The organism is Faecalibacterium sp. Marseille-Q3530, assembly GCF_017377625.1.
Lineage (GTDB): Bacteria > Bacillota > Clostridia > Oscillospirales > Ruminococcaceae > Faecalibacterium > Faecalibacterium prausnitzii_E.
Genome location: NZ_JAFREH010000006.1, coordinates 56,996 through 144,748, shown reverse-complemented (window position 1 = coordinate 144,748; position 87,753 = coordinate 56,996). Strand labels below are relative to the sequence as shown.

The following is an 87,753-nucleotide window of genomic DNA, read 5'->3' as shown; positions in this document are numbered from 1 at the left end:
GTGTACTAATAGATCGAGGGCTTGACCACAATTCGCTTGAGACTCAAAGAGTCAACGAAAAAATGTTAGCAGTGATTATTCAGTTTTGAAGGCACGTCCTTCTAAAAACACTGGACAAACAGTAGACCGTATGGTATACTGAACCAGTCATATGGTCGGTGACGATGACGGTGAGGTCCCACCTGTTCCCATTCCGAACACAGTAGTTAAGCTCACTCGTGCCCAAGATAGTTAGCTGGAAACGGCTTGTGAAAATAGGTAGTCGCCGACTTGATCGAAACGCTCTAAGAGAAATCTTAGGGCGTTTTTGTTGCACTTTGGAGCGAAAAATAGTATCATAAAGGCAGAACCTTATAGTTTCTACAGATTTTCCTGTTACACTGAATGTACAAAGAAAGGAGAATCTGTATGGATAAACTGACGAAAAAAGGCCTGGATGGTACCCAGCTCAAGACCATTGCCCTGGTGCTGATGGTGTTGGATCACATCCATTATTTCTTTGAATTTACGGGCTGGGTGCCCATCTGGTTCAGTATGCTGGGGCGGCTCAGTGCGCCGCTGTTTCTATTCTGCACGGTGGAGGGCTTTGCGCACACCCATGACCGGAAGCGCTACGTTCTCCGCATCTGGGCAATCGGAACGGCGATGGCGGCACTGGAATTTTTCATGATCTATGCCGGTGCCTTCCGGCGTGGAGACGGCTTTTATCCGCAGAATGCCATCTTTCAGGATCTTGTGCTGCTGTGCGTGGTCTGGCAGGGCATCGACTGGCTGCGCGAAAAGAAAATTGCAAAGGGCGCAGCAGCCATTGCAGCTGTGCTTTGCTGGCCTTATATGGTCGTGGCTTTTCTGCTGCTTTTCCCACAAGTGCAGGATATGCCCATTGCCTCTGCGGTGGTGGCGTTCCTGATGACGAGTCCGCTGCCTATGTGGACGGCTGTCACAGACGGTAGCTGGGGCTTTTTGCTGGGCGGGGTGCTGCTGTATGCGCTGCGGGGGCATCGCCCAGTGCAGCTGGGTGTGTGGGCGCTGAATGCGCTTCTGTGGGATTTGGTGCTGCCCTTTGCGATGGTTCACGCTCAGGCAGATTTCGTTTGGACCCAGATGTTTACGGATTATTACGAGTGGTTCGGCGTAGGCGCTGTGGTGCTGATGCTGCTGTACAACGGCAGGCGGGGCAGCGGGCACAAGCAGCTGTTTTACTGGTTCTATCCGGCCCATATCTATCTTTTGTATGGGGCGTCCTGCCTGCTTTACAATGTGATGAGGTGATCGTGTGGCAAACATTCTGGCGGTGGACGATAACCCGGACCTGTGCATCCTGCTCAAGACGGCCTTGGAGCGGGATGGCCACCGGGTGGTGACATGCAGCTCCGGGGCAGACCTGACCGAAGCACTCTGCCGCTGGTCGGACTGCATCCTGCTGGATGTGATGATGCCAAACGAAAGCGGCTTTGCTGTCTGCCGCCGGATCCGGGAGCAGACGGATGCACCCATTTTGTTCCTGACGGCCCGGACCGATGAGGCATCCGTGCTGGAGGGGCTGGGCATTGGGGGAGATGACTACCTGACCAAGCCCTTCCGGGTGAGCGAACTGCGGGCGCGGGTCGCGGCCCATCTGCGGCGGCAGAATCGTGTTCCAGTGTACCGGATGGTGCGTAGCGGGGTGAGCTTTGATATGACGGGCAAATCGGCGTCCTACGCAGAAAAAGAACTGCCGCTGACCCGCTCGGAGTACGCTATCTGTGAGTATCTGGCGCTTCATGCCGGGCAGACCTTCACCAAGGAACAGATCTACGAAGCCGTGTTTGGCGTGGATGGAACAGCGGACGACACCGCTATCACCCAGCATATCAAAAACATCCGGGTCAAGCTGCGGGCCGCAGGGGCACCGGAGACGCTGTTGAAGACGGTGTGGGGAGTGGGCTATCAATGGAAAAGCGAAAACTGATCTCGCTGCGGGCCGTGCTGCTGGGGTATCTTGTGCAGACAGCGGTGAGCTGCATTGTGGCAGCGGTGCTTTGGTTCCTGCTGTTTTTTTTGTGCATCGACAGCGGATGGCTTCTTCCGGCCAACCGGGCGGCGCGGGTCTCGAACGAGGCCGTACAGAATATCCTGCCGTACCGGACGGCGAAAACATTTGACCCGGCTGAGCTGGACCCGCTGTGCCGGTATGTGCTGATTGATGCAGAGGGGAATACGGTGCTTGCCACCAACATGGACAGTTCCCATCTGCAAAAGGCAATGCGGGAGTGGACGGGGGATCTTCGCTGGGAGATTGGATACGAACAGTATTATCTGCGCGCGAGATTGCAGGACGGGACGGTTTGTCTGCTGCAATTTGACTACGCAGTGCCCTATGCAGACCCAACTCTGCGCGATATTCTGCCGGATGTGCAGACGATGCACTTGATCTTGGGCATTTTCCTGCTGGTGGGGGTGGTCGCGTGGAGCACCCACCGTTCCGGCGCGTTTCTGAGACGGGAGACGGCTCGGTTGACGGAGGCATCCCGGCAGGTGGCCGAAAAAAAGGGCATCGAGGACATCGACTTTACCGGGGCAAAGGTGCGGGAGTACGATGAGGCTCTGCGTGCGTTGCAGCTGATGGGCGAGGAACTGACCGACAGCCTGCAGGCCCAGTGGGAAATGGAACATCGGCAGCGGGAGAGCATCATCCAACTGTCTCACAAGCTGAAGACGCCGTTGACTGTCATTCAGGGCAATGCCGAGCTTCTGGCCGAGGATGAGGGCATGACCGGGGAACAGAAGGCCCAGCTCGACGCCATCCTTCGCAGCACCGGAGAGACGCGGAATTATCTGACCCGCATCCGCGCTGAGGTGCAGACGCCCCTGAAATACAAGCGAAGACCATAACAACAGCCGCCCCGCCGCGTTGTATTCTCAACGCGGCGGGGCGGCTGTGTGGTATCGGAAAATGTTACTGCATGTTGGCCTTCTGGATCAGGCTGCGGATGTGGTGGGCCAGCATCTCGATGGCGGGGCCGTTCTCGCCGCCGTTGGGGATGATGATGTCGGCGTTGCGCTTGCTGGGCTCCACAAAGGCTTCGTGCATGGGCTTGACCGTGGCGCGGTACTGGGTGATGACGCTGTCCAGCGAGCGACCGCGCTCCTTGACGTCCCGCAGGATGCGGCGGAGAATGCGCTCATCGGCGTCGGTGTCCACATAGATCTTGTAGTCAAACAGCTTGCAAAGCTCCGGCTCGGCCAGGGGCAGGATGCCTTCCACGATGAGGACGGGGGCCGGCTCGATGTGCTGCACCTCGCTGCTGCGGTTGTGGTCGGCGTAATCGTAGACCGGGCAGTCGATGGCGCGGCCTGCCTTCAGCTCCCGCAGGTGCTCGATGAGCAGGTCGTTATCAAACGCATCCGGATGGTCGTAGTTCAGCTTGCAGCGCTCCGCAAAAGGAAGCTCGTCGTGGCGCTTGTAGTAGCTGTCGTGAGAGATCAGACGCACCTCGTCCTCCCCGAACCGTTCCTTGAGCCGGATGGCCAGTGTGGTCTTGCCGCTGCCCGAACCACCCGCGATGCCGATGATGAGATTGTTCATGCTCCAAAATCCTCCCGCCTGCCGATTTCGGTAGAAAAATCGGTCAAAATAAGTTATAATAGAAACACTGTATCTTACTGCCTATCATAACACAAAAACGCGTTTTTTGACAGAGCAAACCATGCTCTGGGAGGAAATTTGATGAAAAAAATCGTTTTGGCTCCCTACATTGACCAGACAGACCGCTGGGTGAACGGCTGCGAGAGCATCAGCGCAGTGATGCTGCTGCAGGCGATGGGCATCCGGATCGACCCGGATACCTTCATCGAGCGGGACCTGCCCCATGCTCCTTACTGGGAGCAGGATGGGAAACTCTACGGCCCGGACCCATGGCAGGTCTACCCCGGTGACCCGCACGACCACACCGGCTACGGCTGCTATGCGCCCTGCATCGTCCGGGCGCTGAACAGTGCGCTGGAACACGAGGGCGCGGCTGGGCAGTTCGAGGTGGTGGACGAGAGCGGCAAGACGGCGGCGGAACTCTGCCAGTACATCGACGCCGGGATGCCGGTGGTGTTCTGGGCGACGCTGGACTTCCAGCCGGTGCCCGAACAGCGGGACCACTGGCTGCTGGCCGACGGCACCGACTTTGCCTGGAAGTGCAACGAGCACTGCCTGCTGCTGGTGGGCTACGATGCCGAGCATTACTGGTTCAATGACCCATGGCACAACCACGGCCTCTGCTGCCAGCCCAAGGCGCTGGTGGAGGCCTGCCATGCCGCGCAGGGAATGTTCGCTGTGACCCTGCGCAGGAGGTGAGCTGCCATGCAGAAGGACGAACTGAAACAAAATGTCAAAAGCTACGCCCAGAAGTTTGAGGACGGCGGCCTCCGGCTGCTGAAAAAGGGCCAGAAGGGGGTCATTCACGCCATCTTCAGCCGGTTCGGGCTGGTGCTGCTGCTCCTGCTGCTTCAGGCGGGGCTGCTGGTCAGCATCTTCCGCTGGTTCGGCAATCTGCTGCCCCACTACTTCGGCGGCAGTGTGGTCGTCACGGCGGCCATGGTTCTCTACCTGCTGAACAGCAAGATGGACAACAGTGCAAAAATCACCTGGATGGTGGTCATTGCGCTCTTTCCGGTGGTGGGTGTGCCGCTGTTCTTCTATGTGAAGAGCAACTTCGGCCACAACATCCTGTGCAAACGGCTGCTGGAACTGGAAGATGTGCTGCGCACCCAGCTGCCGCAAAACCAATCGGTCGTCCAGAAGCTGGAAGCGTCCGAACCCGGCGCGGCGTCGCTGGCGACCTATCTGTATGGGCGGGGCGGCGGCTTCCCGGTGTATGAGAACACCGCCATGACCTATTTCCCCAGCGGCGAGGCCAAGTTCGAGGAATTGCTGCGCCAGTTGGAAACGGCAGAAAAGTACATCTTCGTCGAATACTTTATCATCGACGAGGGGCTGTTCTGGGGCCGGGTGCTGGAAGTGCTGGCCCGCAAGGCCGCAGCGGGGGTGGATGTCCGGGTGATGTACGACGGCACCTGCGAGTTCTCGACCCTGCCGCGCGATTACCCCCGGCGGCTGGAAGCGCTGGGCATCCGGTGCAAGGTATTCAGTCCGGTGCAGCCGTTCGTCTCTACCCACTACAATTACCGCGACCACCGGAAGATCCTGGTCATCGACGGGCGGGTGGGCTTTACCGGCGGCGTGAACCTGGCCGATGAGTACATCAACCAGGTGGAAAAGTATGGCCGCTGGAAGGATGCCGCTATCATGCTGGAGGGCGAGGCGGTCCGCTCGCTGACCGCGCTGTTTTTGCAGATGTGGTGCATCCTGAAAGAGCCGGAGTTCGACGCCTTTTTGGCCGAGCCCATCCCGGTGCCGGAAAATGCCGGAGGCACGGCGGCTCCCTATGGGGACTGCCCGCTGGATGGTGAGCGGGTGGGCGAGATGGTCTACATCGACCTGCTCAACCGGGCGCGGCGGTACATCCACATCATGACGCCCTATCTGATTTTAGACGGCGAGCTGGAAACGGCCCTGAAGTTTGCCGCCGAGCGCGGTGTGGACGTCCACCTCATCCTGCCGGGCATCGCGGACAAAAAGTTTGCAAACTCGCTGGCCAAGACCCATTATTCGTCCCTGCTGGATTCGGGGGTGAAGATCAGCGAGTGGACGCCGGGCTTTGTTCATGCAAAGGTCTTTGTCGTGGACGACCGGGAGGCCGTGGTGGGCACCATCAACCTCGATTACCGCAGCCTGTACCACCACTTTGAAGATGCGGTCTGGCTGACGGATGCCCCCTGCATCCGGGACATCGAGGCGGATTTTCAGGCGACACTGGAACAGTGCCGCACCGTGGAAAACGACCCCAGAAGCATCTGGCAGGGGCGCTGGCTGTTCCATGCGCTGGGCATGCTGCTCAAAGTGCTGGCACCGCTGCTGTAAAAAAGAAACAAAAAACGAGGCTGTCCGCGGGATGCGGGCAGCCTCGTTTTTGCTTAGTTGAGTGCAGTCAGTGCCTTGACGCAGGCGTCAAAGCGCTCCTGCGGGAGGGTCTGGGTGAAGAGCTGGAACTTCTTCAGCGTCAGGGCGCGGCAGTCGGGATAGGTCTGGACAAGTTCGACCAGCTCCGGCAGATGCTCTGCCAGCAGCGGGGCGCTGGCGGGGTCATCCAGCAGCTTGCCGATCCGCATGTCCGGGCCGTACTCCGTGGCCTCTGCGGGCTGGGGCACAAGCTCGTCATGCCGGAAGATGTGCTCCAGAAAGCGCAGGGCCATCGGGAACCAGTGGGCGAGATCCGGGTTCGCATAGCTGCGGGGCGCGGTGACGTTGAGGGTGCCCAGCGAAGCACCGTGGTCGCCGTAGGAGAAGATGTGGATCTCATAGGGGGTGTGCAGCGCCGCCAGGTGGGAGGCAAAGTCCAGCGAGTTCGAGGCGGGCACGAGCCGGTCGCCCTGGGTCGCGAACAGGAAGGAAGGCGGCGTCTGGGCGTCGATGTGGTTCAGCACATTGGGCATCTGGACGCCCATGGCGACACCGTCCGCGGCGTAGACGCCGTAGCCCAGCAGCAGGGCGGCGGGGCGGATGCGGCCCATGGTGCCCAATGCACCGGTCAGGTGGGCACCGGCGGAAAAGCCCAGCACGGCAATCTTGTCCGGGTCGATGTGGAGTTCTTCCGCGTGGTCATGCAGGTAGATGAGCGACTCCTCCGCCTCGGCCAGCGCATTGTCGAACACCTCGGCACCGGGGCAGCTGGTGCTGACGGTATACCGCAGCACGAAGGCGTTGTAACCGGCATTCAGAAAGGCCAGCGCCACTGGCTCGGCCTCGCGGTCGGTGCAATAGGCATAGCCGCCGCCGGGGCAGATGAGGACGGCAGGGCAGACATTCAGGTTGGGCAGGGCGCTGCTGGTCTGCTGGACATAGCCGGTCAGGGTGGCGCTGCGCCGTCCGACGGGATGGGTGAACTGATTCATAGTGGGTACCTCCGTTTGATTTTATTGATACTGCTTTTCCAGCGAGAAACCGCGCCCGCTGACTTCGGTGACGCGGCTGACGATGAGAAAGCATTCCGGGTCGATGGAATGAACGAGCTTTTCGAGCTTGGGCAGCTCCCGGTTGGAAACGACGCTGAGCAGCACCTCAGTAGGCTCGTGGGTGTAGCCGCCTTCGCCGTGCAGGATGGTCACGCCCCGGTCGATCTGCTCCAGAATGGCATCCCGGATCTCGTCCGACCGGGCGCTGACGATCTTGACCTGGGTGCGGCTGTCGCCCAGAAGGAGCATTTTGTCCATGACGATGGTGTGCAGGATGACCATCACGATGCCATAGAGCACCTGTTCCGGCGGGCTGAAGAGCGCCTGCACCAGCAGGATGGCGATGTCGAAGACCATCATCGTGAGAGACACCGGCAGGCGGAACCATTTCTGGAGCACCAGCGGCGGGATATCCATGCCGCCGGTGGAGGCACCGGCCCGGATGACCAGCCCCAGTGCCACGCCGATGCCCAGCCCCGCGAAGACCGTGCACAGGAAGATGTCCTCGGTGAGGACGCGGTCGGCCAGAAGCCGCTCCCACAGCGCCAGAAAAACGGGGCTGAGGATGCTGCTGGCCAGCGTGTTCAGCGCAAAGGCGCGGCCCAGAACGGCCCAGCCCCAGACCAGCATGGCCAGGTTGAACACCAGCAGAAAGCCGGAGACGGACAGGCCCGTCAGCCGCCCGAAGGCCAGCGCGATGCCGGTGGCACCGCCGGTCACGAGCCCGGCAGGCTCCAGAAATAAGGCGACCGCCAGCGCGTAGAGCGCGTTGCCAAAAACGATGACAAGGCTGTTCCAGAAGAGCTGGCGGCGATGTGTGTGGTTCATAGAAGATCCCTCCTTTCTCCTATGATACAGGATAAATATGAAAAAATCCACGTCTGCGATGCAATAACAAGAAGAACGGCACCCACCGGGTGCCGTTCTTCTTGTTAGGATTATGATTCTTCCTCCAGAAGCCGCAGGCCCGCCGTATCGGTGACGGGCAGGGAGAAGACGATGGCCCCGGCTTTGGGGTCGGCCTTGCGCATGATGGCTTTCATGATCGCGTTCTTCTGAGCGGTGTGGGAGACGATGAGGACCAGCTCCTTTTCGTTGACCAGCTCCACCCCCATGAAGTGGGCGGCCCCCTCCATGCCGGTGCCCTTGGCGTGGATGACGGTGCCGCCGCCGGCTCCCTCGGCGCGGGCCGCATCCATGATGGAACCGGTGTGGCCCTGGTTGGCGATGACGAGCAGCAGCTCATAGCGGGTATCTTTCAAGGTGCTCTCCTCCTCTACGGTGAAGGTCTGGTGTTCGGTCAGGAATTGCAGGGCGCGCTTGCCGCCGATGCTGCTGACCGGCACGATGAAGGCGATGCCGGTGCCGGGCACGTCGATCTGCAGCTTGCGGCGCAGGCCCTTCTGGAGCCTGGGCCAGGTGTCGGCGGTGATCATGGCAAAGAGGACGGCTTTCTCGGTCTTTTCCAGGCCGAGGGTGGAAAGCGTCTCCTGCACGGCGGTGCCGGAGCCGACGGTGCGCAGGCTGACCGTGACGCCGAACTCGGCATACAGAGCCAGAAAGGCGTCGGTGGAGCGGCGGTCGGTGATGGTGACCAGCCAGTAAAGTGAATTCACGCAAAGACCTCCTTACAGCTCGATGATGGCGTCATCCGGCAGGTCGGCAAAGGCCAGCGCGGGGGTGGTGTGCACCGGCTGGGCGCTGCGGGCGCGGCGCTGCTTGAGCTGCGCCATCAGGCCCATGAGCTGCACGGTGATGAGGGGCGTCATGGCGACCATGGCCACCACGCCGAAGGCATCGGTGACGATGTTGCCGCCCACTGCCGCACAGGCCCCCTGCGCCAGCGGCAGCAGGAAGGTAGCCGTCATGGGGCCGGAGGCAACACCGCCCGCATCGAACGCGATGGCGGTGTAGAGCTTGGGCACCACGAACGCGATGCCGATGGCGAACGCATAGCCGGGGATGAGGAACCACAGGATGGAGATCCCGGCGAGCACCCGCACCATGGCGAGGCCGACCGAGAGGGAGACACCGGCCGAGAGGGCCGCGCCCATCGTCCCGGCGGAGATGGCGCCGTCGGTGACTTCCTCGACCTGCTTGTTCAGGACGTAGACCGCCGGCTCGGCCTTGACGATGAAGTAGCCGATGAGCATCCCGATGGGGACGAGGAGCCAGCGGAAGGTCTGCCCGGCCAGAACCTGGCCCAGATAATTACCCGCTGGCATAAAGCCGACGTTTGCTCCGGTGAGGAAAAGCACAAGGCCAATGTACGTATAGGCCAGGCCCACGCCAATGCGGCCCAGCGTCCGGCGGTCGAGTTTGAGGGCCACCAGCTGGAAGACACCGAACATCAGCACGATGGGCAGCAGCGAGGTGGCGATCTCTTTGAAGTAAGTGGGCAGGCTGACATGGAACAGCTGCCACAGCTCCACCGAGTCGCCCACATCGGGCAGGATGGGCGGGACGTAGGCGCTGTCGCTGGCCCGGAACAGGATGCCCAGCAGCAGAACGGCCAGGATGGGGCCGACCGAACAGAGGGCCACGAGGCCGAAGCTGTCGTCCGCCGCGTGGCGGTCGCTTCGGATGGCGGCCACACCGACGCCCAGCGCCATGATGAAGGGCACCGTGATGGGGCCGGTGGTCACGCCGCCGGAGTCAAAGGCAACGGCCAGGAACTCTTTGGGTACGAAGGCCGCCAGCACGAAGATCAGCCCATAGAACACGACGAGGAGCTTGGGCAGCGCGATGCCCAGCAGCATGCGCAGGAAGGCCACGACGAGGAAGAAGCCCACGCCCGCCGCGACCGAGAGGATGAGCGTCATGTTGGGGATGGAGGGGACCTGGTTGGCCAGGACCTGCAAGTCCGGCTCAGAGATGGTGATGAGGAAGCCCAGCGCAAAACCCACCCCGATGATGAGGGGGACGCTGCGGCTCCGGGTCAGCACCGCGCCCACCCGCTCGCCCATGGGGCTCATGCTCATCTCGGCACCCAGGGTAAAGAACATGATGCCCACGATGATCATGGCCGCACCCAGCAGAAAGCAGAGCAGGATGCTGGGGGAGACCGGCGCGATGGAAAAGCAGAGCACCAACACGATCGCCACGATGGGCAGCACGGCCTGCAATGCTTCGAGCAGTTTTTCCCGCAGTTTGGGAAGCGAACCTTTGCGTATAGTGTCCACCGACCTTTCTGGACCTGTTTTGCGTCGGAATGACAAAAACAGGTATCCTCTTTGGAATAATCACGCTGTGATTTATCTCTAGTATACAAGAAATGACGATGCAGGGCAACTAAGAATTGGCTAAGAATGAAAAAGGCTCCGAATATTTACAGATCCGACATAAAAAGCCAGCCCGGCGGCGGGGCCGGGCTGGCTGGGTTCATTCGATGTTCTGTTTGCCGAGCACATCCGAGGTGGGCGTCTCGAAGGTGGGGATGCCGGCGTAGGGATCGGGGGTGGTATCAGCGGGCAGGCTCTTCATATACTCGTCCATGGACTGCGCCACCTGCTTGGCGATGGCCACAGCCTCGACGACGGTGCGGGCACCCATGACCGCATCGCCGCCTGCAAAGACGCCGGGACGGGTGGTGCTGCCGTCCTCACTGACGGTGAGCAGGCCGCGCTGGTTGGTCTCGATGCCGGTGGTGGTCTTGACGAGGTTGCTCTCGGAACCCTGGCTCACCGAGACGATGACGCCGGTGTGGGGATAGAAGGTCTCGCTGCCCTCCACCTGGGTGAACTTGCCGTCCTCACCCTTGACGGTGTCGCGGCAGATGAGGCCGTTCTCACGGATCTCGACGGGAGCCTTGCAGAAGCGGAAGCCCACGCCTTCGAGTTTGGCGTAGCGCACCTCGTACTCGGAGGCGCTGATGCAGGTTTCATCGCGGCGGGCGTAGCAGGTCACATGGCGGGCACCGTTCCGGATGGCGGTGCGGGCGCAGTCCATGGCGGAGTTGCCCACACCGATGACGGCGATGTCGCTGCCCAGGTGGAACGCCTTGGAGTTGGCCAGGTAGTCGATGCCAAACGCCACATTGCCCAGGGTCTCGCCCTTGATGTGCATGGCGTTGGCCTTCCACAGACCGGCACCGATGAAGACGCTCTTGTAACCGTCGCGGAAGAGGTCGTCGATGGTGATGGTCTTGCCGATGGCGGTGTTGGGGCGGAAGCGGATCCCCTTCAGGTCCAGATGGTGATACTGGAAGTCATCCAGCACACTGTCGGGCAGGCGGTAGTTGGGGATGCCATACCGCATGACGCCGCCGATCTTGTCGCGGGCGTCAAAGATGGTGATGTCGTAGCCCCAGCGCGCCAGCAGCACCGCGATGGTCAGGCCGGCAGGGCCGGCGCCGACCACAGCGGCTTTCATGCCGTTTTTGGGGGAGGGGCCGGCCACCATCTTGTTGGCATAGGTGGTGGAGATGTAGTCCTCGATGATGGAGAAGTGGACCGGGTCGTGGCTGGGCATCCGGTTGCGGATGCAGTGGCCCTCGCACTGGTTCTCGTGGTTGCAGACCAGAGAGCAGACCGTGGTCAGGGGGTTGTTTTCGAACAGCATCCGGCCTGCGGCATCCAGCTCGTTTGCCTTGAGCAGACGGATGACCTCCGGGATATTGGTGTGGATGGGGCAGCCCTGCTGACACATCGGCTTTTTGCAGCCGAGGCAGCGGTTGGCTTCGTCCAGAACATGAAGTGCCATGCAGTTCCTCCTCTTGCGCCCATTCTGGGGACGCTTCGTTGTATCCAATGTTCTCTATTATTCTACACCGGATGCCCCTCGTGATACAAGAGCGTATCTGCCAATTTTTTTGCGAAAAATTTTGTCACTTCGTCAAAAAGATAATTTTTTGACGAAGTGCGCTGCCCATAGGCTCCGGCGTTTTCCGGCAGAGCGCGGAAAAATCGCTGGCCGTGAGCTGGGCGGGGACCATCCGGGCGCAGGCGTCGTTTTCGTCCTTCAGGCGCATCAGCGCGTGCGAGACGGGAAGGTGCGCTTCCTTTAATAAAGAAAGGGCTTCCCGGTTGGCCCCCAGCAGGTGGAGATAAGGCGGCAGGGCGGGCAGGGCGTCGTCATAGCCCAGCGCGGCGTCCATGGCAAGGCGGCGCATCCGGGCGCGGGGATAGCGCACGGTGGTCAGGGCGTCCAGCAGCTCTTCGTGGGTGGTGCTGGCCCGCACGGCCCGCTCCAGCCGGTGTTCCAGTCCCTCCGAAACGCCCCGCACGGCAGCAAACGGCGTCTGTCCCACGCAGCGGGAGCGGAGCAGGGCCAGCTCGCAGCGGCCTGCCGCGTCAAAATCGGTGTACTGCCCGGCGGTGAAGGCTTCCCGGTAGAAGGGAAGGACAGCTTCGGGCACATAAGGGGCCACGGCATCCGCCCCGCCGGTCTGCCAGAGCTTCCGCAGGGCACTGGCGCTGGCGAAGCGGACAGCGTCCGGGGCCAGTTCCTGCCCGTGGTCTGCGCCCTGGCGGGGCAGCGGGACCGGCGTCATGGCAGGGGCCAGTTCGAGGATGGCCTTGCAGTATTCCACGGCCAGGTTATTGTTGGGCTTGTCCAGCAGGGCGGCCAGCGGGGTGCCGGGGCAGAGCGCTTCCACCGCAGCCTGCCGCGCGGCGGCAAAGTTTCTGGCACCGTCGGCCAGCTGGGCCTTGAGGGCGGCGCGGTAGTCCGCGCACAGCAGGACGCGGGCTGCCTGCATCAGGAGGGCGGCGTCCGGCGTCTCGGCCCCGAAGACCAGCGCGTCGCACCCGGCGGCGGAAAGGAGCCGCACCCCCGCGCGGGCAAAGGCTTCGGCCCCGGTCCCGGCGCAGGGGGCGGGCAGGGCGAAGACAAAGTCGGCCCCGCAGGTGAGCGCTGCGCGGACGCGGACGGCCTCCGGCAGCAGGGGCAGAGCGCCTCGCTGGGTCAGCCCGCAGCTCATGGCCACGGCGACCCGTTCGGCCCCCCGCGCTCTGGCCTGCGCCAGCTGCCAGGCGTGGCCGTTGTGGAAGGGATCGTATTCGGCAATGATACCGGCCAGTTTCATAGAAGTTCACCTCAATTCCTCGGTCGGGCTCCCCTAATCAGAGGAGCTGGCCGCGCCAGAGCGCGGACTGAGAGGTTCGATTCAAATCAAAACGCATCGACAGACACATTGTGAAATATATGTCAGACTAACAACAAAAAATGGCAAGATACTGCGGATTCTGGGCAGGATGTACAAAAAAGACGGGATACTTTGTAGAACCCTTTGCCTCGTTTACGGCTTGAAAAGGGGGCAGACCTATTATATAATATTTTTAGGAATCTGTAAAATTCTGCCCGTTCCGGCGGGCGGAAAAACAATATGGAGGCACAAGAAGATGAAAGTTCTGGTTATTAACTGCGGTTCTTCTTCCCTGAAATATCAGCTGATCGATATGGACGGCGAGAAGGTGCTGTGCAAGGGCCTGTGCGAGCGCATCGGCATGGAGAGCAGCATGATCACCCACGAGGCAAACGGCCACAAGGCCACCACCCCGGCGATCTTCCCCACCCACACCGAGGCGTTTGCTGAGGTCGTCAAGAAGATGACCACCGGCGAGGGCAAGTGCATCAACGATGTCAGCGAGATCGACGCCATCGGCCACCGCGTCGTCCACGGCGGCGAGAAGTTCAAGGCCAGCTGCCTGATCACCGATGATGTCATCAACACCATCCGCGAGTTGAGCCCCCTGGCTCCCCTGCACAACCCCGCAGGCATCCTGGGCATCGAGGCTGCCCGCAAGGTGTTCGGCAACATCCCGATGGTCGCCGTCTTCGACACTGCGTTCCACAGCACCATGCCCCCGAAGGCTTATATGTACGCCATCCCCTACGAGTACTACGAGAAGTACGGCGTCCGCCGCTACGGCTTCCACGGCACCAGCCACAAGTATGTTGCATACAAGGCTGCAGAGTATCTGGAAGAGCCCATTGAGCGCCTGAAGCTCATCACCTGCCACCTGGGCAATGGTTCCTCCATCGCCGCTGTGGACCAGGGCAAGGTCGTCGATACCTCCATGGGCATGACCCCGCTGGCCGGCCTGATGATGGGCACCCGCTGCGGTGACCTGGACCCCTCTGTGGTCAACTACCTGAAGTACACCCTGAACATCACCGGCCACCAGCTGGACGAGATCCTGAACAAGAAGTCCGGCCTGCTGGGCATCTCCGGTGTTTCCAGCGACAAGCGTGACGTTGAAGAGGCAGCTGCTGCCGGCAACAAGCGCGCACAGCTGGCTTCCGATATGCTGAACTACCAGATCAAGAAGACCATCGGCAGCTACATTGCCGCCATGGGCGGTGTGGACGCCATCGTCTTCACCGGCGGCATCGGCGAGCATGACGCCATCGCCCGCGCAAAGATCTGCCACCACATGGATTGGCTGGGCATCCGCATCGACACCGAAAAGAACAAGCACCCGCAGGGCGATGTCTGCGAGATCACTGCCTGGGGTGCCAAGGTCCGCACGCTGGTCATCGCTACCGACGAGGAGCTGATGATCGCCCGCGACACCAAGGAAGTCATCGAGAAGAAATAATCGAACCTCCAAAGCCGCATTGCAAGAGCCGCGTTTCCGCAGGGGAGCGCGGCTCTTTTGCTGTTTTGAACGATGCAAAGTCTGTCTTATTGGGCGGAATCCACAAAAAGAAAGGCGAAGGGTTGTTTTTTGGTTGACAAATCCAAAAAAGAACGGTACAATAGGGGAGTCCTCAGCTAGAGGATGTTTTATCATTCAAGCCCCTGGTAGCTTACGATCAGCGCGATGGTCCCTAAAAACCAAAGGTATGGTTACAATCCTTCCGTGGGCAAGAACTAAACAAAGAGGAGATACTACTATGTTCGAAGACAAGACTTTAGTTTGCAAAGACTGCGGCAAGGAGTTTGTTTGGACTGCTGGTGAGCAGGAGTTCTACGCATCTCGCGGCTTTGAGAACCAGCCCCAGCGCTGCAAGCCCTGCCGTGACGCCCGCAAGAACGGCGTCCGCGGCGGCAACAACGGCGGCGACCGTCAGATGTTCGATGCTGTCTGCGCAGCTTGCGGCAAGGCTTGCAAGGTTCCCTTCCAGCCCCGTGAGGACCGTCCGGTCTACTGCTCTGACTGCTTCGCTCGTATGAAGCAGAACTAAGCGCTGATTTTACAAGTTTGAATCGCGTGGCCCCCTCTGCCGCAAGGCAGAGGGGGCTTTTTGCGCCAGTGGTCGTCCTCCCTCTGTCGCGATTCGCGACATCTCCCTCCGACCGGAGGGAGTCTTTCCTACCAGGGGAGCTGGCGGGCGCAAGCCCGACTGAGAGGTTGTACTACATGCTGCTTCACGGTTTCTGGGGAGCGATGACGGAGCGGTCGCACAGAGCCAAAACGTTAAAATTTACAAGAATACTTGAAAATAAACCTAGTAATAGGGTATAGTATATATGGTCGGCCGTCTGGCTGGCAAAATGACCGAAACAGAAAGGAAACACCATCATGTTTGATATTTTTGATATGCTCAAGAAGGACAAGGACGAAAAGAAGGCTGCCGTGAAGCAGGTCACCCGCGAGACCATCATCGGTGATATTCTGGATATGGACCAGACCACCGCACCCTACTTCATGGAGATCGGGATGCACTGCCTGGGCTGCCCGGCTTCCCGCGGCGAGACCATCGAGGAGGCCTGCGAGGTGCACGGCGTGGACTGCGATGAGCTCATCGGGAAGCTGAACGAGCACCTGGCTGCAAAGAAGGCCTGATGCTGCCCACACTGGATGCGCGTCTGACAGCGGCGGCAGAACTGGTGCTGCCGGGCAGGCCTGTGGCCGATATCGGCTGCGACCACGGCAAGCTGACGGCGGTGCTGGCGGCTTCGGGGAATTACCCGAAGGTCATCGGCGCCGACCTGCGCCCCGGCCCGCTGGCCAAAGCAAAACAGACGCTGGAACATGCAGGCTGCGAAGACCGCGCTGAGCTTCGGCTCGGCGACGGTCTTTCTGTGTTGTCGGCGGGGGAAGTGGGCACCATCGTGCTGGCGGGCGTCTCCGCACAGACGACGTGGGAGATCATCGAACAGGCACCGTGGGTGATGCAACCCGGCGGGCCGCGGCTGGTCTTGGTGCCTGCCACCCGCCACAGCGAACTTCGGCGCTGGCTGTGGGCACACGGCTTTGCCCTTGCAGCCGACCGCCCTGTGCAGGCGGCGGGCCGCTGGTATGCGGTGATGGCCGCAGAGTACACCGGCGAGCGAAAGGAAGCCTCCTTCACCGAATGCCTGTTCGGCAGGACCGGCGAGTGGCCGGAGGGCGCGGGCTATGCGGCCTGGCAGAAAGCCAAGCTCCCCCGGTTCCGGCTGGGTGTGCCGGACGGGACCGCACTGGCCGAAGAGATCGACACGTTGTTAGAATCCTCACCCTCTCAGGCCGCTTCGCGTCCAGCTCTCTCGAAGGGAGAGCCCTTGGCATAAAGAGATGAGCTGTGTGGACTGCCAACCCCTCCCACTTCGGGGGAGAGCGGCATCGCGCAGCGCTGACGGAGAGGGGAAAGCGGGTGAAACCATGAGAACAGTCAACGAACTTTATGAAGCGATGCAGCGCATCGCGCCGCTGGAACTGGCCGAAAGCTGGGACAACCCCGGCCTTCTGGTGGACTGCGGCAGACCGGTGGACCGCGTACTGGTCACGCTGGATATCACCCCGGAAGTGGTGCAGGAAGCTGCAGCCAAAGGCTGCGGGCTCATCGTGGCCCATCATCCGGTCATCTTCAGCCCGCTCAAGCGGCTGGAACCAAGGGACGTCCCCTTCCAGCTGGTGCAGAACGGCATCTCGGCCATCTGTATGCACACCAATCTGGACGCCGCCGAGGGCGGTGTCAACGAGGTGCTGGCGGGCATTTTCGGGATGCGGAATTGGGCACCGTTCGCGGGCGGCTGCGGCCGTGTGGGCGAAGTGGACCCCATCCCGGTGCCGGAACTGGCGAAAAAGGCGCAGGACGCGCTGGGCAAGCGGTGCAACCTGCCCGAAATTGGCCCTGCCGTGCAGGTGAAATACACCGACAGCGGGAGGCCCGTGCGGCGGCTGGCCGTCATCAGCGGGGCAGGCGGGAGCCTGTTCGAAGAGGCCATTGCCGTGGGGGCGGACTGCCTGCTGACCGGCGAGGCCAACCACCACCACGCCTGCGACGCGGCCCGGCTGGGCCTGTCACTCATCGCGGCGGGGCACTACGCCACCGAGTTCCCGGTGACGGCAGCCGTGGCCGAAAGGCTGCGGGCGGCGTTCCCGGAACTGGAGGTGCTGGTGAGCACCGCGAACCGAGACCCCTATACGTATATATAAAGAAGGAGAGTGAGGGAAGAATATGGCTTTGGATGCTGCAACGCTGGCGTTGACGGCGGCAGAACTGAAAACGACCCTGACCGATGCGAAGATCGCAAAACTGTTTGAGCCGACCCGCGATGAACTGGTGCTGACCCTGCGCACCCGCACCGAGACGTACAGCCTGCTGCTGTCGGCCCGCAGCGGTTCCGCGCGGGTCTGCCTGACCGAGGAGAGCTTCGAGAACCCGGAGACCCCGCCGTCCTTCTGTATGCTGATGCGCAAGCATCTCACCGGCGGCAAGCTGCTGGATGTCCGGATGGAGCCGGGCGACCGCATCGTCTACTTCGAGTTCCAGTGCACCAACGAGATGGGCGACCTGGTCCGGAACGTCCTCTGCGCGGAGCTGATGGGGCGCTACTCCAATCTGGTGCTGGTGCAGAACGGCAGGATCATCGACGCCCTCAAGCGGGTCGATTTTGAGGACAGCGACATCCGGCAGCTGCTGCCCGGCCTGCCCTACACCGTGCCGCCCAAACCGGCCCGCCCGGATTTTCTGACCGTGAGTTCGGCTTCCATCGTGGCAGCGGCCTGCGAGCGGGACCTGCCCGTGGCGGATGCCCTGAACAAGACGGTGGCCGGAGTCGGCCCGGTGGTCTGCCGCGAAGCCGCCTGGCGCGCATTCGACGGCGAACACCTGCTGGCCAATGAGCTGACCGGGGAGCAGAAGCGGGCCCTGATGGCAGCCATCGACGAGCTGAAGGAGATCCACGCCAACGGCGGCTGTCCGTGCAGTGTGACGGCCCCGGACGGCAAACCGGTGGAGTTTACATTCTTCCGGCCCCGGCAGTACGGCGAGATCTATGCGGTCAGGGAGTGGCCGTCCTTCAACGCGATGCTGGAGGGCTACTATGCCGAAAAAGACCGTGCTGAGCGCCTGCGCACCAAGAGCAAGGAACTCCACAAGGCGGTCCACAACATGTACGAACGCGCCGTCCGCAAACAGGCCGCCCGGCAGGAAGAGCTGGCCGCCAGCGGCAAGAGCGAAAAGCTCCGCCTGTACGGTGAGCTGCTCTCGGCCAACCTCTATCTGGCCCAAAAGGGCATGAAGAGCATCACCGTGCCCAACTGGTACGATGAGGGCAGGGAAGTCACCATTCCGCTCGACCTGCGGTTCACGCCCAGCCAGAACGCGCAGAACTTCTTCAAGAACTACAAGAAGAAGCAGACGGCGGCGCGGATGCTGGTGGACCTGCTGGCCGAGGGCGAAAAAGAGATCGCCTACCTCGAAACGGTCTTATATGAGGTGGAAACGGCCTCCGGCGAGGCGGCGCTGAATGAGATCCGCGCGGAGCTGAAGAGCCAGGGCTACCTGAAATATTACAAGCAGCGGGACAAGCGCCAGAAACCGGCGGATTTCCTGCGGTTCACCTCCAGCGACGGCTTTGAGATCCTGGTGGGACGGAACAACGCCCAGAACGACCGGCTCACCCTTCACACCGCCCGCGGCAAAGACCTGTGGTTCCATGTGCAGAAGGCTCCCGGCAGCCACGTGGTGGTCATGAGCCGGGGAGAGGACATCCCTGACACCACCCGGCAGGAAGCCGCCGAGCTTGCCGTGCTGTATTCCAGCACCTTCAAGGCGGGCACCGGTGCCAAGGTCGCGGTGGACACCACCGAGGTGAAGAACATCTGGAAAGCCAGCGGTGCCAAGCCCGGCATGGTGCTGTACGAGGTGTACACGACCGTCTACATCACACCGAGGGAGGATCTGGCGGAGCGGCTGAAAATGAAGAAGTAAATAGAACAGACCCTCTCAGTCAAAGCCCAGCGGCTTTGCCAGCTCCCCCGAAGGGGGAGCTTTCACGCTGCCCCACAAGTCAGCGCAAAACCTCGCCCTTCGGGAGAGGTGGCATCGCGCAGCGATGACGGAGAGGGTTTTGTATAACAGGAGCTTTTTGGGGGCATCCTGAAAGGGCGACTCCGGTTTTCCACCGAAAAGGGCTTCCGGAAATTGTGCGTTCTGCACAAAATTTGAGCCGGGAGGCCGAAAGAAGAAAATAAAAAAGAAAAATCGGATTTTTTCTGAAAAATCGCGAAAAAACACTTGCCAAATGCACGAAGATGTGATAAAATATCTCTCGGCTGCAAAAGGCTTGTGCGATACAAGTCGTGCAGGCCAGCGATATGCGTAGATGCGGGAGGTTGTCATCCGGCGATAGCTGTGATGGGTTATTTCCGCGGAGTATGTCCGATCTTAGAACCGGGCGAAAAAATTACTGACAGCGATGGAATACGTTCCCTCGGCAGGGTGACCTGCGAAACGGGCGGAACCAATGTTCGGATTTGATTTGCTAATATTTTTCCGGGAGAACTGCCAGGCGGTTCACCGGTTTTTCTAGTGCCAAATCGAGGAACACCCGGAACTGTGTAGAGCAATTTATCGGCTCGCCTAGGGCAAAATCAATTTTTTCAGGAGGCGTAAGCAATGGCAGTCAAAGAGAAAATCAGAATCCGTCTGCAGAGCTATGATGCTCAGCTGATCGATGCCGCAGCAGAGAAGATCGTGGAGACCGCAAAGCACACCGGTGCACGCGTGTCCGGCCCCATCCCCCTGCCCACCGACCGCGAGATCGTGACCGTTCTGCGTGCTACCCACAAGTACAAGGATAGCCGCGAGCAGTTCGAGAGCCGCACTCACAAGCGTCTGATCGACATTCTGAAGCCGTCTAACAAGACGGTCGAGGCTCTGATGAGCCTCCAGCTCCCCGCTGGCGTGGACATCGAGATCAAGCTGTAAAAGCTGATCCGGAGATGCTCCTCGTTTCCCGAGGGGTCATGTTGGCGGTGACGTGCGCCGCCAACCAATAACCTTTACAGGAGGAAAAGAAAATGGTTAAAGGCATTATCGGCAAGAAAGTCGGTATGACTCAGCTGTTCGATGAGAACGGCAAGGTCGTTCCCGTGACCGTCATCGAGGCAGGTCCCTGCACCGTCGTGCAGAAGAAGACCGTCGAGAGCGATGGTTATCAGGCTGTTCAGCTGGGCTTCGGCGAGGTTTCCGCCAAGAAGGTCAACAAGGCAGCTGCAGGCCACTTCAAGAAGGCAAACGTTGCCCCCAAGAAGACCCTGCGCGAGTTCCGTCTGGAAGATGTTTCCGCAATGAACGTTGGCGACGTGCTGAAGGCTGATGTCTTCGCAGCTGGCGACAAGGTCGACGTTGTGGGCGTTTCCAAGGGCAAGGGCTACCAGGGCGTTATCAAGCGCTACGGTCAGCACCGTCTGCGTGAGAGCCACGGCACTGGTCCTGTTGCTCGTCATGCAGGTTCCAACGGTTCCACTTCTACCCCCTCTCGCGTGTTCCCCGGCAAGCGCCTGCCCGGCCACATGGGCTTTGTGCGCGTCACCGTGCAGAACCTGACCGTTGTCAAGGTTGACACCGAGAACAATCTGATCGCTGTCAAGGGTGCAGTTCCCGGTACCAAGGGCACCATCGTCACCCTGGCCAACAGCGTGAAGGCGTAAGGAGGAAAGCTACAATGGCAAAGTTTAACGTAGTCGATATGAACGGTCAGCATGTTAGCGAGATCGAGCTTTCCGACGCCGTGTTCGGTATCACCCCGAACGAGAAGGCTGTCCACATTGCTGTGGTGAACTTCCTGGCCAACCAGCGTCAGGGCACCCAGAACACCAAGATCCGCATGGAGGTTTCCGGCGGCGGCAAGAAGCCTTGGCGTCAGAAGGGCACCGGCCACGCTCGTCAGGGCTCCATCCGTGCTCCCCAGTGGACTCACGGTGGTGTTGCTCTGGGCCCCAAGCCCCGCAGCTACAACTACCACATCAACAACAAGGTCAAGCGCCTGGCTCTGCTGAGCGTCCTGTCCGATAAGGCTGCCAATGGCAACATGGTCGTTGTTGACAAGTTCGCTTGCGATGAGTACAAGACCAAGACCGTGGTTGCAATGCTGAACGCCGTTGGCGCCGGCAAGAAGAACCTGCTGGTCAATGAGACTGTCGATGCAAAGTTCGTCAAGAGCGCTGGCAACATTGCCGGTGTCAAGACCACCTTCGCTGGCAGCGTGAATACCTATGACGTGCTGAACGCCGACAAGCTGATCATCAGCGTCGACGCAGCAAAGAAGCTTGAGGAGGTGCTTGGCTAATGAAAACCGCACATGATATCATCCTGAAGCCGGTCATTACCGAGAACTCCATGGCTGGCATCGCCGACAAGAAGTACACCTTCAAGGTCGCTACCGACGCTACCAAGGTCGAGATCGCTCAGGCAGTCGAGACCCTGTTCCCCGGCGCTAAGGTCGCAAAGGTCAACACCATTTCTGTGCGTGGCCGCTTCCGCCGCCAGGGCATGCACGCAGGTTACACTGCTGCATCCAAGAAGGCCATCGTCACCCTGACCAAGGACTCCAAGGAAATCGAGTTCTTCAACAGCATGGTCTGATCGAACCCACCGAGGGTTCCTCTATGGGGATATGACCCCGATAATAATTCATAAGATAAATAAAGGAGAATAGCATTATGGCTATCAAGAAGTATGGCCCCACTACTCCGGGCCGCCGCGGCATGACCGTCACGGATTACAGCGTCCTGAGCAAGGTCGCTCCTGAGCGCAGCCTGCTGGAGCCCATGAAGAAGCACAGCGGCCGCAACAACACCGGCCGCATCACCGTCCGTCACCAGGGCGGCGGCAACCGCACCAAGTATCGTGTCATCGACTTCAAGCGTCAGAAGACCGATATGCCCGCTACCGTCAAGACCCTGGAGTACGATCCGAACCGCAGCGCATTCATCGCTCTGGTCGAGTACACCGATGGCGTCAAGAGCTACATCATTGCTCCCGACGGCCTGAAGGTCGGCGATGTGATCCTGAGCGGCAAGGGCGCCGACATCAAGCCCGGCAACTGCCTGCCCTTCGAGAACATCCCCGTCGGTACCATCATCCACAACATCGAGCTGTATCCCGGCCGCGGTGCTCAGCTGGTTCGTTCCGCTGGCAACATGGCTCAGCTGATGGCAAAGGAGAACGGCTACGCACTGGTTCGTCTGCCCTCCGGTGAGATGCGCAACGTGCCCGTCAACTGCACCGCAGTCGTCGGCCAGGTTTCCAACATCGACCACGAGAACGTCAACCTGGGCAAGGCTGGCCGCAAGCGCCACATGGGCGTCCGTCCCGGCAGCCGCGGTACTGTCATGAACCCCTGCGACCACCCCCACGGCGGTGGCGAGGGCCGCGCACCTGTTGGTCACTCCGGTCCTATGACTCCCTGGGGCAAGCCCGCTCTGGGTCTCAAGACTCGCAAGCATCATAAGCGCTCCGATAAGCTGATCGTGAAGCGTGCAGGTAAGTAAGAGAGGAGTTTAAGACAATGGGTAGAAGCATTAAAAAAGGACCTTTCGTCCAGGCTGCTCTTCTGAAGCACGTTGAAGCGATGAACGCTTCCGGCAAGAAGCAGGTCATCAAGACCTGGAGCCGCGCCTCCACGATCTTCCCCGAATTCGTTGGTCACACCTTTGCCGTCCACGACGGCCGCAAGCATGTGCCTGTGTACGTGACCGAGGATATGGTTGGCCACAAGCTGGGTGAGTTCGTTCCCACCCGCACCTTTAAGGGCCACACCGGTAATTCGAAGTAAGAGAAGGAGGAACACAACATGGAAGCTCGGGCAATTCTTCGTTATGCCCGCATTAGTCCTCGTAAGGTGTCCATCGTTATGGATCTGATCCGTAACAAGCCCCTGGACGAAGCGCTGGCAATCCTGCAGTACACCCCGAAGGCCGCTTGTGAGCCCCTTCTGAAGCTGGTGAAGTCTGCAGCCGCAAATGCGGAAAACAACTTCAATATGGACAAGAACAACCTCTACGTCGCCGAGTGCTACGTCTGCCCCGGCCCGACGCTGAAGCGCATGATGCCTCGTGCACAGGGCCGCGGCTACCGCATCCTGAAGCGCACCAGCCACATGACCGTTGTTCTGAAAGAGAAAGAGTAAGGAGGGAAAACAATGGGCCAGAAAGTAAATCCGCACGGCATTCGTGTCGGCGTTATTAAAGACTGGGACAGCCGCTGGTTTGCCTCCAAGAAGGATTTCAGCGATAACCTCGTCGAGGATCACAAGATCCGCACTGAGCTGAAGGCTCAGCTGAAGGACGCTGGCGTCCCCAAGATCGAGATCGAGCGCACTGTGGATCCTTCCACTTCCGCTCCCCGCGTCACCGTCAACATCTACTGCGCAAAGCCCGGCATGGTCATCGGCAAGGGCGGCGAAGAGCGCATTGCACTCCAGAACAAGCTGACCAAAGAGTATGGCAAGACCGTGATCGTCAATGTCATCGAGGTCAAGAGCGCTTCCACCAACGCTCAGCTGGTTGCTGAGGACATCGCTCGTCAGCTGGAGAACCGCGTGACCTTCCGCCGTGCCATGAAGCAGTGCATGCGCAATGCCATGAGCCCCCGCGATCGTTCTACCGTTCCCGCAAAGGGCATCAAGGCAATGTGCTCCGGCCGTCTGGGCGGCGCTGATATCGCTCGTACCGAGAGCTATCATGAGGGCACCATCCCCCTGCAGACCCTGCGTGCCGACATCGACTACGGCTTTGCAGAGGCTGCTACCACCTACGGCCGCATCGGCGTCAAGGTGTGGGTCTACAAGGGCGAGGTCCTGAAGAGCGCTAAGACCGCTCAGAAGAAGGAAGGAGGCAACAAGTAATGTTACTGCCTAAGCGTGTTAAGTACCGCCGCGTTCAGCGCGGCCGCATGACCGGCAAGGCTACCCGCGGCAACGTGGTGTGCCAGGGCCAGTACGGCCTTGTTGCTCTGGAGCCGGCATGGATCTCTTCCACTCAGATCGAGGCTGCCCGTGTTGCGATGACTCGTTACATCAAGCGCGGCGGCAAGGTCTGGATCAAGATCTTCCCCGATAAGCCCGTTACCGAGAAGCCCGCTGAGACCCGAATGGGTTCCGGTAAAGGCTCTCCCGAATACTGGGTCGCTGTGGTCAAGCCCGGCCGCGTTCTGTTCGAGCTGGCAGATGTCGATGAGGCAACTGCTCGTGAGGCTCTGCGCCTGGCTATGCACAAGCTGCCCATCAAGTGCAAATTTGTGGTCCGTGAGGACTCCGTGAAGGAGGATGGCACCAATGAAGGCTAATGAACTCCGCGAGATGCAGACCGCAGAGCTGACCAGCAAGCTGGCAGATCTGAAGGCTGAGCTGTTTAACCTGCGCTTCCAGCATGCCATCAACCAGCTGGAGAACCCCGGCCGCATCGAAGCAGTCAAGAAGGACATCGCCCGCGTGATGACCGTTCTGGCTGAGAAGCAGTAAGGAGGTTAAACGATGGAAGAACGTAATCTGAGAAAGACCCGCGTCGGCGTCGTCGTGTCCGACAAGATGGATAAGACCATCGTGGTTGCCGTTAAGGATAGCGTGCAGCACCCCCTGTACAAGAAGATCCTGAAGCGTACCGCCAAGTTCAAGGCTCGTGATGAGAAGAACGAGTGCGGCATCGGTGACCGTGTTGAGATCATGGAGTGCCGCCCCCTGAGCAAGGATGTGCGCTGGCGCCTGGTCCGTATCGTTGAGAAGGCAAAGTAATCTTTGCCCGCTGCTTTGAACAGTTTGAAAGGAGATATCTGAAATGGTTCAGATGCAAACTTATCTCAAAGTTGCCGACAACACCGGTGCCAAGGAGCTGATGTGCTTCCGCGTGCTGGGCGGCACCCGCAAGAGATACGCAAACATTGGTGACGTCGTGGTCTGCTCTGTCAAGAAGGCAGCCCCCGGCGGCTCCGTTAAGAAGGGCGACGTCGTCAAGGCTGTCATCGTGCGCAGCAAGCATGGCGTCCGCCGCGACGACGGCTCCTACATCCGTTTCGATGAGAACGCCGCCGTTATCGTCATGGCCGACAAGAGCCCCAAGGGTACTCGTATCTTTGGACCCGTCGCTCGCGAGCTGCGTGATGCCGGCTACACCAAGATCCTGAGCCTGGCTCCGGAATCGCTGTAAGGAGGTTTTCGTAATGAATAATCTTCATGTTAAAACCGGCGACAACGTTATGATCATCAGCGGCAAGGACAAGGGCCACACTGGTAAGGTCCTGCAGGTCAGCCCCTCTGAGAACAAGGTCATCGTTGAGGGCCAGAACATGGTTACCAAGCACGTCAAGCCCCGCCGTCAGGGCGAGCAGGGCGGCATCGTCAAGGCTGAGGGTGCAATGTACGCATCCAAGGTCATGCCCATCTGCCCCAAGTGCGGCAAGGCTGTGCGCGTGGGCCACGTCGAGAAGGACGGTAAGATGGTCCGCGTCTGCAAGAAGTGCGGCGCTGAGCTGTAAGAAAGGAGTATGGAACAATGGCTCGTTTGAAAGAACAGTATGTCAATGAAATTGCTCCTGCTCTGAACTCCAAGTTCGGTTACAAGAGCGTTATGCAGATCCCCAAGCTGGACAAGGTCGTCATCAACGTTGCCTGCGGCGAAGCCAAGGACAACGAGAAGATCCTGGAAGCTGTCATGAAGGATCTGGGCCAGATCACTGGCCAGAAGGCAGTCGTCTGCCGTGCCAAGAAGAGCGTTGCAAACTTTAAGCTGCGCCAGGGCACTCCCATCGGCTGCAAGGTCACCCTGCGTGGTGAGCGCATGTACGAGTTCGTCGATCGTTTCTTCAACGTCGCTCTGCCCCGTGTCCGCGACTTCCGCGGCATCAACGGCAACGGCTTTGACGGCCGCGGCAACTTCGCATGCGGCATCAAGGAGCAGATCATCTTCCCGGAGATCGACTTCGATAAGGTCGATGCAGTCCGCGGCATGGACGTCTGCTTCGTTACCACCGCTAAGACCGACGAAGAGGGCAAGGAGCTGCTGAAGGCTCTGGGCGCTCCGTTCGCTACCGAGAATAACTAAGGAGGAGATTGGTACAATGGCTAAACTGTCTATGAAGCTGAAGCAGTCTCGTCCTGCTAAGTTCTCTACCCGTGCATACACCCGCTGCCGCATCTGCGGCCGCCCCCACTCCGTGCTGCGCAAGTACGGCGTGTGCCGTGTGTGCTTCCGTGAGCTGGCCTACAAGGGCGAGATTCCCGGTGTCAAGAAGGCTTCCTGGTAATTTACCGGACGCCGGATAAATGGTCGGATATCCGCTCCGGGGCAAACGATTGTTTCGGAGCGGTATCATTATAAAACAAATGAGAGCTAATCTAAGGAGGTTAGTGGCAAATGCAGATTACTGATCCTATCGCGGACCTGCTGACTCGCATCCGCAACGCTAGCACTGCCAAACACCCTTCTGTGGAGATCCCCGCATCGAACATGAAGAAGGCAATCTGCCAGATTCTGGTTGACGAGGGCTACATCAAGGGTATGCAGGTCAAGAACGATACCGTCCAGGGCACCATCGTTGTCACCCTGAAGTATCAGGCAAATGGCGAGCCCGTCATCGCCGGCCTGCGCCGTGTTTCCAAGCCCGGCCTGCGCATCTACACCAACTGCGAGGATATGCCGAAGGTCATGAAGGGCCTGGGCACCGCAATCATTTCCACCTCGAAGGGCATCATGACCGATAAGGCTGCTCGTGCTGCGCACGTTGGCGGCGAGGTCCTGGCCTTTGTGTGGTAAGAAAGGGGTAAAAGACAATGTCGAGAATTGGAAGAAAACCCATCGTCATTCCTGCCGGTGTCACGGTCACTGTTGATGAGGCAGCACATACCGTCGCCGTCAAGGGCCCCAAGGGCAGCCTGAATTCCAACTATCATCACCTGATGACCGTCAAGGTCGAGGGCAATGAGGTTTTGGTTACCCGCCCCAATGACGAGCCCGAAGCACGCAGCCTGCATGGCCTGACCCGCACCAACATCGCCAACATGGTGAACGGTGTCGTCAATGGCTATGAGAAGAAGCTGGAGATCGTCGGTGTTGGTCTGCGCTGCCAGAAGCAGGGCTCCAACCTGGTCATGAACCTGGGCTTCTCTCACCAGGTGAACATCCCCGATACTGAGGATTGCACCATCGTGTGGCAGGACCCCAACCACTTCACTGTTACCGGTATTGACAAGCAGAAGGTCGGCCAGTATGCCGCCGAGATCCGCGCCAAGAAGCCGCCTGAGCCTTACAAGGGCAAGGGCATCCGCTACGAGGGCGAGGTCGTCAAGCACAAAGAAGGCAAAGCCGGCAAGGGCAAGAAATAAGGTAAGGAGTGAAAGACAATGGTTAAGCAGATCGACAAGAACGAAGCTCGTCTTCGTCGTCATCGCCGTGTTCGCAACAAGATCAGCGGCACCGCAGCACGTCCTCGCCTGGATGTTTTCCGCTCCGCCAAGCACATTTACGCTCAGATCATCGATGATGAGCAGGGCGTGACTCTGGTGTCGGCTTCCACCATGGACAAGGACTTCAATGGTTTCGGCGGCAACGTCGAGGCCGCTGCTGAGATCGGCAAGAAGATCGCAGCAAAGGCTCTGGAAAAGGGCATCACCGAGGTCGTTTTCGACCGTGGCGGTTACGTTTATCATGGCCGTGTTAAGGCCCTGGCTGATGGCGCCCGTGAGGGCGGCCTGAAGCTGTAATGAGAGGAGGAAACACATTATGGCTATGAGAAACCGTGAAGACGACGGCATGATCACCAAGGTTGTCTCCATCAACCGCGTTTCCAAGACGGTCAAGGGCGGCCGCATCATGAAGTTTGCTGCTCTGGTCGTTGTGGGCGACGGCAAGGGCACCATCGGTTACGGCATCGGCAAGTCCGGCGAAGTGCCTGAGGCAATCCGCAAGGGCGAAGCTGCTGCAAAGAAGAACATGCACAAGGTTGCCCTGAAGGGCACCACCATCCCCCACGAGATCGTCGGCAAGTACGGCGCAGGCGCCGTTCTGCTCAAGCCGGCTGCACCTGGTACCGGTATGATCGCCGGCGGCCCTGTGCGTGCCGTCATTGAGGCTGCTGGCATCAAGGACATCCGTGCGAAGTCTATGCGTTCCAACAACCCCATCAACGTTGTTTCTGCTACCTTCGCAGGTCTGTGCGGCCTGGTCAGCGCGGAGTCCGTCGCTGAGAAGCGCGGCAAGACCGTGAAAGAGATTCTGGGTTAAGGAGGTAACAAACCATGGCAGATAAGATGCTCAAAATCGAGCTGAAGAAGAGCCTGATCGGCCGCGGCGCAAAGCAGATCGCTACCGCCGAGGCTCTGGGCCTGAAGAAGCCGGGCGACGTTACCGTTCAGCCTGACAATGCCGCTACGCAGGGCAAGATCGCAAAGATCGGTTTCCTGCTCAGCGTCACCGAAGCCTAATAGCAGGGGGTATACGCATAATGAAACTTCATGAACTGCACGCGATTCCCGGCGCAAACAAGGCTGTGACCCGCAAGGGCCGCGGCATTGGCTCCGGCAATGGCAAGACTGCCGGTTTCGGCAGCAAGGGCCAGAAGGCCCGTTCCGGCGTGAAGCACGCTGGTTTCGAGGGCGGCCAGATGCCTCTGGCACGCCGCCTGCCGAAGGTTGGCTTTAACAACATCTTTGCTACCCAGTATGCCATCGTCAACGTGGCAGACCTGGAAGCAGCTTTTGAGGCCGGTGCCGTTGTTGACACCGAGGCTCTGAAGGCAAAGGGTCTGGTCAAGAAGACTCTGGACGGCGTTAAGGTCCTGGGCAACGGCGAGCTGACCAAGGCTCTGACCGTCAAGGCCGCAGCCTATTCCGCTTCTGCCAAAGAAAAAATCGAAAAGGCAGGCGGAAAGGCTGAGGTGATGTAAGGTGTTTCAGACATTCCGTAACGCATGGAAGATTCCCGAGCTGAAAAATCGTCTCCTGTTCACGCTGGCGATCCTCGTGGTGTATCGTCTGGGCTGCGCTATCCCCGTTCCGTTCATCACCGGCTCTGCACTGAGCCAGATGTTCTCGAACGGCAACATGCTCTCGTACCTTGATATGATGAGCGGCGGTGCGTTGTCCCGGTGCACACTCTTCGCGTTAGGTGTGACACCTTATATCAACGCTTCCATCATTGTGCAGCTGCTCACCGTTGCGATCCCTTCGCTGGAAAACATCGCGAAGGAGCCGGACGGCCAGAACAAGCTGCAGCAGATCACCCGGTATGCCGGCGGCGTCATCGCTCTGGTGATGAGCCTTGGCTACTATTTCGTGGTCCGCAATATGGGCGCACTGAAGTATACGACCGGCGCGGCTGGCATCTTTACCGCCGTGGTCATCATCGCTACCTTCACCGCAGGTGCTCAGCTGATCACCTGGTGCGGCGAGCAGATCGATGACAAGGGCATCGGCAACGGCCTGTCCCTTCTGATCTTCTCTTCGATCGTTTCCAACTGGTCCAGCGTCTACACCACGGTCACGGGTCTGCTGACCCGCGCCGCCGCAGGCGAGACCAAGTTCTATATTCTGCTGCCCCTGCTGGTCGTGCTGGCACTGGTCGTGATCGTGTTCATCGTCATCATGACGAATGCAGAACGCCGCATCACCATCCAGTATGCAAAGCGCGTGGTGGGCCGCAAGCAGATGGGCGGGCAGAACAGCTATCTGCCGCTGAAGCTGAACATGAGCGGCGTCATGCCCATCATCTTCGCTTCCGCTCTGGTTTCGATCCCCGGCACGGTCGGCAGCTTTTTGCAGATCGACCAGGCAGCACATCCGTTCTGGTATGCGTTTTTCCATACCTTCAACTACACGTCTGCGCTGTATGTGGTCATCTATCTGCTGCTGATCCTGGCCTTCAACTACTTCTATGTGGCCATCCAGTACAACCCTGTGGAGATCGCCAACAATCTGCGCCGTAACAACGGCTCGATCCCCGGCTTCCGTCCCGGCAAGCCGACCAGCGATTTCCTGACCCGCACCCTGAACAAGATCACCCTCATCGGCGCGATTTTCCTGGCTGCGGTGGCTGTACTGCCGATCATCCTCGGCAACCTGACCGGTATGAGCATCCAGCTGGGCGGTACCAGTCTGCTGATCGTTGTGGGTGTTGCACTCGACACGACCCGCAGCCTGGACAGCTTCATGACGATGCGCAACCACAAAGGCTTCCTCGGCTGATCCAATAAAGCACGGATGTGAGAAAGCACTGGAAAGGAGAGTACGACTCGAACTTTTCAGTGCTTTTTTGCTTTGGTGAGTCGTTAGCCGACTCAAACAAAAATACGAACGTCCTTTTATAAGAGGAAAGGAGCCATCCTATGAATCTGATTCTGTTGGGCGCACCTGGCGCCGGCAAGGGCACACAGGCAGAGATCATCTGCGCAAAGCTGAACATTCCTTCCATCAGCACCGGCAACATCCTGCGTGCGGCTGTGAAGGAAGGCACCGAGATGGGCCTGAAAGCCAAGAGCTTCATGGACGCCGGTGCGCTGGTGCCCGATGAGGTCATCATCGGCATTCTGAAGGATCGTCTGTCTGAGGCAGACTGTGCCAATGGTTTCATCCTGGACGGTGTGCCCCGCACCATCGCGCAGGCCGAGGCCATTGAGACCATGGGCATCCGCATCGACAAGGTGCTGGAGCTGCAGGTCGAGGACAATGTGATCGTGGACCGCATGGGCGGCCGCCGCGTCTGCGAGAAGTGCGGCGCAAGCTACCACATCGTCAACAAGAAGAGCAAGGTGGAAGGCGTCTGCGACTGCTGCGGCGGCAAGCTCGTCATCCGCAAGGACGATCAGCCCGCAACGGTGCTCGACCGCCTGAATGCTTACCATGAGCAGACCGAGCCGCTGGTGGAGTTCTACCGCACCCGCGGCAAGCTGGCTGCCATCCCGTTCTGCCCCTCCATCGAGGAGACCACGGCTGAGATCATGAAGGCTTTGGAGGCATAAACGTGATTCAGATCAAGAATGCGAAAGAACTGGACGGGATGCGCCGGGCAAATGCCCTGAGCGCAGCTGCCCTGAAGTACGGTGGCGAGCACATCGAGGCCGGCATGACCACCTGGGAGCTGGATAAGCTGATCTATGAGTTCATCGTGAAGCACGGCGGCATCCCCAATTTCAAGGGACTGTACGGTTTTCCGGGAACCGCCTGCATCAGCCTGAATGATACCATCATCCACGGCATCCCGTCGCATGATATCGTCATCCGCCCCGGCGACATCGTCAGCATCGACACCGGTGCCAAGGTGGACGGCTTCAACGGCGACAACGCCTGCACCTATGCGGTGGGCAAGATCGACCTGGAAGCCCAGCGCCTGCTGGACGTGACCAAGGCCGCGCTGTACAAGGGCATCGAGCAGGCCAAGGCAGGCAACCGCATCGGCGATATCGGCTGTGCGGTGCAGAGCTATTGCGAGGATGCAGGCTTCTCCGTCGTCCGCGAGTTCGTTGGCCATGGCACCGGCCATGAGCTGCACGAGGACCCCGAAGTGCCCAACTACGGCCACGCAGGCCGCGGCCCGCGTCTGGTGCCCGGCATGACCATCGCCATTGAGCCGATGATCTGCCAGTATGACTGCAAGATCACCCAGTCCAAGGACGGCTGGACCGTCAAGACCAAGGACGGCGGCCTGGCAGCGCACTTTGAGCACTCCATCGCCATCCTCAAGGATCACACCGAGATCATGACCCGTAGCTGGGATGACCCCGATTTTGACCCGGATACCTTCCGCTTCCAGTAAACACAAGTGCGCTGAGACCTCCCTTCGGGGAGGTCTTTTTTGATCTCCAGACCTGTGATTTGTGCAATTCCGACAAGTTTTGGTGAAAAAGTTTCATCCTACAGGGTGAGACGCCCGAAACACGGCACGGAAAAGGACCGGTTTTGCATCAGAGGAAATTTTTATCGGAAATACGGAAAAAAGCACTTGCAAAATGGATGCAAAAGGTGTATAATCTATAAATGGCCGTGACAGCCAGATGCTTTCTCGGTGGACAGGGATTTTCTGCCCACTTTGCGGATTTTGTGCCGCAGGAGAAGAAGTATGTGGCGGTTATCGCCGCCTGTCCGTCAATTCATGGCAAACTGAGCAGATCCAATGAGGAGGCAAATAGCTTGTCTAAAGAAGACGTTATCGAAATCGAAGGCATTGTGCGTGAAGCCATGCCCAACGCCATCTTTAAGGTGGAAATGTTGAGCGAGGATAAGAACACCGGGAAGCTCACTCCCAGCGGGCACATCCTCTTAGCGCACATCTCCGGCAAGCTCCGGACCAATTTCATCCGTATCCTGCCCGGGGACAAGGTCACCGTAGAAATGTCGCCCTACGATCTTTCGAAGGGCCGCATCACCTGGCGCTCCAAATAAGCGTCAGGGTATCAACCAAAAGGAGGTTCAACATCATGAAGGTCAAGCCTTCCGTGAAACCCATCTGCGAAAAGTGCAAGGTCATCCGCCGCAAAGGCCGCGTGATGGTCATCTGCCAGAACCCCAAGCATAAGCAGCGCCAGGGCTAATTCGGGCGCCTGGGGGTCAAGTGCGTAGAGTCCCGGCGCAGACCCCGACACTGACATGGGATGATTTTGGAGGAAACTACTATGGCACGTATTGCCGGCGTTGACCTGCCCCGCGAGAAGCGCGTTCAGGTGGGTCTCACCTACGTTTACGGTATCGGTCAGACCACTGCTAACAAGATCCTGGAAGCAACTGGCATCAACCCCGATACCCGCGTCAAGGACCTGACTCTGGAAGAAGAGGCTAAGATCCGTGACTACATCGATCAGGCAAACATCATCGTTGAGGGCGACCTGCGCCGCAACGTTGCTCTGGACATCAAGCGCCTGGTCGAGATCCAGTCCTTCCGTGGCACCCGCCATCGCAAGAATCTGCCCTGCCGTGGCCAGCGCACCAAGACCAATGCACGTACCTGCAAGGGCCCGAAGCGCACGGTCGCTAACAAGAAGAAGTAAGGAGGATTTGAGAAATGGCAAGTGCAAATAATGCCAAGAAGGGCGCAAATGTCCGCATGAAGCGGAAAGAGCGCAAGAATATTGCTGCTGGTCAGGCTCATATCCAGTCTACCTTCAACAATACCGTTGTTACCATCACCGACCTGCAGGGTAATGCAGTGTCCTGGTGCTCCTCTGGCTCCCTGAACTTCCGTGGCAGCCGCAAGAGCACTCCGTTTGCAGCCCAGTCTGCTGCTGAGACCGCAGCAAAGGTCGCAATCGAGCATGGCATGAAGACCGTTGAGGTCTACGTCAAGGGCCCCGGCGCTGGCCGTGAGTCCGCTATCCGTGCACTTCAGGCTACCGGCCTGGAAGTCACCCTGATCAAGGACGTGACTCCCATCCCCCACAACGGCTGCCGTCCCCCGAAGCGCCGTCGTGTCTGATCGAAGGAGGAAATTGAATTATGGCAAAGAATACGCAGCCTATCGCAAAGCGTTGCAAGGCCCTGGGCATTTCTCCTGCGGTCATGGGCTATGCAAAGAAGAATACCACCCGCAACTCCAATGGCAACATGCGCAAGAAGCAGTCTGAGTACGCTTCTCAGCTGAAGGAAAAGCAGAAGGTCAAGTTCATCTACGGCGTTCTGGAAAAGCAGTTCCACAATGCTTACCTGCGTGCTGAGGCAATGCCCGGCAAGACCGGTGAGAACCTGCTCCAGCTCATGGAGCGCCGCCTGGACAACGTCGTGTTCCGCCTGGGCTTTGCTCAGACCCGCCGCGACGCCCGCCAGCTGGTGAGCCACGCTCACTTCACCGTCAATGGCAAGAAGGTCAACATCCCCTCTTACCAGATCAAGGCCGGTGACGTGATCGAGGTCCGTGAGTCCAGCCGTTCTTCTGCAAAGTTCGCAAAGCTGACTGGCCCTGAGGCTCCCGTCGTGGCTCTGCCTTCCTGGCTGGACCGCGAGGCCGGCACCCTGAAGGGCGTCGTCACCAAGCTCCCTGAGCGCAGCGACATCGACTACGAAGTTGCAGAGCACCTCATCGTCGAGCTGTACTCCAAGTAATCCATTAAGAAGGATGCGCCTTCCGGATGGATGGCAGTCTTTCGCATTCTTTTCTTTGAAAGAATTTAATAATGGGCCGACGGCAACGTCGGTTTGACAAGGAGGGCATAGATATGATGGAGATTGAACGTCCCAAAATCGAAACGGCAAGCCTGTCCCCGGATGGCCGCTACGGCAGATTCGTCGCGGAGCCCCTGGAACGTGGCTTTGGCATCACACTGGGCAACAGCCTGCGTCGTGTGCTTCTTTCCTCTCTGCCCGGTGTCGCCGTGACCAGCGTCAAGATCGACGGCGTGGTCCACGAGTTCTCCACCATTGAGGGCGTCAAGGAAGACGTTACCGAAATTGTCCTGAACCTGAAGGGTATTGCTGCAAAGCTGTACACCGATGGTCCGAAGACAGTGCGTGTTGAGGCAGTGGGCCCCTGTGAGGTCACCGCTGACAACATCAAGCAGGGCGACGATATTGAGATCCTGAACCCTGAATGGCACATTGCGACCCTGGGCGAGGGCGGCAAGCTCGTCATGGAGCTCACCTTCGATAAGGGCCGCGGCTATGTGCCCGCAGAGCGCAATAAGCAGGCCATCGTCGAGAAGAACGACATCAACACTCTTCCCGTCGATAGCATTTACACCCCTGTTCTCAAGGTGAATTACAATGTTGAGAACACCCGTGTTGGCCAGGCAATCGATTACGACAAGCTGACCATTGAGGTTTGGACCGATGGCACGATCAATGCGCAGGAGGCCGTTTCTCTGGCTGCCCGTGTGCTGACCGAGCACCTGAACCTGTTCGTCAACCTGTCCGATGAGGCCGCTGGCACCGAGATCATGGTGGAGAAGACCAACGACGACAAGGAGAAGGCTCTGGAGATGACCATCGAAGAGCTGGATCTGAGCGTCCGTTCCTTCAACTGCCTGAAGCGTGCCGGTATCAACACGGTCGAGGATCTGGTCAGCAAGAGCGAGGACGAAATGATGAAAGTTCGCAACCTCGGCCGCAAGAGCCTGGAGGAAGTCATGGCGAAGCTGGACTCCCTCGGCTTCAAGCTGAACACAGACGATGAATAACTAAAATAATTAAGGAGTGAAACGGGATGCCCGGTACCAGAAAGCTCGGTAGAACCAGCGACAGCCGCAACGCTATGATGCGCGCCATGGTTACCTACCTGTTGGAGAATGGCAAGATTGAGACCACTGTCACTCGCGCTAAGGACGTTCGTTCCATGGCCGAGAAGATGATCAGCCTTGGCAAGGCAAGCGACCTGCACACCAAGCGTCAGGTGTATGCCTACATCACCAAGGAAGATGTTGCAAAGAAGCTGTTTGATGAGATCAGCCCCAAGTACGCTGACCGCAACGGCGGCTACACCCGCATCATCAAGATCGGCGCTCGCCGCGGCGACGCTGCTGAGATGGCAGTTCTGGAGCTCGTCTGATCGACTCTGACTGTAGAAACAGTGTAACGAAACGCTCTTTCCCTTCGGGGAGAGGGCGTTTTTTGTTGCCCGGAGGCGCGATTCGTGCTATACTGAATACTGTATACGCAGCCGGGAGTTTTCCACAGAGAGGAGGGACTGCGGTTGAAACGACGACATTTCCTGTCGCTTGCGGCCTGCTGCCTGCTGGGGCTGCTGCCGGGGTGCAGCTTCCCCATGACGGACAACATGCAGGTCGAGGATCTGCTGCGCGCTCCGCGCCTTTCAGGCGATTACGGTGCGCTGCAAAGTGCCCTGAACGACTGGCTGGGCGAGAGTGCGCAGCTCAAATACCCCATGCAGGGGGAGCTGCTTTCGCCCTTTCTGCTGCAGGATCTGGACGGCGACGGTGAACAGGACGCCGCCGTGCTCTACACGACCGCCCAGTCCTCCAACGTCTGCATCGCCTTTTTGCAGAAGGATGCCGCAGGCGCATGGAAGGTGCAGCAGACCATCGAGGGTCTGGCTGACACGGTGGACAATGTCCGGCTGGCGCAATTGCAGGACGGAAACGCTGTGCAGCTGGTGGTGGGCTATCTGGCCGCGCAGGGGGACAGCTATCTGGCCGTCTATTCCTACGAACACGGCGAGGTGAACGCCATTCTGGAGCAGTCCTACGAGCAGTACCTCGTGGAGGACATCACCGGCGGCGGCAACGAAGACCTGATCCTGATGTCCACGCTGGAGGACGGCGGAGTGCAGATCGAGCTGCTGACCGTGAACCGGGACGGCAGCTTCCAGCAGGTGGCCGTCATGGGCCTGTCGGCAGACAAGTTCTCCGGCTGCGCCTCGGTGGCGTCGGGCCTGGGAGCGGACGGCCGGCATTATCTGGTGCTGGACGGCTGGACCGGCATTTCCGGCAACAATCTGGCTACGGTGCTCCTGCGCTTCGATGAAGAGAGCCAGCAGATGATCCCAGCCGAGCAGATCAGCGCCAGCGCGCTCTACAGCGCCTCGCTGCGTAATGTGCCGAACCTCGTCAGCCGTGACCTGGACGGCGACGGCACGGTGGAAATCCCCACCCAGCCGGACGAGGCCGGTCTGCTGAACATGAGCCAGAGCCGACGGATGGACTTCATCGTCTGGATGGACTACACCCGGCCCGACCCGGAAAAGAGCTTCGGCCTGCTGGACGAAGAGACGAACTGTTACATCGAGCTGCCCGCCGAGTGGGAGGGCAACCTGCTGCTCACCGACAGCGCCGACATCGACGATGCGGTGGAGCTGCGCACGGTGGACGAAAACAAGCTGGTGCTCACCCTGCGGCTGGTGCCGTCCAGCGCCAGCGCGGCGGGCTGGACCCGGCTGGGCGTGGTGGCATCCCGCCAGATGCAGGCAAAGCTGGGCGAGGATGCCGTCATCCAGGACCAGACCTATCGGCTGTCCCGCTCGCTGTATCGGCTGAACTGAGCCTGTCCGGCCGATTGGATGCAGTACAAAAGAAATCGCTTGAAAAAAGGCCGGCCCCGTGGTCATACCGGGGCGGAATAGAACGGAGGCATGTTGTAGATGGTCAAGGTACTTGTTGTGGAGGACGAAGCCAGCATCCGCGAGATGATCGCGCTGAACCTGCGGCGGGCCGGGATGGAGGCCGTGGAGGCCGACAGCGCCGAGGCTGCGCTCCCGCTGCTGGAGCAGAGACCGGGCTGCGATGCGGCCATTCTGGATGTGATGCTGCCCGGCATGAACGGCTTCTCGCTCTGCGAGACCATCCGCCGCACCGACCAGAAGATCGGCATCATCATTCTCAGCGCCAAAGGGCAGGAGCAGGATAAGATCCGCGGTCTGTCCATCGGTGCCGACGACTATATGACCAAGCCGTTCAGCGTCAGCGAGCTGCTGGCCCGCGTGGAGGCGCTCTGCCGCCGTGTGAACCGCTCGGCGGGCGGGGAGAACGGAAAGGAAGCAGCTCCCGCCGCTCTCGTCAGCGGCGATTTTGTGCTGGACGAGAACCGCCGTGTCCTGCTCAAGGCAGGCCGCCCCATCGAGCTGACGCAGGTGGAGTTCCAGATCATGGAGCTGTTCTTCCACAACCCCGGCATCGCGCTGGTGCGGGAAAAGATCCTCAAGGGCGTCTGGGGCGAGAACTACTTCGGCGATGTGAAGATCGTGGATGTGAACATCCGCCGCCTGCGGATGAAGGTGGAGGACGAGCCGAGCCACCCGACCCACATCATGACGGTGTGGGGCTACGGCTACCGGTGGGAAGAATGACCCGCTCCGGCTCACAAAAGGCAGACTGAGGAAGGGAGGTGCGCAGGGTGAGAAGCGGAATTACGAGGCGATGGCTGCGGGGCAGCCTGATGCTGACGGTGCTGCTGTTGATACTGGTCGAAGGCATGTTCCTGTACAGCTGCTCACGCAACTACTACAACAGCGTCCAGCAGACGATGTACCGCCGCTTTTCCTCGGTGAACGGCCAGCTGAAGATGTACACCGGCGACACGGCCCAGAAAACTGCCGCCAACCGCAGCGTGGCCCTGCGCCGGATGGTGGAGCAGTTCTCCGATAAGGACAAATACGAGTTTATGCTGCTGGACAGCTACGGCGGCGTCATCGCATCGTCCAGCGGCACCGATGCCGAGGGCATCCTGAGCAGTGTTGACTTTGAGCGGGCGCAGGAGAACGCCGACGGCATGGGGATGGCCATCTACCGCACCGCCAGCAATGAGATGGTCATGGCCGTCTGCTGTCTGGTGCCCTATGCGGCCGAAGACGTGGCGGCCATGCGGCTCGTTACGAGCCTGACCCTCATCCAGAACCAGCTGAAGAGCGTCGTCCTCATCAGCATCGTGGTGATGGTGGTCATTCTGGGCTTTACGGTGGCGTCCGGTCTGTATTTCGTGCGCAGCATCGTGGTCCCGCTGGGGCAGGTGGAGCGCACCGCTGCCAGCATCGCGCGGGGCGAACTGGATGTCCGCCTGCCCGTGACCGGCGACAGCCGCGACGAGGTGGACCGCCTGCGCGGCACCATCAACCAGATGGCCGAGGGGCTGGAAGAGACCGAGAAGATGAAGAATGAGTTCATCAGCTCGGTGTCCCATGAGCTGCGCACACCGCTGACCTCCATCCGGGGCTGGGTGGAAACGCTGCGCACCCTCGACGACCCGGAGGACGAGAACTACCGCAAGGGCTTGGAGATCATCAACAACGAGACGGCCCGCCTGTACAACATGGTGGAGGAACTGCTGGATTTCAGCCGCCTGCAGAACGGCCGCCTGAAGATGGACTGCCGCCTGCTGGACCTTGTGGCCGAGCTGACAGACGCCGTCCTCTTCTGCGAGGCCCGCATCCAGCGGGAGGGGCTGCTGCTCTCCTACAACGAGCCGGAGGAGATGATCCCCGTCTATGCCGACCCGGACCGCCTGCGGCAGGTGTTCATCAACATCCTGGACAATGCCATCAAGTATTCGGCTCCCGGCGGGCGCATCACCGTGAAGATCTGGCAGGGCGAGTATAAGGCCTTCATCGAGATCATCGACCAGGGCCGGGGCATCCCGCCGGAAGACCTGGAAAACGTGAAGACCAAGTTCTACAAGGGCAGCAACTCAGTGCGCGGCAGCGGCATCGGTCTGGCGCTGGTGGATTCCATCATGACGGCGCTGGACGGAACGCTCGACCTCAAGAGCACCCTGGGCCGGGGCACCGTGGTCACGCTGGGCCTGCCCCTTTATAAGCGCTGAGAAGATTTAGACACAATTTTGCGGTAAAATGAGAACTGCAAAAAAATCGCCCGCCCGGCTCAGCCGTGCGCGGGGACAGGAGACATGGATGAATCAACCAAAACAGGAACGTTTCAAAACGAGCGTGGGCGGGCAGGCCCTGATGGAAGGCATCATGATGCGCGGCCCGAAGAACATCTGCTGCGCGGTGCGCAAGCCGGACGGCACCATTGAGACAAAGATCGAGCCGACCCCAACCCACGGCATCTGGACGAAGATCCCCCTCGTGCGGGGAGCCATCTCGATGGTGGAGAGCCTCATCATGGGCTACCGGTACATGATGTATTCCGCACAGGTGAGCATGGGCGACGACTACGACCCCGAAGAGGAGGAGACCGCCTTTGAAAAATGGGTGGGCGACCACCTGGGCAAAAAAGCCGAGGATGTCCTGCTGGGCGCTGCCGCCGTGTTGGGCGGGCTGTTTGCCATCCTGCTGTTCACGGTGCTGCCGACCGTTCTGGTGGGCGGCGTCAACCGGTTGCTCCCGCTGGGCCGGTGGAGCAAGGTCGTCCTCGAAGCGGTCCTGAAGGTGGCCATATTCCTGAGCTATATGGTCGCCATTTCCAAAATGAAGGAGATCCACCGCGTGTTCGAGTACCACGGGGCCGAGCACAAGACCATCGCCTGCTATGAGGCCGGGGATGCGCTCACCGTGGAGAACGTCCGTAAATATACCCGCTTCCACCCCCGCTGCGGCACCAGCTTTCTGATCCTGGTCGTCATCGTCAGCGTCTTCCTGTACAGTGTGCTGCCCTGGTCCAGCACCGGGCTGCGGGTGGTGTTCAAACTGCTGCTCCTGCCGGTGGTCATGGGCATCAGCTACGAGCTGCTAAAGTGGTGCGGCCGGTCCGACAACCTTGCCACCCGCATCATCCGACAGCCCGGCATCTGGGTGCAGCATCTGACCGTGTTCGAGCCGGACGACAGCATGATCGAAGTGGCCATTGCGGCGGTGACGCCCGTCCTGCCCGAAGACCCGGAGGATGGCAGATGGTGAACGAAGGCATCCTGCCCCGCGCGGCGCTGCGGCAGGTGGAGGCCCGGCTCACCGAGGCGGGCTGCCCCGATGCCGATTTTGACGCGGCCGAACTCTTCCGGCTGGCGGTGGGCGCAGACGCCCGGCTGGCCACGGCTCCGCTGACCGCCGCACAGGCGGCGCAGCTGGAAGCCCTGACTGCCCGCCGTGCCGACCGTGAGCCGCTGCAATACCTCTGCGGCAGCTGGCCGTTCCTCGACTTTGAGCTGGCGGTGGGGCCCGGTGTGCTCTGCCCCCGTGCCGATACCGAAGTGGTGGCCGAGGCCGCCGCCGAACTGCTGCGGGGCGTCCCGCACCCGAAGGTGCTGGATCTCTGCGCCGGGACCGGCTGTCTGGGCCTGGGCGTCCAGCGGTTCTGCCCGGCGGCAGAGGTGACGAGCTTGGAAAAAAGCCCGGCGGCGTTTGCGTATCTGACCCGGAATGCCCGCCTGCCCAATGGGCTGCATCTGACCCCGGTGCAGGGAGACCTGTTCACCTATTGGGAGACTCTGCCGGAAGGGGAGCTGGACCTCATCGTGTCCAACCCGCCCTACCTGACCGCGGCCGAGATGAGGCAGCTGCAGCCCGAAGTGGCGCAGGAACCGGCCATGGCGCTGGCAGCGGGGGAGGACGGCCTTGTATTTTACCGCGCCCTCGCGGAACACTACCAGAGAGCGCTCCGCCCCGGCGGTGCGCTGGCGCTGGAGATCGGCTGGCAGCAGCGGGAAGCCGTCACGGACCTGCTGGAAGCAAACGGCTGGGTCGGGATCGCCTGCCGGAAGGACTACGGCGGCAACGACCGGGCCATAACGGCGCGAAGAAGCGGTAAGTGAAGCTGCCTGCCGCAAGATGCGAGGGCCTGCCCGGCCTGCCGAAGGGCGAGGGTTTGCGCCGACTTGCGAGTCAGCTTGCGAGGGAAAAATAATCGAAAAAACAAACAACTTCCTGTTGTAATATTCTGGATTTGTGATATACTATTAGAGAAAGAATCGGAATGCCCCGCGCAGGCGGCGGAACGAGCCGCGCCGGGAGAGGACAGCAAAGGAGAACACTATGGCAGCAAAGAATCAGAACACGGTCGTCACCGCGACCCAGAAGACCGAGCCGGGTGCCAAGAAGGACGCGCTGGCGACCGCGCTGGCCCAGATCGAAAAGCAGTTCGGCAAGGGTGCCGTCATGAAGCTGGGCGACAATGCCGCCATGCAGGTGGAAGCCATCTCCACCGGCAGCCTGGGCCTGGATATGGCGCTGGGTGTGGGCGGTGTGCCGCGTGGCCGCATCGTCGAGGTGTACGGCCCGGAATCCAGCGGTAAGACCACGCTGGCCCTGCACATCCTGGCCGAGGCCCAGAAGCAGGGCGGCGAGGTCGCCTTCATCGACGTCGAGCACGCGCTGGACCCCGTGTATGCCGAGGCACTGGGCGTGGACATCAACAACCTGCTGGTCAGTCAGCCGGACACCGGTGAGCAGGCCATGGAGATCTGCGAGGCGCTGGTCCGTTCCGGTGCCATCGACGCCATCGTCGTGGACTCGGTCGCCGCCATGGTCCCCCGCGCCGAGATCGAGGGCGAGATGGGCGACAGCCACGTCGGCCTGCAGGCCCGCCTGATGAGCCAGGCCATGCGCAAACTGACCAGCGTCATTGGCAAGACCAACACGGTCTGCGTCTTCATCAACCAGCTGCGTGAGAAGGTCGGCGTCGTCTACGGCAACCCCGAAGTCACCACTGGCGGCCGTGCACTGAAGTATTATTCCTCGGTGCGCATCGACATCCGCCGTGTGGAGGGCCTGAAGGACTCCTCCGGCCAGTTCATCGGCAACCACACCCGTGCCAAGATTGTGAAGAACAAGGTGGCCCCTCCGTTCCGTGAGGCCGAGTTCGACATCATGTTCGGCGAGGGTATTTCCAAGATGAGCGAGCTCATCGATCTGGGCGTCAAGCTGGGCATCGTCCAGAAGAGCGGTGCATGGTTCAACTATGGCGATATCCGCCTGGGCCAGGGCCGCGACAACGCCAAGCAGTTCCTGCGGGACAACCCGGAGCTGGCCAACGACATCGAGGGCCAGATCCGCGCCAATGCCGACAAGCTCTATGCCACCCGCCGCACCGCAAAGGCAGCCGCCGCTGCACCGGACGCCGGCAGCAAGGCCGAGTCCGCCCCGGCCAAGGAGCCGGTGGTCAAGGCTCCCGTCCGCAGCAGCGAGAGCGAACTGGACATCATGGTGGAAGAGTAAATGGCATTTTACCGTGGAGCCCGCCGCCCGCTGGACGAGGCGGAAAAATCCACCGATGCGGCCAAGGCCCGTGCCCGCGCGATGGAGCTGCTGGCTGGGCAGGAGCTGTCCTCCGGCGGCCTCTACGAGCGGCTGAACCGCCGCTTTGCCGGGCAGACGGCTGCCGCCGTGGTGGCTGAGATGGTGGAGCGGGAGTATGTCAACGATGCGCGCTATGCCGAGACCCGCGCCCATGGCCTGCTGGCGGCGAAAAAAAGCCGCCGCGCTGCTGCACAGAATCTGCGGCAGAAGGGCTTGAGCGCCCCGCAGATCGAACAGGCGCTGGACACGGTCTATGCCGCCGACGAGACCGGGGAAGACCCGGAGCTGGAAGCCGCCGCCGCGCTGGTGGCCAGCCGCTACCGCAAAAAACTGGAAGCCGGACGCCGCGACCTCGTGGTGGCCGCTCTGATGCGCCGGGGCTTTGCATATGCCGTTATTAAGGAAGCGATTAAACGGATCGAAGAAGAGTAACAGATCCTCTGTACAACCTCTCAGTCTCGCATCCGCTCGACAGCCATTCCCCTTCTGGCGTTTACACGCCACCTCCCCCGGCCGGGGGAGTCTTTCCTAGTAGGGGAGCCTCTGGCAAAACCAGAAACTTTGCGAGGACTGCCAAGGCCTCCCCTACAAGGGGAGGTGGCAATGCGAAGCATTGACGGAGAGGTTGCATGAAGGAGAACCCAATTGTAGAAGAAAGAGAGTAGCATCCCCTTATGAAAATTGCATGTATTTCCCTTGGCTGCCCGAAGAACCAGGTCGATCTGGACGGCATGGTCCACATCCTGCTGTCTGCCGGGCACGAGACCGTGGCCGAGCTGGGTGAGGCCGATGTCATTCTGGTCAACACCTGCGGCTTCATCGAGAGCGCCAAGACCGAGGCCATCGAGAACATCCTCGAAGCCTGCTCCTACAAGCAGCAGAACCCCGATCTGAAGGTCATCGTCACTGGCTGCCTGGCCGAGCGCTACCGCAGCCAGATCGAGGAGGAGATCCCCGAAGTGGACGCCGTGGTCGGCTGCGCCTCCAACAAGGCCATTGACTCCATCGTGGCCCGCCTGTTCAACGGCGAGGACCACCTCGAAAGCTACGGCCTGAAGAAGGATTTCCCGCTGGGCGGCAAGCGCGTCATCGGCACCCCCGCCCACTATGCGTACTTAAAGATCGCCGAAGGCTGCAACAACCGCTGCCACTACTGCGCCATCCCCGGTATCCGCGGCCCGCTGCGCAGCCGTGATATGGCCGACTGTGTGGCCGAGGCCCGCTGGCTGGCCGGTGAGGGCGTCAAGGAGCTTATCATCGTGGCGCAGGACCCCACCGCCTATGGTGAGGACTGGGGCAAGCCCGGCAGCATCTGCGAGCTGCTGGATCAGCTGAACAAGGTCCAGGGCATCGAGTGGATCCGCATCATGTACGCCTACCCGGAGCGGATCACCGATGCGTTCATTGCCGCCATGAAGCGGAACGAGAAGGTCCTGCCTTACCTCGATCTGCCCATCCAGCACTGCAACGATGTCATCCTCAAGAACATGAACCGCCGCTCCAACCGCGCGGAGCTGCTGGACGTCATCGGCAAGCTGCGCCGCGAGATCCCCGGCATCACCCTGCGCACCACCCTGATCGCAGGCTTCCCCGGCGAGACCGAGGAGCAGTTCGAAGACCTGTGCAACTTCGTCAAGGAAGTGCAGTTCGACCGTCTGGGCTGCTTTGCCTACTCGGCTGAGGAGAACACCGTGGCCGCCCGCATGGACGGCCAGATCGAGCAGGAGGTCAAGGAGAAGCGCGCCGAGCTGGTGATGCAGATCCAGACCGGCATCATGGCCCAGAAGCAGGCGGCCAAGGTGGGCCAGACCGTCCGCGTCATCTGCGACGGCATCGACGACGAGAGCGGCCTGTACCTCTGCCGCACCGCAGCCGATGCCCCCGAAGTGGACGGCAACGTCTGCGTTTCCAGCGAAGAGCCGCTGTATCCCGGCGCGTTCTATGACATCCTGGTGGACGACAGCGACCTTTACGATCTGTATGGTACTGTCGAAAAATAACAAATTGGAGGGTAAAACGTATGAATCTGCCCAATAAACTGACCCTGTGCCGCATCATTCTGGTGCCCGTCTTCATGATCTTCGTCTCGCTGACCGAGTTTGGCACCGAGACCTTCAACGCCACATGGTATCTGGTGGCAGGCATCGTCTTTGCCGCTGCCAGCTTCACCGATTATCTGGACGGCCATCTGGCCCGCAAGTGGCACATGGTCACCGACTTCGGCAAGTTTGCCGACCCGCTGGCCGACAAGCTGCTGACCACGGTGGCCCTCATCTACATGATGCGGGACGGCGTGTGCAGCCCCGTGGTGCTCTGCATCATCCTGGCCCGCGAGTTCGCGGTGTCCGGCCTGCGGATGGTCGCCGCCGGTGCGAAGGACGGCAAGGTCATCGCGGCCAATATGTGGGGCAAGGTGAAGACGGTGCTGCAGATGCTGACCATCATCTTCTACTTCTTCGGCATCTCGCTGACCTATGGCAATACCGTCCTCGGCAATCTGAACGTCTGGCTCATCTCCGACTGGCTGTGCTGGCTGGTGGCAGCGGCCACCGCCATCTCCGGCATCAAGTATCTGTGGGACAACCGCAGCTTCATCAACACGGCAAAATGATCCATTCTGGAATAAAATGAAACAAAATTCGCTTTTGGATAAGATTCGGCGGGTGTTGTCCATCCTGCTGAACCTGGCCGTGGTGCGGATGGAGCCCATCGCCATCCGGATGAGCTGGGAAGCGGTGGGCGAGCAGGCCCTGACCTTCTACACCGAAAACTCCAACCTCTTCTCGGCGGCGGTCTGCCTGCTGGTGGCAGTCTGCCAGCTGTGGGCGCTGCTGTCCGGCCGTGCGCTGCCCCGCTGGGTCAAGCGGCTGAAGTTCATTGCGGCCTGCTGCCTGACCCTGACCTTCCTGACGGTGGTCTTCGTGCTGGCACCCTACTACCCCGATGAGGGCGGTGTGGTGTTCCTGCTGACGGAAAGCTCCATGCTGTACCACCACCTGCTGAACCCGGTCCTCGTTTTTGTCTCCTTTGTCTTTCTGGAACGGGAGCCGCGGCTCCCGGCCCGGAACATCCCGCTGGCGCTGGTGCCGACGGCGATCTACGGAAGCATCGCCCTGTGGGCCAACTACCAGCGTCTGTGGACGGGGCCTTACCCCTTTTTGCTGGTGTATGAGCAGACGCCCCGGCAGACGGTGCTGTGGTGCGCGTGCATCCTGGCCGGGAACCTGATCTGCGCAGTGCTGGTCTGGTGGCTGGGGGGCAACAGCCGGAAACGCCGATAAACTGCAACCCAAAGAGCCTGTTTTCTGACGGCAGCTGCCGCCGGAAAACAGGCCCTTTTTGCGTGAAGCAGAGGGGAACGGATCAGTCCGCTTTCTTGTATTCTGCTTTCATGGCAGAATAGCCGATGAGGACAGTCCACACATAGGCGCAGGTCTTGGGGATCATCAGCAGGCCGATGACCGGGATCACATCGCCCCACAGCACCACCGGGATATAGAAGCCGAAGCTCAGCACGATGGTGAGCCACATCCAGCGGAACGCAGTGTCGTGGTGCTCTTTGGCGCTGCGGTAGAACAGCACGATGACCAGCAGGCCCAGCAGCGCGAAGGGGAGGTTGCGGTAGATGCCCCAGGACAGGGGAGAATGGTTGGTGAGCCACTGGTTCTGGGGCATCATGCAGAGGATCACACGGGCAGCCGACAGAGCGTAGACGGCCCAGGTCACGGCTTTCTGGCCCTGGATGTGGTAGCGCTGACGCCAGACGTAGTACAGCAGCACATAGAATACCGTCATGGTGACCGAGGTGATCCACTTGCCCAGACCTAGCTGGAAAGCGTAGCTGTCAAGGCCGGTGGTGCACAGAGCCAGTGCGCGGGGCACCAGATGGAAGGAATCACCGGCACCCAGCACCACAGCCATCCAGCCAAACAGCTGGAACTGGGCGGAGCCTTTGCTGTTCCGGATCATGCGGATGCCCACGGAAAGGACGGTGAGCAGATAAAAAATGTCAAAAAGCGTTTCAAAGATCGCACGCATCGTAAAAATCTCCTTTGTTGTCTGAAATGGGTGGAATGGGGGAATGCAGCGGGTTCCTGCCTGAGAGTACGGAACCTCACCTCCTTAATTGAACAACGTTCACTTTGACGGATAAAAAATCCCCACGAAACCGTGGGAAGTTTTTTAATAGATGGCCCGCCGGACGATCTCCAGCACCATGGACGGGTCGAAATCCTGCTGCACCAGCGCGGAAAGCATCTGGGAAAACAGGACCCCGGCAAACCGTTCGGCAGTGAACTGGTCGTTGAAGGCGTCCGGCCGGACGTTGGGGTCCTGCTGCAGGACGAAACACAGCTGCCGCAGGATGTGCTGCCACGCCTGCTGCATCTGCTGTTTTCCATCCGCCGTGCCCTGGTGCATAAAGCCAAAGGAGTGGTGGGTGAAAAAGCCGGGATACTGGGCGCAGCCGTATTCCAGCTGCCGATACATCCAGCGGACACAGGCCAGCGTGTCCCGGAAGACGGCTGCGTCCTCCGGGCGGTGGAAGATATCGTTCCAGATGCTTTCCACCGTGGCGCTCACCAGCTCGGTCTTGGATGCAAAGTAGTTGTAGATGCAGCCCACCGACACACCACAGGCCGCAGCCACGGCGCGGATGTTGACCGCTGCCCATCCATTTTGCTGGATGAGGGCACGACTGGCTTTTAAGATATCCTCTTTGGAGGTTGCGGTAAGATTCATGCGATCACCTCAAAATGAACTGCGTTCAGTATAGACGGAACACAGCGTTCTGTCAAGGGAAAAAGCAAAAAAGTTTTTGGAAATTTTTGCACGGTGCAAAAAAAGCTGCCCCGCGGGAAGACCCATGGGGCAGCCTTTGAAAGAACGCTGGTCGTTACAGCAGCGGGATGCCGGCCTTGGCGCAGGCTTCGTGCGTGGCCTGATCCCAGACGCTGGCCTGGACCTCGCCGATGTGGGCACTGCCCAGCAGCAGCATGCACAGGCGGCTCTGGCCGATGCCGCCGCCGATGGTGTAAGGCAGCTCGCCGGACAGAACGGCCTTGTGGAACGGCAGGGCGCGGCGGTCGTCGCAGCCTGCCATGGTCAGCTGCCGGTCCATGCTTTCGGGGCTGACGCGGATGCCCATGCTGCTCAGCTCATAGCTGCACTGCAGCGGCTCGTTCCAGAACAGCAGGTCGCCGTTCAGGTCCCAGTCATCGTAGTCGGGCGCACGGCCATCGTGGGGCTTGCCGCTCTTCAGTGGGGCGCCGATCTTCATCAGGAAGGTGGTGCCGTTCTCCTTGACGAAGGCGTTCTCGCGCTCCTTCGGGGTCAGGTCAGGGTACAGGTCTTCCAGTTCCTGGGTGGTGATAAAGGTCACGTTCGGGGTGTGCAGGGGCAGGTCCTGCAGCTGGGGGAACATGGCGTGGAGGTTCATCTCGGTGGCGCAGACCGCCGACACGATGGAGCGCACGACATTTTTCAGATAGGCTTCGTTGCGGTCCTCTTCACGGATGACCTTCTCCCAGTCCCACTGGTCCACGTAGACGGAGTGGAGGTTGTCCAGCTCCTCATCGCGGCGGATGGCGTTCATGTCGCAGTACAGGCCCTTGCCCACCCGGAAGCCGTAGTCCTTCAGGGCTTTGCGCTTCCACTTGGCCAGCGACTGCACCACCTGCGCTTCGGTGCCGCTGTCCTTGATGTCGAAGGTGACCTTCCGCTCGACGCCGTTCAGGTCGTCGTTCAGGCCGGTGGAGGCCTCCAGGAACAGCGGTGCGGACACACGGTAGAGGTTCAGCGTGGCGCAGAGCGTGTCTGCGAACAGCCGCTTCACGGTGCCGATGGCGCGCTGGGTGTCGTACAGATTCAGCGCAGGCGTGTAGTTTGCCGGGATGATCGTTTTACTCATGGCAGTTTACCCCTCTCTTGCGCTCCAGACCGGCCGAATTGCCGGAGCCGGAGACGCTTCCCTTTAATATCGTAAATTATGGCACAAGTTGAGGGAGATGTAAAGGGGAATGCCGAAAAAGCTGCGCTCAGGCGGGCAGGGCGCGCATCCCATCCGGCTGCAGCAGGATGAGAAAAAGCCGTTCGGTTAAAAGCTACATGGAGGACCTCCGTAAAATGATTGATAAATCATAAAAAAACTCTATAATAAAGATGCAAAAGGCGCTGTCCGGCAAAACGGCTAGCTCCTTACTGACACGTCAAAGAGAAAATGACCGTGCGTTGGGGAACGTTGGGCGGTCATTTTTTCTTGTTAAAATACCATAAAATTCGACGCTCCGCAAGATAAAATCAAGATTTGCCGCCTTGACTTTCGTAGGCCGGACAGATATAATAAACCTGTATCAGAACAAATGCGTTGATCCGGGCAGAGTAGCGCAGGGAGCGTCTGCACAGAGAGAACGGGCCGTTGGCTGGGAGCCTGTTTGCAGAGGACTGTGGGAAGTGCGCCCGGAGAGCACACTGCGGGAAGGACAGTATCGCAGTGCGGCGGCCGCCGTTACCGGCTTTGAGCGACAAACAGAAGTGGAACCGCGATTTGGAATGAGAACCGCCTTCGTTGCTGTACCAGGGTACAGCGAGGAGGGCTTTTTTGTTTTTGCGGCTTCTGTCTGCCACACAAAAGGAGAGGTTTTTATGCAGATTTTCAACACCCTGACCCGCCAGAAGGAAGAGTTCGTGCCGCAGGTGCCCGGCGAGTACCGCATCTACGTCTGCGGCCCGACCGTTTACAACTATATCCACATCGGCAACGCCCGCCCGCTGATCGTGTTCGACACCCTGCGCCGCTATCTGGAATACCGCGGCAACAAGGTCATCTATGTGTCCAACATCACCGACATCGACGATAAGCTCATCAAGAAGGGCCAGGAAGAGGGCACCTCCATGAAGGAAGTCGCCCAGCGCTTTGAGGCCGAGTACCTCAAGGATGCCGCCGGTCTGAACTGCAAAAAGCCCACCGTCCAGCCCCGCGCCACCGAGCATATCCAGCAGATTTTGGACATCGTCAAGGACCTGATCGACTCCGGCCACGCCTATGTGGCCAAGAACGGCGACGTCTACTTCCGCGTCAAGAGCGACCCGGAGTACGGCAAGCTCAGCCACCTCAAGCTGGACGATCTGGAGAGCGGCAACCGCGAGCTGCGCAGCCAGATGGAGGATGACCTGAAGGAAGACCCCGCCGACTTCGCTGTCTGGAAGGCCGCCAAGCCCGGCGAGCCTGCCTGGGAAAGCCCCTACGGCATGGGCCGCCCCGGCTGGCACATCGAGTGCAGCGCCATGAGCCGCACCCATCTGGGCAAGACCATCGACCTGCACTGCGGCGGGCAGGACCTCATCTTCCCCCACCACGAGAACGAAATCGCCCAGAGCGAGTGCGCCAACGGCTGTGCGTTCGCCCGCTACTGGATGCACAACGGCTTCATCAATGTGGACAATCAGAAGATGTCCAAGAGCCTGCACAACTTCTTCACCGTCCGCGATGTGGCCAACCTCTACGGCTATGAGCCCATCCGCTACTTCATGTTGACCGCAGGCTACCGGATGCCGCTGAACTACACCGTAGACCTCATCGAGAGTTGCAAGAACAGCCTGGAGCGCCTGTACACCTGCCGCGAGAACCTCGATTTCGCCCTGAGCAAGAGCGAGTTCGGCACCGACGAGAGTCTGAAGGCCAAGGCCGACGAGGCCCGCACCAAGTTCTGCAAGGCTATGGACGACGACCTGAACACCCCCGATGCGCTGGCTGCGGTGTTCGATCTGGTCAAGGAGATCAACACCCTGTCCGCTTCTTCCACCAAAGAAGCGCTTGAAGCTGCCGCCAAGGCGTTCGACGAGATCACCGACGTGCTGGGCCTGATGTACAACCGCAGGAAGGACGAGGTGCCCGCCGAAGTGACCGAGCTGGTCGAAAAGCGCGCTGCGGCCAAGAAAGCCAAGGACTGGGCCACCGCCGATGCCATCCGCGCCCAACTGACCGAGATGGGCTGGGCCGTCAAGGATACCGCCCAGGGCCCCCAGCTGAGCAAGCTGTAAAGAGCGAAGAAACTGCCGCCGTAAAAAATCACGGCGGCAGTTTTTATATCAAAATTTTGAGTTACTTGAATCCCGTTATTGACCCAAAGGGCAGGATGCGGTAAAATAAAGTTGGCCCAAAGCAATTTTGGCCCGGCGGGAAGCTTCCCGCCGCACGACCGCAACCTTTGAAATGCAAACAGGAGGTCTGCTCTATGAAGACCAAAAGGATGATCTCGCTGCTGCTCGCCGTCCTTCTGACGCTGAGCGTGGCCGTTACCCCGGCGTTTGCAGCGTCGGCGGGGGATCTGCTGCCCGCCGCAGAAAGTGCAGATGTCGAGGAAAGCAATGATATCGTTTCCATCCGCCTGACCACTTCGGGTGAGTTGGTTTATGGTTCGCCGTTCACCCTCAGCGTCGTGACCAAACCCGCCGACACCCAGTATATCGGCGTGGTCATCGGCACCAAGGGTGAGGCAAAGGGCTATGTGACGCTGGTCCTCTCGGACAAGATCCGCACCCTGCTCAAGCTGATCCCGCTGCCGCGCAAGATGTCCGCTACGCCGGATCAGCAGGAGGAGTTCAACCTCTACGCCTACATCAAGCAACTCATTGACGGCAACGACGTGAGCGTGCTGCTGCGGGTGGCCGACGAGGTCGTTTCGGTGATGGATGTGCTGCAGTTCTATATGCCCACCATCAAGGATGTTTCCACCGGCCTGAAGCTGGCGCTGGAACTCATCCGAAAATTCCTGCCGGATGGCGCCTTCAGCCGCATCTACGTGGATGAACAGCCGACCGAGTCCGGCAACTATGTGGCCGGTGCAGTGGCGCTGGAATCCGGCGACGTGAACACCGCCGGTGTAGCCATGTTCCGCATCAAGCCGAAGACGGAAGGCGTCCGCACCTACTGGGCGCAGGAAGTGCCCGCCACGATGACCGTGGAGGAAGCACAGAACTACGACCTGAGCGCCGTGCTGGAAGTGGACGGCCAGCCCGTTCCGGAGGGCAAGATCAGCTACACCTATAAAAAGGGCGGCTGGTTCGGCAGCAAGTTCGACACCCTGCCCACCCAGCCGGGCGAGTATGTCCAGACCGCGACCGTGGGCGGCAACTACTCCTGCGAGAAGATCACCCGAACCATCATCATCCAGTAAAACGATCAGACGATGAAAAGACCCCTGCCGTGCAGTTGCATGGCAGGGGTCTTTTGTATCAGTGTATCAGCAGAGATCAGATGCCCCGGAACCGCCAGCCCCAGCCCCAGCCGCCGCCGCAGCAGCAGTTGCAGAGAAGGTTCAGCAGGATCATGCTCCAGCACCAGCGCATCAGGCCGCCCGGCTGGGCATAGGTCGTCTGGGTGCGGTAGGTGCGGCCGGAGCTTTGCAGATTGCGCAGATGCACCTGGTATTCGGTGTTGCCCGGCTCCATCTGGGCGGCGCGGCGGGCGTCCTGCAGGGCGTCGATGCTGTTGCCCAGGCCCTGGTTCGCCAGCGACGAGAGATAATACCACCGGGCGGTGCGGTTCGCGATGCCGTCCAGCACACGGCGGGCCTCGGCGTAGCGGCGGTTCACGATGAAGTTGCGCGCCGCCTGCAGTTCGGGCGTGTCCGCGCTGCTGAAGCCCGGCCCGCTCTGCTGCTGGTAGCCGCCGAACCCAAACCCAAAACCGAACGGGTCGAACCCGAAGTCCCAGTCGCCGTCCTGCTGGCCGTAGCCCTGCTGATAGCCGCTGTTGTAGAAGCCGCCATAGCTCTGCTGCTGGCCGTAGGGGTTGCCGTAGCCGCCGTTCTGGGGGCCGGTCTCCCCTTTGGTGATGGCGTCGTAGGCCGCCTGCACTTCCTTGAAGTGCTCTTCGGCCGTGGGGTCGTTGGGGTTCAGGTCGGGGTGCCAGCGCTTGCACTTGGCACGATAGGCTTTTTTGATTTCTTCCTCGCTGGCTCCGCGCTGGATGCCCAGCACCTCATAGGGGTCTTTCATGGATCAACTTCCTCACGTCTCTACGAACTTGCGCGGCCTTGCTGCCGCACGAACAAAATTAAGTGTACAGGACAATGCCTGAAAAATCAAGAGAAACCGCCTCATTCGGCGGCTCTGGTGGGATTTTTTGCATGTTTGCAGTTGTATTTGAGCCAGACGCCGGAGTAGAGGATGTTCCGCAGCAGGTCCACATCCTCCACGCAGGGCAGGCGCTCAAAGCTGCGGGCACAGTTGGCGAGCAGCAACTCGAAGATCTCCCGCATCTCTTCTTCGTAGCCGGGCAGCTGGTGCAGGCTGCGCAGCGGGTTGTAGGCTCCCTTTTTCAGGTCGCGGTCGAGGTCGTCGTAGGCATCCAGCAGGTAGATGTATTTGCCCAGATGGAAGCCGATGCTGCGCAGCTCCGGAGACCAGTGGTCCTGCTTGTAGTCGAACAATTCCGCCATCAGGTCGCCAAAGCAGCCGGACACGGCGTCCAGATCTTCGCTGCCCTCGGCCTCGTACTGCGTCAGCCGATCCAGACAGGCGCGGATGGCGCTGCACTGCCGTGGCCAGCGTTCGGCGGCTGCCGCAGTGGGGGCGGCGAGCAGCGCCTCGAACCCCAGCCCCAGCAGGCTGCGGTCATCGTTCCACTTGTCCTGCGCGTTGTAGTAGTGGAGCGCAACGCTCAGGTCGGCGCAGTAATCGGTGGGCCCGCTGGAACGCCAGCCCACCTTTCGGATGGGGTGGATGGGGCAGTGGTCTGCACCGGTGTGCAGCACGGTCTCGCCGTCGTACAGGCTGGAGAGCAGCAGATCCAAGAAGGTCAGGTCATAGCTCAGGGTCAGCCGCCCGCGCAGGCCGTGCAGCGCACCGATGCGGCGGCAGAGCCCGCAGTAGGCTGAGCGGTACCGCGCCTGCGCTTCCGGCGAAAGCGCAGCCTGATTCGGGATCACATATCCGAACATGGCTCAGCTCTTCTTGATGAACTGGGTGCCGCAGCGGGGGCAGGAGATCTGGATGCGGCCGCGCCCGCGGGGCACACGGAGCTTCTGGCGGCACTGGGGGCAGCGGTAATAGTGGTAGACCTTGCGGTTGGCCCACTGCTCTTTCAGGCCCCGGAACTTGTTGTCCACCCGGTCTTTGAGGGTGTAGAACTTGTAATTCTCTTCGGTCCGCTTCGAGATGTTGCGGCTGAAGGTGCGGTAATAGCAGAAGCCCAGCAGCACCACACCCAGCCAGGTGAACAGGCTGATGCGGCTGACGATGGCGATGAGTAGCAGAACCAGAGAGGCAATGCTCAGGAACTGGTTCAGGCCGTCGGTGCCGTAGCGGCCGATCATAAAGCGGCGAAGTTTTTCTCTCATAATCGTACAGTCCTTTGTCCTCAAACTCTTCAAAAGGGGACGGCCGAAGCCGTCCCATAAACTCTTTACACCCATAGAATATCAGCCAAACATGATAAAACTTTGAACGGAGTGCAAATCTATCATGAAAGGACGGGATTTAAGAACGCTTGCGCACCGTGAGCACGGCTTCGGTGTCCAGCGCGCCCTCCATTTTGCAGTGGAGCACGGCGCGGCCTGCCCGGCCGGTGGTGGCAAGGTAGGTGCCCGCCATGCCGCCCCGCAGCGGCACGACGCTGGGGCCGAGGATCCTGACCGGGCCTTCCACGCTCAGCTGGACAGCCTCGCCGCAGTAGGGCAGGAAGTTGCCGTTCTGGTCGATGGCCCGCAGGCTGACGGCAGCGCAGTCCCAGGTGGGGCCGTCCGTCAGCAGGGGATTGTAGACCGTGCACTCCAGCCGGACGCTTTGCACCGGCTCCCGCACCACGGTGCGAACGGTGCGCCCATGCCACACGGCCTCGAACCGGTAGACGCTGGAGGGCGAGCCGAGGACGCCGATGTACTTGTAGTACATCCGGAGCAGGTCATTCCAGCTCAGCCGCAGCGAGAGCAGCCGCGCCCGGCTCAGGGGCGAAAGGCTCAGCGCGTCCCGGCGCATCTCGTTGAGGATGGCGGCCACCTGCGGCGCGACCACGGGGTCCAGCCCCTCATACTTTTCGAGCAGGGAGCCGACGAAATCCTGCACCTCGATGGGCGGATGGGGCAGCGCCGCGAACCGGCCCCGGCGGTCCGGGCTGAACTCGGCAATGAAATCGTTGCCGCGGTAGAGCCGGACGCTCTCGGCGTTGGTGAACACCCAGCAGGCCCCGGCAAACCCGCCGGGGTGGTCGCCCAGCGCCATGCTGGACGAAACTTCCAGCACGATGTCGGAGGGGGAGCGGGGCGTCTTCTGGCTGGCATAGACGGCAGCGGAGAGCTTCGGGTTCCGGAACGAGTCGAGCACACCGTGGTAGCAGATGCGGTCGCCGCTGCCGAACTCCCGGTGGGTGTTGTAATCGGCCATGCACCAGCCAAAGCTGCCCGCCACGCCCGGCTGGGCGATGGCATCGTTCAGGACGGCCGCGTGGTGGAGGGCCTGGGCCAGCCGGTGCGGTTCGTCGTCAAAGGTCTTGGCCGGGAACTGCTGGCCCCCGAACTCGCTGATGAGGTAGCCCTTGCGCAGGTCGGGCGTGACGGCGGAGCGGTTCTCGCAGCCAGCCCCCCGCCCGGTGTAGGAAAAATCGTTGTAGGCGTAGACGTCTTCCAGCAATTGGTCTTTGCGGCGGATGTGGGCACCGCCGGTGGGGCGGGTAGGGTCCAGCCGCCGGACGGCCTCATTGGTGCGCTTGTAGAACGCTTCATCGTCGGGGCTGCCGTTGACCCGTACGCCCCACAGAAAGACGCTGGGATGGTTGCGGCACTGGCAGACCATCTCGCGGCAGTTCTGCAATGCCTGCGCCTGCCAGCTCTCGTCGCCGATGTGCTGCCAGCCCGGCATCTCCACAAAGACCAGAAGCCCCAGCTCGTCGCAGGCGTCGAGGAAGGCTTGGCTCTGGGGGTAGTGGCTGGTGCGGACTGCGTTGCAGCCCAGCTGCTTTTTCAGGATCTGGGCATCCAGCTGCTGGATGCTGTCCGGCATGGCGTAGCCCTGATAGGGGTAGCTCTGGTGGCGGTTCAGGCCGCGCAGCTCCACCCGCTGGCCGTTGAGGTACAGCCCGCCCGCCACGAACTGGAGGGTCCGGAAGCCGAACCGGGTGGATTTTTCGTCCAGCACCCGATCGGGCAGGCCGCTGGTGCCGGGGCGGATGAGCCGCACGGTGAGGGTGTACAGGAAGGGGTGCCCGATGCTCCATGGGTGGACGCCGTTCAGGGTGCCCACGATGGGCAGCGACAGCTCGCCGCTGTAGAGCGCCCGGCTCCCGGCGGGGCTGCGGATCTCGGCCTGCAAGGTGCAGCCGACCGTCTCGCCCACGGTGGAGGTGTAGATGCGGAAATCGCCCTCGGCCTGCGCCTCGATGAAGATGTCCCGCAGGTAGGCAGGCTCCTTCACGTCCAGCGAGACGGCGCGGTAGATGCCGCCGTAGGTCAGGAAATCGATCTGCCCGCCGAAGGGCGGGATGTTCAGGTCTTCCCGGCTGTCGCACCGGACGGCCACGACGTTCTGCTCCCCCAGGCGGAGGGATTCGGTCAGGTCTACGGTAAAGGCCGTGTAGCCGCAGCCATGATGAAACACCCGGCGGCCGTTGCAGAAGACGGTGGCGTCGTGCGCCACGGCCTCAAAGGTCAGCAGGACCGTGCGGCCCTGCCACTCTTTGGGCGCAAAAAACTCCCGCCGGTAGCCGCAGAGCCGCTGGTAATCGTTCTCATTGCAGTAATTGTAGGGCAGCGTCCTGACCGTGTGCGGGATGCGCACCGGGGTCAGGGGCAGATCCGGACATTCCGGCCGCACGATGGCGGGGTCGAATACCGGGGTGAAGGTCCAGCCGTCGTTCCAATCGTAGTGTTCCATAGCCTGCTCTCCGTCATGGTAAAAAATACTTATCTTCATGTTACCACAAAGTTATGAACGAAAAAAGGATGCAGGCGCTGTTTCTGCGGGATTTCTCACTTTTTCTGGAACAAAAGCGGCGGATGGCAGCAGAAAAGCCCGGCCGGGCAGTGCCGGTCAGGCTTTTCGGGCGTGGCTGCTTATCGGATGAAGTTCGTCATGGGGCGGCGGGGATTCTCCGGGTGCCGGATGCCGGCGGCCTTGCCGGCCTCGATGCACTGGAGCAGCCAGGCCATGTTCCGGCCCAGTTCCCGCATCACGGCGCAGCCCTCTTCGTCCTGCAGGACCTGAGCGGGGTTGGAGCCGTGGACCATGGCCCAGTAGGAGCCGTTGACCAGCGGCATGTGGAAGAACTCCGGGTACTTGACCAGCTGGTCCAGCGTGGTGGTGGTGCCGCCGCGGCGGGCCGAACAGCAGATGGCGGCAGGCTTGTAGGCCAGATACTTGCCGCCTGCGTAGCTCAGGCGGTCCATAAAGCTGGTCATGTTGCCGGAGGCCGAGGCATAGTGCACCGGGCTGCCGAAGACGAAGGCGTCGGCGGTCCTGGCTTTTTCGATGGCCTCGTTGACCACGCCGCCAAAGACACAGCCGCTGCCTGCGGCGCAGCCGCCGCAGCCGATGCAGCCGCCGACGGGCCGGGTGCCGACGTTGAAGATCTCGGTCTCGATGTGGGCGCGGTTCAGCTCCTCCGCGATGAGGGACAGAGCGGTGTAGGTGCAGCCTTTTTCGTGGGGGCTGCCGTTGATGAGCAGGACTTTCATACGTTGAATCTCTCCTTTTGACCATGCGCCCCGGAACAGGGGGCGCTCTGCCCTGATTTTAGCACACTTGCGGCCGCAGTGCAACGCGGGCCTTGACAAAGTACGGTGTCTTGACAATAATATAAAGATACATAAAACGGAATGCAAAAGGAGGCAACCACATGCGAGTCATTGCAGGAGACGCACGGGGCAGACGGCTGGAGGCCCTGCCCGGCACCGATATCACCCGCCCCACCCTCGACCAGGTCAAGGAGGCGATGTTCAGCATCGTTCAGTTCGACCTGCCCGGCGCACGGGTGCTGGACCTGTACGCAGGCAGCGGCCAGCTCGGCATCGAGGCCCTCTCGCGCGGGGCAGCACGGTGCGTGTTCCTGGACGAGAACCGCGAGGCCGTCAACATCGTGATGAAGAACTGCAAGACCTGCGGCGTGTTCGACCGCAGCCGTGTCAACATCGGCGAGGCAGCGCGGTATCTTTCCGCCTGCCGTGAGCAGTTCGACCTGGTTCTGCTGGACCCGCCGTTCCACGGTGGTACGCTGGAAAAGATCCTTCCCAGCGTGGAAAAGGTGCTGGCGCCCGGCGGCATCGCCCTGTGCGAGAGCGAGACCGGCCTTGTGCTGCCTGCCGAGGTGGGCAGCCTGACGCTGAAGAAACAGTATAAGTATGGCAAGGTGCTGCTGTGGAAGTACACGAAGCCCATGCAGCCTGCCGGAGAGGAAGATGCGGAATGAACGTGAACGAGCTTTTGGATACCATTGAGGACGCGCTGGAAGAGAGCGCCGGGATGCCCCTTTCGGGCGGCAAGCGGATCGTGGACGTGGAGCAGATCCGGGATTATCTGGACGAGATCCGCCAGAACCTGCCCGTGGAGCTGCGGCAGGCGCAGTCCATCGTCAGCGACCGCGCCCAGCTCATTGATTCGGCCAACGCCCAGGCCCAGGCCATCGTGAAAAAGGCCGAGGACCGCGCCCGCATCCTCGTCAGCGAGGCGGAGATCGTCAAGGCGGCCCAGCAGCGCGCCTCCGAGATCGTCTCAGCCGCCCAGACCGAGGCCCGCACCGTCCGCCAGACCGTGACCGACTACTGTGATAATATGCTCAAGACCACCGAGGAGACCATGGCAGAGAACGCTGCGCAGGTCCGGAACGTCCGCGCCAATCTGCGCCAGACGCCCCGGAAACCCCAGTGAGCGGAGTTTGTCGGAAAAACCCATTCGCCCCTGCAAGCAAAATTGACGGCTTGCAGGGGCTTTTTTTGTGACATTTTGAGAGAAAAACCAGCCCGAAAAGCCTTGCATTCGCAGGGCGGTTTTGTTACAATAAAACTGTATCAGAGAGATGCCTTGGGGCAGTGTGTGCCTGCGGGCAGAAAAACACGGCGAAAAACGGAAAAAACAGCGTGAAAACGCCGGATGATACGCAACTTGAAACGACAGAAAGGAGGCTGGGCCCTATGGGCAGTGAAACGATCGGACAAGCCTTTGACCCGGCCTCGTTTGAGCATGTGCCTGTGCTTTTGAACGAGTGCCTGGACGGCCTTGCCATTGACCCGGCAGGCATCTATCTGGATGGCACCGCAGGCGGTGCGGGGCATTCCCGCCAGATCGCGCTGCGGCTGGACGCGGAACAGGGCGGCAGGCTCATCTCATTGGACCAGGACCCGGACGCGGTGCAGACCGCGCGGGCGCGGCTGGCCGGGCTGCCTGCCACCGTGGTGCAGATCAACTTCCGCTATGCGGGACAAGCTCTGGAACAGCTGGGCATCGACAAGATCAACGGAGCGCTGCTGGACCTCGGCGTTTCCAGCCACCAGCTGGACGACGCCGCCAGAGGCTTTTCCTACCGGGCAGACGCTCCGCTGGACATGCGGATGAGCCAGGAGGGCGAGACCGCCGCCGACCTTGTGAACACCGAGAGCCGGGAGGAGCTGGCCCGCATCCTCAAGGATTACGGCGAAGAACCCTTCGCCTGGCAGATCGCGGGCAAGATCGTCGAGGCACGGGAGACTTCCCCCATCGAGACGACATTGCAGCTGGCCGACATCGTGGCCAGCGCCATGCCGGCGGCCGAGCGGCGCAAGAACAAGAATCCGTCCCGCCGCACCTTCCAGGCGCTGCGCATTGCGGTCAACCACGAGCTGGACGCACTGGAAGAGGGCATGGACACCATCTTTGAGCATCTGGCCCCCGGCGGGCGGCTGTGCATCATCACCTTCCACTCGCTGGAAGACCGGCTGGTGAAGAACAAGTTCCGCCGCTGGGCCACCGCCTGCACCTGCCCGCCGGAGTTCCCGGTCTGCGTCTGCGGCGGCAGGGCCAAAGCAAAACTCATCACCCGCAAACCCATCGAAGCAAATACGCAGGAGCTGGAAGAGAACCGGCGCAGCCGGTCGGCACATCTCCGCGTTCTTGAAAAAATTTAACCACCGCGGAGTATCAGTGAGGAGGAGAGTACCATGGGCCAGGCAGCATATGATATGACAGAGGTGCGCCGCAGAAGAGCACCCCAGACGCAGCGGAACGTTCCGCTGCGGGTGGAAAAAGGCGGCAAGCCCCGGCTGAACCCGGTGCGCGCTGCCATGCAGCACGCATTGCAGCTGCTTTCGGCGGCGCTGCTGGTGGGCTTTGCCGTCAGCTTGCTGTGGAGCGAGTCCCAGCTGGTGGAGCTGAACAGCAAGATCCAGAATGCCAAGGCGGAACTCGTCAGCGAGCAGAGCCAGTACACCTACTACAACAGTGCACTGAACAACCGCACTAACATTACCAGCGTGGAAGAGACGGCCACCCGTCTCGGTCTGATGAAGATCGACCAGAGCCAGATCACCTACATCCGCCTGGACGAGGGCAGCGTCCTCGTCCGCAAGGAGTCCGCTGTGCGGCAGTGGACTGACCTGCTGCACGACGGTGCCATGATGGTCATGGGCCGCGTGAACCGCGCAAACTAAAATAAAACAGGAAAAGCGTGCGGCAGCGCACGCTTTTTCGGTTTCTCAGGAGTCAAACCAACATGCAGGAACCATCCTCCAAGAACAAAAAAGGGCTTTACCGGCTGCGCCGCGCCGACCCGCACGAGCGGCTGAGCGCACGGCTGCGGCATTTCAGCTTTGGCGCGGCGGTGGTGTTCGTCGTGGCGGCGGCAGGCATCGTCATCCACAGCCTGTACAACATCCAGATCAAGAACGGCGCGACCTTCCGCCAGTATGCGGCCCAGCAGCAGCTGCTGGACAGCACCATCCAGGCGACCCGCGGCGAGATCTACGACACGTCCGGCATCACGCTGGCCTCCACCAGCGTGGTCTGGACCATCTGGGCCGACCCCAGCTACAGCACGGCCCTGTTCACCAGCAGCAAGAACGACGACACCGGCGAGGTGACCAGGACGGCCGACCCTGCCGCATTGCAGGAGGTCAGCACCCAGATCACCCTGCGGCTGCTCTCCGGCGACGGCGAGAGCCTGGACAGCGTGGATACCTCCTCGGCGGCCTACCAGACCCAGTATCAGGCGGTGTACGATGCCCTGTCCAAGAGTGACTCGGCCTACCAGACACTGGCCACCAAGGTGAACAACGCCATCAAGCTGTCCATTGAACAATACGTCACCGCGTATAACAAGGCTCACAAAAAGGCCGATGCCGACAAGGGCATCCGCAAGGGCCGCATCTCTGTCTCGTCCACCAAGAGCTTCCAGCGGGATTACCCCTACGGAGCCTTTGCGGCGGCGGTGCTGGGCTTCTGCGATGCCGACGGCTACGGCACCTACGGCCTGGAAAAATCCTACGAATCCACGCTGGCGGGCGTCAATGGCCGCACCATCACCCTGCGCAACGCTTACGGCAATGCCATCGCGGACGAAAACGCCACCACCTACGCTGCCAAGGACGGCTCCAATCTGGTGCTGTCGCTGGATGTGAACATCCAGGAGGTGGCGGAGCGCTACCTGAACGAGGCCATCTCGGCCAACAACGTCGAGAACCGCGGCGCGGCCATCGTGATGAACGTCAAGACCGGTGCCATCCTGGCCATGGCCTCCAAGCCGGACTTCGACCCCAATAACGCGCTGGATTACACCGCCAACGAGGCCTATCTCAACGAGCTGGTCCACGCCGAACCGGAGCTCTATGGCATCTACCTCAAGAATGAGGACGGCAGCTATGTCACAGATGCGAACGGCAACAAGGTGCTGGACCCGGAGGGCGATTATTCCGGCTATTACCGCGACATCCAGTGGAAGAACAAGACCATCACCGAGCTGTACTACCCCGGAAGCGTCTTCAAGGTCATCACAGCGGCTATGGGGGTGGACTCCGGCAAGGCGACCATCAACACCACGCTGAACTGTTCCGGTGCCTACGGTGTCGCCAAGGAGACCTATCACTGCGCCGGCAAAAAGGCCCACGGCGTCCAGAATCTGGCCGAAGCGCTGCGGAACAGCTGCAACATCTACTTCATCCAGCTGGGCCAGCGCATCGGTTCCAGCCTGTTCTATGATTACTTTGACGCCTTCGGCTTCACCGAGCGCACCGGCGTGGACCTGCCCAGTGAGACGAACTTCATGCAGTATTACAGCAAGAGCCGCCTGGGCGAAGTCGAGCTGGCCTCGTCGGCCTTCGGTCAGGCCATGGCGGTCACGCCGCTGCAGGTCTGCACGGCCATCTCCGCTGCCGTCAACGGCGGCTATCTCGTCACCCCTCATGTGGTGGATAAGATCACCGACCAGAACGGCAACGTCATCGAAGAGGTGGGGGCAAATGTCCGCCGCCAGGTCATCAGCGAGAGCGCCAGCAAGGCCATCCGCCAGATCATGGAATATGAAGTGGCGGACGGCACCCAGGGCGGCGGCGGCCGCGCCTACGTGGCAGGCTACCGCATCGGCGGCAAGTCCGGCACGTCCGAGCAGCTGAACATGGACCGCCGCAGCGACGGCGACTACAAGAAGGTCGCTTCCTTTGTGGCGGTCCTGCCCGCCGACGACCCGGAGATCCTCGTCTACGTCATGCTCGACGACCCCAACAACGCCAAAACGGACTACTCGTCCATTCTGGCTGCGCCCGTCGTCGGCAACATCATCAGTGAGATCGCGCCCTACCTTGGCATCGCCACCGACGGCACCGACCGCAGCGGCACCATCGTCAAGGTGCCCAACCTCATCGGCAATGAGTGGAGCAATGCGCAGGTCTCGCTGAACATCAAGGGCCTCAAGCACCAGCTGGCCGAGAGCGACGCCAGCCAGGCGGGCGCGGTGGTCACCTACCAGTACCCGCGCGCAGGCGCGGAGGTGCCCTGCGGCACCACGGTGTATCTGTATACCGATACGTATGAAGGCAGGCATACGGAGGTGCCGGATGTGACGGGCAAGAGCGCGGATTTTGCCCGCCAGATGCTGGCAGCAGCCGGGCTCAACTGCATTGTGGCCGGCGATGCGAACGGCCTGGTCCAGGAGCAGAGCGAGGCGGCGGGGGCCAGCGTCCAGCGCGGCACCCTCGTGACCATCACCTGCGGGTAAACCCTCTCAGGCGCTTCGCGCCAGCTCTCCCCAAGGGAGAGCCATTGGCAGCCGGGTCGTGAGGATCCAATCGGCTGGGGGCTGTTGGTAAGAGGAACGGCATCTCGTATGGAAGACGATCGAGTGATATCAGGAAAAGGGAGAGTATCGTATGGAAAAGATCAGAGCAAGCATTCTGCTGAACGGCCTTGCGCCGGAAGGCTTTGACGCCGGGGACGCCGAAGTGTCCCTTGTGACCACTGACAGCCGCGAGGTCTGCCCCGGCTGCATCTTTGTAGCCTTTCCGGGTGAACGATTCGACGGCCACGACTTTGCAGCCAAGGCACTGGAAGCCGGGGCCTTCTGTGTGGTGCTGAACCACCCGGTCGAGGGCGTCCCGGCGGAAAAGGCCGTGCTCTGCGCGGACAGCTACCATGCCATGATGGTGATGGGGGCCAACTACCGCAGCCAGTTCCACCCCAGAGTCGTGGGTGTGACGGGCAGCGTGGGCAAGACCACCACCAAGCAGATGTGCTATGCTGCCATCGAGGGCTTCGGCAATACCATCAAGACCGAGGGCAACCAGAACAATGAGCTGGGTCTGCCCCGCACGATGTTCCGCATCGGGAACGAGACCGAATATGCCGTCGTCGAGATGGGTATGAGCCACCTGGGCGAGATCGAGCGGCTGAGCCGCTGCGCCCGCCCGGATGTGGGCATCATCACCTGCATCGGCGTGTCCCACATCGGCAACCTGGGCAGTCAGGAGAACATCTGCAAGGCCAAGCTGGAGATCTGCGCCGGTCTGCCGGAGGGTGCTCCGCTTGTGCTGAACGGCGACGACCCCTTCCTGCGGAAGGCAGAGCTGCCGGAGCATGTCCGGCCGGTCTGGTTCAGCCTGGGCGACGAGGGGGCGGATGTCTGCGCCCTGTCCATCCAGCAGGAGGCCGACGGCATGAGCTTCGTGCTCGAAGACCACGAGGAGGGCACCTTTATGGTGCACATCCCTGCGATGGGCCGCCACAACGTGGCCAATGCGCTGGCCGCCTATTGCGCCGCCACCCGGCTGGGCCTCAATGCCCGGAAGGTGCTGCGGGGCATCAGCAACTTTGAGCAGACCGGGATGCGCCAGAAGATCGTGCACAGCAACGGCGTGGATGTCATCGAGGACTGCTACAACGCCAACCCCGACAGCATGAAGGCCGCGCTGGCCATGTTCCGGGAGTACCCCTGCAAGCGCCGCTTTGCCCTGCTGGGCGATATGCTGGAGCTGGGAGACCTGAGCCGTGAGGCCCACGAGGAAGTGGGCCGTCAGGCGGCGGAAAGCGGCATCGACACCCTCATCACCTACGGCGAACAGGCCCGACGCACGGCCGTGGTGGCTGCGGCCAAGGGCCTGACCACCCTGCACGCCAACACCTACCGCGAAGCCGCCGACGCCCTGCTCCGGCTGATGCAGCCGGGCGATGCGCTGCTGGTCAAGGCCAGCCGCGGCATGGCGCTGGAAAAGGTGCTGGAACTCTTCTACAAGGAGCAGCAGTGATATGATCCGTTTTGCCTTGATCGTCGCATCGACACTGGGGTTCGTCCTCACGGCGGCGATGGGAAATCTGATGGTGCCGCTGCTGCGGGCCTTCCAGAGCCGCCAGCAGCCCACCCACCCGCCGGAGCCGGAACGGCCGGACGCTGCGCCAAGCCCGGACCCGGACGAAGCGCCGGAGCGCCCGGCCCAGCCGCCCACGATGGGCGGGCTCTGCCTGATGGTGGGGGTGCTGGCTGCCGTGGGTGTAGGCTGGACCGCCGCCTGCGTGGCCGAACCGCAGCTGCTGGGCACGGAGGGCCTGCTCTCCACCCGGCTGCTCGTCGCCCTGTTCGGGGCGCTGCTGTTCGGCGGCGTCGGCCTGGCCGATGACCTGGCCCGCATCCGCCGCCGTGCCCCGCTGGGCCTGCGCCGGGGCACCCGCCTGCTGCTGGAAGCGGGGGCCGGTGCCGTGGTGCTCCTGCTGCTGGGGGCCAGCCGCTGCCTTGCCACCGGGCTGGCCCTGCCGAGCCTGGGCTATGTGGAGCTGGGCGTTCTGGCTCCGCTGGTCTGGGAAGCGGGCCTTGTGGCGCTGGCCGAGAGCGTCCGCATCGCGGACGGCATCGACGGCCTGTGCTGCGGCACCGCATTTGCGGCCCAGCTGGGCCTGATGCTCTGCATGACCATCCTCGGCTGGTTCCCGCTGGCTGTCTTCCCGGCGGCGCTGGCCGGTGCGCTGATGGCGTTCCTGCTCTGGAATTTCCCGCCTGCCCGGCTGCGGCTGGGCAGCGTGGGCAGCCTGTTTCTGGCCGGGGCACTGGGCTGTGCGCCGCTGTGCATCGGCTGGCCGGACCTTGCGCTCCCGCTGGGGCTGCCCTACTGGCTGGAGGGCGGCATAGTGGCGGTGCAGATCGCGGTTTATCAAACCACGCATGGGAAAAAGCAGCTCTTCCGCACGGCCCCGCTCCACCGCTGGATGGAGGTGCGCGGCAGCAGTGCGGTGCAGATCTTTTATACATTCTGCGTGCTCGCCCTGCTGGGCGCGGCGCTGGCCCTGCAATGGGCAAAAATCAGTTGAGGAGGTGTGCAGATGGCAACCATCCGCCGAAAAAAGCCGGAGCCGTTCGCGCTGCTGCAGCGGGACCCCGGCCCCTGGTCTCCCATTCTGCTCTACTGGCTGGCAACGCTGGGCATCATCATCGTATTCGGGCTGGTGATGCTGTTCAGCGCCAGCTATACCACAGGCTATCTCCGCTTTGGCGACAGCCTGCACTACATCAAATCCCAGGTGCTCTGTCTGGGGCTGGGCCTTGTGGCCATGTTTTTGTTCTCCTATGTAGACCACCGTCTGCTCCGCAGGCTGGTCTGGCCGGGGTATTTCCTTGTGCTGGCGCTTCTGGTGCTGGTGCTGTTCAGCACTCCGCTGAACGGCTGCAAGCGCTGGCTGCGCGTGGCCGGTATGACGGTGCAGGTCTCGGAGATCGCAAAGTTTGAGATGATCCTGCTCACGGCCCACATCGCGGCCAAGGCCCCTCGGCTGGAAAAACTGGACCCCAGCCGCAGCGGCCAGGTGCCGGTGGGGCCGTGGCTGCAGCAGCGGCTGGTGCGGGAGCTGCTCCTGCCGCTGCTCCCGCTGCTGCCGGTCATTCTGCTGCTTGTGATGGAGCCGCACATGTCCGGCATCGTGCTGACCACCGCCATGGTGGGCACCATCCTGCTGCTGGGCGGCAACGGCGGCGTCATCACCTGGGTGGGCGGTGCAGCCGGCATTTTTCTGCTGGAAACGATCTTGCAGCACATCGACTCCATCCCTTACTTGCAAAGCCGTCTGGACGGCTGGACGCAGGACCTGACCAAGATGACAGACCAGACCCTGCAAAGTCTGTACGCCATCGGCTCTGGCGGCGTGACGGGCCTTGGGCTGGGCAACAGCATCGAAAAGCAGCTCTGGCTGCCCGAAAGCACCAACGACTTCATCTTCAGCGTCGTCTGCGAGGAGCTGGGCTTTGCGGGGGCCGTGCTGGTCATCGTGCTGTTCGTGATCTTCCTCGTGCAGGGGTTCTGGCTGGCCTTCCACGCCGAGAACCGCTTCTGTACGCTGGTGGGCATCGGCATCATGGCGCAGATCGCGTGGCAGGTGTTCTGCAACATCGCGGTCGTCACCAACACGCTGCCCAACACCGGCATTTCGCTGCCTTTCTTCTCTTCTGGCGGCACGAGCCTGATCTTGCTGCTGGCGGAGATGGGGGTCATGGTCAACATTGGCCGCAACGGTGAGCGCATCCGTCAGGAGCGCCGCCGCGCCCACGAGGAGCGGGAGGCCCGCCGCCGGGAAAAGACCATCGTGCTGGATACCGCGCGCAGGGCGCGGACCGAATCATAAGGAGGAACCAAGATGCGTGTTCTGATCGCTGCCGGCGGCACAGCCGGCCATATCAACCCCGCACTGGCCATTGCCGGTGCATTGAAAAAAGCAGACCCGACGGCCGAGATCCATTTTGCCGGCCGCAAAGAGGGGATGGAGTACCGTCTGGTGACCCAGGCGGGCTATCCCTTCCACCACATCGAGATCACAGGCTTCCAGCGGAAGCTCTCGCTGCACAACATCAAGCGGAATCTCATCACGCTGTGGAACCTGGCCCTCTCCGGCCCCACGGCCCGGAAGATGATGCGGGAGGTGCAGCCCGATCTGGTCATCGGCTGCGGTGGCTATGTGTCCGGCCCGGTGGTGCGCTGCGCCGCCAAAATGGGCATCAAGACCGCCCTGCATGAGCAGAACGCCTTCCCCGGCGTGACCAACAAGCTGCTGGCCCCGGATGTGGACATCGTGTTCGCCGCTGTGCCCGCTGCCGTGGAAAAGCTGGGTGCCCCCGAAAAGACCCGCGTGGTGGGCAACCCCGTGCGGCCGGAGGTGTTCGCCCAGGCCGGGAACCGCGACGCCATCCGCGCCGAGCTGGGGGCAGGGGACCGCACGGTCATCCTGTCGTTCGGCGGCAGTCTGGGAGCACGGCGGGTCAATGAGGTCGTGGCCGACCTCTGCGCCTGGGAGCAGAAAAATCAGAAGCCGGTGCTGCACCTGCATGCCACCGGCCAGTACGGCGTGGAATTGTTCCAGAACCTCGAAAAAGAGAAGGGTTTTGCCCCCGGCGACAGCCTTGTCGTGAAGGAATACATCAACAACATGCCGGAGCTGCTGGCCGCGGCAGACCTCGTCATCAGCCGCGCCGGTGCCCTGACGCTGGCCGAGCTGGAGGCTGTGGGCCGCGCTGCGATCCTCATCCCCAGCCCCAATGTGGCCGAGAACCACCAGTATTACAACGCCATGGAGCTGCAAAAAGCCGGGGCTGCGGTGGTCATTGAGGAAAAAGACCTGACCGGCGAAGCACTCGTGGCCACCGTGGCCGACCTGCTGGCCGAGCCGGGCAAGCTGGCGCAGATGGGTCAGAACGCCCGGAAGCTCTCGGTGGATGACAGCCTGGACCGCATCGCCAATGCCCTGCTCCGGTTGGTCAAGACCCCGTAACAGAACGTGAAATCCAAAGGAAAGGAGGTGCGGCCCAATGGCAGACCGACCCCAGAACCGGAAGAAAAATGGGAAGCGCCGCCCGGTCTACGATCAGGCGCGGGACACCCGGCCCAGCCGCCCGGCAGACCGGAGCAATGTGGGATACCCCAGCTCCACGACGCCCGGCAGACACCCGGTGACCAACCCGAACTATGACCCCGATGCGCCCCGGCCCAGCCGCTATGCGGCGTGGGATACCGGCTCCGGCAGCTACCCGGACAACAGCATCCAGTTCCCCACCGGAGGCCGCCCCGTCCAGAAGCAGAACCCCTCCCGGAACCGGGCACCCAATGCGCCGCGCCAGAACCAGCGGAGAACGAGCGCCCCGCAGAGCCAGCGGCCCCGCAATGGGCAGGCCCGGCCTCAGAACCCGAACGCCCGGCGCCCGGCCAGCGGCCAGCGGCTCCGCCCTACGCAGGCGAACCTGCGGGACCCTGCCCGCCGGGAAGGAAAAAAGAAACGGAAGATGACCCGCAAGGCCCTCCGCCGCCGCAGAGCCATCCAGCGCCTGACCGCGCTGGCCATGCTGCTCTGCGTCATCGCGGCAGGCATCTATTTGACGGTCACCATGCTGTTCAAGATCAACACCATTGAGGTGCGGACGGCGGACGGCGTGGTGAGCGAAGCGGGCAGCTACTCCAGCGAGCAGATCCTGCAGGCGCTGGGCGTCCAGAAAGAAGAGAACATCTTCAGCTTTGACCCCGCTGCCAAAGCCGCCGCGCTGGAAAAGGTCTTCCCCATGCTGGAGGACATCCGGGTGGAGCGGGACTACCCCAGCACCGTGGTGGTGCGGGTGACGGAAGCCCAGCCCGCCTACGCCATGCAGACGGCAAAGGGCTGGCTGACCCTCTCGGCCGGGCTGAAGATCCTGGCGGCGGACTCCGTCCAGCCCACCGGCCTGCCCACGCTGTACGGCGGCGAGCCGGTCTTCTCGGACCCCGGCGAGCAGCTGTGCTTCGAGGAGGAAACACCGGCAGACAGCAGCACCGCTTCGGAAAGTGCCTCCGACGCGGCCAGCGCCTCCGCTGCCGTGGAAGAGGAGGCGGGCGACAAGCGGCTGGAAGCCCTCAGCACCCTGCTGACAGCGCTGGATACCGCCGGGATGCGCGGGGATGTCACCCGCATCGAGTTCGCCGACCCGGAGGAGATGGCGTTCCTGTATCAGGACCGCATCAGCGTCCGGCTGGGCACCCTGAACGAACTGGACTACAAGCTCAAGCTGGCCCGGCATGTGCTGCTCAATGAGGACGGCAAGGGCTGTGCGGCCACCGACACCGGTACGCTGGACTTCACCCACATCAGCATGTCCAGCACCCGCAAATTCACCTTTGCGCAGGGCGAGCCGGAGCTGCCGTCCGGCTATGTCGTGCCGGAGCCGACGACACCGGAGGAAGCCCCGGCAGAGGAAGCGGCAGACAGCACCGCAGAGGGTGCCGCCGATGAAGCAGCGCCCCCGGCGGACGCCGCTGCACAGCCTGCGGACGATGCCCAGGCTCCGACCACAGAGACAGACCCGGCTCCCGCCGCACAGGATACGGCAGGCACCGGGGCTGCAAACTGAAAAAGCGAGGTTCATGTATGAAACTGGAACAATTGATGGAAGGCGTCCCCTTTGCCCTTGTGCAGGGCAGTCTGGAGACCGAAGTGACCGATATCATTTACGACAGCCGCAAGGCAGCCGAGGGCATGGCCTTCGTCTGCATCGTGGGCACCCAGCGCGACAGCCACGACTTCGCGGCCGACTGCGCCGCCAAAGGCGTGAGTGTGCTGGTCATCCAGCATGACATCGACCTGTCTGCCATGCCGGACGTGACCGTTGTGAAGGTGGAGAACAGCCGCTATGCCATGGCGCTGATGAGCTGCAACCTCTTCGGCAACCCGGCCCGGCAGATGACCGTGATCGGCGTCACCGGCACCAAGGGCAAGACCACCACCACCCACATGATCAAGAGCGTGCTGGAAGCCGCCGGCAAAAAGGTGGGCATGATCGGCACCAACGGCATCTATTTCATGGGCCGCCATCAGGAGACTGCAAACACCACCCCCGAAAGCTACGAGCTGCAAAAGACCTTCCGCCAGTTCGTGGATGCAGGCTGTGATGTGGCGCTGATGGAAGTGTCCAGCCAGGGCCTGATGATGGACCGCGTGGCGGGCATCCACTACGACGTCGGCGTTTTCACCAACCTTTCGCCGGACCACATCGGCCCCGGCGAGCACAAGACCTTTGAGGAGTACCGCAGCTGGAAGGGCCAGCTGTTCAAGCGGTGCGACGTCGGCGTCGTGAACATCGACGACGAGAACACCGAGGCCCTGCTGGAAGGCCACACCTGCAAGCTGGTGACCTATGGCCGCAGCGAGAAGGCCGACTACCGTGCCGAGGGCTGCGAGCTGCTGCGCACCCACGATTTTCTGGGGGTGGCCTTCCACGTCTCCGGCAAGGACGACATGGACGTCCGGGTGAATATGCCCGGTGAGTTCAGCGTATACAACGCGCTGGCCGCGCTGGCCGTAGGCAAGGTGCTGGGCCTGCCCGATGCCGCCATCCACGAGGGTCTGGGCAAGTGCGTCGTCAAGGGCCGCGTGGAGCTGGTGCCCATCAGCAAAAAGTTCACCATCCTGCTGGATTACGCCCACAACGAGGTCTCCACCGAGAGCCTGCTCACCACCCTGCGGGCCTACAAGCCGCATCGGCTGGTGGTGGTGTTCGGCTGCGGCGGCAACCGCTCCAAGCTGCGCCGCTACGGCATGGGTGAGACCTGCGCCAAAATGGCCGATTTCTCCATCCTCACCGAGGACAACAACCGTTTTGAGAAGGTCGAGGACATCCTCGCCGATATCCGGGTGGGCATGAACAAGGGCAACCCGGACGCAAAATTCGTGGAGATCCCCGACCGGCTGGATGCACTGCATTACGCCGTGGACCACGCACAGGAGGGCGACCTGATCGCCGTCATCGGCAAGGGCCACGAGACCTACCGCGACCGGATGGGCGTCAAGACCCCGTTCCTGGAGCGGGAACTGCTGGAAGAATACGCCCAGCAGATCGGGCTGGAATAAGCAGACAAAAAAATACGGAGCATCGCCGCAGCGATGCTCCGTATTTTTTATGCTCAGTTCTCGGCCAGGTTGCCGGTGTAGAGCTGGTAATACTTGCCCTTCTTGGCGATCAGCTCGTCATGGCTGCCGCGCTCGATGATGCGGCCCTGCTCCAGGACCACGATGCAGTCTGCATTGCGGACGGTGGACAGGCGGTGAGCGATGACGAAGGAGGTGCGGCCATACATCAGGCCGTCCATGCCGCGCTGGACCAGTGCCTCGGTGCGGGTGTCGATGGAGGAGGTGGCCTCGTCCAGGATCAGCACCGGCGGGTCTGCGACCGCCGCGCGGGCGATGGCCAGCAGCTGGCGCTGGCCCTGCGAGAGGTTGGCACCGTCGTTGGTCAGCATGGTGTTGTAGCCATCGGGCAGGCGTTTGATGAAGCCGTCGGCGTTGGCCAGACGGGCAGCGGCGATGCACTCTTCATCGCTGGCTTCCAGACGGCCGTAGCGGATGTTCTCCATGACCGTGCCGGTGAACAGGTGGGTGTCCTGCAGCACGATGCCGAGAGAGCGGCGGAGGTCGTCCTTTTTGATCTTGGAGATGTTGATGCCGTCGTAGCGGATCTTGCCATCCGAGATGTCGTAGAAGCGGTTGATGAGGTTGGTGATGGTCGTCTTGCCGGCACCGGTGGAGCCGACGAAGGCGATCTTCTGGCCGGGGCGGCCATAGAGGTTGATGTCGTGGAGGACGGTCTTCTCCGGCACATAGCCGAAATCGACATCGGTGAAGGTGATGTCGCCTGCCAGCTTGTGGTAGGTGGTGGTGCCGTCGTGGTGGGGGTGCTTCCAGGCCCAGAGGCCGGTGCGGTCGGTGGTCTCGACCAGCTGGTCGTTCGCATCGTATTTGGCGTTGACGAGGGTGACGTAGCCCTCATCGGTCTCGCTGGTCTCGTCCATCATCTTGAAGATGCGCTCGGCACCGGCCAGAGCCATGATGATGCTGTTGGCCTGCATGGACACCTGGCTGATGGGCATGTTGAAGCTCTTGTTCAGGGAGAGGAAGGCCATGACGGTGCCCAGCGTCATGCCGCCGACATTGCCGACGGCCATGGCAGCGCCCACCAGAGCGCAGACTGCATAGCTGATGTTGCCCAGCTGCGCCGTGACGGGCATGATGTTGTTGGCGTAGCCGTTGGCCTGCTTGGCACTGTCCTTCAGTTTGTCGTTCAGTGCACGGAAGCCGTCCAGCGTTTTCTGCTCGTGGGTGAAGACCTTGACGACCTTCTGGCCCTCCATCATCTCTTCAATGTAGCCATTCACCTTGCCCAGGTCTTTCTGCTGGGCGATGAAGTACTTGCCGCTCATGGAGGTGATCTTCTTGGTGCAGAAGAGCATCAGAGCCACCATGCACAGGGTCACGATCGTGAGCTGCCAGCTCATCAGCACCATGCTGGTGAGGACGGAAACGATGGTGATGGCGCTGGACGTCAGCTGCGGGATGCTCTGGCTGAGCATCTGGCGCAGGGTATCGACGTCGTTGGTGTACACGGACATGATGTCGCCGTGGGGGTGCTGGTCAAAATACCGGATGGGCAGGCTCTCCATGTGGGTGAAGAGCTTGGTGCGCAGGTTGCGCAGGGTGCCCTGGGTCACGTTGACCATGATGCGGGAATTGAGCCACGCGGCCAGAACGCCGACGGCGTAAACGCAGCCGATGCGGCCCAGTGCTGCGGCCAGCGGGCCGAAATCGGGGGTGGCCTGCTGGGTCATGGGCACGATGTAATCATCAATGAGGGTCTTGAGGAAGAGGCTGGCCTGCACATTGGCCAGCGCGCTGACCACAATGCACACCAGAACGAAGATGCAGTGGGGCAGATAGTGCTGGAACACTTCGTCCATGATCCGCTTGAGCAGCAGACCCGGATTTTCGACCTTGGGCCGGGGCTGGCCTGCGCCGCGCGGGCCGGGGCCGCGAACTTCTTTCACCTGTGCCATTACTGCTCACCTCCCTGTTTGTCGAAGTCGCCGCTGCTCTGGGTCTGGCTGTTGTAGACTTCCTGATAGATGGTATTGGTCTTCAGCAGCTCCTCGTGGGTGCCCAGGCCGTTGATCTGGCCGTTGTCCAGCACCAGGATGCGGTCGGCATCCTGCACGGAGGAGATGCGCTGTGCGATGATGATCTTGGTGGTGCCGGGGATCTCTTCCCGGAACGCCTTGCGGATCTTGGCGTCGGTGGCGGTATCCACGGCGCTGGTGGAGTCGTCCAGGATCAGCACCTTGGGCTTGCGCAGCAGGGCGCGTGCGATGGTCAGGCGCTGCTTCTGACCGCCGGAAACGTTCGAGCCGCCCTGCTCGATCCAGGTATTGTATTTGTCGGGGAAGCGCTCGATGAATTCATCGGCGCAGGCCAGCTTGGCCACCCGGATGCACTCTTCCTCGCTGGCGTTCTCATCGCCCCAGCGCAGGTTGTCGAGGATGGTGCCGGAGAACAGGACGTTCTTTTGCAGCACCATCGAGACCTCGCGGCGGAGCACGTCGAGGTTGTAGTCGCGGACATCCACGCCGCCGACCTTGACCGAGCCGGTCTCCGGGTCGTACAGGCGGGGGATGAGCTGAACCAGGCTGGATTTTGCGCTGCCGGTGCCGCCGATGATGCCCAGCGTCTCGCCTGGCCGGATGGTGAAGGTGATGTCGTTCAGGACAGGCTGGCCGGAACCATGCTTGTACTTGAAGGTGACATGGTCGAAGGCGATGCTGCCGTCGGCCACGGTGTCCACCGGAGCCTTGGGGGCGGGCAGGTCGGTGGTCTCGTCCAGCACTTCCACGATGCGGCGGGCAGAGGAAGCGGACATGGAGATCATGACGAAGGCCATGCTCAGCATCATCAGGGCCATCAGGATGTTCATGATATAGCCGAACAGGGCGTTCAGCTGGCCGGTGGTGATGAATCCGTTCAGCACGTAGTGGGCACCAAACCAGCTCAGGGCGATGTTGCAGCCGTAAACGGAGACCAGCATGGCGGGGTTGTTGAAGCTCAGGCGGCTCTCGGCGTTGACGAACTGCTTGTACAGGCTCTCGCAGGCGGTGGTGTACTTCTCGTTCTCGAAGTGCTCGCGGACGAAGCTCTTGACCACGCGGATGGCGGAGATGTTCTCCTGCACCGAGGCGTTCAGGTTGTCGTAGTTCTTGAACACGCGGTCAAAGATCTTGAAGGTGGGGATCATGATGGAGGCCAGCACTGCCACCAGGAAGACGATGGCCACCACGAACACCAGCGACAACGTGCCGCTGATGGCGGATGCCATGAGAAGCGCGAAGACCAGATGCACCGGGGCGCGCACACACATGCGCTCGATCATCTGGAAGGCGTTCTGCACGTTGGTCACGTCGGTGGTCATGCGGGTGACCAGACCGGCCGTGGAGTATTTGTCGATGTTGGAGAAGGAAAAATGCTGGATGTTCTCATACATCGCGTCGCGCAGGTTGCCGGCAAGGCCGGTGGAAGCCTCGGCGGCGAATTTGCCGGCCAGCACACCCAGCAGCAGCGCAATGGCGGCCACCAGGAAGGTGAGCAGACCGTATTTGATGACGGCGTTCATGTCGCCCTTTTCAATGCCCTGGTCGATGATAAAGGCCATGATGGTGGGCAGCAGAACGTCCATGACCGCTTCCAATGCGGAAAAGATCGGTGTCAGGATCGCGGCGCGTTTGTACTCGCCCAGATGTGACACTAATTTTTTGATCATCTGGTAATCCTCCTGTTTTTTACTTTTTTGTTTGACAAAGAACAATTCTATACAAAACAATTTAATTGTCAATGCGTTTTTGCAAAGTTCCTGAAAAAGTCATGAAACTCTCAAAAATCGTACGATTCGCGGGGTCACTGCAGGCCCTTGCGCAGCTTGTTCAGCAGGCGGAGCAGCTCGGCGTTCTCCTCCGGGGTGAGCAGGCTCTCCACAAATTCGTCGGTCTGGTGCAGGGACTGCATGGTCTTTTCGTGGATGCAGGCTCCCTTTTCGGTCAGCACCAGGCGCTTGAGCCGGGCGTCCTGCGGTACGCTCTGACGCTCGATGTAGCCTTTGCGCTCCATGAGCTGCAAAATGTTGGTCACAGTGGAGCGGGTGATGGAGAACTCCCGCTCGATGTCCCGCTGGTAGACGGGTTCGTCCCTGTGCCAGAACAGGTAGCTCAGGATCCACTCGTGCATCGGGGTCACGTCCTCGACCTCATTTTCGCGGTGGAACTGGTTGATCTTGCGGAAGATCAGGTTGTTGACCCGGCGCATCTGCGCCGGGATGACCTGCGGCGGCTCCCAGGGGGGCGTCACCGGCGGGCAGCTGGAGTTGATTTCGTCACACATGATGGTTCGTCCTTTGAATTGTTGGATGGATGATTGTTTTGGATAAAACTGTTTGATACGATACTATTCTAACCCTTGCATCCCGGAATGTCAAGAGCGTTTATAAAAAATAAACCCCTCTCCGTCTCGCCGTGCGCCAGCGCTTCCAAAGGGAGAGCTGCATGGCAAGGCAAGAGCGGAGAGGGGTTCCGTTACGTTTCAGCCTGTGCTTTTTCGATCCATTCGCGGATGACGTCGGGGCGGTCGGTGACAAAGCAGTCCGGGCCGAGAGGCACCAGAGAGCGGACGACATCCTCGGTGTTGACGGTCCAGAACGCGGCCTTGCAGCCGGCGTCGTGGAGCTGGTTGACCACCTCCGGGTTGGCGAAGGCGGTGTGGTACTCGCAGCTGACCAGCTCCACCGGGAAACCCAGCGTCCGGACATAGGCGGCGGGGTCTGCCTGCGCGGACAGGGTGGCGAGGATCTGCCGGACCGACATCTGCGGGTAAAGAGCCGCGATGAGGGTCAGCTTGTCCGAAATAACACTGGAGACCATGCCCACCTGTTTTTTCAGGGCGGGGCAGTTCTCCTCGTCCAGCGGCTCGTCCATGCTGTTGACAAGGCCCAGGTCCTGCCAGATCACCGGCGGCGGGAGCATCATGCTGAGCAGGTCGCCCAGGGTCAGGACGCCGATGCGCAGTTCCGGCATCAGCGCCTTGGCCTGCTGAAGCAGGTCATGGCGGAACGAGACGAGGAGCAGCCGGTCTGCGATGCCGGAAGCGCGGATGCAGTCCACGACATGGGGCACGAAGTCCGGGTCGGGGAGGATGGGGGCCTTCAGTTCCAGCTGGACGGTGCAGCCCTCCATTTCTTTGCAGCAGGCCAGCGCTTCGTCCAGAGTGGCCAGTCTTTCGGTGGTGAGGCTGACGCCGTTCCATTTGGTCAGGTCGATGGAGCGCAGTTCACCGACGGTCAGGTCGTAGATCTTGGCGGAGAGCTCGGTGCCGATGTCGATGAGGTAGTCGTGGTGGATGATGAGGCCATGGTCGCGGGTCTGCTGGACGTCCATCTCAACGCCGTCGGCACCGAGGTCGATGGCGTTGCGGAAGGCGGACAGGGTGTTTTCGGGGGCAAGATAGGTTGACCCGCGGTGTGCAATGATCTCAGGCAAGGTCTTCACCATCGGTCGCAATGACCTTTTTATACCAGTAGAAGCTGTCCTTCCGGCTGCGGGTCAGGGTGCCGTTTCCGGCGTTGTCCTTGTCTACATAAATGAAGCCGTAGCGCTTCTTCATCTCACCGGTGGAGGCGGAGACAAGGTCGATGGGGCCCCAGGTGGTGTAGCCCAGCAGGGGCAGGCCGTCCTCGTTGATGGCCTTTTCCATCTGCTCGATGTGGGCGCGCAGATAGTCGATGCGGTAGCTGTCGTGGATGGAACCGTCCGGCTCCACCGTGTCCACCGCGCCCAGACCGTTCTCCACGATGAACAGCGGCTTCTGGTAGCGGTCGTAGAGGGCGTTCATGGTGATGCGCAGGCCCACCGGGTCGATGGGCCAGCCCCACGCACTGGCCTTGAGGTAGGGGTTTCGGGTCGCCGCGCCGAGGGCGTTGCCGTCAGCCTGCTCCAACAGCTCCGGGTCCACCGTGATGCAGCGGCTGGAATAGTAGCTGAAGGAGATGAAGTCCACGGTGCCCTCGCGCAGGGTCTGGTCATCGTCCGGCTCGGTGCGCAGCTGGATGCCGGCCCGCTCCATCCGCTTTTTGGCCCAGACCGGGTAGGCACCGCGGGACTGGACGTCGATGAAGAAGTAATTGTCGCGGTCGGCTTCGGCAGCGGCCTGCACATCCGCCGGGGCGCAGGTGCGGGGGTAGAACTCGCCTGCGGCCAGCATACAGCCCACCATGCAGCCGGGCATGATCTCGTGCGCCAGCTGGACGGCCTTGGCGCTGGCCACCAGCTCGTGATGAGCGGCCTGATACTTGGCCTGTTCGACGTTCTCGCCGGGCTCAAACAGCAGGCCTGCCCCCATGAAGGGCATGTGCAGCAGCATGTTGATCTCGTTGAAGGTCAGCCAGTATTTTACCTTATCTTTATAGCGGCGGAAGATGATGTCGCAGTAGTGGACGTAGGCATCCACCATCCGGCGGTCTTTCCAGCCGCCATACTTCTGAATGAGCGCGATGGGCGCATCGAAGTGGCAGATGGTGACCAGCGGTTCGATGCCGTACTTGCGGCACTCATCGAACAGCGCATCGTAGAAGGCCAGCCCCTCTTCGTTGGGCTCTGCATCGTCGCCGTGGGGCAGGATGCGGGTCCACGCGATGGACAGGCGGTAGCACCGGAAGCCCATCTCAGCGAAGAGGGCGATGTCCTCCTTGAAGTGGTGGTACATGTCGATGGCTTCGTGCGAGGGATAGTAGTGCTGGTCATCGCATTCCAGCATCTTCAGCTTGCCGAACATCACCGGGAAGCGGTCCTCGCCAAAGGGAACGACATCCACATTGGCCAGCCCGCGCCCGCCTTCGTTGTAGGCACCCTCGCACTGGTTGGCGGCGGTGGCACCGCCCCATAAAAAGTCTTTCGGAAATCTGCCCATGAAAAAATACCTCCTGATTAAAAATTCTGCTGCCTTCATTTTATCATGTTCCGGGAGGGCATTCAAGGACGAAAGTATGACTATTTCCGTCATTTTGACGAAAATCGAGCGTGATTTTTTGCAGTTTTCACGAGAAAATCTGAAAAACCGGGAGATTTTCCTTCCATTCTGTTTCTTCCCAACGGACAGAAAATATGATAGACTGGATACGTAAGAAAAAGCCGTTCGGCCTGTCCGCACAGGGGAATGGCTCCCTTGTGCGCGCTCTGCCGCATGGCCGGAGCGGCCGCACAAAGGAAACAGTAGAACATCGAAATAAGGAAAATGGAGTGTTTTGCGATGAAGGAGTTCCAGCCTATCAAAGAAGGAAAAGTCCGCGAGATCTATGACAACGGCGACAGCCTGATCATGGTCGCAACGGATCGCATTTCCGCATTCGACGTGATCCTGAAAAATAAAGTGACCAACAAGGGCAAGGTGCTGACCCAGATGAGCAAGTTCTGGTTCGACTACACCCGCGATGTGCTGCCCAACCACATGCTGAGCGTGGACACGAAGGATATGCCGGAGTTCTTCCAGCAGCCCCAGTTCGAGGGCAAGTGCATGAAGTGCCGCAAGCTGACCATGCTGCCCATCGAGTGCATCGTGCGCGGCTACATCACCGGCAGCGGCTGGGCCAGCTACCAGAAGACCGGCAAGGTCTGCGGCATCCAGCTGCCGGAGGGCCTGCAGGAGTCTGAGAAGCTGCCGGAGCCCATCTACACCCCCTCCACCAAGGCGGAGATCGGCGACCACGACGAGAACATCTCCTACGAGCAGAGCATCACTGTGCTGGAAAAGCAGTTCCCCGGCCACGGTGAAGAGTACGCTACCAAGCTGCGGGACTATACCATCGCGCTGTACAAGAAGTGCGCAGAATACGCCCTGAGCCGCGGCATCATCATCGCCGACACCAAGTTTGAGTTCGGTCTGGACGAGAACGGCAATGTCGTTCTGGGCGACGAGATGCTGACCCCCGATTCCTCCCGCTTCTGGCCGCTGGAAGGCTATGAGGCAGGCCACGGCCAGCCCTCTTTTGACAAGCAGTTCGTCCGCAACTGGCTCAAGGCCAACCCGGACAGCAACTACGACCTGCCCCAGGACGTCATCGACAAGACCATCGAGAAGTACCTCGAAGCCTATGAGATGCTGACGGGCAAAAAGCTCTGATCGCTGACATTCGATCGAATATGGAAACGGTGCCCTGCTTTTTCGGCAGGGCACTTTTTATTTGCAAACTTTTTGTGAATTTCCGTGGAGCAGGGGCCTGCGCTCTTGACATCACAGGGGGTTTGGAATATAATTTTAGCAGTCGAACAGCTAGAGTGCTAAAAACAAAATAGCATATCAAATGAACGACTGCTAAATCAACATCCGGTACGAATGGAGGTCGATTCTATGAATACCAATCAATATACCCAGAAGACACTGGAAGCGCTGCAGGCTGCTCAGCAGCTGGCCGTGGAGTACCAGCACAATGCACTGGAGCCGGAACACCTGCTGCACGCACTGGCATCGCAGGAGCAGGGGCTTATCCCGCAGCTGCTCCAGAAGCTGAACGTAGACCCCGGCAGCTTTGCCGCCGCAGTGGCCGAAAAGCTCTCGGCGCTGCCCCGTGTGTCCGGCTCCGGCCGTGACCCTGACAAGGTCTATATCTCGCAGGCCACCGATAAGGTCCTGAGCGCCGCTGCCCGCGAGGCCAAGGCGATGAAGGACGAATACGTCAGTGTCGAGCATGTGTTCCTCGGTCTGCTGGACGAGCAGACCCAGAACACCGCAGACCTGTTCCGCGCGTTCAACATCCGGAAGGATGCCTTCTTACAGCAGCTGACGGCTGTGCGCGGCAACCAGCGCGTGACCAATGACAACCCGGAGGACACCTACAATGCCCTGCAAAAATACGGTCAGGATCTGGTAGACCTGGCCCGCAAGCAGAAGCTGGACCCCGTTATCGGGCGGGATCAGGAGATCCGCAACGTCATCCGCATCCTGTCCCGTAAGACGAAGAACAACCCCTGCCTGATCGGTGAGCCGGGCGTCGGCAAGACGGCCATCGCTGAGGGTCTGGCCGAACGGATCGTGCGCGGCGATGTGCCCGAAAACCTGAAAGACCGCACCGTGTTCAGCCTGGACATGGGCGCGCTGGTGGCCGGTGCAAAGTACCGCGGCGAGTTCGAGGAGCGCCTGAAGAGCGTTCTGAACGAGGTGAAGAAGAGCGAGGGCAAGATCATCCTCTTCATTGATGAGCTGCACACCATCGTCGGTGCAGGCAAGACCGACGGTGCCATGGATGCGGGCAACCTGCTCAAACCCATGCTGGCCCGCGGTGAGCTGCACTGCATCGGTGCGACGACGCTGGACGAGTACCGCCAGTATATCGAGAAGGACCCCGCGCTGGAACGCCGGTTCCAGCCGGTGCAAGTGGACGAACCGACCGTTGAGGACACTATCTCCATCCTGCGCGGCCTGAAGGAACGGTACGAAGTCTTCCACGGCGTCAAGATCAGCGACAACGCCCTGATCGCCGCCGCCACCCTGTCCGACCGCTATATCACCGATCGGTTCCTGCCGGATAAGGCCATCGACCTGGTGGATGAAGCCTGCGCCATGATCAAGACCGAGATGGACAGTATGCCCAGCGAGATGGATGATCTGGCCCACCGCATCACCCAGCTGCAGATCGAGCAGGTCAGCCTGAAAAAGGAGACCGATGCGCTCAGCCAGAGCCGTCTGCGCGACCTGGAAAAAGAACTGGCCGAATTGCAGGATAAATTCCGCAGCATGAAGGCAAAGTGGGAGAACGAGAAGAACGCCATCGGCAAGGTGCAGACCCTGCGCGAGCAGATCGAGCAGACCAATGCCGCCATCGAGAAGGCGCAGCGCGAGTATGACCTGAACAAGGCAGCAGAGCTGAAGTATGGCAGACTGCCCGAATTGCAGAAACAGCTGGAAGCCGAAGAGAAGCTGGCCAACGAGAAGAAGGAGGACAGTCTCCTGCGCGACCGCGTGACCGACGAGGAGATCGCCCGCATCGTGGCCCGCTGGACTGGCATCCCGGTCGAGAAGCTGGTGGAAGGCGAGCGCGAGAAGCTGCTGCATCTGGACGATGTGCTCCATAAGCGGGTCATCGGCCAGGATGAGGCTGTCACCAAGGTCAGCGAAGCCATCCTGCGCAGCCGCGCCGGCATCGCCAACCCGAACCGCCCCATCGGCAGCTTCCTCTTCCTCGGCCCCACCGGCGTCGGCAAGACCGAGCTGGCCAAGGCGCTGGCACAGGCATTGTTCGACGATGAGCGGAACATGGTCCGTATCGACATGACGGAGTATATGGAGAAATTCAGCGTCAGCCGCCTGATCGGCGCGCCTCCGGGATACGTCGGTTACGAAGAGGGCGGTCAGCTGACCGAGGCCGTCCGCCGCAAGCCCTACAGCGTCGTGCTGTTCGATGAGGTGGAAAAGGCCCATCCGGACGTCTTCAACATCCTGCTTCAGGTGCTGGACGATGGCCGCATCACCGACAGCCAGGGCCGCACCGTGGACTTCAAGAACACCGTCATCATCCTGACGTCCAACCTGGGCAGCGACATCATCCTGAACGATCTGGAGCGTGCCCGCGCCAGCGGTTCCAACGAGCTGAGCCCGGAGGCCCGCCAGCAGATCGACGCGCTGCTCAAGTCGAAGTTCCGTCCGGAGTTCCTGAACCGTCTGGACGAGATCGTCTACTACAAGAGCCTGACCAAAGATGAGATGCGCAGCATCGTGGACCTGCAGCTCAATGATCTGCGCCGCCGCATGGACGAGGGCAAGCATCTGAAACTGGATGTGACCACCGCCGCCAAGGACTTCATCATCGACTCTGCCTACGACAGCGTCTATGGTGCACGGCCCATCAAGCGGTTCATCCAGAGCCGGGTCGAGACCCTCATCGCCAAGGCCATCATCCGGGGCGACTACGCCGAGGGTGCCACTTTGACGGTGGATTACGACGGCAGCGCCCTGATCCTGCGATAAATCACGTTGATTTTACCAGTTCTGTACCTTCGTGTGAGCAGTAACACTTGCGCGGGGGTGCAGAATATGATATGATAAACGTTGAACAAAGTGCTTTTCATCGTCGAGAGCAACGGTGAAAAGCATTTTTTAATATTCAGAACTTCTCAGGCATTGCGAAGCAATGCCTGAGAGGTTCACGACAACATAGGAGTGTGATTTTCCTTTATTATGGACGATGGCAGTATGACGCTTTGGGTAGCGCTGGTAGTATTGGTGGCGTTCTCCGCCTTTTTCTCCGCATCCGAGACCGCATTTTCTTCCCTGAATCAGATCCGCCTGAAAAGCCGGGCCGACGATGGCGACCGCACGGCCGCCCGTGTGCTGGCAATGGCCGAAAAATACGATAAGCTCCTGTCCACCATTCTGGTGGGCAACAACATCGTAAACATTGCCGCAGCCTCGATCGGCACCATCATTTTCACCCAGATGCTGGGTGCAGAGCGGGGCGCTACGGTCTCCACCATCGTGTTGACCATCGTGGTGCTGATCTTCGGCGAGGTGAGCCCCAAGAGCCTGGCCAAGGAGATGCCGGAAACGGTAGCCACCGCAGTTGCGCCGGTGCTCAGCCTGCTGATGGTGGTGTTTACCCCGCTGACATGGCTGTTCAGCCAGTGGAAACGGCTGCTGAACCATTTTGTTCACAGCAGCGAGAGCGACACCATCACCGAGGGTGAGCTGATGACCATGGTCAGCGAGGCTGAGAACGACGGTGAGCTGACCGACCGCGAGAGTGAGCTGATCCGCAGCGCCATCGAGTTCGATGACGTGGAGGTGGAAGAGATCCTGACCCCCCGTGTGGATGTGGTGGCGGTGGCGGATGATATCCCGCTGGAGGAACTGGCGCAGACCTTTGCGGAGTCCGGTTACTCCCGCCTGCCGGTCTATCATGGCACCATCGACAACATCATCGGTGTCGTCCATGAAAAGGACTTCTACATTGCCCGCCTGAAAAAGGAGACCAAGATCGACGATCTGGTGGCCCCTACTCTGTATACCACCGGTTCCACGCAGATCTCGCAGCTGCTGCGCATCCTGCGGGAGCAGCATCACCACATGGCGGTCGTCGTGGATGAATACGGCGGCACCGAGGGTATCATCACGCTGGAAGATATCCTCGAAGAGCTGGTGGGTGAGATCTGGGATGAGCACGACGAGGAGACGGAGGACTTCCGCAAGCAGTCGGACGGCAGCTGGCTGGTGGCCGGTTCCGCCAGCGTGGATGACCTGTTCGAGACGCTGGAGCTGCCCGAAGATGAGGACATCGACTCCAACACCGTGAACGGCCTCGTGCAGGAAAAGACCTGCCATCTGCCCAAGGTGGGCGACCACTTCACCCTCGGCGAGTACGACGGCGTCGTGACCCGCACGGCCCGCCGCCGCGTCACCGAGGTCCGCCTCACGCCCGCAGAGCCTGTGGACGCCGAGGAAAAGGACGACGAAAAGGAAAAACGATTTCCCCGGCTTTCCGCGCGGGAGAACCGCTGACGCATCCGCAGAAAAGACCCCCGGCCTTGCATGAAATTGCAGGGCCGGGGGTAGTTTTGCGTGTTTAGGTATCGAGATATTTGAGAATGGCTTCCTTCGAGCTAGATAAAATTTGCCGTAAAGCAAGCAGTTGTGCATGAGAACAACCTTTTAACTCTAACGTGATTTCTTCCAATAGTGCATCCTGACCTAATGTATCTTTGTCAAAAATTAGGTCATCGGTTCGTAATCCGAGTGCACAGGCAAGGTCTACGAGTACGGGCAGACTGAGTTTAGTGTTTGCGGTTTCAATGTGACTCATATGAACGGCGGAAATACCGACCATCTCCGCTAATTCTTCTTGGGATAGATTGAGCTGAAGGCGTTGGGCACGAATCCGTTTACCGATAGCGTTGTAATCCATGAAGACTCTCCTGTCTATACAGTTTGTGCTATCTTAAATTGTAAGGACGTGACCTGAATAATTGCATAAACTAAATAGTCATAAATGACCATGAAATTTATGAATTGCATTGTGCAGAAAGCGTTTTGGTGCTATAATGAGTCTGGGGTAAAAAGGTAGTGTAATAACACTATTGATAAAATAAATTTATAGGAGGAAACATTCAATGAGACGAAAAATTTCTCGACGCGATTTCATGAAGGGCACAGCGGTTGTGGTTGCCTCTGGGATTCTTGCTGGCTGCAGCAATGGCGAAATGCCAGCGCCGTCGTCGAGCACTTCAAGCGAGACAACGAGCGGCACATCCAGCTCAGAAGAGACCTCTTCCTCTGGTACAGAAGAACCATCTTCTTCCAGTGAGGCGGAGAAGAAGACTAGCCCATGGACGTATCTGATTTATGAGACAAGCAAAAAGACGGCGATTCTGACAGGGTACAATTCTTCCAATCCGGATGCACCGAATGGTGTTTTCACTTTGCCAGGTGAGGTGGACGGGTATAAAATCGTAAAGATTGGAAATAGCGCGTTCAAAGGCGATTTGAATATCACGGCACTTGAAATTTCTGATTCTGTGCAGGAAATTGGATCGAGCGCTTTTGAGGGCTGTGAAAATATTACAACCCTTAAGCTTTCCAATTCGCTGAAGTCAATTGGAAGCAGTGCATTCCAGGGCTGCAAGAAATTGGCTGGAACTCTGGTAATTCCGGCTTCGGTGAAAACAGCTAGCGATTATGCTTTTTACGCATGCCGGAGTCTGAAGAAAATCGTGATGCTGGAAAATGAGAGCGAAAGTGGTGTCAGTGATATTGGCTATGCGGCATTCTCCAACTGCGAAAAGGTGGAGAATGTCAAACTTGCGTCGGGTTTGACCCATATCGGTGTACATGGATTTAAGAATTGCCCAATCTTAAACAATCTTGTCATTCCGGAAAATCGAGATGGCAAGGAAATTACACTAGAACATTGCTCCTTTGACTACTGCACGGGGCTGGTTCGTGTTTATATTCCCCGTAGCGTAAAGAAGTTTGACTGCCCATTTGCCTATCCGTGCTGTGATAAGGAAGTCTATTATCAGGGGACGGAAGAGGAATGGAATAGCTTGGGCATCAAGAGCAAAATGGACATCATTGGTGACAGTTCTAAGAATGTTGTGGTTCACTACAACGCAAAGCCGAGTGATGTTTCGGTCGAATAATATTTGAACGAGCCTCTTTATAAAACTACCCCCAGTCTTGCATAAACTTGCGAGACCGGGGGTCTTTGTTATCGGTTCCTTTTCTGAGCCAGCTCAATGAAGGCCTTCATCTGCGGGGTCAGCCATTTGTCGCGGTGGTAGAAGAGCTGCCGCCGCATGGTCACGGTGCAGTCCGGCACGAGCAGGCGGGCCAGTGTCCCGGCGGCGAGGGCGTCCCGGACGATGTACTCCGGCAGGAACGAAAGCCCCATGCCGCGCTCGACCATCTGGCAGAGCAGGGCGGCGCTGCCCAGTTCGAGATAGGGTTTGACGGCCAGCTGGTGGGCGGCAAAGGTCTGGTCCAGCGCGTCGCGGTAGCTCATGCCCCGCTCGGTCAGCAAAAATTCCTGGTGGGCCAGCTCTTCCAGAGACACGCGCTTCTGCGCGGCCAGCGGGTGCCCGGCGGGGGCCACGAAGCAGATGGCTTCCGGCACATCCAGCGCCAGCACAAGGTTGGGCTGGACCAGCGGCTCATCCAGTGTATAGGCCAGATCGACTTGATTCGTGCCCAGCCATTGCAGCATCTCGTCCGAAGTGGCTGTGCAGAGCACAAGCTCCACCTGCGGGCAGAGCGCGTGATAGCGCTGCAGCAGACCGGGCAGGAATGCGCTGCACAGCGAGTCCGCCAGTGCGACCCGCAGGGTGCCGCGGACCTGCTGCGCAGGCTGGAGCGCGGCTCTGGCCTGCTGCGCAGTGGTCAGCAGGGTGCGGGCGTAGGACAGAAAGGTCTGGCCCGCATCGGTCAGCCGGACGGTCTTGCCCACCCGGTCGAACAGCGGGGTCTCCAACTCCGCTTCCAGCTGCGCGATCTGCGACGATACCGCCGACTGCGAATAGCCCAGCTCCCGCGCTGCGCGGGAAAAGCTGTGCAGCTCGGCAATGTGCAGGAAGGTGTTGATGGTTCGCAGTTCCATGGCGTCTCCTTTGGCTCAGCGGCGGTCGATGCCGGTGACGGTCAGTGTGCTGCCGTCCACCTGGAAGTGGACTTCCAGCCCAGCAAACTCCATGCCGTACACCCGCTCCGGGTCGTGCTGGTAGGAGGGGCGGGGGTCGTTTTCGAGCACGCCCCGCAGGCCGTCCCGCTGGTCTGCGGGGACCCTGGCCCAGAGCGCCTCCGGGCAGGCGACGTCCAGATGGTGGAACTGCGTCTGCGCTGTAAAGCCTGCAGCTGCGTCCGGGTGGCAGTCGGCATAGGGAATGTAGGGCTTGATGTCGTAGATGGGGGTGCCGTCCATCAGGTCGGCTCCCCGCACGATGAGCACCGGGCCGACCTCCGGCCGGACCTCAATGGCTTCCAGTTTCACGCTGGACAGCCCCAGCGGGTTGGGCCGGAACGGCGACCGTGTGGCGAAGACGCCCATCCGGGTATTGCCGCCCAGCCGCGGCGGCCGGACGGTGGGGGACCAGCTGTCCCGCACGGCACCCGAAAACTGCCACACCAGCCAGATGTGGCTGAAATCTTCCAGCCCGCGCACAGCGTCCGGACTGCGGTATTCGGGCGTGAAGACGATCTCGCCCCGCAGGCTGTCCACCAGCCCGCTCTGCCGCGGGATGCCGAACTTGGTGGGGAAGGCCGTGTGAATGTGTGCGATGACCTTCAGGGTCATGGCCTCGTTGGATGGTTGGTTCATAGGGGGCATCTCCTTATAAAAATGGAAAAGAGTAGTTGACAATGAGTGAATTTCGCTATATAATACAACTAAAGATTGTGAAGCGCGGGCCCTGTGAAAAACAGAAAGGAGAGTACGCATGACAGATGGCGCACAGATCGAATACTACATTTGGGACCGGAAGCTGAAGATGAACCATGTGGCACAGGTGCTTGGCATCAGCACCTCCACATTGAAGAACAAGCTCACCGGAAAAACGGATTTCAAGGTCAGCGAGGCGGACATCCTCTCCTCGCTGCTGGAGCTGACGCCGCCCCAGCGGGACCTCTGCTTTTTCTGCGGCGGCCGGAGGTGAGCGCGGATGACAAAGGAACAGCGGGAAAAGACCAAGCTCGCCCTGCGGCGCTACGGCACCCGCCAGTGGGCGGCCTGCCCGGCCAACGCAGGCTGGCGGCTGGCCATTGAGCGGACGATCGAATATTACCAGCAGGAAGACCCGCTCCGCGCCGACCTGCTGCGGCTGCGCTATCTGGAGCGCCGCACCGAGGACGACACCATCGAGCGGCTGCACATCGGCCGCAGCACCTACCAGAAGGCGCAGAACGACCTTCTGAGCACAGTGGCGGTCTATGCCGCCCGGTTCGGTGCCCTGTGAGGCAGACAGCTGGTCATGAAACGATGAAAAAAGGCTCCCCATGCGAAACGCCGGGAGCCCTGCATTCACTGATTCTTCTTTTCCGGATGGTTACAGCGCTCATGGCAGGCAGAGCAATTTCCGCCGCAGCCTTTGCCTTCCCAGCCGTCATGCTTGGAGATCCAGATGACCGCGAGGGTAAACAACGCCGCCAGCACCAGGACGGTAACGATTCCGCGAATGGACAACAGCATCAATAAGACCTCTCTTTTGCGCCAACAGGCACAATTTTAGTA

The 87,753-nt window shown here is 60.6% G+C and carries 95 protein-coding genes and 1 rRNA gene; 72 read left to right on the top strand and 24 right to left on the bottom strand.

Annotated elements, in window-relative coordinates; genetic code table 11:
- The first annotated feature begins 154 nt into the window (after positions 1-154).
- The 4 genes from rrf (at position 155) to J3350_RS07305 (ending at position 2,874) form a co-directional block, all read left to right on the top strand.
- Positions 155-271 (top strand): 5S ribosomal RNA (rrf, locus tag J3350_RS07320).
- Positions 272-408: 137 nt separating this feature from the next.
- Positions 409-1,272, top strand: coding sequence for a TraX family protein (locus J3350_RS07315; protein WP_207686172.1), 864 nt, complete (start codon positions 409-411; stop codon positions 1,270-1,272).
- A gap of 4 nt (positions 1,273-1,276) precedes the next feature.
- Positions 1,277-1,951 (top strand): response regulator transcription factor, encoded by a 675-nt coding sequence (locus J3350_RS07310; protein WP_118553517.1) that lies wholly within the window; start codon positions 1,277-1,279, stop codon positions 1,949-1,951.
- Positions 1,933-2,874 carry a histidine kinase dimerization/phospho-acceptor domain-containing protein gene (locus J3350_RS07305; RefSeq protein ID WP_097793138.1) on the top strand — a complete coding sequence of 314 codons (942 nt, stop codon included), beginning with the start codon at positions 1,933-1,935 and terminating at the stop codon, positions 2,872-2,874. Before J3350_RS07310 ends, J3350_RS07305 begins: the two co-directional genes overlap by 19 nt.
- Positions 2,875-2,938: 64 nt before the next feature.
- Here J3350_RS07305 and udk read toward each other — a convergent pair whose 3' ends face one another.
- Positions 2,939-3,568, bottom strand: coding sequence for a uridine kinase (gene udk / locus J3350_RS07300; protein WP_207686171.1), 630 nt, complete (start codon positions 3,566-3,568; stop codon positions 2,939-2,941).
- Positions 3,569-3,709: 141 nt separating this feature from the next.
- On the opposite strand from udk, the gene J3350_RS07295 reads away from it, so the two are divergent.
- Positions 3,710-4,327 (top strand): C39 family peptidase, encoded by a 618-nt coding sequence (locus J3350_RS07295; protein ID WP_207686170.1) that lies wholly within the window; start codon positions 3,710-3,712, stop codon positions 4,325-4,327.
- A gap of 6 nt (positions 4,328-4,333) precedes the next feature.
- Entirely contained in the window at positions 4,334-5,953 is a 1,620-nt protein-coding gene (locus J3350_RS07290) for a phospholipase D-like domain-containing protein (protein WP_207686169.1), read from the top strand.
- Positions 5,954-6,006: 53 nt separating this feature from the next.
- Here the strand turns inward: J3350_RS07290 and J3350_RS07285 are convergent, their stop codons facing one another.
- The 6 genes from J3350_RS07285 to J3350_RS07260 all read right to left on the bottom strand — a co-directional run bounded on the left by J3350_RS07285 (position 6,007) and on the right by J3350_RS07260 (position 13,069).
- Positions 6,007-6,984 (bottom strand): alpha/beta hydrolase, encoded by a 978-nt coding sequence (locus J3350_RS07285; protein ID WP_207686168.1) that lies wholly within the window; start codon positions 6,982-6,984, stop codon positions 6,007-6,009.
- A gap of 21 nt (positions 6,985-7,005) precedes the next feature.
- A complete protein-coding gene (locus J3350_RS07280; protein WP_207686167.1) occupies positions 7,006-7,872 on the bottom strand; it encodes a YitT family protein in 867 nt (288 codons plus the stop codon).
- A gap of 110 nt (positions 7,873-7,982) precedes the next feature.
- Positions 7,983-8,660: a transcriptional regulator gene (locus tag J3350_RS07275; protein WP_097793132.1), complete on the bottom strand. Its 678-nt coding sequence runs from the start codon at positions 8,658-8,660 to the stop codon at positions 7,983-7,985.
- A 12-nt stretch (positions 8,661-8,672) separates the two neighbouring features.
- Complete coding sequence (locus J3350_RS07270) at positions 8,673-10,226, bottom strand: DUF1538 domain-containing protein (RefSeq protein ID WP_207686166.1); 1,554 nt, start codon at positions 10,224-10,226, stop codon at positions 8,673-8,675.
- A gap of 199 nt (positions 10,227-10,425) precedes the next feature.
- Positions 10,426-11,745: an NAD(P)-dependent oxidoreductase gene (locus tag J3350_RS07265; RefSeq protein ID WP_097793130.1), complete on the bottom strand. Its 1,320-nt coding sequence runs from the start codon at positions 11,743-11,745 to the stop codon at positions 10,426-10,428.
- 124 nt (positions 11,746-11,869) lie between these two features.
- A complete protein-coding gene (locus tag J3350_RS07260) occupies positions 11,870-13,069 on the bottom strand; it encodes a nucleotidyltransferase family protein (protein ID WP_207686165.1) in 1,200 nt (399 codons plus the stop codon).
- Positions 13,070-13,385: 316 nt separating this feature from the next.
- Here J3350_RS07260 and J3350_RS07255 point away from each other — a divergent pair, with 316 nt between their 5' ends.
- The 47 genes from J3350_RS07255 (at position 13,386) to J3350_RS07025 (ending at position 46,033) form a co-directional block, all read left to right on the top strand.
- A complete protein-coding gene (locus J3350_RS07255; protein WP_097793128.1) occupies positions 13,386-14,585 on the top strand; it encodes an acetate/propionate family kinase in 1,200 nt (399 codons plus the stop codon).
- A gap of 298 nt (positions 14,586-14,883) precedes the next feature.
- The gene (locus J3350_RS07250) at positions 14,884-15,174 is read left to right on the top strand and encodes a zinc-ribbon domain containing protein (protein ID WP_097793127.1); all 291 of its coding nucleotides are present in this window, start codon (positions 14,884-14,886) and stop codon (positions 15,172-15,174) included.
- A gap of 338 nt (positions 15,175-15,512) precedes the next feature.
- Positions 15,513-15,776: a DUF1858 domain-containing protein gene (locus J3350_RS07245; protein WP_179859530.1), complete on the top strand. Its 264-nt coding sequence runs from the start codon at positions 15,513-15,515 to the stop codon at positions 15,774-15,776.
- Entirely contained in the window at positions 15,776-16,483 is a 708-nt protein-coding gene (locus tag J3350_RS07240; protein ID WP_207686164.1) for a class I SAM-dependent methyltransferase, read from the top strand. Before J3350_RS07245 ends, J3350_RS07240 begins: the two co-directional genes overlap by 1 nt.
- A 91-nt stretch (positions 16,484-16,574) precedes the next feature.
- Positions 16,575-17,351, top strand: coding sequence for a Nif3-like dinuclear metal center hexameric protein (locus J3350_RS07235; RefSeq protein WP_207686163.1), 777 nt, complete (start codon positions 16,575-16,577; stop codon positions 17,349-17,351).
- 22 nt (positions 17,352-17,373) lie between these two features.
- A complete protein-coding gene (locus J3350_RS07230; RefSeq protein WP_207686162.1) occupies positions 17,374-19,131 on the top strand; it encodes an NFACT family protein in 1,758 nt (585 codons plus the stop codon).
- 687 nt (positions 19,132-19,818) lie between these two features.
- Positions 19,819-20,130: a 30S ribosomal protein S10 gene (gene rpsJ, locus J3350_RS07225; RefSeq protein ID WP_005934923.1), complete on the top strand. Its 312-nt coding sequence runs from the start codon at positions 19,819-19,821 to the stop codon at positions 20,128-20,130.
- A gap of 92 nt (positions 20,131-20,222) precedes the next feature.
- Positions 20,223-20,855, top strand: coding sequence for a 50S ribosomal protein L3 (gene rplC / locus J3350_RS07220; protein ID WP_097793123.1), 633 nt, complete (start codon positions 20,223-20,225; stop codon positions 20,853-20,855).
- Positions 20,856-20,869: 14 nt separating this feature from the next.
- Positions 20,870-21,493, top strand: coding sequence for a 50S ribosomal protein L4 (rplD, locus tag J3350_RS07215; RefSeq protein ID WP_005938033.1), 624 nt, complete (start codon positions 20,870-20,872; stop codon positions 21,491-21,493).
- The gene (rplW, locus tag J3350_RS07210) at positions 21,493-21,789 is read left to right on the top strand and encodes a 50S ribosomal protein L23 (protein ID WP_005934919.1); all 297 of its coding nucleotides are present in this window, start codon (positions 21,493-21,495) and stop codon (positions 21,787-21,789) included. The genes rplD and rplW overlap by 1 nt, the downstream gene beginning before the upstream one ends.
- Before the next feature lie 77 nt (positions 21,790-21,866).
- Complete coding sequence (gene rplB / locus J3350_RS07205; protein WP_055190684.1) at positions 21,867-22,697, top strand: 50S ribosomal protein L2; 831 nt, start codon at positions 21,867-21,869, stop codon at positions 22,695-22,697.
- A gap of 17 nt (positions 22,698-22,714) precedes the next feature.
- Complete coding sequence (gene rpsS / locus J3350_RS07200; protein WP_005934915.1) at positions 22,715-22,981, top strand: 30S ribosomal protein S19; 267 nt, start codon at positions 22,715-22,717, stop codon at positions 22,979-22,981.
- 18 nt (positions 22,982-22,999) lie between these two features.
- Positions 23,000-23,335: a 50S ribosomal protein L22 gene (gene rplV / locus J3350_RS07195; RefSeq protein ID WP_005921882.1), complete on the top strand. Its 336-nt coding sequence runs from the start codon at positions 23,000-23,002 to the stop codon at positions 23,333-23,335.
- Positions 23,336-23,347: 12 nt separating this feature from the next.
- Positions 23,348-24,052, top strand: coding sequence for a 30S ribosomal protein S3 (gene rpsC, locus J3350_RS07190; RefSeq protein WP_207686161.1), 705 nt, complete (start codon positions 23,348-23,350; stop codon positions 24,050-24,052).
- Entirely contained in the window at positions 24,052-24,492 is a 441-nt protein-coding gene (gene rplP, locus J3350_RS07185) for a 50S ribosomal protein L16 (RefSeq protein WP_005938020.1), read from the top strand. Before rpsC ends, rplP begins: the two co-directional genes overlap by 1 nt.
- Positions 24,482-24,667 (top strand): 50S ribosomal protein L29, encoded by a 186-nt coding sequence (rpmC, locus tag J3350_RS07180; protein WP_005921879.1) that lies wholly within the window; start codon positions 24,482-24,484, stop codon positions 24,665-24,667. The genes rplP and rpmC overlap by 11 nt, the downstream gene beginning before the upstream one ends.
- Positions 24,668-24,679: 12 nt before the next feature.
- Positions 24,680-24,937: a 30S ribosomal protein S17 gene (gene rpsQ, locus J3350_RS07175; protein ID WP_055190687.1), complete on the top strand. Its 258-nt coding sequence runs from the start codon at positions 24,680-24,682 to the stop codon at positions 24,935-24,937.
- A gap of 43 nt (positions 24,938-24,980) precedes the next feature.
- Complete coding sequence (rplN, locus tag J3350_RS07170; protein ID WP_005938014.1) at positions 24,981-25,349, top strand: 50S ribosomal protein L14; 369 nt, start codon at positions 24,981-24,983, stop codon at positions 25,347-25,349.
- Between the two features lie 13 nt (positions 25,350-25,362).
- Positions 25,363-25,677 (top strand): 50S ribosomal protein L24, encoded by a 315-nt coding sequence (rplX, locus tag J3350_RS07165; RefSeq protein WP_005934911.1) that lies wholly within the window; start codon positions 25,363-25,365, stop codon positions 25,675-25,677.
- Between the two features lie 17 nt (positions 25,678-25,694).
- On the top strand, positions 25,695-26,243 hold the full coding sequence (gene rplE / locus J3350_RS07160) for a 50S ribosomal protein L5 (protein WP_005934909.1): 549 nt from the start codon (positions 25,695-25,697) through the stop codon (positions 26,241-26,243).
- A 16-nt stretch (positions 26,244-26,259) separates the two neighbouring features.
- Positions 26,260-26,445, top strand: coding sequence for a type Z 30S ribosomal protein S14 (locus J3350_RS07155; protein WP_005921866.1), 186 nt, complete (start codon positions 26,260-26,262; stop codon positions 26,443-26,445).
- A gap of 110 nt (positions 26,446-26,555) precedes the next feature.
- Positions 26,556-26,954, top strand: coding sequence for a 30S ribosomal protein S8 (rpsH, locus tag J3350_RS07150; protein WP_005934908.1), 399 nt, complete (start codon positions 26,556-26,558; stop codon positions 26,952-26,954).
- 17 nt (positions 26,955-26,971) lie between these two features.
- Positions 26,972-27,523 (top strand): 50S ribosomal protein L6, encoded by a 552-nt coding sequence (gene rplF / locus J3350_RS07145; protein ID WP_097793120.1) that lies wholly within the window; start codon positions 26,972-26,974, stop codon positions 27,521-27,523.
- 18 nt (positions 27,524-27,541) lie between these two features.
- Entirely contained in the window at positions 27,542-27,901 is a 360-nt protein-coding gene (gene rplR / locus J3350_RS07140) for a 50S ribosomal protein L18 (RefSeq protein WP_015564643.1), read from the top strand.
- A gap of 19 nt (positions 27,902-27,920) precedes the next feature.
- The gene (rpsE, locus tag J3350_RS07135; RefSeq protein WP_005937997.1) at positions 27,921-28,421 is read left to right on the top strand and encodes a 30S ribosomal protein S5; all 501 of its coding nucleotides are present in this window, start codon (positions 27,921-27,923) and stop codon (positions 28,419-28,421) included.
- Between the two features lie 14 nt (positions 28,422-28,435).
- Entirely contained in the window at positions 28,436-28,621 is a 186-nt protein-coding gene (gene rpmD, locus J3350_RS07130; RefSeq protein WP_005921851.1) for a 50S ribosomal protein L30, read from the top strand.
- Positions 28,622-28,641: 20 nt separating this feature from the next.
- On the top strand, positions 28,642-29,082 hold the full coding sequence (gene rplO, locus J3350_RS07125; RefSeq protein WP_055190698.1) for a 50S ribosomal protein L15: 441 nt from the start codon (positions 28,642-28,644) through the stop codon (positions 29,080-29,082).
- 1 nt (position 29,083) lies between these two features.
- Positions 29,084-30,379, top strand: a complete 1,296-nt coding sequence (gene secY, locus J3350_RS07120; protein ID WP_097793119.1) for a preprotein translocase subunit SecY — start codon at positions 29,084-29,086, stop codon at positions 30,377-30,379.
- Between the two features lie 140 nt (positions 30,380-30,519).
- Positions 30,520-31,152, top strand: coding sequence for an adenylate kinase (locus tag J3350_RS07115; protein WP_118553500.1), 633 nt, complete (start codon positions 30,520-30,522; stop codon positions 31,150-31,152).
- A 2-nt stretch (positions 31,153-31,154) separates the two neighbouring features.
- Entirely contained in the window at positions 31,155-31,946 is a 792-nt protein-coding gene (map, locus tag J3350_RS07110) for a type I methionyl aminopeptidase (RefSeq protein WP_097793117.1), read from the top strand.
- 374 nt (positions 31,947-32,320) lie between these two features.
- A complete protein-coding gene (gene infA, locus J3350_RS07105) occupies positions 32,321-32,572 on the top strand; it encodes a translation initiation factor IF-1 (RefSeq protein ID WP_005937979.1) in 252 nt (83 codons plus the stop codon).
- Positions 32,573-32,607: 35 nt separating this feature from the next.
- Entirely contained in the window at positions 32,608-32,721 is a 114-nt protein-coding gene (rpmJ, locus tag J3350_RS07100; RefSeq protein ID WP_005921832.1) for a 50S ribosomal protein L36, read from the top strand.
- Positions 32,722-32,802: 81 nt separating this feature from the next.
- Positions 32,803-33,174, top strand: coding sequence for a 30S ribosomal protein S13 (gene rpsM / locus J3350_RS07095; RefSeq protein WP_005937976.1), 372 nt, complete (start codon positions 32,803-32,805; stop codon positions 33,172-33,174).
- A 14-nt stretch (positions 33,175-33,188) separates the two neighbouring features.
- The gene (gene rpsK / locus J3350_RS07090; protein ID WP_005934894.1) at positions 33,189-33,599 is read left to right on the top strand and encodes a 30S ribosomal protein S11; all 411 of its coding nucleotides are present in this window, start codon (positions 33,189-33,191) and stop codon (positions 33,597-33,599) included.
- 20 nt (positions 33,600-33,619) lie between these two features.
- On the top strand, positions 33,620-34,222 hold the full coding sequence (rpsD, locus tag J3350_RS07085; RefSeq protein WP_097793116.1) for a 30S ribosomal protein S4: 603 nt from the start codon (positions 33,620-33,622) through the stop codon (positions 34,220-34,222).
- 113 nt (positions 34,223-34,335) lie between these two features.
- Positions 34,336-35,292, top strand: a complete 957-nt coding sequence (locus J3350_RS07080) for a DNA-directed RNA polymerase subunit alpha (protein ID WP_097793115.1) — start codon at positions 34,336-34,338, stop codon at positions 35,290-35,292.
- A 26-nt stretch (positions 35,293-35,318) separates the two neighbouring features.
- Entirely contained in the window at positions 35,319-35,660 is a 342-nt protein-coding gene (gene rplQ, locus J3350_RS07075) for a 50S ribosomal protein L17 (RefSeq protein WP_005921819.1), read from the top strand.
- A 144-nt stretch (positions 35,661-35,804) separates the two neighbouring features.
- Complete coding sequence (locus J3350_RS07070) at positions 35,805-37,109, top strand: hypothetical protein (protein WP_242700174.1); 1,305 nt, start codon at positions 35,805-35,807, stop codon at positions 37,107-37,109.
- A gap of 99 nt (positions 37,110-37,208) precedes the next feature.
- Positions 37,209-37,913 (top strand): response regulator transcription factor, encoded by a 705-nt coding sequence (locus J3350_RS07065; RefSeq protein ID WP_207686160.1) that lies wholly within the window; start codon positions 37,209-37,211, stop codon positions 37,911-37,913.
- A gap of 47 nt (positions 37,914-37,960) precedes the next feature.
- Positions 37,961-39,382 (top strand): HAMP domain-containing sensor histidine kinase, encoded by a 1,422-nt coding sequence (locus J3350_RS07060; protein ID WP_207686159.1) that lies wholly within the window; start codon positions 37,961-37,963, stop codon positions 39,380-39,382.
- 88 nt (positions 39,383-39,470) lie between these two features.
- On the top strand, positions 39,471-40,418 hold the full coding sequence (locus J3350_RS07055) for a DUF1385 domain-containing protein (protein WP_207686158.1): 948 nt from the start codon (positions 39,471-39,473) through the stop codon (positions 40,416-40,418).
- On the top strand, positions 40,412-41,269 hold the full coding sequence (prmC, locus tag J3350_RS07050; RefSeq protein WP_207686157.1) for a peptide chain release factor N(5)-glutamine methyltransferase: 858 nt from the start codon (positions 40,412-40,414) through the stop codon (positions 41,267-41,269). Before J3350_RS07055 ends, prmC begins: the two co-directional genes overlap by 7 nt.
- Positions 41,270-41,489: 220 nt before the next feature.
- Positions 41,490-42,671 (top strand): recombinase RecA, encoded by a 1,182-nt coding sequence (gene recA, locus J3350_RS07045; protein WP_097793110.1) that lies wholly within the window; start codon positions 41,490-41,492, stop codon positions 42,669-42,671.
- The gene (locus tag J3350_RS07040; RefSeq protein WP_207686156.1) at positions 42,672-43,184 is read left to right on the top strand and encodes a regulatory protein RecX; all 513 of its coding nucleotides are present in this window, start codon (positions 42,672-42,674) and stop codon (positions 43,182-43,184) included. It begins immediately after the preceding gene.
- Between the two features lie 242 nt (positions 43,185-43,426).
- The gene (gene rimO / locus J3350_RS07035; protein ID WP_097793108.1) at positions 43,427-44,752 is read left to right on the top strand and encodes a 30S ribosomal protein S12 methylthiotransferase RimO; all 1,326 of its coding nucleotides are present in this window, start codon (positions 43,427-43,429) and stop codon (positions 44,750-44,752) included.
- Between the two features lie 20 nt (positions 44,753-44,772).
- Positions 44,773-45,363, top strand: a complete 591-nt coding sequence (pgsA, locus tag J3350_RS07030) for a CDP-diacylglycerol--glycerol-3-phosphate 3-phosphatidyltransferase (protein ID WP_207686155.1) — start codon at positions 44,773-44,775, stop codon at positions 45,361-45,363.
- Positions 45,364-45,379: 16 nt separating this feature from the next.
- Positions 45,380-46,033, top strand: coding sequence for a hypothetical protein (locus J3350_RS07025; protein ID WP_207686154.1), 654 nt, complete (start codon positions 45,380-45,382; stop codon positions 46,031-46,033).
- Between the two features lie 82 nt (positions 46,034-46,115).
- On the opposite strand, the gene J3350_RS07020 is transcribed toward J3350_RS07025, so the two are convergent.
- The 3 genes from J3350_RS07020 to asnA form a co-directional block, all read right to left on the bottom strand.
- Positions 46,116-46,790, bottom strand: coding sequence for a hypothetical protein (locus J3350_RS07020; RefSeq protein WP_118553490.1), 675 nt, complete (start codon positions 46,788-46,790; stop codon positions 46,116-46,118).
- 144 nt (positions 46,791-46,934) lie between these two features.
- Positions 46,935-47,492 carry a TetR/AcrR family transcriptional regulator gene (locus tag J3350_RS07015; RefSeq protein WP_207686153.1) on the bottom strand — a complete coding sequence of 186 codons (558 nt, stop codon included), beginning with the start codon at positions 47,490-47,492 and terminating at the stop codon, positions 46,935-46,937.
- A gap of 154 nt (positions 47,493-47,646) precedes the next feature.
- Complete coding sequence (gene asnA / locus J3350_RS07010; RefSeq protein WP_207686152.1) at positions 47,647-48,660, bottom strand: aspartate--ammonia ligase; 1,014 nt, start codon at positions 48,658-48,660, stop codon at positions 47,647-47,649.
- A gap of 734 nt (positions 48,661-49,394) precedes the next feature.
- Here asnA and cysS point away from each other — a divergent pair.
- Both cysS and J3350_RS07000 read left to right on the top strand, forming a co-directional pair.
- The gene (gene cysS, locus J3350_RS07005) at positions 49,395-50,792 is read left to right on the top strand and encodes a cysteine--tRNA ligase (protein WP_097793102.1); all 1,398 of its coding nucleotides are present in this window, start codon (positions 49,395-49,397) and stop codon (positions 50,790-50,792) included.
- 194 nt (positions 50,793-50,986) lie between these two features.
- The gene (locus J3350_RS07000) at positions 50,987-51,928 is read left to right on the top strand and encodes a hypothetical protein (RefSeq protein WP_207686151.1); all 942 of its coding nucleotides are present in this window, start codon (positions 50,987-50,989) and stop codon (positions 51,926-51,928) included.
- Between the two features lie 76 nt (positions 51,929-52,004).
- On the opposite strand, the gene J3350_RS06995 is transcribed toward J3350_RS07000, so the two are convergent.
- The 5 genes from J3350_RS06995 to J3350_RS06975 form a co-directional block, all read right to left on the bottom strand.
- Positions 52,005-52,751 carry a J domain-containing protein gene (locus tag J3350_RS06995; RefSeq protein WP_207686150.1) on the bottom strand — a complete coding sequence of 249 codons (747 nt, stop codon included), beginning with the start codon at positions 52,749-52,751 and terminating at the stop codon, positions 52,005-52,007.
- A 101-nt stretch (positions 52,752-52,852) separates the two neighbouring features.
- Positions 52,853-53,695, bottom strand: coding sequence for a DUF5685 family protein (locus tag J3350_RS06990; protein WP_207686149.1), 843 nt, complete (start codon positions 53,693-53,695; stop codon positions 52,853-52,855).
- 3 nt (positions 53,696-53,698) lie between these two features.
- On the bottom strand, positions 53,699-54,094 hold the full coding sequence (locus J3350_RS06985; protein ID WP_097793098.1) for a hypothetical protein: 396 nt from the start codon (positions 54,092-54,094) through the stop codon (positions 53,699-53,701).
- 139 nt (positions 54,095-54,233) lie between these two features.
- Positions 54,234-56,621: a glycoside hydrolase family 2 TIM barrel-domain containing protein gene (locus J3350_RS06980; RefSeq protein ID WP_207686148.1), complete on the bottom strand. Its 2,388-nt coding sequence runs from the start codon at positions 56,619-56,621 to the stop codon at positions 54,234-54,236.
- 179 nt (positions 56,622-56,800) lie between these two features.
- Entirely contained in the window at positions 56,801-57,421 is a 621-nt protein-coding gene (locus J3350_RS06975; RefSeq protein WP_097793096.1) for a flavodoxin family protein, read from the bottom strand.
- 161 nt (positions 57,422-57,582) lie between these two features.
- Between J3350_RS06975 and rsmD the strand changes: the two genes are divergently transcribed.
- The 11 genes from rsmD (at position 57,583) to J3350_RS06920 (ending at position 71,042) form a co-directional block, all read left to right on the top strand.
- Positions 57,583-58,152, top strand: a complete 570-nt coding sequence (gene rsmD / locus J3350_RS06970) for a 16S rRNA (guanine(966)-N(2))-methyltransferase RsmD (RefSeq protein ID WP_097793095.1) — start codon at positions 57,583-57,585, stop codon at positions 58,150-58,152.
- The gene (locus J3350_RS06965; RefSeq protein WP_097793094.1) at positions 58,149-58,610 is read left to right on the top strand and encodes an ATPase; all 462 of its coding nucleotides are present in this window, start codon (positions 58,149-58,151) and stop codon (positions 58,608-58,610) included. Before rsmD ends, J3350_RS06965 begins: the two co-directional genes overlap by 4 nt.
- 263 nt (positions 58,611-58,873) lie before the next feature.
- Positions 58,874-59,842 carry a 16S rRNA (cytosine(1402)-N(4))-methyltransferase RsmH gene (gene rsmH / locus J3350_RS06960; RefSeq protein WP_207686147.1) on the top strand — a complete coding sequence of 323 codons (969 nt, stop codon included), beginning with the start codon at positions 58,874-58,876 and terminating at the stop codon, positions 59,840-59,842.
- Positions 59,843-59,875: 33 nt separating this feature from the next.
- Positions 59,876-60,364 (top strand): cell division protein FtsL, encoded by a 489-nt coding sequence (locus tag J3350_RS06955; protein WP_097793092.1) that lies wholly within the window; start codon positions 59,876-59,878, stop codon positions 60,362-60,364.
- A gap of 62 nt (positions 60,365-60,426) precedes the next feature.
- Positions 60,427-62,922, top strand: a complete 2,496-nt coding sequence (locus J3350_RS06950) for a penicillin-binding protein 2 (RefSeq protein ID WP_207686146.1) — start codon at positions 60,427-60,429, stop codon at positions 62,920-62,922.
- Positions 62,923-63,073: 151 nt separating this feature from the next.
- Positions 63,074-64,444 carry a UDP-N-acetylmuramoyl-tripeptide--D-alanyl-D-alanine ligase gene (gene murF, locus J3350_RS06945; RefSeq protein WP_207686145.1) on the top strand — a complete coding sequence of 457 codons (1,371 nt, stop codon included), beginning with the start codon at positions 63,074-63,076 and terminating at the stop codon, positions 64,442-64,444.
- 1 nt (position 64,445) lies between these two features.
- The gene (locus tag J3350_RS06940) at positions 64,446-65,498 is read left to right on the top strand and encodes a glycosyl transferase family 4 (protein ID WP_207686144.1); all 1,053 of its coding nucleotides are present in this window, start codon (positions 64,446-64,448) and stop codon (positions 65,496-65,498) included.
- Positions 65,499-65,510: 12 nt separating this feature from the next.
- Positions 65,511-66,803, top strand: a complete 1,293-nt coding sequence (locus J3350_RS06935) for an FtsW/RodA/SpoVE family cell cycle protein (RefSeq protein WP_207686143.1) — start codon at positions 65,511-65,513, stop codon at positions 66,801-66,803.
- Between the two features lie 12 nt (positions 66,804-66,815).
- Positions 66,816-67,943 (top strand): undecaprenyldiphospho-muramoylpentapeptide beta-N-acetylglucosaminyltransferase, encoded by a 1,128-nt coding sequence (gene murG / locus J3350_RS06930; RefSeq protein ID WP_207686142.1) that lies wholly within the window; start codon positions 66,816-66,818, stop codon positions 67,941-67,943.
- A 37-nt stretch (positions 67,944-67,980) separates the two neighbouring features.
- Positions 67,981-69,546, top strand: a complete 1,566-nt coding sequence (locus tag J3350_RS06925) for a cell division protein FtsQ/DivIB (RefSeq protein ID WP_207686141.1) — start codon at positions 67,981-67,983, stop codon at positions 69,544-69,546.
- A gap of 17 nt (positions 69,547-69,563) precedes the next feature.
- Positions 69,564-71,042 (top strand): UDP-N-acetylmuramoyl-L-alanyl-D-glutamate--2,6-diaminopimelate ligase, encoded by a 1,479-nt coding sequence (locus tag J3350_RS06920; protein ID WP_207686140.1) that lies wholly within the window; start codon positions 69,564-69,566, stop codon positions 71,040-71,042.
- Positions 71,043-71,095: 53 nt separating this feature from the next.
- On the opposite strand, the gene J3350_RS06915 is transcribed toward J3350_RS06920, so the two are convergent.
- The 5 genes from J3350_RS06915 to J3350_RS06895 all read right to left on the bottom strand — a co-directional run bounded on the left by J3350_RS06915 (position 71,096) and on the right by J3350_RS06895 (position 77,960).
- Complete coding sequence (locus J3350_RS06915; RefSeq protein ID WP_207686139.1) at positions 71,096-73,018, bottom strand: ABC transporter ATP-binding protein; 1,923 nt, start codon at positions 73,016-73,018, stop codon at positions 71,096-71,098.
- A complete protein-coding gene (locus J3350_RS06910; RefSeq protein ID WP_207686138.1) occupies positions 73,018-74,769 on the bottom strand; it encodes an ABC transporter ATP-binding protein in 1,752 nt (583 codons plus the stop codon). The genes J3350_RS06915 and J3350_RS06910 overlap by 1 nt, the downstream gene beginning before the upstream one ends.
- A 134-nt stretch (positions 74,770-74,903) precedes the next feature.
- Positions 74,904-75,383 (bottom strand): MarR family winged helix-turn-helix transcriptional regulator, encoded by a 480-nt coding sequence (locus J3350_RS06905; RefSeq protein ID WP_207686137.1) that lies wholly within the window; start codon positions 75,381-75,383, stop codon positions 74,904-74,906.
- A gap of 191 nt (positions 75,384-75,574) precedes the next feature.
- Positions 75,575-76,546 carry a glycerophosphodiester phosphodiesterase gene (locus J3350_RS06900; RefSeq protein ID WP_207686136.1) on the bottom strand — a complete coding sequence of 324 codons (972 nt, stop codon included), beginning with the start codon at positions 76,544-76,546 and terminating at the stop codon, positions 75,575-75,577.
- A complete protein-coding gene (locus J3350_RS06895) occupies positions 76,527-77,960 on the bottom strand; it encodes a 6-phospho-beta-glucosidase (RefSeq protein WP_207686135.1) in 1,434 nt (477 codons plus the stop codon). Before J3350_RS06895 ends, J3350_RS06900 begins: the two co-directional genes overlap by 20 nt.
- Before the next feature lie 339 nt (positions 77,961-78,299).
- On the opposite strand from J3350_RS06895, the gene J3350_RS06890 reads away from it, so the two are divergent.
- From J3350_RS06890 to J3350_RS06880, 3 genes are all read left to right on the top strand, one after another.
- On the top strand, positions 78,300-79,169 hold the full coding sequence (locus tag J3350_RS06890) for a phosphoribosylaminoimidazolesuccinocarboxamide synthase (protein WP_097793079.1): 870 nt from the start codon (positions 78,300-78,302) through the stop codon (positions 79,167-79,169).
- A 228-nt stretch (positions 79,170-79,397) separates the two neighbouring features.
- Entirely contained in the window at positions 79,398-82,010 is a 2,613-nt protein-coding gene (gene clpB, locus J3350_RS06885) for an ATP-dependent chaperone ClpB (protein WP_207686134.1), read from the top strand.
- A 210-nt stretch (positions 82,011-82,220) separates the two neighbouring features.
- On the top strand, positions 82,221-83,537 hold the full coding sequence (locus J3350_RS06880) for an HlyC/CorC family transporter (protein WP_097793077.1): 1,317 nt from the start codon (positions 82,221-82,223) through the stop codon (positions 83,535-83,537).
- 64 nt (positions 83,538-83,601) lie between these two features.
- On the opposite strand, the gene J3350_RS06875 is transcribed toward J3350_RS06880, so the two are convergent.
- Positions 83,602-83,940: a helix-turn-helix domain-containing protein gene (locus tag J3350_RS06875; protein ID WP_097793076.1), complete on the bottom strand. Its 339-nt coding sequence runs from the start codon at positions 83,938-83,940 to the stop codon at positions 83,602-83,604.
- Between the two features lie 205 nt (positions 83,941-84,145).
- On the opposite strand from J3350_RS06875, the gene J3350_RS06870 reads away from it, so the two are divergent.
- Positions 84,146-85,174: a leucine-rich repeat protein gene (locus J3350_RS06870; RefSeq protein ID WP_097793075.1), complete on the top strand. Its 1,029-nt coding sequence runs from the start codon at positions 84,146-84,148 to the stop codon at positions 85,172-85,174.
- A gap of 68 nt (positions 85,175-85,242) precedes the next feature.
- Here the strand turns inward: J3350_RS06870 and J3350_RS06865 are convergent, their stop codons facing one another.
- Positions 85,243-86,127, bottom strand: a complete 885-nt coding sequence (locus tag J3350_RS06865; RefSeq protein WP_207686133.1) for a LysR family transcriptional regulator — start codon at positions 86,125-86,127, stop codon at positions 85,243-85,245.
- A gap of 15 nt (positions 86,128-86,142) precedes the next feature.
- A complete protein-coding gene (tsaA, locus tag J3350_RS06860) occupies positions 86,143-86,844 on the bottom strand; it encodes a tRNA (N6-threonylcarbamoyladenosine(37)-N6)-methyltransferase TrmO (protein ID WP_207686132.1) in 702 nt (233 codons plus the stop codon).
- Between the two features lie 118 nt (positions 86,845-86,962).
- On the opposite strand from tsaA, the gene J3350_RS06855 reads away from it, so the two are divergent.
- Together J3350_RS06855 and J3350_RS06850 are read left to right on the top strand one after the other, a co-directional pair.
- The gene (locus tag J3350_RS06855) at positions 86,963-87,178 is read left to right on the top strand and encodes a helix-turn-helix transcriptional regulator (RefSeq protein ID WP_207686131.1); all 216 of its coding nucleotides are present in this window, start codon (positions 86,963-86,965) and stop codon (positions 87,176-87,178) included.
- A 6-nt stretch (positions 87,179-87,184) separates the two neighbouring features.
- A complete protein-coding gene (locus J3350_RS06850) occupies positions 87,185-87,478 on the top strand; it encodes a SqdX protein (protein ID WP_097793071.1) in 294 nt (97 codons plus the stop codon).
- A 65-nt stretch (positions 87,479-87,543) separates the two neighbouring features.
- Here the strand turns inward: J3350_RS06850 and J3350_RS06845 are convergent, their stop codons facing one another.
- Positions 87,544-87,711: a FeoB-associated Cys-rich membrane protein gene (locus tag J3350_RS06845; protein WP_097793070.1), complete on the bottom strand. Its 168-nt coding sequence runs from the start codon at positions 87,709-87,711 to the stop codon at positions 87,544-87,546.
- Between the last annotated feature and the right edge of the window lie 42 nt (positions 87,712-87,753).

What these genes read in the sequence shown, in the direction of transcription:
- J3350_RS07080 (WP_097793115.1), top strand. Translation starts at nt 34,336, where the DNA reads ATGATGGAGATTGAACGTCCCAAAATCGAAACGGCAAGCCTGTCCCCG.
- J3350_RS07315 (WP_207686172.1), top strand. Translation starts at nt 409, where the DNA reads ATGGATAAACTGACGAAAAAAGGCCTGGATGGTACCCAGCTCAAGACC.
- rplE (WP_005934909.1), top strand. Translation starts at nt 25,695, where the DNA reads ATGGCTCGTTTGAAAGAACAGTATGTCAATGAAATTGCTCCTGCTCTG.
- rplR (WP_015564643.1), top strand. Translation starts at nt 27,542, where the DNA reads ATGGTTAAGCAGATCGACAAGAACGAAGCTCGTCTTCGTCGTCATCGC.
- J3350_RS06935 (WP_207686143.1), top strand. Translation starts at nt 65,511, where the DNA reads ATGGCAACCATCCGCCGAAAAAAGCCGGAGCCGTTCGCGCTGCTGCAG.
- rplO (WP_055190698.1), top strand. Translation starts at nt 28,642, where the DNA reads ATGAAACTTCATGAACTGCACGCGATTCCCGGCGCAAACAAGGCTGTG.
- J3350_RS07230 (WP_207686162.1), top strand. Translation starts at nt 17,374, where the DNA reads ATGGCTTTGGATGCTGCAACGCTGGCGTTGACGGCGGCAGAACTGAAA.
- murF (WP_207686145.1), top strand. Translation starts at nt 63,074, where the DNA reads ATGGAAAAGATCAGAGCAAGCATTCTGCTGAACGGCCTTGCGCCGGAA.
- rplQ (WP_005921819.1), top strand. Translation starts at nt 35,319, where the DNA reads ATGCCCGGTACCAGAAAGCTCGGTAGAACCAGCGACAGCCGCAACGCT.
- murG (WP_207686142.1), top strand. Translation starts at nt 66,816, where the DNA reads ATGCGTGTTCTGATCGCTGCCGGCGGCACAGCCGGCCATATCAACCCC.
- J3350_RS06925 (WP_207686141.1), top strand. Translation starts at nt 67,981, where the DNA reads ATGGCAGACCGACCCCAGAACCGGAAGAAAAATGGGAAGCGCCGCCCG.
- udk (WP_207686171.1), bottom strand. Translation starts at nt 3,568, where the DNA reads ATGAACAATCTCATCATCGGCATCGCGGGTGGTTCGGGCAGCGGCAAG.
- J3350_RS06915 (WP_207686139.1), bottom strand. Translation starts at nt 73,018, where the DNA reads ATGGCACAGGTGAAAGAAGTTCGCGGCCCCGGCCCGCGCGGCGCAGGC.
- J3350_RS06905 (WP_207686137.1), bottom strand. Translation starts at nt 75,383, where the DNA reads ATGTGTGACGAAATCAACTCCAGCTGCCCGCCGGTGACGCCCCCCTGG.
- J3350_RS06870 (WP_097793075.1), top strand. Translation starts at nt 84,146, where the DNA reads ATGAGACGAAAAATTTCTCGACGCGATTTCATGAAGGGCACAGCGGTT.
- rpsQ (WP_055190687.1), top strand. Translation starts at nt 24,680, where the DNA reads ATGGAAGAACGTAATCTGAGAAAGACCCGCGTCGGCGTCGTCGTGTCC.
- pgsA (WP_207686155.1), top strand. Translation starts at nt 44,773, where the DNA reads ATGAATCTGCCCAATAAACTGACCCTGTGCCGCATCATTCTGGTGCCC.
- rimO (WP_097793108.1), top strand. Translation starts at nt 43,427, where the DNA reads ATGAAAATTGCATGTATTTCCCTTGGCTGCCCGAAGAACCAGGTCGAT.
- rsmH (WP_207686147.1), top strand. Translation starts at nt 58,874, where the DNA reads ATGGGCAGTGAAACGATCGGACAAGCCTTTGACCCGGCCTCGTTTGAG.
- clpB (WP_207686134.1), top strand. Translation starts at nt 79,398, where the DNA reads ATGAATACCAATCAATATACCCAGAAGACACTGGAAGCGCTGCAGGCT.
- J3350_RS06965 (WP_097793094.1), top strand. Translation starts at nt 58,149, where the DNA reads ATGAACGTGAACGAGCTTTTGGATACCATTGAGGACGCGCTGGAAGAG.
- J3350_RS07015 (WP_207686153.1), bottom strand. Translation starts at nt 47,492, where the DNA reads ATGAATCTTACCGCAACCTCCAAAGAGGATATCTTAAAAGCCAGTCGT.
- rpsS (WP_005934915.1), top strand. Translation starts at nt 22,715, where the DNA reads ATGGGTAGAAGCATTAAAAAAGGACCTTTCGTCCAGGCTGCTCTTCTG.
- rplV (WP_005921882.1), top strand. Translation starts at nt 23,000, where the DNA reads ATGGAAGCTCGGGCAATTCTTCGTTATGCCCGCATTAGTCCTCGTAAG.
- rpmC (WP_005921879.1), top strand. Translation starts at nt 24,482, where the DNA reads ATGAAGGCTAATGAACTCCGCGAGATGCAGACCGCAGAGCTGACCAGC.
- J3350_RS06910 (WP_207686138.1), bottom strand. Translation starts at nt 74,769, where the DNA reads ATGATCAAAAAATTAGTGTCACATCTGGGCGAGTACAAACGCGCCGCG.
- J3350_RS07025 (WP_207686154.1), top strand. Translation starts at nt 45,380, where the DNA reads ATGAAACAAAATTCGCTTTTGGATAAGATTCGGCGGGTGTTGTCCATC.
- J3350_RS06845 (WP_097793070.1), bottom strand. Translation starts at nt 87,711, where the DNA reads ATGCTGTTGTCCATTCGCGGAATCGTTACCGTCCTGGTGCTGGCGGCG.
- J3350_RS07020 (WP_118553490.1), bottom strand. Translation starts at nt 46,790, where the DNA reads ATGCGTGCGATCTTTGAAACGCTTTTTGACATTTTTTATCTGCTCACC.
- J3350_RS07235 (WP_207686163.1), top strand. Translation starts at nt 16,575, where the DNA reads ATGAGAACAGTCAACGAACTTTATGAAGCGATGCAGCGCATCGCGCCG.
- J3350_RS07040 (WP_207686156.1), top strand. Translation starts at nt 42,672, where the DNA reads ATGGCATTTTACCGTGGAGCCCGCCGCCCGCTGGACGAGGCGGAAAAA.
- J3350_RS07305 (WP_097793138.1), top strand. Translation starts at nt 1,933, where the DNA reads ATGGAAAAGCGAAAACTGATCTCGCTGCGGGCCGTGCTGCTGGGGTAT.
- J3350_RS07000 (WP_207686151.1), top strand. Translation starts at nt 50,987, where the DNA reads ATGAAGACCAAAAGGATGATCTCGCTGCTGCTCGCCGTCCTTCTGACG.
- rplX (WP_005934911.1), top strand. Translation starts at nt 25,363, where the DNA reads ATGAATAATCTTCATGTTAAAACCGGCGACAACGTTATGATCATCAGC.
- J3350_RS07265 (WP_097793130.1), bottom strand. Translation starts at nt 11,745, where the DNA reads ATGGCACTTCATGTTCTGGACGAAGCCAACCGCTGCCTCGGCTGCAAA.
- J3350_RS07255 (WP_097793128.1), top strand. Translation starts at nt 13,386, where the DNA reads ATGAAAGTTCTGGTTATTAACTGCGGTTCTTCTTCCCTGAAATATCAG.
- J3350_RS07280 (WP_207686167.1), bottom strand. Translation starts at nt 7,872, where the DNA reads ATGAACCACACACATCGCCGCCAGCTCTTCTGGAACAGCCTTGTCATC.
- rpsK (WP_005934894.1), top strand. Translation starts at nt 33,189, where the DNA reads ATGGCAAGTGCAAATAATGCCAAGAAGGGCGCAAATGTCCGCATGAAG.
- J3350_RS06850 (WP_097793071.1), top strand. Translation starts at nt 87,185, where the DNA reads ATGACAAAGGAACAGCGGGAAAAGACCAAGCTCGCCCTGCGGCGCTAC.
- J3350_RS06920 (WP_207686140.1), top strand. Translation starts at nt 69,564, where the DNA reads ATGAAACTGGAACAATTGATGGAAGGCGTCCCCTTTGCCCTTGTGCAG.
- rpsH (WP_005934908.1), top strand. Translation starts at nt 26,556, where the DNA reads ATGCAGATTACTGATCCTATCGCGGACCTGCTGACTCGCATCCGCAAC.
- J3350_RS06900 (WP_207686136.1), bottom strand. Translation starts at nt 76,546, where the DNA reads ATGGTGAAGACCTTGCCTGAGATCATTGCACACCGCGGGTCAACCTAT.
- J3350_RS06995 (WP_207686150.1), bottom strand. Translation starts at nt 52,751, where the DNA reads ATGAAAGACCCCTATGAGGTGCTGGGCATCCAGCGCGGAGCCAGCGAG.
- rpsJ (WP_005934923.1), top strand. Translation starts at nt 19,819, where the DNA reads ATGGCAGTCAAAGAGAAAATCAGAATCCGTCTGCAGAGCTATGATGCT.
- J3350_RS07250 (WP_097793127.1), top strand. Translation starts at nt 14,884, where the DNA reads ATGTTCGAAGACAAGACTTTAGTTTGCAAAGACTGCGGCAAGGAGTTT.
- rpsM (WP_005937976.1), top strand. Translation starts at nt 32,803, where the DNA reads ATGGCACGTATTGCCGGCGTTGACCTGCCCCGCGAGAAGCGCGTTCAG.
- prmC (WP_207686157.1), top strand. Translation starts at nt 40,412, where the DNA reads ATGGTGAACGAAGGCATCCTGCCCCGCGCGGCGCTGCGGCAGGTGGAG.
- recA (WP_097793110.1), top strand. Translation starts at nt 41,490, where the DNA reads ATGGCAGCAAAGAATCAGAACACGGTCGTCACCGCGACCCAGAAGACC.
- rplF (WP_097793120.1), top strand. Translation starts at nt 26,972, where the DNA reads ATGTCGAGAATTGGAAGAAAACCCATCGTCATTCCTGCCGGTGTCACG.
- J3350_RS06895 (WP_207686135.1), bottom strand. Translation starts at nt 77,960, where the DNA reads ATGGGCAGATTTCCGAAAGACTTTTTATGGGGCGGTGCCACCGCCGCC.
- rpmD (WP_005921851.1), top strand. Translation starts at nt 28,436, where the DNA reads ATGGCAGATAAGATGCTCAAAATCGAGCTGAAGAAGAGCCTGATCGGC.
- J3350_RS06855 (WP_207686131.1), top strand. Translation starts at nt 86,963, where the DNA reads ATGACAGATGGCGCACAGATCGAATACTACATTTGGGACCGGAAGCTG.
- rplP (WP_005938020.1), top strand. Translation starts at nt 24,052, where the DNA reads ATGTTACTGCCTAAGCGTGTTAAGTACCGCCGCGTTCAGCGCGGCCGC.
- J3350_RS06950 (WP_207686146.1), top strand. Translation starts at nt 60,427, where the DNA reads ATGCAGGAACCATCCTCCAAGAACAAAAAAGGGCTTTACCGGCTGCGC.
- J3350_RS07155 (WP_005921866.1), top strand. Translation starts at nt 26,260, where the DNA reads ATGGCTAAACTGTCTATGAAGCTGAAGCAGTCTCGTCCTGCTAAGTTC.
- J3350_RS06890 (WP_097793079.1), top strand. Translation starts at nt 78,300, where the DNA reads ATGAAGGAGTTCCAGCCTATCAAAGAAGGAAAAGTCCGCGAGATCTAT.
- rpsD (WP_097793116.1), top strand. Translation starts at nt 33,620, where the DNA reads ATGGCAAAGAATACGCAGCCTATCGCAAAGCGTTGCAAGGCCCTGGGC.
- cysS (WP_097793102.1), top strand. Translation starts at nt 49,395, where the DNA reads ATGCAGATTTTCAACACCCTGACCCGCCAGAAGGAAGAGTTCGTGCCG.
- rplC (WP_097793123.1), top strand. Translation starts at nt 20,223, where the DNA reads ATGGTTAAAGGCATTATCGGCAAGAAAGTCGGTATGACTCAGCTGTTC.
- J3350_RS07240 (WP_207686164.1), top strand. Translation starts at nt 15,776, where the DNA reads ATGCTGCCCACACTGGATGCGCGTCTGACAGCGGCGGCAGAACTGGTG.
- J3350_RS07290 (WP_207686169.1), top strand. Translation starts at nt 4,334, where the DNA reads ATGCAGAAGGACGAACTGAAACAAAATGTCAAAAGCTACGCCCAGAAG.
- J3350_RS07065 (WP_207686160.1), top strand. Translation starts at nt 37,209, where the DNA reads ATGGTCAAGGTACTTGTTGTGGAGGACGAAGCCAGCATCCGCGAGATG.
- J3350_RS06990 (WP_207686149.1), bottom strand. Translation starts at nt 53,695, where the DNA reads ATGTTCGGATATGTGATCCCGAATCAGGCTGCGCTTTCGCCGGAAGCG.
- J3350_RS07055 (WP_207686158.1), top strand. Translation starts at nt 39,471, where the DNA reads ATGAATCAACCAAAACAGGAACGTTTCAAAACGAGCGTGGGCGGGCAG.
- J3350_RS06875 (WP_097793076.1), bottom strand. Translation starts at nt 83,940, where the DNA reads ATGGATTACAACGCTATCGGTAAACGGATTCGTGCCCAACGCCTTCAG.
- J3350_RS06865 (WP_207686133.1), bottom strand. Translation starts at nt 86,127, where the DNA reads ATGGAACTGCGAACCATCAACACCTTCCTGCACATTGCCGAGCTGCAC.
- rpsE (WP_005937997.1), top strand. Translation starts at nt 27,921, where the DNA reads ATGGCTATGAGAAACCGTGAAGACGACGGCATGATCACCAAGGTTGTC.
- J3350_RS06980 (WP_207686148.1), bottom strand. Translation starts at nt 56,621, where the DNA reads ATGGAACACTACGATTGGAACGACGGCTGGACCTTCACCCCGGTATTC.
- rpsC (WP_207686161.1), top strand. Translation starts at nt 23,348, where the DNA reads ATGGGCCAGAAAGTAAATCCGCACGGCATTCGTGTCGGCGTTATTAAA.
- J3350_RS06880 (WP_097793077.1), top strand. Translation starts at nt 82,221, where the DNA reads ATGGACGATGGCAGTATGACGCTTTGGGTAGCGCTGGTAGTATTGGTG.
- rpmJ (WP_005921832.1), top strand. Translation starts at nt 32,608, where the DNA reads ATGAAGGTCAAGCCTTCCGTGAAACCCATCTGCGAAAAGTGCAAGGTC.
- J3350_RS06985 (WP_097793098.1), bottom strand. Translation starts at nt 54,094, where the DNA reads ATGAGAGAAAAACTTCGCCGCTTTATGATCGGCCGCTACGGCACCGAC.
- rplD (WP_005938033.1), top strand. Translation starts at nt 20,870, where the DNA reads ATGGCAAAGTTTAACGTAGTCGATATGAACGGTCAGCATGTTAGCGAG.
- rsmD (WP_097793095.1), top strand. Translation starts at nt 57,583, where the DNA reads ATGCGAGTCATTGCAGGAGACGCACGGGGCAGACGGCTGGAGGCCCTG.
- J3350_RS07295 (WP_207686170.1), top strand. Translation starts at nt 3,710, where the DNA reads ATGAAAAAAATCGTTTTGGCTCCCTACATTGACCAGACAGACCGCTGG.
- rplB (WP_055190684.1), top strand. Translation starts at nt 21,867, where the DNA reads ATGGCTATCAAGAAGTATGGCCCCACTACTCCGGGCCGCCGCGGCATG.
- J3350_RS07245 (WP_179859530.1), top strand. Translation starts at nt 15,513, where the DNA reads ATGTTTGATATTTTTGATATGCTCAAGAAGGACAAGGACGAAAAGAAG.
- J3350_RS06955 (WP_097793092.1), top strand. Translation starts at nt 59,876, where the DNA reads ATGGGCCAGGCAGCATATGATATGACAGAGGTGCGCCGCAGAAGAGCA.
- J3350_RS07115 (WP_118553500.1), top strand. Translation starts at nt 30,520, where the DNA reads ATGAATCTGATTCTGTTGGGCGCACCTGGCGCCGGCAAGGGCACACAG.
- rplN (WP_005938014.1), top strand. Translation starts at nt 24,981, where the DNA reads ATGGTTCAGATGCAAACTTATCTCAAAGTTGCCGACAACACCGGTGCC.
- rplW (WP_005934919.1), top strand. Translation starts at nt 21,493, where the DNA reads ATGAAAACCGCACATGATATCATCCTGAAGCCGGTCATTACCGAGAAC.
- J3350_RS06975 (WP_097793096.1), bottom strand. Translation starts at nt 57,421, where the DNA reads ATGAAAGTCCTGCTCATCAACGGCAGCCCCCACGAAAAAGGCTGCACC.
- tsaA (WP_207686132.1), bottom strand. Translation starts at nt 86,844, where the DNA reads ATGAACCAACCATCCAACGAGGCCATGACCCTGAAGGTCATCGCACAC.
- J3350_RS07285 (WP_207686168.1), bottom strand. Translation starts at nt 6,984, where the DNA reads ATGAATCAGTTCACCCATCCCGTCGGACGGCGCAGCGCCACCCTGACC.
- J3350_RS06940 (WP_207686144.1), top strand. Translation starts at nt 64,446, where the DNA reads ATGATCCGTTTTGCCTTGATCGTCGCATCGACACTGGGGTTCGTCCTC.
- asnA (WP_207686152.1), bottom strand. Translation starts at nt 48,660, where the DNA reads ATGAGTAAAACGATCATCCCGGCAAACTACACGCCTGCGCTGAATCTG.
- J3350_RS07260 (WP_207686165.1), bottom strand. Translation starts at nt 13,069, where the DNA reads ATGAAACTGGCCGGTATCATTGCCGAATACGATCCCTTCCACAACGGC.